Annotated in this window: 94 protein-coding genes; 14 read left to right on the top strand and 80 right to left on the bottom strand. The window is 59.9% G+C overall.

The annotated features are described in order from the left end of the window. The first annotated feature begins 354 nt into the window (after positions 1-354). The gene (gene mprF, locus J1G18_RS18890; protein ID WP_007964392.1) at positions 355-2,994 is read left to right on the top strand and encodes a bifunctional lysylphosphatidylglycerol flippase/synthetase MprF; all 2,640 of its coding nucleotides are present in this window, start codon (positions 355-357) and stop codon (positions 2,992-2,994) included. Next, complete coding sequence (locus J1G18_RS18885) at positions 2,994-4,286, top strand: virulence factor family protein (RefSeq protein ID WP_007964390.1); 1,293 nt, start codon at positions 2,994-2,996, stop codon at positions 4,284-4,286. Before mprF ends, J1G18_RS18885 begins: the two co-directional genes overlap by 1 nt. Positions 4,287-4,484: 198 nt before the next feature. Here J1G18_RS18885 and J1G18_RS18880 read toward each other — a convergent pair whose 3' ends face one another. Continuing rightward, the gene (locus tag J1G18_RS18880) at positions 4,485-4,631 is read right to left on the bottom strand and encodes a hypothetical protein (protein WP_167734055.1); all 147 of its coding nucleotides are present in this window, start codon (positions 4,629-4,631) and stop codon (positions 4,485-4,487) included. 371 nt (positions 4,632-5,002) lie between these two features. On the opposite strand from J1G18_RS18880, the gene J1G18_RS18875 reads away from it, so the two are divergent. Then, entirely contained in the window at positions 5,003-5,329 is a 327-nt protein-coding gene (locus J1G18_RS18875; protein WP_223008256.1) for a DUF3077 domain-containing protein, read from the top strand. 196 nt (positions 5,330-5,525) lie between these two features. Here the strand turns inward: J1G18_RS18875 and J1G18_RS18870 are convergent, their stop codons facing one another. Further along, positions 5,526-7,367, bottom strand: coding sequence for a potassium transporter Kup (locus J1G18_RS18870; protein ID WP_410477715.1), 1,842 nt, complete (start codon positions 7,365-7,367; stop codon positions 5,526-5,528). Between the two features lie 349 nt (positions 7,368-7,716). Here J1G18_RS18870 and rimO point away from each other — a divergent pair, with 349 nt between their 5' ends. From rimO to tsaA, 5 genes are all read left to right on the top strand, one after another. Continuing rightward, positions 7,717-9,054, top strand: coding sequence for a 30S ribosomal protein S12 methylthiotransferase RimO (gene rimO / locus J1G18_RS18865; RefSeq protein ID WP_003222282.1), 1,338 nt, complete (start codon positions 7,717-7,719; stop codon positions 9,052-9,054). Between the two features lie 320 nt (positions 9,055-9,374). After that, the gene (locus tag J1G18_RS18860; RefSeq protein WP_027611095.1) at positions 9,375-9,848 is read left to right on the top strand and encodes a GNAT family N-acetyltransferase; all 474 of its coding nucleotides are present in this window, start codon (positions 9,375-9,377) and stop codon (positions 9,846-9,848) included. A gap of 189 nt (positions 9,849-10,037) precedes the next feature. Beyond that, a complete protein-coding gene (locus J1G18_RS18855; protein WP_210558022.1) occupies positions 10,038-10,748 on the top strand; it encodes an rRNA pseudouridine synthase in 711 nt (236 codons plus the stop codon). Positions 10,749-10,820: 72 nt separating this feature from the next. Further along, positions 10,821-11,288: a DUF1456 family protein gene (locus J1G18_RS18850; protein WP_223008255.1), complete on the top strand. Its 468-nt coding sequence runs from the start codon at positions 10,821-10,823 to the stop codon at positions 11,286-11,288. 185 nt (positions 11,289-11,473) lie between these two features. Continuing rightward, on the top strand, positions 11,474-12,172 hold the full coding sequence (tsaA, locus tag J1G18_RS18845; protein WP_223008254.1) for a tRNA (N6-threonylcarbamoyladenosine(37)-N6)-methyltransferase TrmO: 699 nt from the start codon (positions 11,474-11,476) through the stop codon (positions 12,170-12,172). A gap of 171 nt (positions 12,173-12,343) precedes the next feature. Here tsaA and fpr read toward each other — a convergent pair whose 3' ends face one another. Beyond that, the gene (gene fpr, locus J1G18_RS18840) at positions 12,344-13,123 is read right to left on the bottom strand and encodes a ferredoxin-NADP reductase (protein WP_007908723.1); all 780 of its coding nucleotides are present in this window, start codon (positions 13,121-13,123) and stop codon (positions 12,344-12,346) included. 133 nt (positions 13,124-13,256) lie between these two features. Here fpr and J1G18_RS18835 point away from each other — a divergent pair, with 133 nt between their 5' ends. Further along, on the top strand, positions 13,257-14,183 hold the full coding sequence (locus J1G18_RS18835; protein WP_007964377.1) for a LysR family transcriptional regulator: 927 nt from the start codon (positions 13,257-13,259) through the stop codon (positions 14,181-14,183). On the opposite strand, the gene J1G18_RS18830 is transcribed toward J1G18_RS18835, so the two are convergent. From J1G18_RS18830 to J1G18_RS18820, 3 genes are all read right to left on the bottom strand, one after another. Next, positions 14,180-14,542 carry a diacylglycerol kinase gene (locus J1G18_RS18830; RefSeq protein WP_003222276.1) on the bottom strand — a complete coding sequence of 121 codons (363 nt, stop codon included), beginning with the start codon at positions 14,540-14,542 and terminating at the stop codon, positions 14,180-14,182. The genes J1G18_RS18835 and J1G18_RS18830 overlap by 4 nt on opposite strands. Positions 14,543-14,616: 74 nt before the next feature. Beyond that, on the bottom strand, positions 14,617-15,267 hold the full coding sequence (gene erdR, locus J1G18_RS18825) for a response regulator transcription factor ErdR (protein ID WP_223008253.1): 651 nt from the start codon (positions 15,265-15,267) through the stop codon (positions 14,617-14,619). A gap of 224 nt (positions 15,268-15,491) precedes the next feature. Next, positions 15,492-16,238 carry a tRNA-uridine aminocarboxypropyltransferase gene (locus J1G18_RS18820; RefSeq protein WP_177408950.1) on the bottom strand — a complete coding sequence of 249 codons (747 nt, stop codon included), beginning with the start codon at positions 16,236-16,238 and terminating at the stop codon, positions 15,492-15,494. Positions 16,239-16,427: 189 nt separating this feature from the next. On the opposite strand from J1G18_RS18820, the gene J1G18_RS18815 reads away from it, so the two are divergent. Further along, entirely contained in the window at positions 16,428-16,853 is a 426-nt protein-coding gene (locus J1G18_RS18815) for a PA3611 family quorum-sensing-regulated virulence factor (RefSeq protein ID WP_027611088.1), read from the top strand. On the opposite strand, the gene J1G18_RS18810 is transcribed toward J1G18_RS18815, so the two are convergent. Then, a complete protein-coding gene (locus J1G18_RS18810) occupies positions 16,854-17,048 on the bottom strand; it encodes a hypothetical protein (protein WP_027611087.1) in 195 nt (64 codons plus the stop codon). It lies immediately after the preceding gene. Between the two features lie 357 nt (positions 17,049-17,405). Here J1G18_RS18810 and J1G18_RS18805 point away from each other — a divergent pair, with 357 nt between their 5' ends. Beyond that, positions 17,406-18,524: a TIGR00730 family Rossman fold protein gene (locus J1G18_RS18805; protein WP_098967521.1), complete on the top strand. Its 1,119-nt coding sequence runs from the start codon at positions 17,406-17,408 to the stop codon at positions 18,522-18,524. A gap of 55 nt (positions 18,525-18,579) precedes the next feature. Here the strand turns inward: J1G18_RS18805 and recX are convergent, their stop codons facing one another. From recX to J1G18_RS18595, 42 genes are all read right to left on the bottom strand, one after another. Further along, positions 18,580-19,050, bottom strand: coding sequence for a recombination regulator RecX (recX, locus tag J1G18_RS18800; protein WP_027611085.1), 471 nt, complete (start codon positions 19,048-19,050; stop codon positions 18,580-18,582). An 8-nt stretch (positions 19,051-19,058) separates the two neighbouring features. Then, a complete protein-coding gene (recA, locus tag J1G18_RS18795) occupies positions 19,059-20,117 on the bottom strand; it encodes a recombinase RecA (RefSeq protein WP_003222269.1) in 1,059 nt (352 codons plus the stop codon). Between the two features lie 83 nt (positions 20,118-20,200). Further along, a complete protein-coding gene (locus J1G18_RS18790; protein ID WP_096795871.1) occupies positions 20,201-20,701 on the bottom strand; it encodes a CinA family protein in 501 nt (166 codons plus the stop codon). A gap of 68 nt (positions 20,702-20,769) precedes the next feature. Further along, positions 20,770-21,288 carry a lysis system i-spanin subunit Rz gene (locus tag J1G18_RS18785; protein WP_123587008.1) on the bottom strand — a complete coding sequence of 173 codons (519 nt, stop codon included), beginning with the start codon at positions 21,286-21,288 and terminating at the stop codon, positions 20,770-20,772. After that, positions 21,267-21,833 (bottom strand): glycoside hydrolase family 19 protein, encoded by a 567-nt coding sequence (locus J1G18_RS18780; RefSeq protein WP_134785566.1) that lies wholly within the window; start codon positions 21,831-21,833, stop codon positions 21,267-21,269. The genes J1G18_RS18785 and J1G18_RS18780 overlap by 22 nt, the downstream gene beginning before the upstream one ends. A gap of 33 nt (positions 21,834-21,866) precedes the next feature. Then, on the bottom strand, positions 21,867-22,085 hold the full coding sequence (locus tag J1G18_RS18775; RefSeq protein ID WP_098967518.1) for a hypothetical protein: 219 nt from the start codon (positions 22,083-22,085) through the stop codon (positions 21,867-21,869). 9 nt (positions 22,086-22,094) lie between these two features. After that, positions 22,095-23,297 (bottom strand): carbohydrate binding domain-containing protein, encoded by a 1,203-nt coding sequence (locus tag J1G18_RS18770; RefSeq protein ID WP_223008252.1) that lies wholly within the window; start codon positions 23,295-23,297, stop codon positions 22,095-22,097. 18 nt (positions 23,298-23,315) lie between these two features. Then, positions 23,316-23,762, bottom strand: a complete 447-nt coding sequence (locus J1G18_RS18765; protein ID WP_134785564.1) for a phage tail assembly chaperone — start codon at positions 23,760-23,762, stop codon at positions 23,316-23,318. Beyond that, positions 23,763-24,659 (bottom strand): phage tail protein, encoded by an 897-nt coding sequence (locus tag J1G18_RS18760; RefSeq protein WP_097086502.1) that lies wholly within the window; start codon positions 24,657-24,659, stop codon positions 23,763-23,765. It abuts the gene before it with no gap. A 22-nt stretch (positions 24,660-24,681) separates the two neighbouring features. Further along, positions 24,682-25,248 (bottom strand): tail fiber assembly protein, encoded by a 567-nt coding sequence (locus J1G18_RS18755; RefSeq protein ID WP_223008251.1) that lies wholly within the window; start codon positions 25,246-25,248, stop codon positions 24,682-24,684. Positions 25,249-25,256: 8 nt separating this feature from the next. Then, positions 25,257-26,351, bottom strand: a complete 1,095-nt coding sequence (locus J1G18_RS18750) for a phage tail protein (protein WP_135295078.1) — start codon at positions 26,349-26,351, stop codon at positions 25,257-25,259. A gap of 57 nt (positions 26,352-26,408) precedes the next feature. Continuing rightward, positions 26,409-26,834: a phage tail assembly chaperone gene (locus tag J1G18_RS18745; RefSeq protein ID WP_134785562.1), complete on the bottom strand. Its 426-nt coding sequence runs from the start codon at positions 26,832-26,834 to the stop codon at positions 26,409-26,411. 1 nt (position 26,835) lies between these two features. Further along, a complete protein-coding gene (locus J1G18_RS18740; RefSeq protein WP_135295077.1) occupies positions 26,836-27,567 on the bottom strand; it encodes a hypothetical protein in 732 nt (243 codons plus the stop codon). Positions 27,568-27,581: 14 nt separating this feature from the next. Next, positions 27,582-28,181, bottom strand: a complete 600-nt coding sequence (locus tag J1G18_RS18735; RefSeq protein WP_007964344.1) for a YmfQ family protein — start codon at positions 28,179-28,181, stop codon at positions 27,582-27,584. After that, complete coding sequence (locus tag J1G18_RS18730) at positions 28,169-29,215, bottom strand: baseplate J/gp47 family protein (protein WP_135295076.1); 1,047 nt, start codon at positions 29,213-29,215, stop codon at positions 28,169-28,171. Before J1G18_RS18730 ends, J1G18_RS18735 begins: the two co-directional genes overlap by 13 nt. Then, entirely contained in the window at positions 29,205-29,603 is a 399-nt protein-coding gene (locus J1G18_RS18725; protein WP_007964342.1) for a phage GP46 family protein, read from the bottom strand. Before J1G18_RS18725 ends, J1G18_RS18730 begins: the two co-directional genes overlap by 11 nt. Continuing rightward, entirely contained in the window at positions 29,603-30,112 is a 510-nt protein-coding gene (locus J1G18_RS18720) for a phage baseplate assembly protein V (RefSeq protein ID WP_223008250.1), read from the bottom strand. The genes J1G18_RS18725 and J1G18_RS18720 overlap by 1 nt, the downstream gene beginning before the upstream one ends. Positions 30,113-30,255: 143 nt before the next feature. Continuing rightward, positions 30,256-31,299 carry a phage baseplate assembly protein gene (locus J1G18_RS18715; protein WP_223008249.1) on the bottom strand — a complete coding sequence of 348 codons (1,044 nt, stop codon included), beginning with the start codon at positions 31,297-31,299 and terminating at the stop codon, positions 30,256-30,258. 3 nt (positions 31,300-31,302) lie between these two features. Next, positions 31,303-32,538, bottom strand: coding sequence for a DNA circularization protein (locus J1G18_RS18710; protein WP_223008248.1), 1,236 nt, complete (start codon positions 32,536-32,538; stop codon positions 31,303-31,305). Continuing rightward, positions 32,525-34,423, bottom strand: coding sequence for a phage tail protein (locus J1G18_RS18705; RefSeq protein ID WP_223008247.1), 1,899 nt, complete (start codon positions 34,421-34,423; stop codon positions 32,525-32,527). Before J1G18_RS18705 ends, J1G18_RS18710 begins: the two co-directional genes overlap by 14 nt. Positions 34,424-34,553: 130 nt before the next feature. Then, a complete protein-coding gene (locus J1G18_RS18700) occupies positions 34,554-34,850 on the bottom strand; it encodes a phage tail assembly protein (protein WP_003222226.1) in 297 nt (98 codons plus the stop codon). Then, positions 34,847-35,194 carry a phage tail tube protein gene (locus J1G18_RS18695; protein ID WP_007964335.1) on the bottom strand — a complete coding sequence of 116 codons (348 nt, stop codon included), beginning with the start codon at positions 35,192-35,194 and terminating at the stop codon, positions 34,847-34,849. The genes J1G18_RS18700 and J1G18_RS18695 overlap by 4 nt, the downstream gene beginning before the upstream one ends. A gap of 67 nt (positions 35,195-35,261) precedes the next feature. Continuing rightward, on the bottom strand, positions 35,262-36,758 hold the full coding sequence (locus tag J1G18_RS18690; RefSeq protein WP_223008246.1) for a phage tail sheath subtilisin-like domain-containing protein: 1,497 nt from the start codon (positions 36,756-36,758) through the stop codon (positions 35,262-35,264). Next, positions 36,758-36,937 (bottom strand): DUF2635 domain-containing protein, encoded by a 180-nt coding sequence (locus tag J1G18_RS18685; protein ID WP_223008245.1) that lies wholly within the window; start codon positions 36,935-36,937, stop codon positions 36,758-36,760. Before J1G18_RS18685 ends, J1G18_RS18690 begins: the two co-directional genes overlap by 1 nt. Next, positions 36,934-37,518 carry a hypothetical protein gene (locus tag J1G18_RS18680; protein WP_223008244.1) on the bottom strand — a complete coding sequence of 195 codons (585 nt, stop codon included), beginning with the start codon at positions 37,516-37,518 and terminating at the stop codon, positions 36,934-36,936. Before J1G18_RS18680 ends, J1G18_RS18685 begins: the two co-directional genes overlap by 4 nt. Before the next feature lie 158 nt (positions 37,519-37,676). Continuing rightward, positions 37,677-38,705 carry a phage late control D family protein gene (locus J1G18_RS18675; protein ID WP_210558064.1) on the bottom strand — a complete coding sequence of 343 codons (1,029 nt, stop codon included), beginning with the start codon at positions 38,703-38,705 and terminating at the stop codon, positions 37,677-37,679. 9 nt (positions 38,706-38,714) lie between these two features. Continuing rightward, positions 38,715-38,927, bottom strand: a complete 213-nt coding sequence (locus tag J1G18_RS18670; RefSeq protein WP_096795852.1) for a tail protein X — start codon at positions 38,925-38,927, stop codon at positions 38,715-38,717. Further along, positions 38,920-39,303: a phage tail protein gene (locus tag J1G18_RS18665; RefSeq protein WP_047601251.1), complete on the bottom strand. Its 384-nt coding sequence runs from the start codon at positions 39,301-39,303 to the stop codon at positions 38,920-38,922. Before J1G18_RS18665 ends, J1G18_RS18670 begins: the two co-directional genes overlap by 8 nt. Next, positions 39,303-41,558, bottom strand: coding sequence for a phage tail tape measure protein (locus J1G18_RS18660; protein ID WP_223008243.1), 2,256 nt, complete (start codon positions 41,556-41,558; stop codon positions 39,303-39,305). Before J1G18_RS18660 ends, J1G18_RS18665 begins: the two co-directional genes overlap by 1 nt. Before the next feature lie 128 nt (positions 41,559-41,686). Then, complete coding sequence (locus tag J1G18_RS18655; RefSeq protein ID WP_027611060.1) at positions 41,687-42,268, bottom strand: phage tail assembly protein; 582 nt, start codon at positions 42,266-42,268, stop codon at positions 41,687-41,689. A gap of 154 nt (positions 42,269-42,422) precedes the next feature. After that, positions 42,423-42,929: a phage major tail tube protein gene (locus J1G18_RS18650; RefSeq protein ID WP_007908799.1), complete on the bottom strand. Its 507-nt coding sequence runs from the start codon at positions 42,927-42,929 to the stop codon at positions 42,423-42,425. Beyond that, entirely contained in the window at positions 42,929-44,095 is a 1,167-nt protein-coding gene (locus J1G18_RS18645; RefSeq protein WP_047291938.1) for a tail protein, read from the bottom strand. Before J1G18_RS18645 ends, J1G18_RS18650 begins: the two co-directional genes overlap by 1 nt. A gap of 2 nt (positions 44,096-44,097) precedes the next feature. Then, a complete protein-coding gene (locus J1G18_RS18640) occupies positions 44,098-44,283 on the bottom strand; it encodes a hypothetical protein (protein WP_047291936.1) in 186 nt (61 codons plus the stop codon). Between the two features lie 101 nt (positions 44,284-44,384). Continuing rightward, the gene (locus J1G18_RS18635; protein ID WP_223008242.1) at positions 44,385-44,930 is read right to left on the bottom strand and encodes a DUF4376 domain-containing protein; all 546 of its coding nucleotides are present in this window, start codon (positions 44,928-44,930) and stop codon (positions 44,385-44,387) included. A gap of 9 nt (positions 44,931-44,939) precedes the next feature. Then, complete coding sequence (locus J1G18_RS18630) at positions 44,940-47,408, bottom strand: phage tail protein (RefSeq protein ID WP_223008241.1); 2,469 nt, start codon at positions 47,406-47,408, stop codon at positions 44,940-44,942. Then, a complete protein-coding gene (locus J1G18_RS18625; protein WP_134785554.1) occupies positions 47,409-48,044 on the bottom strand; it encodes a phage tail protein I in 636 nt (211 codons plus the stop codon). After that, positions 48,041-49,036: a baseplate J/gp47 family protein gene (locus J1G18_RS18620; protein ID WP_134785553.1), complete on the bottom strand. Its 996-nt coding sequence runs from the start codon at positions 49,034-49,036 to the stop codon at positions 48,041-48,043. Before J1G18_RS18620 ends, J1G18_RS18625 begins: the two co-directional genes overlap by 4 nt. After that, positions 49,033-49,365, bottom strand: a complete 333-nt coding sequence (locus J1G18_RS18615; RefSeq protein WP_223008240.1) for a phage baseplate protein — start codon at positions 49,363-49,365, stop codon at positions 49,033-49,035. Before J1G18_RS18615 ends, J1G18_RS18620 begins: the two co-directional genes overlap by 4 nt. A 14-nt stretch (positions 49,366-49,379) precedes the next feature. Continuing rightward, positions 49,380-49,988 carry a phage baseplate assembly protein V gene (locus tag J1G18_RS18610; RefSeq protein ID WP_223008239.1) on the bottom strand — a complete coding sequence of 203 codons (609 nt, stop codon included), beginning with the start codon at positions 49,986-49,988 and terminating at the stop codon, positions 49,380-49,382. Between the two features lie 3 nt (positions 49,989-49,991). Next, positions 49,992-50,513 carry a hypothetical protein gene (locus J1G18_RS18605; RefSeq protein WP_223008238.1) on the bottom strand — a complete coding sequence of 174 codons (522 nt, stop codon included), beginning with the start codon at positions 50,511-50,513 and terminating at the stop codon, positions 49,992-49,994. 72 nt (positions 50,514-50,585) lie between these two features. Further along, on the bottom strand, positions 50,586-50,927 hold the full coding sequence (locus tag J1G18_RS18600; protein WP_003222183.1) for a phage holin family protein: 342 nt from the start codon (positions 50,925-50,927) through the stop codon (positions 50,586-50,588). A 526-nt stretch (positions 50,928-51,453) separates the two neighbouring features. Next, entirely contained in the window at positions 51,454-52,197 is a 744-nt protein-coding gene (locus J1G18_RS18595; protein WP_202369560.1) for a helix-turn-helix transcriptional regulator, read from the bottom strand. A 200-nt stretch (positions 52,198-52,397) separates the two neighbouring features. Here J1G18_RS18595 and mutS point away from each other — a divergent pair, with 200 nt between their 5' ends. Together mutS and fdxA are read left to right on the top strand one after the other, a co-directional pair. Next, entirely contained in the window at positions 52,398-54,980 is a 2,583-nt protein-coding gene (gene mutS / locus J1G18_RS18590) for a DNA mismatch repair protein MutS (protein ID WP_027611048.1), read from the top strand. Positions 54,981-55,143: 163 nt separating this feature from the next. Continuing rightward, entirely contained in the window at positions 55,144-55,467 is a 324-nt protein-coding gene (gene fdxA, locus J1G18_RS18585; protein WP_003222178.1) for a ferredoxin FdxA, read from the top strand. A gap of 612 nt (positions 55,468-56,079) precedes the next feature. Here the strand turns inward: fdxA and rpoS are convergent. The 8 genes from rpoS to J1G18_RS18545 all read right to left on the bottom strand — a co-directional run bounded on the left by rpoS (position 56,080) and on the right by J1G18_RS18545 (position 63,299). Next, the gene (gene rpoS, locus J1G18_RS18580) at positions 56,080-57,090 is read right to left on the bottom strand and encodes an RNA polymerase sigma factor RpoS (protein ID WP_007964304.1); all 1,011 of its coding nucleotides are present in this window, start codon (positions 57,088-57,090) and stop codon (positions 56,080-56,082) included. Between the two features lie 105 nt (positions 57,091-57,195). Next, the gene (locus J1G18_RS18575) at positions 57,196-58,077 is read right to left on the bottom strand and encodes a peptidoglycan DD-metalloendopeptidase family protein (protein WP_027611047.1); all 882 of its coding nucleotides are present in this window, start codon (positions 58,075-58,077) and stop codon (positions 57,196-57,198) included. 212 nt (positions 58,078-58,289) lie between these two features. Then, positions 58,290-58,925, bottom strand: a complete 636-nt coding sequence (locus J1G18_RS18570) for a protein-L-isoaspartate(D-aspartate) O-methyltransferase (protein ID WP_169841266.1) — start codon at positions 58,923-58,925, stop codon at positions 58,290-58,292. A gap of 41 nt (positions 58,926-58,966) precedes the next feature. Then, positions 58,967-59,716: a 5'/3'-nucleotidase SurE gene (gene surE / locus J1G18_RS18565; RefSeq protein ID WP_047601272.1), complete on the bottom strand. Its 750-nt coding sequence runs from the start codon at positions 59,714-59,716 to the stop codon at positions 58,967-58,969. After that, the gene (gene truD / locus J1G18_RS18560; protein WP_223008237.1) at positions 59,704-60,762 is read right to left on the bottom strand and encodes a tRNA pseudouridine(13) synthase TruD; all 1,059 of its coding nucleotides are present in this window, start codon (positions 60,760-60,762) and stop codon (positions 59,704-59,706) included. Before truD ends, surE begins: the two co-directional genes overlap by 13 nt. After that, the gene (gene ispF, locus J1G18_RS18555; RefSeq protein ID WP_223008236.1) at positions 60,759-61,232 is read right to left on the bottom strand and encodes a 2-C-methyl-D-erythritol 2,4-cyclodiphosphate synthase; all 474 of its coding nucleotides are present in this window, start codon (positions 61,230-61,232) and stop codon (positions 60,759-60,761) included. The genes truD and ispF overlap by 4 nt, the downstream gene beginning before the upstream one ends. 43 nt (positions 61,233-61,275) lie before the next feature. Continuing rightward, entirely contained in the window at positions 61,276-62,121 is an 846-nt protein-coding gene (fghA, locus tag J1G18_RS18550) for an S-formylglutathione hydrolase (RefSeq protein ID WP_103367846.1), read from the bottom strand. Positions 62,122-62,186: 65 nt separating this feature from the next. After that, entirely contained in the window at positions 62,187-63,299 is a 1,113-nt protein-coding gene (locus tag J1G18_RS18545) for an S-(hydroxymethyl)glutathione dehydrogenase/class III alcohol dehydrogenase (RefSeq protein WP_027611042.1), read from the bottom strand. 115 nt (positions 63,300-63,414) lie between these two features. Between J1G18_RS18545 and J1G18_RS18540 the strand changes: the two genes are divergently transcribed. Further along, entirely contained in the window at positions 63,415-64,311 is an 897-nt protein-coding gene (locus J1G18_RS18540) for a LysR substrate-binding domain-containing protein (protein WP_007964295.1), read from the top strand. A gap of 143 nt (positions 64,312-64,454) precedes the next feature. Here the strand turns inward: J1G18_RS18540 and ispD are convergent, their stop codons facing one another. The 23 genes from ispD to rpsB form a co-directional block, all read right to left on the bottom strand. After that, entirely contained in the window at positions 64,455-65,162 is a 708-nt protein-coding gene (gene ispD, locus J1G18_RS18535) for a 2-C-methyl-D-erythritol 4-phosphate cytidylyltransferase (protein ID WP_027611041.1), read from the bottom strand. After that, the gene (gene ftsB / locus J1G18_RS18530) at positions 65,159-65,437 is read right to left on the bottom strand and encodes a cell division protein FtsB (protein WP_007964293.1); all 279 of its coding nucleotides are present in this window, start codon (positions 65,435-65,437) and stop codon (positions 65,159-65,161) included. Before ftsB ends, ispD begins: the two co-directional genes overlap by 4 nt. 171 nt (positions 65,438-65,608) lie before the next feature. Continuing rightward, positions 65,609-66,898, bottom strand: a complete 1,290-nt coding sequence (gene eno, locus J1G18_RS18525) for a phosphopyruvate hydratase (RefSeq protein WP_003222156.1) — start codon at positions 66,896-66,898, stop codon at positions 65,609-65,611. Between the two features lie 156 nt (positions 66,899-67,054). Beyond that, positions 67,055-67,900, bottom strand: a complete 846-nt coding sequence (gene kdsA / locus J1G18_RS18520) for a 3-deoxy-8-phosphooctulonate synthase (RefSeq protein WP_098967470.1) — start codon at positions 67,898-67,900, stop codon at positions 67,055-67,057. 4 nt (positions 67,901-67,904) lie between these two features. Beyond that, a complete protein-coding gene (locus tag J1G18_RS18515; RefSeq protein ID WP_003222153.1) occupies positions 67,905-69,536 on the bottom strand; it encodes a CTP synthase in 1,632 nt (543 codons plus the stop codon). 274 nt (positions 69,537-69,810) lie between these two features. After that, the gene (gene tilS / locus J1G18_RS18510) at positions 69,811-71,139 is read right to left on the bottom strand and encodes a tRNA lysidine(34) synthetase TilS (protein WP_223008235.1); all 1,329 of its coding nucleotides are present in this window, start codon (positions 71,137-71,139) and stop codon (positions 69,811-69,813) included. A 133-nt stretch (positions 71,140-71,272) separates the two neighbouring features. Then, a complete protein-coding gene (locus J1G18_RS18505) occupies positions 71,273-72,220 on the bottom strand; it encodes an acetyl-CoA carboxylase carboxyltransferase subunit alpha (protein ID WP_064586192.1) in 948 nt (315 codons plus the stop codon). A gap of 139 nt (positions 72,221-72,359) precedes the next feature. Further along, positions 72,360-75,881: a DNA polymerase III subunit alpha gene (gene dnaE, locus J1G18_RS18500; RefSeq protein ID WP_223008234.1), complete on the bottom strand. Its 3,522-nt coding sequence runs from the start codon at positions 75,879-75,881 to the stop codon at positions 72,360-72,362. A gap of 76 nt (positions 75,882-75,957) precedes the next feature. After that, on the bottom strand, positions 75,958-76,584 hold the full coding sequence (rnhB, locus tag J1G18_RS18495; protein WP_027611036.1) for a ribonuclease HII: 627 nt from the start codon (positions 76,582-76,584) through the stop codon (positions 75,958-75,960). Positions 76,585-76,592: 8 nt separating this feature from the next. Beyond that, entirely contained in the window at positions 76,593-77,723 is a 1,131-nt protein-coding gene (gene lpxB / locus J1G18_RS18490; RefSeq protein WP_135295057.1) for a lipid-A-disaccharide synthase, read from the bottom strand. Between the two features lie 2 nt (positions 77,724-77,725). Next, positions 77,726-78,502: an acyl-ACP--UDP-N-acetylglucosamine O-acyltransferase gene (gene lpxA / locus J1G18_RS18485; protein ID WP_007964278.1), complete on the bottom strand. Its 777-nt coding sequence runs from the start codon at positions 78,500-78,502 to the stop codon at positions 77,726-77,728. Then, positions 78,499-78,939 (bottom strand): 3-hydroxyacyl-ACP dehydratase FabZ, encoded by a 441-nt coding sequence (fabZ, locus tag J1G18_RS18480; RefSeq protein ID WP_003222142.1) that lies wholly within the window; start codon positions 78,937-78,939, stop codon positions 78,499-78,501. The genes lpxA and fabZ overlap by 4 nt, the downstream gene beginning before the upstream one ends. 106 nt (positions 78,940-79,045) lie before the next feature. After that, the gene (lpxD, locus tag J1G18_RS18475; RefSeq protein ID WP_096795835.1) at positions 79,046-80,101 is read right to left on the bottom strand and encodes a UDP-3-O-(3-hydroxymyristoyl)glucosamine N-acyltransferase; all 1,056 of its coding nucleotides are present in this window, start codon (positions 80,099-80,101) and stop codon (positions 79,046-79,048) included. A gap of 3 nt (positions 80,102-80,104) precedes the next feature. Beyond that, the gene (locus J1G18_RS18470; protein ID WP_003222140.1) at positions 80,105-80,608 is read right to left on the bottom strand and encodes an OmpH family outer membrane protein; all 504 of its coding nucleotides are present in this window, start codon (positions 80,606-80,608) and stop codon (positions 80,105-80,107) included. A gap of 45 nt (positions 80,609-80,653) precedes the next feature. Continuing rightward, the gene (bamA, locus tag J1G18_RS18465) at positions 80,654-83,029 is read right to left on the bottom strand and encodes an outer membrane protein assembly factor BamA (RefSeq protein WP_098967465.1); all 2,376 of its coding nucleotides are present in this window, start codon (positions 83,027-83,029) and stop codon (positions 80,654-80,656) included. 74 nt (positions 83,030-83,103) lie between these two features. Continuing rightward, positions 83,104-84,456 (bottom strand): sigma E protease regulator RseP, encoded by a 1,353-nt coding sequence (rseP, locus tag J1G18_RS18460; RefSeq protein ID WP_047601293.1) that lies wholly within the window; start codon positions 84,454-84,456, stop codon positions 83,104-83,106. A gap of 54 nt (positions 84,457-84,510) precedes the next feature. After that, a complete protein-coding gene (gene ispC / locus J1G18_RS18455) occupies positions 84,511-85,701 on the bottom strand; it encodes a 1-deoxy-D-xylulose-5-phosphate reductoisomerase (RefSeq protein ID WP_223008233.1) in 1,191 nt (396 codons plus the stop codon). Beyond that, positions 85,698-86,504, bottom strand: a complete 807-nt coding sequence (locus J1G18_RS18450; protein ID WP_007964272.1) for a phosphatidate cytidylyltransferase — start codon at positions 86,502-86,504, stop codon at positions 85,698-85,700. Before J1G18_RS18450 ends, ispC begins: the two co-directional genes overlap by 4 nt. Then, positions 86,504-87,259, bottom strand: coding sequence for a polyprenyl diphosphate synthase (gene uppS, locus J1G18_RS18445; RefSeq protein ID WP_003222128.1), 756 nt, complete (start codon positions 87,257-87,259; stop codon positions 86,504-86,506). The genes J1G18_RS18450 and uppS overlap by 1 nt, the downstream gene beginning before the upstream one ends. Before the next feature lie 14 nt (positions 87,260-87,273). After that, a complete protein-coding gene (gene frr, locus J1G18_RS18440) occupies positions 87,274-87,831 on the bottom strand; it encodes a ribosome recycling factor (RefSeq protein ID WP_047291868.1) in 558 nt (185 codons plus the stop codon). Continuing rightward, positions 87,828-88,571 carry a UMP kinase gene (gene pyrH / locus J1G18_RS18435; protein WP_003222124.1) on the bottom strand — a complete coding sequence of 248 codons (744 nt, stop codon included), beginning with the start codon at positions 88,569-88,571 and terminating at the stop codon, positions 87,828-87,830. Before pyrH ends, frr begins: the two co-directional genes overlap by 4 nt. A 212-nt stretch (positions 88,572-88,783) precedes the next feature. Beyond that, the gene (tsf, locus tag J1G18_RS18430) at positions 88,784-89,647 is read right to left on the bottom strand and encodes a translation elongation factor Ts (protein ID WP_027611027.1); all 864 of its coding nucleotides are present in this window, start codon (positions 89,645-89,647) and stop codon (positions 88,784-88,786) included. 203 nt (positions 89,648-89,850) lie between these two features. Further along, positions 89,851-90,588, bottom strand: coding sequence for a 30S ribosomal protein S2 (rpsB, locus tag J1G18_RS18425; RefSeq protein WP_003222119.1), 738 nt, complete (start codon positions 90,586-90,588; stop codon positions 89,851-89,853). Between the last annotated feature and the right edge of the window lie 56 nt (positions 90,589-90,644).

Here is a 90,644-nt window from a genome sequence, read left to right as displayed (position 1 = left end):
CGGGATGGAGCAGTCTGGTAGCTCGTCGGGCTCATAACCCGAAGGTCGTCGGTTCAAATCCGGCTCCCGCAACCAAACATCAAAAAAGGCTGCTCGAAAGAGTGGCCTTTTTTGTATCTGTGGAAAAAGTCCTTTCGCAACAATGATCTGTCACGCTGCAGTGAAACGCTCAGGATCATCAGACCCGCCGAGTTGCGACTATGCTTGAGTCGCAGGCAAGACGTCTGCAATCCATGACCCGCCCTCGCCGATCCCGGATGAGAGGCGTAGTATTTTGTGATTATTTTTTTCTACAGGGATTGGTAACTTGGCTGGATACCTCCATCCTGTCGCGCACAATCCAAGAGGTGATTGATGCGCGCCAACTCGTCTGATTCACAAGACACCGTCACAGCAGAACATCCGATCAAACCCGAGCGCCTGCGCTTGCTGGATCGGTTGAGCAAATATCGCCAGCCGATCGGTCTGGCGGTCACGTTGCTGCTGTTTGCCATTGCGCTGATTGCCTGCCGCCATCTGCTGAGCGAACTCGATCTGTATGCCCTGCATGACTCGATCCTGGCGGTGCCGAAACCGGCCCTGCTCGGCGCAGTGGCTGCTACGGTGGTCGGCTTCATCATATTGCTGGGCTATGAATGGTCGGCCAGCCGCTATGCCGGCGTGACACTGCCGCCGCGCACTCTGGCGCTGGGCGGCTTTACCGCATTTGCGATTGGCAACGCCATCGGCCTGTCGCTGCTGTCCGGCGGCTCGGTGCGCTACCGTTTATATGCACGCCATGGGCTGGGCGCCTCCGAAGTCGCGCACATGACGCTGTTCGCCAGCCTGTCGCTGGGTTGCGCCCTGCCACCGCTGGCGGCTCTCGCGACCCTGAGCGACCTGCCCGCCGCCTCCGCCGCACTGGGCCTGTCAGAAGGCCTGCTCGGCACGATTGCCATGGTGGTGCTGGGTCTGGGCGCGATTCTGGCGATCGGCATCTATCGCCGCCGCCTGCCGGAGCAGCCGTACCGCGACAACCTGCTGGTCAGGGCCGGTCGCCGGACGCTGCGCCTGCCGGGCCGACGCCTGACCTTCCTGCAACTGATCATCACCGCCCTCGACGTCGCCGCAGCGGCCACCGTGCTTTATCTGCTGCTGCCGGAAGCCCCGCCGTTCGGCGCGTTCCTGCTGGTGTACCTGCTGGCCCTGGCCGCCGGCGTCCTCAGCCATGTGCCTGGCGGTGTCGGGGTTTTTGAAGCGATCCTGCTTGCCGCGTTTGCCGACACCCTCGGGGCCGCGCCACTCGCCGCCGCCCTGCTGCTCTACCGTCTGATCTACGTCGTGCTGCCGCTGCTGGTGGCCTGCCTGTTCTTGCTGATCAACGAAGGCCAGCGCCTGTTCCAGACCCAGACCATGCGCGCCGCATCCGGTCTGGCCGCGCCGATTCTGGCGGTGCTGGTGTTTCTGTCCGGCGTGGTGCTGCTGTTTTCCGGTGCCACCCCGGAAATCGACACCCGTCTTGAACACATCGGTTTTCTGATCCCGCATCGTCTGGTTGACGCCTCGCACTTCGGCGCCAGCCTGATCGGTGTGCTGTGCCTGATGCTGGCGCAGGGCCTGCGCCGTCGCCTGTCAGCCGCGTGGATGCTGACCACCATTCTGTTGCTGGTCGGCGCCCTGCTCTCGCTGCTCAAAGGCTTCGACTGGGAAGAAGCCACGCTGATGACACTCACCGCTGCGCTGCTGGGAGTGTTCCGCCGTTCGTTCTATCGCCCGAGTCGCCTGACAGAACTGCCCTTCTCGCCGCTGTATCTGGTGGCCAGCCTTTGCGTCCTGGGCGCCTCGACCTGGTTGCTGCTGTTCGCCTATCAGGACGTGCCGTACAGCCATCAACTGTGGTGGCAGTTCACCCTCGACGCAGACGCCCCGCGCGGCTTGCGTTCGTTGCTCGGCGCCGCCGTGCTGTTACTGGTGATCGCGCTGACCTGGCTGCTGCGCACCGCGCGCCCGGTGATCCACCTGCCGACCCCGGACGAACTGGATCGCGCCGCGAAAATCCTGATGGCTTCGTCGCAACCCGATGGCGGCCTCGCGCTGACCGGTGACAAAGCGTTGCTGTTTCACCAGAACGACGAAGCCTTCCTGATGTACGCCCGCCGTGGCCGCAGCCTGGTGGCGCTGTACGACCCGATCGGCCCCGGCCAGCAACGCGCCGAGATGATCTGGCAGTTCCGCGACCTGTGCGACATCCATCACGCTCGCCCGGTGTTCTATCAGGTACGTGCGGAAAACCTGCCGTACTACATGGACATCGGCCTGACCGCGATCAAGCTCGGCGAAGAAGCCCGGGTCGATCTGCAGCGCTTTGACCTGGAAGCCAAGGGCAAAGAAATGAAGGACCTGCGCTACACCTGGAACCGTGGTACCCGCGATGGTCTGTCGCTGGAAATCCATGAGCCGGGCCAGGCGCCGATGGACGAGTTGAAAGTGATTTCCGATGCGTGGCTGACCGGCAAGAACGTGCGCGAGAAAGGTTTCTCCCTCGGTCGGTTCAGCGACGATTACCTGAAGCATTTCCGCATTGCGGTGATTCGCTTCGAAGGTCGCCCGGTGGCGTTCGCCAACCTGCTCGAGACTTTCAGCCATGACCTGGCCAGTCTCGACCTGATGCGCTCGCACCCGGACGCCCCCAAGCTGACCATGGAGTTCCTGATGGTCGGCCTGATTCAACACTATAAGAGTCACGGATACGCGCGCTTCAGCCTGGGCATGGTGCCGTTGTCGGGGTTGCAACCCCGGCGTGGTGCACCGCTGACCCAGCGTCTGGGTTCGATGGTCTTCCGCCGTGGTGAGCAGCTGTACAACTTCCAAGGCTTGCGCCGCTTCAAAGACAAGTTCCAGCCTGACTGGGAACCCCGTTATATGGCAGTGCCCGCCGGACTCGATCCGCTGGTGGCGCTGGCCGATACTGCCGCCCTGATCGCGGGTGGCTTGACTGGATTGGTGAAACGCTGATGATTCAACGCTCCCTGAAGTACATCCTGGCCGCACTGATCGTGCTGGCCGTGATTGCCGGCGGCGGTTACTGGTACCTCAAACGCCCGGCACCGCAACCGACTCTGCAACCACTGACGGCCGCCGACGGCACGGTCATGACCCGCGTCATACCCGGCACTCAGCCCAAAGCGCAGGTGCTGGTCGCGGTCAATGACGACCAGAAGCTGACCGACAACCAACTGAGCACCCTGAGCCGCAGCGCCTCGGCGCAGATCGTTCAAGTGATTCTGCCCAAGGACTGCCTGCAACAGAGCCGCGCCCTGCAAACCGGCCTGCGCGAACTGAATGGCCCGGCCACGCTGGTCAGCGGTATCGGCCCTGGCGCGGTACTGGCCTGGCGCTGGCTGTCCGAGCAGAAGGACGACAAGGCCCAGGCCATCTCGGTCGACCTGGCGCTGGAAAAACCCGGTTGCACCCACCTGCTGCCGAAATCCGCGGCGCATGGCCACTGGCTGGTGGCATGGAACGACAACCCGGACGACACCAGCGCCGGTTTCGTGCGCGATCAACCGAACGCCGAAACCAGCATCAGCGACTACGACATCAACCTGCCGCAAGTGCTGAACAACGAGCTGCGCAAGATCCTCGTCGGCGGCGACAAGGCCAACGGCGGTCTGGCGATCCCGGTGGTTGAAGTGCCGGCCGGTCAGGCCAAGGACACCGTGACCCTTTTCCTCTCCGGTGACGGCGGCTGGCGCGACCTCGACCGCGACGTGGCCGGCGAGATGGCCAAGATCGGCTACCCGGTGGTCGGCATCGACACCCTGCGTTACTACTGGCAGCACAAGAGCCCTGAGCAAAGCGCCCTGGACCTGACCGAACTGATGCAGCACTACCGGCAGAAATGGGGCACTAAACGCTTCATCCTGACCGGTTACTCGTTCGGTGCCGACGTCCTGCCAGCGATCTACAACCGCCTGCCGGACACCGAGCAGCAACGCGTCGACGCCATCATCCTGCTGGCTTTCGCCCGCACCGGCAGCTTCGAAATCGAAGTCGAAGGTTGGCTCGGCAACGCCGGCAAAGAAGCCGCCACCGGCCCGGAAATGGCCAAGCTGCCAGCGGCCAAAGTAGTGTGCATCTACGGCGCCGAAGAAACCGACGAAAGCGGCTGCACCGACAAGACCGCAGTCGGCGAAGCAGTGAAACTGCCCGGCGGCCACCACTTCGACGAGAACTACCCGGCGCTGGCCAAGCGTCTGGTGGACCTGATCGAGAAGCGCCAGAGCAAGGATCAGCCGGCAGAGTGATCTGCGCCGGCCAAACAAAAAGCCCCCGCAACTTCGCAGTTGCGGGGGCTTTTTACATCTCGGACGACTAACCCATTCCCCTGTAGGAGTGAGCCTGCTCGCGATAGCGGAGTGTCAGCCACCTAGTTGCCAACTGACACACCGCTATCGCGAGCAGGCTCACTCCTACAAGGGAATTGCGCTGAATTCAAATAATCATCAATCCTTGCAAGCGTATCTTGCCCGCATATAGTCATGGCTGATCGCTTGTGCCGGATCGAAGTTGATCAATCGCTCCATAGCTTGCGCTTCAATACGAAGGTTCTCGAGATCATCCTGCTTTTCTTGTTTCGATGATGCAGTCATACGCGTCTCGCTTATTTGCACACGCCAGTTCGTGTCAGACGTTTAGTATCGTTTACTTCCAGTTTCGCAATATCGGATGACGCCCACAGACCTTGTAGGCAAACTCCGAAACTCGTGTTCGGGCGCTTTGCGGCTCTATTGCGCTGTTTTTTGACGGGATACTCTCCGGACGTCGCTGACCCATTCAGCGATCGGGTGTGGTAACCCGGAGAACCCAGCGCAAGAGCCCGCTCATCGAGTAATGGCGGCTGTGCGTGGGACGCTTTCGAGCGTGCCGGTTTCCTTGGTTCCCGGTTTACCACCCTGCGTACAGTCGCCTCCCTTTCGTGTGGTAACGAAAGTCGCGGCACTTCGAACCAAGGAGTAACACGATGACCGAAACTGATCTGCACGGACCCGCAAACATTAAAACCATCGGCTTCACCCCTTTCCTCTACAACTCGGATCAAGCGTTCTTCAACGTCCGCGCCGGCATCCCGATCATCGATGCCCTGTCCCAATCCTCCGACCTGCTGTCCCTCGCCAAATCCTTCGCCGAGGACGCTGCCTTCATCAAAGACACCGACCGCCATGCCTGGGCTGCGCATTACCTGACGGTGATGGGCAAAGCCTTGATTGATGACGTGATCCAAGCGCTGATGCCGCGACCTGCGCGGACGAAGACCGAATCTGAAGAAGAATTGCCTGAAAGCCACTGACACCACAGAATCCTTGTGGGAGCGAGCTTGCTCGCGAATGCGGTGGATCAGCCACCACATGTCTCGACTGACACTCGGCCTTCGCGAGCAAGCTCGCTCCCACAGGGGATTTGCAGTGGGTTAGAGGTTTATGTGCGGGCACAAAAAAGCCCCCGCCAGCCTTGAAGCTGACGGGGGCTTTTCAGTTGAGGTGGGGTTACATCTCCACCTGCGTCCCCAGTTCAATCACCCGGTTCAGCGGCAGATTGAAGAACCGCAAGTTGCCGTTGGCATTCTTCAACATGAACGCAAACAACGCCTCGCGCCAGCGGGCCATGCCTTCGAGTTTCGAGGCGATCACCGTTTCGCGGCTGAGGAAGTAGGTGGTGCGCATCGGGCTGAAGTCCAGATCATCCAGATGGCACAGCTTCAACGCCTGCGGCACGTCCGGCTCGTCGGTGAAGCCGAAGTGCAGGATCACCCGGAAGAAGCCTTCGCCGTGAGCCTCGACCTCAAAGCGGCGCGATGGCGGCACGCGCGGGATATCTTCGTAGACCACGGTCAGGAGCACCACTTGCTCATGCAGTACCTGGTTGTGCAGCAGGTTGTGCAACAGCGCATGCGGCACCGCGTCGGAGCGTGCGGTGAGGAACACCGCAGTACCCTGCACACGGTGCGGCGGTTGCACGCGGATGCTGCTGATGAAGATCGGCAGCGGCAGCGCGCCTTCGTCGAGGCGATCGACCAGCAGCTCCTTGCCGCGTTTCCAGGTGGTCATCAGGATGAACAGCACGATCCCCGCCAGCACCGGGAAGGCACCGCCCTGAATGATCTTCGGCACGTTGGCCGCGAAGAACATGCCATCGACCAGCAGGAAACCAAGCAGAATCGGCACCGCCAGCAGCGGTGGCCATTTCCATAGCAGCAGGATCACCGCAGCCACCAGAATACTGGTGATCAGCATGGTGCCCGTCACTGCCACGCCGTAGGCAGACGCCAATGCGCCGGAGGACTCGAAACCGATCACCAGCAGAATCACGCCGACCATCAGCGCCCAGTTCACCGCACCAATATAGATCTGCCCCTGTTCGGCACTGGATGTGTGCTGAATGTGCATGCGCGGAATGTAGCCAAGCTGAATTGCTTGACGGGTCAGCGAAAACGCACCGGAAATCACCGCTTGCGAAGCGATCACCGTGGCCAGGGTTGCCAGCACCACCAAAGGCACCAGTGCCCAGTTCGGAGCCAGCAGGTAAAACGGGTTACGTGCCGCTTCCGGGTTTTCCAGCAGCAATGCGCCCTGACCGAAGTAATTCAGCACCAGTGCCGGCAGTACCAGCGCCAACCAGGCGCGGGCAATCGGCTTGCGCCCGAAGTGGCCCATGTCGGCATACAGGGCCTCAGCGCCGGTCAGCGCCAGCACCACCGCACCGAGAATCGCCACCCCCATGCCCGGGTGAACCATGAAGAAACGCACGCCCCAGATCGGGTTCAGCGCGCTCAATACTTCAGGGTGTCTGACGATCCCGCTGACACCCAGACCGCCCAGCACCAGGAACCACGCCACCATCACCGGACCAAACAGCTTGCCAATGCGATCGGTGCCGTGTTTCTGGATCAGGAACAGTCCGACCAGCACCACCAGCGCCATCGGCACCACCCAGCGCTCCAGGCCATCGAATGCCAGCTCCAGACCTTCCACCGCCGACAATACGGAAATCGCCGGGGTGATCATGCTGTCGCCGTAAAACAGTGCGGCACCGATCAATCCCAGGATCACCAGCACCGCCTGCAATTTGGGATAGCGGCTGGATGCGCGTCGCGCCAGGGCGGTCAGCGCCATGATCCCCCCTTCGCCCTGGTTGTCGGCCCGCAAGACGAACAACACGTACTTGATCGTGACGACCCAGATCAGCGACCAGAATATCAATGCCAGAATCCCGAAGACGCCGTCGTGATTGACCGGCACCCCATAATGACCGGCGAATACCTCTTTGAGGGTGTACAACGGGCTCGTGCCGATGTCGCCGTAAACTACCCCGACTGCCGCGACCAGCATGCTCAGCGGTTTTGCAGCCGAATGCTCGGCGCCCGCCGCCTGACTACTTGCCTGACCCATCCAACACTCCTGATTCTCGAACCGGCTTCTTTGAATGAAGCACTATGCTTTGTGGTGCAGCATGCGCTGTTTTACCTGTTGTTACAGACGTTTTGTTGACTGTAAAAAATTGGTAAAGCTCAACGGCGCGAAGCATAGCGCAGCACTCGTCGTATTTCCCTGCATAAAGCTGGTCAAGTGCGTTGCTCATCGCTAGAATTGCGCACTTTTTGATCAGAGGCGCACCCTAAGCGCCCATCCGTCGGCTTTCCCACACGGCAAGCGACGTCACAAAACACCGAGGTTAGACATGTCCACCACTCCTGCGCCGGCCAATCCAAAGGTTGGCTTCGTATCTCTGGGTTGCCCGAAAGCACTGGTCGACTCCGAGCGCATCCTGACCCAGCTGCGTATGGAAGGCTATGACGTGGTGTCCACCTATCAGGACGCCGACGTGGTGGTGGTCAACACCTGCGGCTTCATCGACTCGGCAAAGGCTGAGTCGCTGGAAGTGATCGGTGAAGCGATCAAGGAAAACGGCAAGGTGATCGTCACCGGTTGCATGGGCGTGGAAGAAGGCAATATCCGCGACGTACACCCGAGTGTGCTGGCCGTGACCGGTCCGCAGCAATACGAGCAAGTGGTCAACGCCGTGCACGAAGTCGTGCCACCGCGTCAGGATCACAACCCGCTGATCGACCTGGTGCCGCCGCAAGGCATCAAGCTGACTCCGCGTCATTACGCCTACCTGAAGATTTCCGAAGGCTGCAACCACAGCTGCAGCTTCTGCATCATTCCGTCGATGCGCGGCAAACTGGTCAGCCGTCCGGTGGGTGATGTACTCGACGAAGCCCAGCGTCTGGTCAAATCCGGCGTCAAAGAGCTGCTGGTGATCTCGCAAGACACCAGCGCCTACGGTGTCGACGTGAAATACCGCACCGGTTTCTGGAACGGCGCGCCGGTGAAAACCCGCATGACCGAACTCTGCGAAGCGCTGAGCACCTTGGGCGTGTGGGTCCGTCTGCACTACGTTTACCCGTACCCGCACGTCGACGAGTTGATCCCGCTGATGGCCGCCGGCAAGATCCTGCCGTACCTGGACATCCCGTTCCAGCACGCCAGCCCGAAAGTCCTGAAGGCGATGAAACGCCCGGCGTTCGAAGACAAGACTCTGGCGCGGATCAAGAACTGGCGCGAGATCTGCCCGGACCTGATCATCCGTTCGACCTTCATCGTCGGCTTCCCGGGCGAAACCGAAGAAGACTTCCAGTACCTGCTGAACTGGCTGACCGAAGCCCAGCTCGACCGCGTCGGCTGCTTCCAGTACTCGCCGGTCGATGGTGCGCCCGCCAATGATCTGGACCTTGAAGTGGTACCGGACGACGTCAAGCAGGACCGTTGGGAGCGCTTCATGGCGCACCAGCAGGCGATCAGCTCGGCACGCCTGCAGATGCGCATCGGCCGCGAGATCGAAGTGCTGGTGGACGAGGTCGACGAGCAAGGTGCCGTCGGCCGCTGCTTCTTCGATGCCCCGGAAATCGACGGTAACGTATTCATCGACAACGGCAGCAACCTCAAGCCGGGCGACAAGGTCTGGTGCAAGGTGACTGACGCTGACGAATACGATCTGTGGGCTGAGCAGATCTGATCTGAAGATCAAAAGCCCCTCACCCTAACCCTCTCCCTGAGGGAGAGGGAACTGATTGAGTTGCTCTTTCGAATGACGGCGACTTGAAATATCGAGTCGACCTCAGATTTTGAACAGCATGAAGATCAGCTCCCTTCCCCCCTTGGGGGGGAGAGGGTTGGGGTGAGGGGGAAGCTCTTGCAGGCAACATTAACAGCCAGCCAGACACCGAAATAAATACAAAAAGCCCCGCTCTTTTTACGAGATGCGGGGCTTTTTTGCGTCTATCGTTTGCAGTGGGAAGGAATCCCGCTCATCCATTTGAAAAGAGGCAGCCGGGCATGCGTCAGCATTCGGTCATTCACACGCCGAAACTCAGCGATTATCAGGAACTGACCCGGGTCTGGGAGGCCTCGGTTCGCGCGACCCATGATTTCCTGCCGGACAGCTACATCGAGTTGCTGCGTAATCTGGTGCTCACGCGTTACCTGGATGCAGTGATGCTGATCTGTACCAAGGACGCCAACCAGCGCATCACCGGATTCGCCGGGGTGGCGGCGGGCAAGATCGAAATGCTGTTCATCGATCCCGAGTATCGTGGCCAAGGCTTGGGCAAGAAACTGCTCAACTACGCCATGCAACATCTGAATGCCGATGAACTCGACGTCAACGAACAGAACCCGCAGGCACTGGGATTTTATTTCAAGCAGGGTTTTGAAGTGATCGGCCGCTCGGAGGTGGATGGCATGGGCCAGCCGTACCCGTTGCTGCATATGCGCCTGCGGCAGACCCAGCAGCGCTCAAGTAACGGCTGACACACCAAAGTACCCTTGTAGGAGTGAGCCTGCTCGCGATAGCGCCGGACCAGCCGACATCAATGCTGAATGTCAGACGGCAATCGCGAGCAGGCTCACTCCTACAAAAAACCACCTACCGAAATGGAACCGGGCTTAACCGGCGCCAGGCAGGTACAATGCCCACCCCTTTTTTGTTACGGCCCTGTCATGACTGACCCGATTCGCCTCTCCAAACGCCTCATCGAACTGGTCGGTTGCTCCCGCCGGGAGGCCGAGCTGTTCATCGAGGGCGGCTGGGTCACCGTGGACGGCGAAGTGATCGACGAACCGCAATTCAAGGTCGGCAACCAAAAGGTCGAGCTCGACAAGGACGCTCAGGCCACCGCGCCGGAGCCGGTCACGATTCTGCTCAACGTGCCGGCCGGCATGGATGTCGACACCGCCATGCAGTCGCTCAGCGCCGACACCCTCAGCGACGAGCACCGCTACGGCAAACGCCCGCTGCGCGGGCACTTCCTGCGCTTGACCGCCAGCGCCGATCTGCAGCCCAAGGCCAGCGGCCTGCTGGTGTTCACTCAGGACTGGAAAGTGCTGCGCAAACTGACTGCCGACGCGGCCAAGATCGAGCAGGAATACGTGGTCGAGGTCGAAGGCGACATGGTTGCCCACGGCCTCAATCGCCTGCAGCACGGCCTCACCCACAAGGGCAAGGAGCTGCCGCCGGTCAAGGCCAGCTGGCAGAACGAAAACCGCCTGCGCTTCGCCATGAAGAACCCGCAGCCGGGGATCATCGCGCAGTTCTGCGAAGCGGTTGGCCTGAAGGTCGTCGGCATCCGCCGCATCCGCATCGGCGGCGTGTCGATTGGCAAGGTTCCGGTGGGCCAATGGCGCTACCTGTCCGGCAAAGAGAAGTTCTAAGGCTTCCACTGCCGCCACACATTCCGGCAGCGCGCCTGCGTGCTGCCCACAACGATTATCAGGATTACCCACATGATTCATAACGACGTATTGCGTAGCGTGCGCTACATGCTCGACATCAGCGACAAGAAAGTCATCGAGTTCATCAAGCTCGGCGGCCTGGACGTGGAGCTGAAAGACGTCGTCGCGTACCTCGACAAGAAAGAAGAAGACGAAGAAGGCTTCGTGCGCTGCCCGGACGAAGTCATGGCGCACTTCCTCGACGGTCTGGTGGTGTTCAAGCGCGGCAAGGACGAAAGCCGTCCGCCGCAGCCGATCGAAGTGCCAGTGACCAACAACATCATCCTGAAGAAGCTGCGCGTGGCCTTCGAACTCAAGGAAGACGACATGCACGCGATCCTCAAGGCAGCCGAGTTCCCGGTGTCCAAGCCTGAGCTGAGCGCACTGTTCCGCAAGGTCGGCCACACCAATTACCGCGCGTGCGGCGACCAGTTGCTGCGCAACTTCCTCAAGGGCTTGACCCTGCGCGTTCGCGGCTGATCTGCGCCACAAGCTCTGAATCGGCGGCGCGGCCTTCGCGAGCAAGCCCGCTCCCACAGGTTTTGTGGCTGACACAAAACCGGACTCCACTCGAGATCCCTGTGGGAGCGGGCTTGCTCGCGAAGGCGTCGGCCCGGCCACCTCGGGTTATCATCCCCACCCCGCTCCCACCTCGACTCCAGACCATGACTTACAACGTCTCCCCCATCGGCTTCGTGCGTTCCTGTTTCAAGGAGAAGTTCGCCATCCCGCGCCAGCCGCAACTGGCCCCCGCCGCCCGTGGCGTGCTGGAGCTGGTGGCGCCGTTCGATCAGGGAGACGCCGTGCAAGGGCTGGAGCAGGTCAGCCATGTCTGGCTGTTGTTCCTGTTTCATCAGGCGCTGGAAGAAAAGCCGCGCCTGAAGGTGCGGCCACCGCGTCTGGGCGGTAACAAGTCCATGGGCGTGTTCGCCACCCGTGCGACGCACCGGCCCAATGGCATCGGGCAGTCTGTGGTGAAGCTGGACAAGGTCGAGGCCAATCGGCTGTTCATTTCGGGGATCGATTTGCTCGATGGCACACCGGTTCTCGACATCAAACCGTATGTGCCTTACGCCGACATCATCCCTGACGCCTCCAACAGCATCGCCAGCGCCGCGCCACAGCTGATTGATGTGCAGTGGACGGACGCCGCGCTGCAACAGGCGCATGGCCATGCTCAGCGCCTTGGCGAGCCTTTGGTCGAGCTGATCGAGCAGTGTCTGGCCCAGAATCCGCGTCCGGCGTATCAGACGCCGGCGCCGGAGCGCGAGTACGGTGCGCAGTTCTGGGATCTGGACGTGCGCTGGCATTACCCGACGCCGGAGCAGATCCGGGTACTGGAAGTCATCCCCGCCAACACCTGAATCCCCGGAAACGCAAAAGCCCGCGCTGCCTTCTCAGGCAACGCGGGCTTTTCTGTGTAGCACGAAACCAATGTGGGAGCGGGCTTGCTCGCGAAAGCGGTGCGCCATTCAACATTGACGTCGACTGACAGCCCCCTTCGCGAGCAAGCCCGCTCCCACAGGTATTGCGGGTTACTTCTCGACGAATGCACGCTCGATCAGGTAGTCACCCGGCTCCCGCATACGCGCCGAGATCTTCAGGCCGAAGCTGTCGAGCACTTCGCTGGTCTCGTCGAGCATGCTCGGGCTGCCGCAGATCATCGCGCGGTCGTCCTGCGGATTGATCGGTGGCAGACCGATGTCGCTGAACAGCTTGCCGCTGCGCATCAGGTCGGTCAGACGGCCCTGGTTCTCGAACGGCTCGCGGGTCACGGTCGGGTAGTAGATCAGCTTGTCACGCAGCGCTTCACCGAAGAACTCGTTCTGCGGCAGGTGCTCGGTGATGAATTCGCGGTAGGCGACTTCGTTGACGTAGCGTACGCCGTGCACCAGGATCACTTTTTCAAAGCGCTCGTAGGTTTCCGGGTCCTGGATCACGCTCATGAACGGCGCCAGACCGGTGCCGGTGCTCAGCAGATACAGATGCTTGCCCGGGTTCAGGTCGTCAAGCACCAGGGTGCCGGTAGGCTTCTTCGAGATGATGATCTCGTCGCCTTCCTTCAGGTGCTGCAGCTGCGAGGTCAGCGGACCATCCTGCACCTTGATGCTGAAGAACTCGAGATGCTCTTCCCAGTTCGGGCTGGCGATCGAGTAAGCGCGCATAAGCGGGCGGCCGTTGGGCTGTTGCAGGCCGATCATCACGAACTGACCGTTCTCGAAGCGCAGGCCCGGATCACGGGTGCACTTGAAGCTGAACAGAGTGTCGTTCCAGTGATGAACACTGAGGACACGCTCGTGGTTCATGTTGCTCATGTACGTGGGACTCCTGGATATTGGGTCTGCGCTCGCCTTTGCGGCCAACAGTGCGCAATTGCATCGCATTCTAATAGCGACGACAATATCTGTTAACTGGATTATTAAGATAAGGGTTATCGGTTATATCGATATGCGATTTACTCTTCGTCAACTGCAAGTCTTCGTCGCCGTCGCCCAGCAGGAGAGCGTATCCCGTGCTGCGGGTCTGCTCAACCTCTCGCAGTCGGCGGCGAGCACCTCGATCACCGAACTGGAGCGCCAGTCCAGCTGCCAGCTGTTCGATCGCGCCGGCAAACGCCTGAGCCTGAACGCCCTCGGTAAACAGCTGTTGCCGCAAGCGGTGGCCCTGCTCGACCAGTCCAAGGAAATCGAAGACCTGCTCAACGGCAAATCCGGTTTCGGCTCACTCTCGGTGGGCGCCACCCTGACCATCGGCAATTATCTGGCGACCCTGTTGATCGGCGGCTTCATGCAGCGCCACCCGGAAAGCCAGGTAAAACTGCACGTACAGAACACTGCCAATATCGTGCATCAAGTCGCCCACTACGAAATTGATCTGGGTCTAATCGAAGGCGACTGCAGCCATCCGGACATCGAAGTGCAGAGCTGGGTCGAAGATGAACTGGTGGTGTTTTGCGCGCCGCAGCATCCGCTGGCCAAACGCGGCAGCGCGACCATGGAAGAGTTGACGCACGAGGCGTGGATTCTGCGCGAACAGGGTTCCGGCACGCGCCTGACCTTCGATCAGGCGATGCGTCATCATCGCAGTGCGCTGAATATCCGTCTTGAGCTGGAACACACCGAAGCGATCAAGCGCGCGGTGGAATCAGGGCTGGGGATTGGCTGTATATCGCGGCTGGCGCTGCGCGATGCCTTTCGGCGTGGCAGCCTGGTGGCGGTGGAAACGCCGGATCTGGACCTGGCGCGGCAGTTTTACTTCATCTGGCACAAGCAAAAGTACCAGACCTCGGCCATGCGCGAGTTTCTCGATCTGTGCCGCGCCTTCACCGCCGGGGTGCAGCGCAGCGACGAGATCGTCTTGCCGAGTATCGCTTAAAGCAGAATCACCGCCCACACCAGGGCAATCATGCTCAGGGCCACGAATTGCGCGGCGCTGCCCATGTCCTTGGCGTTCTTCGACAGCGGGTGCAGTTCCAGGGAAATGCGGTCAATCGCCGCTTCTACCGCCGAGTTCAGCAACTCGACGATCAGCGCCAGCAGGCACACGGCGATCAGCAGTGCCTGTTCGACGCGACTGACATTCAGGAAGAACGTCAGCGGAATCAGCACCACATTGAGCAGCACCAGTTGGCGAAATGCGGCTTCGCCGGTGAAGGCTGCGCGCAGGCCGTCCAGCGAGTAACCGGAAGCGTTGAGGATGCGTTTCAGGCCGGTCTGGCCCTTGAAAGGTGACATAACGTAAAAACCAACCAGAAAGGAGTGGGAAAGCTAGAGCAACAAAAGTCAAAAAAGCGTGAAGACGCCAGCCTTTATTGGCTCGGAATTGACTCAAGTTGTTGCAGAAGTAATGCCGCCTGAGTCCGGGTGCGCACATTCAACTTGCGAAAGATCGCCGTGACGTGGGCCTTGATGGTCGCTTCGGACACGCTCAACTCGTAGGCAATCTGCTTGTTCAGCAGGCCTTCACAGACCATGGTCAGTACGCGGAACTGCTGCGGGGTGAGACTGGCCAGGCCGTCGCTGGCGGCTTTGGCTTCATCGGAGACACTGACGGCTTCGAACGCCTGCGGGGGCCAGAACACATCGCCATCGAGGACCTTGCGCACGGCTTGCTGAATCACATTCAGGTCGCTGGACTTGGGAATGAAGCCACTGGCGCCAAATTCCCGGGACTTGACCATGACCAAAGCCTCTTCCTGGGCCGAAACCATCACCACCGGAATCTGCGGGTACTGCCCGCGCAGCATGACCAGACCGGAAAACCCGAACGCGCCGGGCATGTTCAGGTCCAGCAGGACCAGATCCCAGTCGGATTTTTCGGTCAGGCGCGCTTCCAGCTCGGCGATGCTCGCCACCTCCACCAGTCGCACATCCGGGCCAAGGCCCAGTGTCACCGCTTGATGCAGCGCGCTACGAAACAGAGGGTGATCATCGGCAATCAGGATGTCGTATGTGGCCATTTTTCAAATGATCCTGTTTTTTGATGGCAGACCCGACGCATTCGGGCCTCGCCAAGGCAACTCGAGATACCGCCGCACAGCGCTATCCACAGGGGCACGTTCAACGCCAATCACGAGCAAACACGGCGTTTCAAACCTTGGCCGCACCCCAATCGGCGCCAAGCATGCCCAGCGTAGCCGGGGTGGTCAAGCAGCACGGCCGCCGCTGGGTGAAGTATGGGCCACTATGGGGCCAACACCGCTTGCGGCTTTCGTATATAAGGCAAGAGCTCGGCGTGGGCCGGAGTCGACTCGTTGAGCGGCAACTGTTGTTTGGCGCCCAGATAGTGCTGGCTGAACACATCGAAGTATGCGTCCAGCGCCGACGCTGCATCGCTGTCCCCGGCCAGTTCCAGGCACAAAGCCGCGACTTCGGCGGTGCACAGGTGCTCGCTGCGGGTCGAGCGGCGCAGGCGATAACGCGAGAGTCTGTCGGGCAGCAGGCTGAGAATCGGCAAACGGTCGAAGTACGGACTCTTGCGGAAAATCTTGCGCGCCTCGGTCCAGGTCGCATCCAGCAGGATGAACAACGGACGCTTGCTGCTATCGGGCACGACGGTGTTGGTCACCCGCGACGGTTCTACATATTCGCCGGGAAATACAAGGTACGGCTGCCATTGCGGGTCGTTGAGCAGCGCCAGCATCCGCGGGTCGGGTTCGGTGCGCGACCAGATGAACGCGTGGTTGTCGCGCACCACATCGGCGATCAACCAACCGGTGTTGCTCGGCTTGAACACTTCCTTGCCGGTCATGATCAGACACACACCGGAACGGGTTTCGACGGTCGGCCGCCAGGCGCACAGGCAGTGGCTGATGATCACCCGGCAGTCGCGGCAACGCTCGGAGCGAAAACCACGGGCCTGAATCGGCTTGATACCTTCGTCCTCGCGCTGGTCACGCAAGCGGGCTACGGCGTTGGGAGCATGATGGATCACGGGCAACGCCTTATGGCAGGAAAACTCGACACACACAGCACTCGGCAAGGCAATAAAGGCCGGCAGTTTACCAGAGCGACGAGCGCAAACCTGTACCGTCCCGACCGGCTCCCCTATAATCCGGCGCCACTGAACGCACAGCCACGGGGCTGGTCGAACCACCAGTCACTGAATCAGGAGAGTTTCATGCTGCGCCTTATCGTTCCTACCGCGGCCATCGCACTGGCGTTGTCCTTCAGCGCACAAGCGGCGTCCTTGAAAGAGCAGAATCTGAACAAAGAACTGCGCAACATCGCCGAACAAAGCAGCGTCGGCACGCCACGGGCGATCAATGAAGACATTCTCGATCAGGGCTACACCGTTGAGGGCGTTACCCTGATCAACCACCTGAGCGTCCAGGCCAGCCACGCCGAAAAGATGCGCGCTGACCCAAAAGCCGTGTATTTCCAGCTGGGTGCTTCGGTGTGCAATAACCCGTCGTACCGCAAGCTGATGGCCAAGGGTGCGATCATGCGTTACGACTTCAGTGAATATAAAACCAACAAGGCCATCGGCTCGGCCAGCTACCAGGATTCCGATTGCCCGAAAGCTGCCCCGGCGAAGAAGAAGTAATCATCGGGTATTGGCGCGCCGTTGTTCATCTTCGGCGCGCAATTCGGCCACCAGGGCCTGCAAGTAGCGAGAACGTCGTTCTCCACCTGCCAACCGACGGCAGCACTCCTCTTCGAGACTCACTTGATTGGTCTCGGCTGATGCTTTCAGCATCCGATACAACTGCGTATCGATTTCCAGAACCACTCTGGCCATCTCTCCCGCCTCCATGCCTGCTACCCGCGAATCCTTGAAAAGCGCGCACCCTGCGTACGGTTGCCGACTCAAAGCTGTCGTACAGTGCCTGTAGGTTAGTAAATCAGAGTGATTGCTCTACGGCGTACGTTCGGACGAGTGGTGAATATTCATTGCCAGCCAGCCCGCAACGGTTGCCAGGAAAGCCTGCGCGGCGTAAAGATCAACTCAGCGCAATGGCTCGCAAGGGTCTAGATTCAAAGTATTCCCGATCACCTGTTCACGGCAGAAAAAGGAGCTGCCGAGTGTGTGTTTTTTGCAGCGCGGCACTGACGCCGCACGTCAGGGCCACCCGCTCTGTGCAGAAGGAGACGTTGAATGCCTTACCAACCGAATGACCTGCTCAGCCGACATTTTCAGGAAAGCGGCCCCGACCTCATCAGCAAGGTCGAAGAACAGCTCAAGCAGATTTCCCCCGACAGCCCGAACCTGCCGATTTATCGCGACATGATCCTGACCGTGCTGCGCATGGCCCAAGAGGATCACAACCGCTGGAACGCCAAGATCACCCTGCAGGCCCTGCGTGAACTGGAGCAGGCGTTCCGGGTGCTGGAACAATTCAAGGGACGACGCAAAGTCACGGTATTCGGCTCGGCGCGCACGCCGGTCGAGCACCCCCTGTATGCAATGGCGCGTGAACTCGGCGCGGCCCTGACGCGATCAGACATGATGGTCATCACCGGTGCGGGTGGCGGGATCATGGCCGCCGCGCACGAAGGCGCCGGGCGTGACCACAGCCTCGGGTTCAACATCACCCTGCCCTTCGAGCAGCATGCCAACCCGACTGTGGACGGCACCGGCAATCTGCTGCCGTTCCATTTTTTCTTCACCCGCAAACTGTTCTTCGTCAAGGAAGCCGATGCGCTGGTGCTGTGCCCTGGCGGGTTCGGCACCCTGGACGAGGCACTGGAAGTACTGACACTGATCCAGACCGGCAAAAGCCCGTTGGTGCCGGTGGTGTTGCTGGATGCGCCGGGCGGAACATTCTGGCAAGGCGCCCTGGACTTCATTCGCCAGCAACTCGAAGAAAACCACTACATCCTGCCCACCGACCTGAAACTGATGCGTCTGGTCTATAACGTCGATGAGGCGGTGGAGCAGATCAACCAGTTCTACAGCAACTTCCACTCCAGTCGCTGGCTCAAGCGTCAGTTCGTGATTCGTATGCATCACAAGCTCAGTGACGTGGCGATGGCGCATATGCAGGAGGCTTTCGCCGATCTGTGCCTGAGTGACCAGTTCCATCAACACGCTTACAGCGGCGAGGAACATGACGAAGCGCAGTACAGCCACCTGGTGCGGTTGGCTTTCGCGTTCAATGCCCGAAATCATGGCCGTCTCAGGGAACTGGTGGATTACATCAACCTCCCCGAAAACTGGGCTCACACCCAACCGCAGACCGCCCAACGTGCACGTGAGCCATCAAAGGTAATTTGAAGGCAAAAAAAAACGGCCCGCTATTTTCATAGCGGGCCGTTTCTATTAAACCGACTTAATCGTCCATGCTTCTGCCGCTGAACAAGCGGTTGATCATCTCCATCGAAAAACCCCGATAGGCGAGGAAGCGGCCTTGTTTGGCCCGCTCCTTGGCGTCAATCGGCAAGTGTCCCGAGAACTTGCGTTGCCACGTCTCGCGAAGCTGCTCCTGCCAGTCGATACCGCTTTCACGCAGGGCAAGTTCGATATCGGCGCGTTGCAAACCACGCTGACCCAGCTCTTCGCGAATGCGCAAGGGGCCATAGCCGGAGCGGGCACGGTAGGAAACAAAGCTTTCAAGGTAACGGGCTTCGGAAAGCAGCCCCTCTTCCGTCAATCGGTCGAGGGCTGTTTCGATCATTTCCGCCTCAGCGCCGCGCTGACGCAGTTTACGCGTCAGTTCGACTCGACCGTGCTCGCGTCGAGCGAGCAGGTCCATGGCGGTTCGCCGCACCGCGACGAGGGTATCGAGTACAGCGGTGGTCATCGCTGCGATCAGATATCAGCGTCAGCCAAGTCGTCTTCGGTCTCTTTGACCGCAGAAGCCTTGGAGTCGGCGATCACCGCTGGGGACAGCAGTTTGTCACGCAGCTGCTTCTCGAGCTTGGCAGCGACTTCCGGGTTGTCTGCCAGGAACTTGGCCGAGTTGGCCTTGCCCTGACCGATCTTGGTGCCTTCATAGGCATACCAGGCGCCGGATTTCTCGACGAAACCATGCAGCACGCCCAGGTCGATCATCTCGCCATTGAGGTAGATGCCTTTGCCGTAAAGGATCTGGAACTCGGCCTGACGGAACGGCGACGCCACCTTGTTCTTCACAACCTTGACGCGGGTTTCGCTGCCGACCACTTCGTCGCCTTCCTTCACCGCGCCGGTACGGCGGATGTCGAGACGGACCGAAGCGTAGAACTTCAGCGCGTTACCACCGGTGGTGGTTTCCGGGCTGCCGAACATCACGCCGATCTTCATGCGGATCTGGTTGATGAAGATCACCAGGCAGTTGGCGTTCTTGATGTTACCGGTGATTTTACGCAGCGCCTGGGACATCAGACGGGCTTGCAGGCCCACGTGCATGTCACCCATTTCGCCTTCGATTTCAGCCTTCGGTACCAGTGCAGCCACGGAGTCGACGATGATCACGTCTACTGCGTTGGAGCGCACCAGCATGTCAGTGATTTCCAGCGCCTGTTCACCGGTGTCCGGCTGGGAAACCAGCAGGTCGTCGACGTTGACGCCCAGCTTGCCGGCGTACTCAGGGTCGAGGGCGTGTTCGGCGTCGACGAAGGCGCAGGTCGCGCCGGCTTTTTGAGCCTGGGCGATCACGGACAGCGTCAGTGTGGTTTTACCGGAAGATTCAGGACCGTAGATTTCAACAATACGGCCTTTTGGCAGACCGCCGATGCCGAGTGCGATGTCCAGACCCAGAGAGCCGGTGGAGATAGCCGGGATCGCCTGACGGTCCTGATCGCCCATACGCATCACGGCACCCTTGCCGAATTGACGTTCGATCTGACCCAGGGCCGCAGCCAAGGCTTTCTTCTTGTTGTCGTCCATTAAAGTCCTCACGTAATCAATAAGGCCTGACGGCCAACACCTGTATAAGTAGCCAGTATTATTCCACAGCGTTCGCGGATCGCCTACCCCTGATTTTCGATTTCTCGTGCCGCTAGTCGCAACAGCCCCTCTAGCGCGGCCTTCACCGTTTGTCGGCGGACTTCATCGCGGTTGCCGGGGAAGTGCTGAACCTCACTGGAAACCGCATCGCCCACGCCCCAGGCCAGCCACACCGTGCCCACCGGTTTGTTCGGTGTACCGCCATCGGGCCCCGCCACGCCGCTGACCGCCACGGCAAACCGCGCCAGACTGTGCTTCTGCGCACCACGCACCATCGCCTCGACGACTTCGCGACTGACCGCACCCACCGTGCCGAACAATTCGGTGGGGACATTCAGTTGCCGGGTCTTCTGCCGGTTGGAGTAGGTCACGTAACCGGCCTCGAACCACGCCGAGCTCCCCGGAATCCGCGTGATCGCTTCAGCAATCCCGCCACCGGTACACGACTCGGCCGTGGTGACGTGGGCGTTGAGCAACTGCAAACGTCGGCCGAGCTCGGCAGCCAGTTGAGTGATCTCTTTCACGGTGCGCTCCGGATCGGATGGAATGACTACCACCGTACACGACCCGGTTGCGCTTTCAATACACAGACTCATTCAAAATGTTCGGGCGCCAGCGCTCTGACATAGGCCTGACAGGCCTGCAAGGCAATCAGTCCGCGGTCACCGGTGTCGGTGATGGCGATAATTCGTTGAGCATGCGCCGGGTCAAGTCGGGCGCGTACGGCTGCATGATCCACGCCGCCGGGGCCGGTGGCGGCTGGCACCCCGCAGCCTTGGGCAGCGTCGCCGGCGTCGATGAGGACTGACAGGCGCAAATCAGCAGTGGCAAGACGATCGCGCAGGCGATCCTGATCACGTTGGGCATCACTGAGTGCTCGATAGTGGGTTTGTTCACTGGCCGCGAGGCGTTGCTCAAGGGCCAGACGTTTATCCTGCTCGACCTGCTGCGCGCTGGCTGCGGCCACATTCAGCTGATTGAGAGTGTCGGCGTTTAACCGCGCCTGCTCCGCGAGTTGTCGCCCGTAACGCCAGTCCTGAAACTGCCAGGCCAGCGCAGCGCCTCCCAAGGTCAGTAACAAAAAGCCGGTTAAACGCCAGGAGACGGACATAGCACCGCCCTCGCCCGCGCCCAGATGTCGAGCCGATCCTGCAGGCCATTCAACCCGCCGTTGATTCGGCGGGTGATGCTGTTGAACTGGTCGCGGTCGGCCAGATCGTTCAGGCCGTTCTGTTCCCAGAACCATGCCGCCGATTCCGCTGCCCATTGCGGTTGCTCAAGCAATTCCGGCAAGGACAGCAAGCGCTCATCGCCGAATAGGCCGAGGCTGCACTGCCGATAGTTGCTGCGCCCGGTGATCTGGATCAGCCCGCGACCGCGGTATTTCTGCCCATCGCCGTCGGCCTCGGGCGTGTTGCCCAGACGTAACGCCAGCGTGCCAGTGTCGTATTTGCTCAGGTACTGGTTGTTGCCCAGCTCGCGCACGTATTGCAACTGGCCCGACTCGTGACCGATCTGCGCAAGAAACGCGGCGATGCGTTTTGGCGAGTCGATATGGCGGCGATTCATTGCGTTATTCAGTGCAGAAACAAAAACGCCCGCTTGGGAGCGGGCGTTGGGCATGATGGTTTTAAGGTTGTCTTCTGTTATTTGCATGATGCGTAATCCTCCCTGGATGCTCCGATTGAATCATGGTTGACGGACAACGGCCCCCAGCCATTTTTTTGCCAGAGTTGTCAGGGTGTTGTTGGGTACAGATTCTTCGAGTGCGTCATTCAATGGCAGTACTTGCCCGCCGGTTAACAGCCATTGCTGATACTCAAGCCAGTCGCGATTGGTCGTGTCCTGCGGAATAAACGCGGCATCTTCAACGCGCAATACACCACAGGCGGTCAGTTGATATGTCATGAGCTACCCCTAGATTTCTGCGTCCGCTGTCCATTCAATCTGCAGCCCGTTACCGGGCTGACTGCTCACAGGCGTCACGGTACCGATAGCGAAACTTCGCTGTGTCACACTTTGCACAGTGGTCCCCGTGCAAGCCACTCCCTGCGAATAGTTCCAGACCTGACTGCTTTCATTTCCAGGGCAATACAGAACAACGGTGGGTTGCACTCTCTTCTGAGCCTGCATGTCTATGACCATGCCGTATTGACCGGTATTCCCGGCCGCAGCCTGAGTGAACGTAACGATGCAGGTTCCGACACCATTGTTTGCACGATTCTGTAAGCCATTCACAAAGGACTTCTCGAAGTAGCGCTGACACAACATCAGCTCTTCACCAACCGGGCGGTATTCGAATGGCGTGGAAACCGGTCCTTCCTCGAGTTGAACCCGCGCAAGATCCACAGTTTGCAAAACGTTAAGTGGCAGATCAAAAGCCAACCTCAAGTAATCATTGGCACCGAGCATTTTCCCAGCGATCACTGGCACCTGAAATGTTGCGCTGAATTTGGCCCATGCAGTGCTCAATGCAAAGACATCGACCACTTTGACGACGGCTTCCGAACCACCGTTGCCGAAGTACTGACCGATGGTTACCTTCAACGGGCGCGCGGCGTCGGAGCGCGCCCAAAATGTTACGGTGGCGGTTTTTCCAGCCAGAGTCCTGACGGATTCAACGCTTTGGGAAATCTTGTGCTCGGTAGCGCCAACGCCCGCCGTGGTTTGCTGCCAGCGCAAGAAATAGCTCGGCTCACCCGCCACGTCTGTCTGGCCAGGGGCAAAATCCTGGCGAGAGATGGCCACGGCAGCATTGCCATTCCAGTCGCAACGAAAACGATCGGCTACATACCCACCAATATTGGGGCCTTGGTTGGTCGTTCCGCGCTGCCAGATATCGAAGCCGCCATTGATCAGCACATTCCGGCGATACACCTGCGCCGGAAATTGCTGCAGTGGATCAGGCTTCGATAATTGGCGGATCGCCTGCGCCAACTGATCGGTTTGTGCTTCATCAGGTTTCAAACCGGCTGCGGTGATGGCGTTGAGTATTTCCTGAGTAACACTGTTGCCCCAGCTCGCCGGGATCAGCGATCCGGGCAGGCCGGCGATGGCGTCTTCATTGACGAACTTGCCGTTCACCAGCCCGACGCTGGGAACGCTTTTTGGATAATCCATGTATGTTTCCTCTACGGCTCAAACCGCATTTGCCAACCAACGCGGCGCTACAGGCCGATGCTCGCTGAAAGGAAAAAAAGAACCCTGCGGCCAGTCGCGCAATTCGCGGCGATAGGTTTGCAGCTCGGCATATTGCTCGCTGGTCAGCGTCGTGCCACCGCCGTCTTCAAGCTCATCACGATCACGTGCAACCAGACCATCGGTGGCAGCCAGTTGTGCTGTACGCCAGCGACGTTCAGCATCGGCCGCTTCTTCTGCCGAATAAGGTGGTGGATCAACCAGAGTCGGATAACCGCTATCCGCGTGCACGCCGACCACTTTTGCACTCACAGCCAGTTGCTGCAGCAGTGAGATCCAATAGGCCTGGGGAATTTCAATGACGTCATCCGGAATATCCGATGAGTTGATAGCGGGAACATAAACCCCACGGGTGCTGGCGCTGAACAAGACATTGAACGGATTCATTTAATAACCCTTTGCAAAGAAGTTGATACCCCAACCTGCAGACACTTCGCCGCTGTAGCTTCGAACTTTCAGACGGCACCCCTGCTTCGACGCAGAGTTCGCGTACATGACGACCATCGCTCCATCGCCTCCTACGTGCATGGCGATGATCGAAGAAAACGCGGTAGGGAAAGAGATCGGAAAGACGACGTTGACATCGCCATTGGCATCCGTCGTGCCAACACCCCATTGATCGATATTGCCGCTGGCATAACGCTGGTAGCCAATGTTGCCGTACACACCGGAGTGCGCCGACGCATATCGATCACTCACCGAGCCGCCATAGAGGCGCCACTGTCCCGTGAGTTTGATCAGGTAGGCAGTGTCACCAATACCCAACTTGAGCGGGCCGGATGTGCCATTACAGGTGAGAAGCCCATCGTTACCGGAAGGATTGACGGTCAACACGCCGGTACCTGCGTTGATTACGTGAATGGTGCTCGCATGGGCCACACCATTGGTAGACGGCAGCGTCGCAGTCAGCGCGCTGGCACTGGAGAAACTCGCGACACCGCCAATATTCGCAGCGTTCAATACCGTGCTGGCGGCGTAAGAAGCAAAACCGGAGAACTGTAATCCCGCCCGCGTAACAAACTCAGTGGTGGCCATCGACTGATCATTGGAGAACTGCGGTGAAGTCAAAAACAACTTGTTGCTGCGTAATGCGGTTAACACCTGATCATCTTTCGCTTCCGTCGGAGCGGTGCCGCCAGCATTGATGATATTCAACAACTCTTGGGTAACGCTGTTGCCCCATTTCGCCGGAATCAACGACCCCGGCTTGCCGGTCAGCGGGTCTTCATCGACAAACCGGCCGTTGACCAGACCGGCACTCGGGACACTGTTTGGGTAGTCCACGGTACTTCTCCTTGTGTGTGAGTCAGGTGTTTACTGCTGATCCGGGCGCAACCGGCCAGGTGATTTCATCGGGGAAACCAGCCTGTTTTTCGATCCGGTTCAGCTCTACGCTGTAAAGCTTCCATTCGATCAGCAGCAGTTGTTCGTCATGGCTGGCATCGCCAATGTCCTCGGCGTATTGCAGCGGCGCGATACGCAGGACGGCGTCGTGCAGCAGTGCGTCGCGCTGGCCGAGAGATTGCTGTCTGACGCTCCCCAAACGAGCCTGCTCATCCAGCACCCAGGCGTTGTCGCGCCAGATGTGGAACTCGCCTGGCCATGGTTGCGCGGTCAGGGTGTCAGGCAACTCACCCAGCTCGGTCCAGATCTGTTGGGCGCCGCCGTCCTTGCGATAAACCATGCCACGGCGGTCGATCACCTCACGCGGTACGCCGTTGATCAGTGCCCAGCTACGACCGGTTTCCGGCTCAGGCAACTCGTACGCCAGCTCAACAGCATTACCGGGTAACTGGATGCCAATGCCCGGCGTGACAATGAACTCGACAGGCCCGGACAGAGCGCCCGAGCCATCAAATAGATAATTGAACATGAAGTGCCTCAGATGAGTTTGATGCGGCCGGGATAGGCGATGTTGCGCGGGCGGGATTTGAAGGCGTAGAGCAAAACTCCTGCGGTATCCCTCTGGTAAGTGGTATTCACCGGAAAGATCGGGCCGCCATTGACCAGCCCTGTAACGTATTGCGGTTCTTCCCGGGTATCCGCGCCAAAACTGGTCAGGCTATCTGACCAGTACGCGCCCACAGCGCCTGCGCCATTGGCACCTTGCGCATAGGAATGCGTCGATCCAGTCTGAAAAGTACCCATCGCCCGCCCGCCATCCACACCACGACCTTCATCCAGAACCCGCAGAAATTCCCCTCGCCCTTCGGGACCACGAAAGGTCGTCGCACCGTCACCCGTGGTCCATTTCCCCTCGGAGCCCACGCGTAAGGCTTCAGTCCCCAGCATTCCCGATTGCTGGGCGTGATCCCACAGCCACGGCCATTCCGCACGCTTCATCACGGTGCCATTCAATGCACCGTATCCACCGGGACTGAGCATCAGGGTCGTCTCGAAAAACGGCCGCCCCAATGGCGTATTGTCGAAACGACCGACCGGCCACCAACTCCCCGCCCCATCACTGCGCAAATGCCACCAGTCACCGCCGCCCATCAATACGAAGAACGGATAACCGCTGGCCGACAGATGGGTGTGAAAACGAATCCCGTCGGTACCGGACGCCTGGATGACCATGCGATTACCGCTGTTGTCCACCCGCCGAACAATCACGTCGCGCACACCGAGTGCGGCGTTGGCCGGTGGCAGCAGCAAAGTCACAGATCCCGGGCTGCCGTCGATCAGCACCAGGCCAAGCTCGGCCTCGGTCAGGGTTTTCGATGCGGCCAGTCGGGTGATGACCGAACGCATCGGGCTCGCTCTGCCGATGATCGACTGAATCGCCTTGTACAACTGACCGGTGTCGGCTTCAGAAGCCACCAATCCGCCGCCGTTGATCACACTCAGGATCTCCTGAGTCACGCTGTTGCCCCACACCGCCGGAATCAACGAACCCGGCGTGCCTGCCACAGGGTTTTCATCGACAAAGCGGCCATCGACCAGGCCGACGCTGGGGACGCTTTTTGGATAATCCATAGTTAACTTTCCTTTACCTGGAACATTGATGGGCGATGCCGACAATGCAGCATCCATTCACTCGGCAGTCATCCAGGCAGGCTTTTTCGGTCGAGAGCGTTTGGAGGGAAATTTCTTCGCCTGGGGCCACTTGCGTAGCGCCTGCAGGTAATTCAGCAGGGTCAGATATTCAGAGTCGGATAGCGTGGTGGCTTTCATCAATTCCACTTCGTCCCGATGGCGATCACGCAACCAGACCACGCGATCAAATTCCTTGTCGCGCCATGCCTTTGCTTCGATCAGCGCTTCCTCGCCTGAAAGGGGCGTCGACTCGATCAGTATCGGCAGACCTTGCTCGTCATGGGACCGCTCGGTTCCGGCTGCAGGGTTAGCAATAACCGACTCGTAACGCTCGTCGTCAATTTCAACGGCATCGCCCGGGAGGCTCGTGTGATAGCCCGACAAATAAGTGTTGCCAGTGGTGCGGCTATAGAAACGTTTCATTTCAGTTCCCCACTCCCAGCACAGTGACAAAACCGGTGCCACCGGAATTACTCAAAACCTGCACCTGGCTAGAATCAAAATAGGTCACCAAGGGTGGAGTGGTGATATCAAAATAGGGTGCGTTTCCGCCGTGCGAATAACTCGCCCAAGTAGCGGCACACTGGGTCTTGAAAGCCACCGGCCAAGGTTGGGCAGCATAGGTTTTATCTGCAGCAATGGTGATCAGGACCCACTGGATCATGAAGCCCCCCAACCAACTCGGAAAGGCGATATAGCCGTTCGCGCCAATGCTGTAGGAAACACCAAACCGGAGCTTTTTCGGTGTGACGATGGCGGTGTCGTCAGTCCCCGCATTGACTTGGCTTTGGGTCGCGATCCGCGCCCAACCCAAAACCGTTTCAGTGGCTTGAACCACTTTCTTTTCGATCGCTTGGAAAACGCGCTGCGGCGTCATCAGACGGCTGCTGCTGGTACCTGCTTCGGCCTCATCCTTGCTCGCCAAAGAATCATTTTTGTTCTTCTCGACAATCGCCGAAATCGCCAATCTCAGTTGCGTGCTGTTACCCTCGTCAGGCACAAGTCCGGCGGCAGTGATCGTGTTGATGATTTCATCGGTAACGCTGTTGCCCCATCGCGCCGGAATCAGCGACCCCGGCGTCCCGGTCAGCGGGTTTTCATCGACAAATTTCCCATTCACCAGACCGGCGCTGGGCACACTTTTCGGATAATCCATCCCGTCATTCCTCCCTAGTCATAATTGATGTGCACTTTGGTATGCGCCGGCGCACTGCGGTGGATCAGACATTCCAGCGCCGAGCCCGGGTTGACACCGAAGCGCTCGCCCCAGTAACTCGCGCCGTAGCGCCGGCCGAGCAGCAGGCGGCCGCCGGTGTTGAGCGTCCACATGAATTGCGCTTCCCAGGTGCCCCAGTGCGCTGCGCCAAAACGCGAGCGACCCATGCGGGGGGCTTCGTGTTCGGTGATGCTGGCGTTGGGGTAGCCCTGGCTTTTGGCGATGTCGAGGTAGTAACCGACAGCCTGACTGCCGACCGCGAGCAAGCGGCGGCGCACGGCGAGGCGGCGGTCGTCGAACAGCGGTGTGGCGCCCAGGCACGGGTCGGGCAGCTCCATCACCCGTTCCCAGTCCGGCACCAGTTCGCTGACGCCCGCCGGGTCCATCTCGTTGAGCAGGTCGGCAGCGCGGGCGTCGAGGCGCGCCAGTTCGACGGCCACGCCTTGCAGCACTTCCTCAAGTTCCGGGACGCGTTCCGGGTCCCACGCCGGGCCGCTGGGCAGCAAGGCGCGCAACTGCGCCTGATATTGCGCGGCGGTTCTTATGCCCCCCATACGCAGCCTCCGAAGGTCAGCAGTTCGCTTTGCCCGGCAGGCACGTCAGCGGCCGGTGCGGTCAGCGTGTGATCGTACTCACCGCCGGCGCTGCTGATGGCTTCGCGGATATGGCTGATCAGCAACGGCACGCCCAGATCGGCCTCGCGGTTATGCAGGTCGCGCAACTGTGCTTCAACGGCGGCGCGCACGGCGGTGGTGTCCGGATTGACGCTCTTGAAGCGATACACCACCGGCACCTGAATCGGCCGCTGCACATGCACTTCTGCTGTCACCGGACGCAGCGGTTCGATGTACTCCTGAACCTCCGCCAGTTGCTCATCGTTGGGCACCGGTTGCGGGTCTTCGTCACGCATGATGAACACCGTCACCGTGCCTGGCCCGAGCAGGCCGCCACGGCACCAGGCCCGCGTCACACCCGGCACTTCCAGCGCCCAGGTCTCGTAATCGCTCGCCGAACCGCCATGGGGGATCACGCGATAAGAACGGATCACCCGCGAGCGCAACGACTCCAGGCTTTCTCGCGCCACGCCGCCACTGAGGCCGGGCGCGAGCACCACAAAACTGTTGCCGACCACGCCGGCAATCGGCTGCACCGGGTTCAGCGCCAGACCGGCGTCGGCATTGCCCAGGCTGCCAGCATCCAGCGCCGCGATGGTGGTGGTGTTGCTGCCATTGACGGTGGTGCGCGCGGTGGTGACTTTGTAGGTACGGCCATCGCTCGCTTGCAGCAGCGTGTCGACATCCAGCACCGCACCGGCGGTCGCGGTAAAACTGACGCTGCCGGTGGCGACTTGCGCCGGTTTGCGTGGCTGGTTCAGGCGCAGCGCGGCGATGCGTTCCAGGGTCGATTCGTCGGCTTTGTCCGGCAGGATCTGCTCGGCGATCCAGTCGAGATAACCGTACAGACCATAAGCCGCGCCACCGAGTGTGCGGGCCAGCACTTGCGCATCGGACTGGCGCAGCGAATCGCCGGCCAGGTCGCTTTGGGTGCGCTTGATCAGCACCGGCAGCGAAGGGGTTTCAAACGGCATAGATCACCTGCCAACTGTTATCGGGGTTGATGTCCAGACGTTCGCCGTCGGCCAGGGTCAGGACCGTGCGCAGGTTCAGGCGCTGGGCGTCGAGGCGTTCGCTGATGATGTCGATGGCGCTGCAGTGGCCGTCGTCGATCAGCCATTGCAGGGCTTCGCGGGCATAGAACTCGGCGTCCATCTGGGTCTGTCGGGTCAGCTTGACCCGACGCAAAAGCCACAGCCGCGAACCGATGCGATCGTCGGCGACGGTGGGAAAGCTGTCGCCCCACCAGCCGAAGCGCTCCTCGTCGTCGAGTGCGTCGTCATCGGCGGCGCGGCGCCAGGTAAACAGGCTGATGAGCACGGCGCGGGTCAATGCGGCGTGGAGGTTCTGGCTGACAAGCATTATTTGCCTCCTGCCGGCGCACCGGTCTGGCCGCTACCGGCCTGCACGCCGACGTGCACGTGTTTGATCTGGCTGATGCCGCCGGCGAGTTGGTCGCCGGTGGAAACGATCTTGCCGGTCTGGTTGATCACCGGCGTGTCGAAGTTCACGGCGCTGCTGGCGCGGATGTTCAGGGTGGCGGTTTCGATGTCGATGATCCGCCCGCGCTTGAAGTGAATTTTGTCGCCCTCGTCTGTGTAGATCGCCACTTCGCCAGAGGCCAGCGCCTGCAGGCGATAGCGACGGTCGGCGACCACCAGGGCGATGGCGTGGGAACGGTCACCGCCGAGAAAAGTGACGATGCCTTCGGCGCCGGCCAGCGGGTTGCTGGTGAAACCGTAGGGTTCGAAATGCTCCATGTCGTCGTTCACCTCGCCGGCGGTGAGGCGCATTTGCAGCGATTGCAGCTTGGATGCCGAATGGGCGAGCACGACAGTGCCGCGCGCCAGCAGGCGTGTCAGTAGGCTCATGAATTGTCCTCAGGGAGCAGACCCGACACGGACAACATGTGGGAGCGGGCTTGCTCGCGAAAGCGGTGGGTCAGTCAATGGGATGTTGGAGCTGCTGACGCTTTCGCGAGCAAGCCCGCTCCCACAGGGGTTCGGTGTCAGGCTCAGGTTTTTTTCGGAGGCGTGGGATCAGGATCGAAGGTATGCGGTGGCGCCACTTGCAGCGTGGTCACCGAGCCCTGCGCCGACAGCGAATACGTGACTTTGGAAATCAGCATGTCGCTGTCGAAACCGAGCACCGGATCCGTGACCTTCACCAGCGTGTTGTGGCGCCACAGATCGCCATTGGCCTGACGCCAGCCCTGCACCTGATAGGTGGTGGTCTGCGCCCGGCCCATGCGGGTGGCGCTTTCCCATTGGGCGCGTTGCTGGGCCAACTCGAACGTCAGCGCGGTGCCCTCGTTGATGATCGTGGTGCGGCGGCGCGTGAAGCTCAGATCAGCCGCGCTGGATTGAACCTCGCTGACGGCCGCCCCGCTCCTCTTGTCCGAGCCTTTCTGCTGACCGATCACTCGGTATTCAGAAAACACCTGGCTCTGATCCATCGGCGCGTTCGCCGACAGAATGTTCTTGCCCAACTCCAGCGCGTCACTGGCCCGACCACCACTACCGGGCTTGGCCAGCACCAGCCGGCCCTGCTCGTCATCAGTGGAAAACACCCGGAACAGCGAGAGCAATCGGTCGATCGACTGGAACACTGTTTCGCCCGGCACGATGGTGTGTTTGGCGAGCCGCGCGGTCTCGGGAATTTCGTTGACCACGTACAGCGAGTATTCCGCCGCCAGAGCCTGGACGATGCTCAGCAGCGGTTGCTCCTGCCATTGGTTCGGCCGGTTGGTGGCTGCGCAATCGACCAGATCCTGAGTCTTGGAGCTACCCTCGATGCTCAGGCTGATCTGGCGTCCGTCGTAACTGATCGGGGCCTTGAACACGTAGCCGGTGAGCACCAGGTCCTGGCCGATTTTCACTTCGCACGGGTCACCCGGTTTGATCCGTTGATCCACCGTCTGCCCCGGCCACTGCCAGGTGATGTCGAGTTTGAAGGTGCGGAACTGGCGCTCAAGATCGGCGGTGATTTCCACGCTTTTCCAGCCGCCGTATTCCATGTTGTTGACGGTCAGCGTGACATGGTTATCCATCTCGCTCATGGCTCACTCCCTGGACACTTTTACGTCGTTGGGAGAAAAGCCCGGATGGTTCATCGCGTTGCTCTGCGTCACTTGAGTCACCCGTGTGGCATCGGCAAATTGCTTGTAGGCCACCACCAGCGCCGGCAGGCTTTCCTGAAACGATTTGGTGACCTGGCGCACACCGGATGACGCCACTGCCTTGAGATGCGCAATCAGCGCTTCCTTCACATCGTTGATTGCCTGGTGATGTTTGGGATCGGCCTTGTCCAGCATCGGGTCGATTGCCACCCCGACCGCCTTCTGCAGTGCTTTCATTTCTTCGGTCACCGGCACTTCCTGACGAGTCACCGGTTGATCCGCCTGATGCGCCACCGAAGGTGTCGACGACAGCTTCACCGCCGGAGTCGCCACCGGCATCGACGCCACCCATTGCGCGACTTTGACCAGCACCGTGTCCTGCACCAGATCGGCCATGGCTTGTGCCGCCGCGTTGGTGTCCTTGCCGGTGGTGATCTTCGGCGCATCAGCCTTGCGGATGGCTTCGAGTTGTTGGGACACGTCGGCAATCACGCCACGGTAGCCCTCCTTCGCGAATGCCTTGAGTTCCTTGATATCGCCGAGCAAGCCTTTGAACTCCGCCGCCACTTCCTTGGGCAACTCTTTGACCGCTTTGACCAGTTCGGTGATCTGCCGATACTGCTCGATCAGCGGTTTGAGCTGCTCTTTGATCACCTCATACACGCCGGTCAGGCTGTTGCGCAGATTGGCAATGCCGATCCGCGCAGCCTTGATCAACGTCATCGCCTGCTCGAAGCGCGCCACCGCCGAACCCAGCAAAGTGTCAGCCTTGGCCAACAGAACTTTTTGCGTACTGACCGTGGCGGTCGGAAACGGCAACGGCCGGTCCGGGTAAAACTTCAGACTGAACGTCACCAACCCGCCGTCCTGGCGGGTGTGGGTCATGTCGCATTCGCCGACCTTGACTTGCAAGCGTCCGAGCCACGGATGCACCAGTTCACCACTGCCGACCTCGAGTGCCTTGAGCAACTTGTCGCGCTGCTCCAGGCAATCGGCACCGATGATGAACGCCGTGATGTCGTGGGTCTTGGCCTGCTGGCCGAGATCCTCGAAATACGGCAGGTCGCGTTGCGGGTATTCGTGCAACTGACCTTTGCGACCGACCGGGGTTTTCGCCTGATCGATCCAGAATCCGACACCGCGAAACGATGCCGGCAACAAACGGTCACGCCAGTTCATTGGAACCTCCTGCCGACAGCGAGCGATAGCCGATGCGCGAAGACAGCGCCAGGCCCGGTTGATTGGTTTGTGGTTGATCGGTGCGCAGCCCCGCCGGTGCATTTTCGAAGCGCACGGTCAGGCCGCCTTCGAGTTGCGTACGGTTGTTGGCCGCGCTTTGCTGGATCAGGGCGCTGGAGGTTTGTGGCAGCGATCCGCCTTGCAGCGTTCCGTTTCCAGCAGGGGCGCTACTCGCGCCAAAGAATGCCGGCGCCAGCTCACCCTTGCCTTCGGCATTGGTCTGGCGCTGCGCTTGGGTCAGAGTTTCGACCTTGCCGGTGACCTTGGCGATCAACCCGGCGAAACCTCCGTCGAACAGCTCCTTGATCGGCGCGATGACGGTTTGCAGCTTTTGCCACAACTCGCCGAACCACCCGACAATCGGCCCCCAGCTCTCGATGATCTGATCCAGAGGTTTCCATTCGAACAGGGTGTGTAGAAAGTCCACGACCGGTGCAGACGCCGCCAGCACAACATCCCACAGCGCCGAAAAGACTTCGCCGACCGGCTGCCAGTACTGCGCAATCTGCTCCAGCGGCGACCACTCGAACAGGCTGCTGAAAAAGCCTTTGACCCGCTGCACTGAGGTTTGCAGTGCCGTCCAGATCGGTTCGAAGTACCCGACGACACCACCCCAGGCGCTGGTGATCATTTCCATCGGGAAATAATCGAACAGTGCCCGCAATGTATCCCGGGTGCTTTGCACCGCCGATTGCAGAGTCGTCCACAGCGGCTGGAAGTACGCAACAACTCCGCCCCAGGCGCTGGTGATCATCTGCATGGGCGAGAAATCGAACAACGACACCAGAAACTCTTTAGCCGGTTGCGCGACTTTTCGCAGGCCATCGAACATCGGCTCGAAGAACCTGACAACGCCACCCCACGCACTGTTGATCATTTGCATCGGCGAGAAGTCGAACAGGTTTCTGAGGAACGCCATCACCGGCACACTCAAGGCCTTGAGCAGTTCCCAGATCGCCGAAAACAGCCCCGTCAGCGGCGCCCAGTTTTCCAGGATCATGCCGGCGGGCGTCCACGAGAACACCGATTTGAAGAAGTCGATTACCGGCGCAGTGACGGCTTTGACCTCGTCCCACATGCCCGAGAAGAATCCCGCGACCGGTGACCACAGCGCCGCCAGTGCATCCAGTGGTCGCCAGTCAAGAATCGAGCGCAACGTCGCCATCGCACTCGCACCGATGTTTTTCACGCCTTCCCACATGCCTTTGAAGAACGCACTGATCGGCGTCCAGTTGGCATAGATCAAACCGGCCGCCACCGCGATGCCCATGGCGATGAGCATGATCGGATTGGTCTTGAGCACCATGCTCATGACATCGAACACTTGCGTGGCGCCGGTGACCGCGGTCTGCATCGCCGAGAAGGCGATAGCCCCCGCAGCCAGGCCTTCCACCAGTTGCGGGTTCTCGGCAAGCAGGCTGGCGACCTGAGTCAGCATTGGCTCAAGCCCGACGACCAACGCACCGACTGCCGGCACCAGCGCCGCGTCAACAGCAGCGGAAACCTTTTCCATCGACGCACTGAACACGTTCATGTTTTGTGCAGCGACTTTCGGCGCCGCAGGCAGGTCGACGGTTTTCGCCGTCTCGCTGACTTCAGTCAATTTGCCCTGAAACGCTGCCGCCGATTTGATCCCGTCCACGAACGGCGTGATCACGCTGCCGCCCTTGAACAGACCGCTGATATCCAGTTTGCCGAGGCCGGTCTGTTCGAGATTTTTCTTGAAGCTCTCGACCTTTACTCGCAGGGCGCCGAGTTTGGGCGACAGTTCATCGATGCCCGTGATCAGCACCGGTGTTTGCACTTTCTTTTCTTCGTCTGCCATCACTGCACCTGCTGCATCGCATTGATCCGTTGCGCGTGCTCCAGCGATTCGCGGAGCACATCCAGTGGCCTGGCCATCATCTGTTCGGGGTCAACCTTCCAGAACCAGGCCAGGTCATAGGCGACTGCGATCAGGTCGGTGATGGCTCCGACGCCGCACTCATGAAAAAACTCGCAACGGCCCAGCTCAGCGCGTTGAGATCAGCCAGATCGAGCTGGTTGACCGACGACGGCGGGATGCCGGCGCACACGGCGATGTATTTGGCCGCCACGTCCATGTCGAGGCTGACTTCTTCGCTTTTGTCGATCTTGTACGGCAGCGCCTTGATCGCTCGCACTTCCTGCACCGTCGGACGGCGCAGGACGAGTTCGGTCAGGGGCTCGCCGTGAGCTTCGATCGCAACCTGAAGCTTCACGGCGCCGCTCATTGCCAGGTCCCCTTGATGCCTTCGAATTTCAGTTCGATGGTGGCGTCATCGCCTTTGGATACCGGCTCTTCGACCAGATAGGCACCGGCCAGCACGTAGACTTTGCCGTTGCTGAATTCGCAGGTAACGGTGATGTCAGTGCCTTCGATCAGCTTCTTCAGCGGGAAGTCGGCGGTGTGCAGCGCGGTCACTTTGAACGACGGCGCGACGTCGGTTTCCTTGTAGAAACCCGGTACGACGGTTTCGCGTTTGACGGCCATCAGCGGGGCTTCGCAGCCGCCGTTGATAGTCAGTTGTGCACCGTCGACTTTGACGTAGCAGGTGCCTGCAATCACTTGACCCATGGTGTTACTCCCTTCAAATAAAAAAGCCCACCGGAGTGGGCTGAATGCTTACGGCCAAACGCGGCGATCAGGCCGCGTCGTCGTATTGCAGACGGAATTGGTTGAGCAGTGCGAACACGCGCAGACCGTTGATGTAATCCGGCGGGAACAGCACGTTCACGCGGCTCGGATCCTGTACGTCGCGCTCGACGATCAGGTGCTCGGCGAACAGCTCGGCGTTCTCCACGTGGCCTTCCAGTTCCAGCTTGGCGTACTGCGCGATCAGCTCGCCGCGAATGGTCGCCGGAGTGACGATCGGCTGGCCGGCGCCGAAACGGGTGCCGTCGGAAGCCAGTTTGTGCCGGCCGTACTTGCTGGTGATCACGCTTTGCAGACGACGCACGATGAACGCCGACTGGTGCATGGTTTCGCTGTCCAGGTAGGAGTTGTCGGCCTGACCGTAAGCGTTCTTCTGGTAGGTGGTGATCGAACGCTGGATGCGCACGTAACCGCCTTCGTAGTACGCGGTGGCAATGCCGTAGTTGAGCAGCGATTGACGCTCGGTCAGGGTGAAACGCTCGCTGGCCGGCGCCGGATCAACACCCGGCAGACTGCCGCTTTGGGTCGGACGGCTGGCATCGGCGGAGATGAACACCGCGGTGCGCGCAGCCAATGCGGCAGCTTGTACCCAGAACGGTTGCGGTACGCCCGGCTCCAGCGCCTGAATGGTCATGTGCTGATCGTTACGTGCCTGACCAGCAGCGACCAGCGTACCGACGGTGCCGCGCTTGGCGCTGTAGACGTGACCAAACAGTTGCTTGGCCCAGGACCAGCGACCGGTGCTGTCATCCATCACCGCTTGCCAGGTGTTGAGGGTCGACAGATCCGACCACGGCAGTGCGATGAACTCGAAAGGTTCGTCGCCCAGTGCAGCCACAGCTGCGACCTGGTCCGGTACACCGGCGCCGCCGGTCATGGCGGTGATCGCAGTGGTCAGGCCGGCCGGGGTTTCTTCGCCGTTGCTCTTGCCCAGACGATTGAACTGCAGGCTGATGTCGTTAGCGCTGTCGCCGGTCCATTTGGCGGTCAGGGTGACCACACCTTCGGCAGCCGCAGCGCTCACCGGCAGATCGGCGGTGGCGTTGACTTTCTGTGCCAGTGCGGTAGCCGCTTGAGCAGCGGTGGCACCGTTGACCACGGTGGCCTGCACACGCACACCAGCGACGTACAGGTTGAGCACGCCAGCCTGAGTCGCAGTGCCAGTCAGGGTCAGCACGCCTTTGGCGATGGCGCCTTCAGTGTTGTGCAGCGGCAGGCACCAGATCTCGCCGATCGGGTCGGCCTTGCGGAAGGTCTCGTACATCGAGGCGAGCATCGAGCCCTGACCGCCGATGCTTTTTGCCAGCGCAACGCTGGAGACCAGCACCAGTTTGCCGACTTCGGTCGGGGCGATGTTGTCGTTGACCTGAGCGACGATCAAACGGCGCATGGCCGAAGTCGCGCTATTGGCGGCCGAGTTGTCCATTTCGGCATAGAACAGCGGTACACGAATGTCCGCAGGGATGTTGCTGAATCCGATCGCCATTATTTGGCTCCCTGTGCTTTGACTTTTACGGTTTTGAGAGTGATATCGCCGTCGGCCAGACGTCGGCGCCACCAGGCGCTGTCCAGCACTTCACGGCCTTCTTTGGGCAGCAGATCGCCCGCTTCCAGGTCAGGCACGGCACGGCCAGCGGCCGGCAGTACGGTGATGCGATTGCTCATGGGGTTACGTCTCCAGAGAAAGTCAGTTCCACGCGCCCGTCAGGGCCCGGGTGTTTCAGATTGAGGTCGGCCGGGTCGATCGCATCGACCAACACGGTGACCCCGGTAAAGGACGACAAACCGTCCAGTTCACGTTCGTGCCAACTCTCCGCAGGCTGACTCGGCAGATTGCGGCCGAGCTGGAACTCGGTAAAAAAGCGCAGCCGATAGAAGGCCCGGCTGCTGTTGATCGAGACCATCTCGCCGCCGTCGTAGACGATGGCGCTGTAGTCATTGCCCGGTTTGAATCCCACCAGCGCGCGCCACAGTTCGGCGCGCAGGTCGTGCAACAGATCCAGCGCTTTTGTGCTGTCGCTGGCGTCGAGCGCCAGGACGATTTCGAAGCGGTCGCGGATCGGTTGCGCGGTGAGGTTTTGTGCGGTGCTGGTGCTGGCGAGATCCGCCAGGGGCAGAACATGGGCCGAGGGTGTCGGCAGATCGGCATTGCCTTGCAGCAACGCCAGGTCGACACCCACCGCAATGCGGTTGGCAAGGTTTGGGCATTGCCCACGCAGCTGCGTGAGGATCGGGGTGATCTTCATGGTGGTGTTCCAGAGTTGAAATGAGTTGCAGAAAACACCGCGAATCCCCTGTAGGAGTGAGCCTGCTCGCGATGGCGGTGCCACATTCACAATCAATGTGCCTGACACACCGCTATCGCGAGCAGGCTCACTCCTACAGGGGACTCGTGGGTGTGAGATCAGTCTTTGGCTTCGGCTTTCGGGTCGAGGCACGCGGCATCGATCACGCAGCGATAGCTGTTCTCGCGATTGCCGCTGGCGGTGACTTTTTCGATCGACCAGCGCCCACGCATGAAGTCCGGCCAGGTCTCATCGAGCAGCACAAGGCCTTCGGCGGCCAGCAGTGGATTGCCGGGGCAGGTGATTTTCACCTTGTATTTTTGCCGGAGCATCTTGCGCACTTCGCCTTCGCCGACGGCGATCGCATCGGCTTCGCTGGGTTGTTTCTGGCGCAGGGTCTTGAACGGCGCAAGCCCCGTTTCAACCCAGCGCAACACGCCGGCAGCACCATCCCAGAAACAGGTCTTGCAACCCTTGGTCTGCTCGCGGGCAGACTCCTCCAGCGTGGCGCTGACGAACGCGTGATCGCCGGGACGGTTGTTGCTGGTCACCGACAAGGTCACGTCCGCCAGCACCTGGCCCGACAACGATTTGGTCTGGCCGGGACGGGCCAGCACGTACACGTCGTTGTAGGGTTTGGTCACCGCGTTGTACTTTTTCGCCAGGCGCGTCAGAAAGCTCATGTCGGTTTCGTTGGACTGGTCGACGTGCTCGATTCTGATCATCGCCACCTCTGGCGCAACGCGCGGTGAAAAGCCATGGCTCGACACCAGTTTGCGAAACAGCGCACCCAAGGTGGTCGGGCCATGACTGGCCGTGCGGCGTTGCTTGAAGCCCGTCTCATCATCCTTGCTGAACGGCGCCGCCGTGGCCACCAGCGTCAGGCGGAACGGGAACAGCGTCGGCGTCAGGCGCGTCACTTTGAACTGGCCCTTGTCGACCATTCCCGACTCCAGATAACCGACCTCAAGGCCGATTTTTCCGCCCAGATCCGGCAGCCCTTCGAGGCCTTCAAGATCAATCGTCAACGTCAGCTGATCGGACTCGAAACCGGCTGCGTCGATGTGTTCCCAACTGATCAGGCGTTGATTGAGCAGGGCCGAATGGGCCCCGTAGAGTCTTACCGCCGGGGTGAAACCCAGTGTCATGCAACCTCCTTAATCCCAGGCCGTGAGCGGTTTGATCGTGGCCGGTTTCGAGTCGAGTTCCGGCAACGTGACCCAGACGCCCGCAGGCAGGATCGGGCCGTGTTCGGCCAGGGTCGGGTTGAGTGTCCACAGAGCTTCTTCGGCGGCGTCATCACTGCGCCCGGTTTCGCGGTAGAGCAGCAGATTCACTGAATCACCGGCCACGCTTCGTACCTTACGCATTGTTGAACTCCGTTAATCCGACCACCCACTTGATCACCATCGCGGTGCCGTCATCGATGACCTCGCTCTGGTTCTCGTCGATGCTGTTGATCCGCCACAGACCCCAGTTGCGCCCGATACCGTCAATCAACGGCAGCGGCACACGCTGTGCCTGAAGTGCGCGTAACTCATCGAGTCGATCCATGGCCACGGCATACATCGAGGTGCCGCTGATGGTCAGCGATTCCGCTTTCTGCCCGGTCTGACTGGACTTGGGTTTGCTGGTCAGGATCTGGATGTCGCTCCAGCCACCGTCGGACTTTCGCGCCAGCGTGCTGTAAGCAAAGTTGCGCGACAGGCCGAAGATGAAACTGCCTAGAGCCATTTGTTGTTTCATCAGTCGACTCCATCGGTCAGGGCTGCGTCACGGCGGGTGGCGAGGGGGTTGTTTGTCAGCAACGGCAGGAACTGGCCGTGGAATTGCCCGCTCAGTTGTTGCCCGATAATCGTGCGAATCTGCTCGGCAGTATCTGGCGCCGGACAGGTGACCTGGATCAGTGGGGAGAAGGTGACTTGCTGGTTTTGCGTCTGCGCGCTCGGCAGTTCTTTGGCAACCTCTACCGGCGGGGCGAGTTGGTTCGGTGCAGGCGTCGCGAGTTTTTCACCCAATGCGCTTCCCCACTGATTGCCATAGTAGGTGCCAGCTGCTCCGCCAACCCCTCCACCGACAAGTGCCCCGGCAGGACCGGCGAAAGCCCCCAGGAAGGCACCAACGCGCGCCCCCAGGTAATTTCCAGCAACCCCACCCACCAGGCCGCCCGCTCCTCTAGCTGTTTGTTTGCCATCGGCATCGAGCAAGCCGTTGACCACGTCCATACCGGAGTCGAGCATCATCAACGGCATACTCAGAGGGCCAGCTACACGACCGATACGGGCACCTTGACTGACCAGACTTCGGCCTGGACCGGATGTCAGGTATTTAGCTCGGTCAAGCGCAACGGATCCCAGAGTCTTGGCATTGTTAAGCCCAGCGGAACCCCAAGTCTTGGCATTATTCAGCGCAACGCCCCCCCAAGCCTTCGCACCGTTAAGCGCTGCGGAACCCCAGGATATGGCAGTTGTGCCGACGAACTTGAGGTTGTCGATAGTGGATGTCGTTCCTCTAATGCCCTTGGCCAGCATCGATCCAGCGACCTGCACGCCCTTGATACCGGCAATACTCAAAATCAACGTCCGCGCGAGCTCCGGTGACTCTTCAGCCATGCTGCTCAAGCCATCGGTCGCCCACGCCATCACCCCCGTGAGCCTGTCAAAATCAGGCAGCACAGCAGCGCCAGCGGAGCTAAGGAGACGATCTTTCTGAGCGGTGAAAATGTTCCAGCCCGTTTGCGACGTATCCGACAGCTTCAGCGCAGCCTGATTGACTGCTCCGCCCTCCTCGCCTCGCGCCGAGGATGCGTACTGCTGTTTATCTTTGACGAGATCAAATGCACCTCGCACATCAGCGCTGCGCTCGAGCATTTTCACAACCGGCTGGTCGATCGAAAAAAGCGTCATCGCCAGGCTGGCTTGCTGCTCGGGGGATTTTGTCTTCAGCGCTTCAAGCACCTTGAGAATCGCGCCGGGGGCGTCCCCTTGCATCTGCGCAGCGAGGGCCTTTGGATCGAGGTCAAGTTGAGCGATCACCGCTTTCTGACTAACTGATGCGTTGTCGCCCAACGCCAGCGTCGTGGTGATCCTCTCCAGTGCCACTCCGGCGTCAGCCCTGTTGACGTTGACATTGAGCATTGCCGCAGCAAAAGCCGCAGTCTGTTCGGGACTCAGCCCCGCACCTTTTGCCGAAGCGCCGTAGTTGCTGAGGATCGAACCAATGTCAGCCACCGTGGCACTCAATCGGCTTCCCAGCACGCTGGTGGCATCGGCGAGGTCGAGGGTCTTGGCTCGGTCGAGCCCCATTGAGGTGCGCCAGCCGATCAGCAGATCCGCAACATCCGGCGCCTTCATCTCAAAGGCTGTGGCCGTGATGCCAGTGTCTCGGGTGAAATCACTGAGGTCTTTTTGCCGGGCGGCTTCAGTCTTCTGATCGCTACCAACCCCACCTTTGTTACCGGCATACATCACGCCTGCCAGATCCAGCACCGTGGTACCGCCGGCTGCCACTTTGCGCTCGGCGGCCATTTTCTCCAACGACACCCGCAACGCATCGCGTTGATCGCCCTCAACGCCTGCAACCCGTCCCAGTCGCGCCATCGCGCTATCAAGGTTGATCGCTGGCTGCAGGTATTTGAAAGGTTGCGTTGCGCCATTGACGCCTGACGGTTTCGACTCAGCTCCCACGGCCGCGCTGCCCGCTAGTGCTGGCCGGTCATTGAGAGACTGTTGCAGCGAGCGCTGTGAAATCAGCACAGCGTGTATCGACCCCAACACATCCCTGAGCTGAACCTGCTCGGGGGTCAGATTTCGCAATTCGCTGGTGGCATCGGCCAGCGCCAGGCTTAGCCCGGCAACACTGCCGTCAAAGTTCGAAGCAGGTGTTGCGGCTCCTGCTGACATCGTCGGAGCCATCAAGGCGGCAGTCTTGCTGGCCGTGCTCAATGCCCGGGTTTCTTGATTGACCTCAGCGAACGTCAACGCATAGTTATCATCTGCCATGCCGCTCTACTCCTGTTTCACGCCAAGGCGAGTGATCGCTATGTCGTAGCGGCGCAACGCCTTTTCGGCGTCCCATTCCAGAATCTCCGCTTCACTTACCGGGTAAATGAGCGGGACGATATCGAGGATTACTTCGATGTCGCGTTCCGAAAGTAGGCCGCCGGCTGGTTTAAAAAATCGTCGATGCGCACCTGCAATTGGGTCCAGTCAGGGACGCTCAGCTGGGCCAGATCGGGGATCATCAGACCGGTGCAATGGGCAGTGATGAACTCGGCGCGTTCTTTGGCCGTTTTCAGTTTTTTCATCACTTTGGTGGCGCGCAGTGCGGGCATTTCCAGCGACAGCGAGGTCACGGTGCGGCCAGTCACGGCGAGCGGTTGCAGCAGCTGCACTTCGTCAGGATCGTCGGACTTTTCCGCGTCTTCGACCTGCTCCAGAAAGTACGACGCCGGACGGGTCGACATCTCGTGCACGTACTGGGCGATGCTCACGTAGTCCGGGCGTTTCAGCTGGTCGAGTTCCTTGACCGACAGGCCGGTGGCGAGCAGCGCCAGTTCGAAGAACTGATCGTCTTCATCATCGCCGGCGCGTTCCAGCGCTTCTTTCTGTGCGGCGTAGAACAGCGGCTTGAGCTGGATCTGCTCGATCTGCGCGCCGTCGTCACCGGTGATCGGCGACAGCAGGTCATGCTTGGGTGGCATCCACGACATGTATGAATTCCTTGGTGATTCTTGAGGGGGTGTAGCAATCCCCTTGTAGGAGTGAGCCTGCTCGCGATGGCGGTCTTTCAGGCACATTGATGTTGAATGTGCTGGCCTCATCGCGAGCAGGCTCACTCCTACAGGGTTTGGGGTGTATCGAGGGTTACGGCATCAGCACCGCACGGCGCGCATCACCGAGGATGTCGACGCCGTTGAGCACGAACTTCTGGGTGCGCACGTCGATGTCGATCACCGGGATGCCGTTTTCCAGGCGGTTGTAGGTGCGGCACGAGAAGTCCAGCGTCGTCAGGGCTTTGCCGCCCATTTTGATTGCGTCTTCACCCATGGTTTTGAGCTTGCCGCCGATGGTGTGATAGGTAAACCAGGTGTTGCCGTCCTGATCCTGACCGGCTTCACGCACGTTCAGCAGAATGTCGTCGCCCAATTTCACACCCATGGCGAGCAACACTTCGGCGCCCGTGCCCTGCAGCTTGATCTGAGCATTCAGCGGCTTGGCACTCTTGGCCATTTCCTCAACGATGAAGCGCCCGCCCGTCATGTTTTCCATGTCGAAATCGATTTTCGGCGGGGTGAATTCCTCCACGGTCGCCGACAGCGGCAGGCCTTGCAGGGTGGCCGCGATGGCCTGTCTTACGCGGTTGGTAAACATTAGAGAACGTCCTCCAGGAACTGCTCGATGATTTCATCGCGGGCGTTGAGTTGATAAACCATGTGTTCGTTCGGCGCGTAGCGGCCGTAGTCGATGACCACGTACCAGGTGCCGTTCTTGTACTTCTCGACGCTGTTGAGTTCCGGGTGCAGGTACACGCTGCCGCCAGGAATGGTTTCGTCGGCGACCAGGGTCTGCAGCCAGTCGTTGATGCGCTTGACCTCCTGATCCATGAACGACTTGGTCAGGTTCTTCGCCATGGCTTTCTGGCCGGCCTTGACCAGCTTGCGGCTGATCGCATCTTCAAGGCCGACGTAGCTGATGAACTTGCCGGTAATCGAACGGTTACCCAGCAGCGAGAAGCCACCGAGCACGGTGCGGGCGTAGTAGCTCACGCCGTAGCGGTTGAGCAGATCGCCTTCGGTGGAGGTGTCGAGGATGTTGTATTCAACGACGCGGGACACGTCTTCGGCGTAGGTCACCTGGTTGCCCGGGCTCTCCCACTGCTTGACCTTGGCCAGCGCGGCAATCGCCAGGCTGGACGGCGCGAGGAAGACGTTTTTCTTCGCGGCTTTCGAGTACACGGCGGGCATGTTGTGCACCACCAGGCAACGGTCGAAGCCTAGGTCGGCGCCGCCCAGTTCCTGGCTGTAAGTCACTTGATCTGCGACCGAGGCATCCTTGCCGTCCAGCACCACACGGGCCTTGATGCGCTTGCCGAACGAGGCGAACTCGCTGGCCACCGCTTTGGTGCCGGTGAAGCCTGGCGCGCCGATGATGGTCAGGTCTTCCGGGACACTGCCCAGTGCCGCCAGACCGAGCTTGCGGCCGGTGGTTGGATCGACACCGCCGATCACTGCGTTGACGGTGTCGGCCGGGGTCGCGCCCGCTTCGACGATCACCACGTAGACCGGCACCTTGACCACTTTGAGGATCTGGTAAACCGCGTGATACAGCGTGCCCTCTTCGGCGCCGGTCGGATCGAGCAGCGCGTGAGTGGTGAAGCTGTTGATGCGGAACGGTGCGTTGCGCGGAATCAGCGGATCGGCTTTCGGCGCGGTGCCGACCAGACCGATGACGTTGTCACCCAGGCCACCCATGGCCTCGGGGGATTCGGTGGCATTGACGGTAATGCCGTTGTGCTCGAAGTTCAAAACCTCAGCCATGTTCAGTCAGCCTTCTTGGCAGCGGCCTTTTTGGCCTGGGTGGTAGGTGTTTTCAGTTCCAGTCGACCGGCGCTGTGCAGGGCACTGGCCTCGACGTCGAGCAGATCAAGGTCTTGACCGACGCTCGACCAGTGCCCACCGCCGGTGGGGAATGGGACGAGCACGGTGTAGGTTTGGCGGGTTGCCATTTTTCGTTTCTCCATAAACGGGAAAGCCCCTCGTGGGGAGGGGCTTGGCGGGTGTTGAAATGTTTTTTGGCGGGTAAGAAAACGCCCCGGGTTCGGGGCGTTTATTGGAGCGCGGGGATTGGAGTTATTGGCACGGAATCCGGCCAACCTTCCTTGAGCATTTCATCCGAGTAAGTGCCTGCCTCGACAGCTTGAAGCAGCGCCAACTCACGGTCGAAGCAAGCCTGGACGTGCGCCCTGACAGCTTTCGCAATTGTAAGAATCTGCTGCGCTCCAATTTCTATGAAACCTTCGAGTGTTTTGAAATTGCAGCGATAGTCAGGATCAAGCATCGCCGAGAGTCCAGCGCCGTAGATCAGCCCTGCGCTTTCGCGCGAGGTCGCGATCGACAGACCGTCCACTGACACAGCAGAATCCTCGCGTTCGTAACGCTCCGCAGCGATCCTTTGCGCATAGTCAGGAGCCACTTGTGAAAAAGGCTGCTTGATAATCTCGTCGTCCACTTGACGCCAGATACCATCGGTTTCTTGCGTCAACCTGAGAAACAGGTTTTGGTCGATTTTCACTGCTGAGACGGGGATCTGATGAACCCCTTCGATCAGACAGGTTTGCAAGTTCGAATTTTCGTCAAACAGTGCGTATTTCATGATCTCTCCTTAACTACCCACCGCAACCCAATGGAAGACGGTGACCCCAGGAAATGTATGTTTTCCATAAAATGCATTGAGATTTGACACGCCGACGTCCACATACCCGTTCACTGCAGAGCCAGGCGTGTAGTTCAAGGTGGCATTCAAGCTGTACATGGCATTTGGAAAAGCGATCGGGAAGGCAGTGGTGATATCCGTACCACCATTTCCAGAGACCCTGCCCCACTGAATAATTAAGCCACCGAGCCACGACGGGAAAATGATGTAACCGTTGATAGCTTTGAGGATTTGAAAGCCCCAGCGCAGTTTTTTAGGCGTCACGATTGTGCTGTCGTCAGCACCAGCGTCGGTCTGCTCTTGGGTTGAAACTTTAGCCGTGCCTTGTTTGATTTCGGTCGCTTGTTGCCCCAGAACGGCTAGCGCCGCGATATCAACGCTTCCTTGATTGACCGGTGCGTTCCAGGCTTTTATGCACCACATCACTGCCAGGTTGCGCGGGCGGGTGCCAACTAAGTGCCCCTCTGTAAAAAGCGCCGCCTGATTCAGCGAGACAGCGGAATTGATTTCGCCAGAAGAAAAGAAGGCGGCTGGATAATCGGCCGCAGACGCAACGTCGCCCCCAAGTACCGGGTGAGACTTCCCGGTACTGTCTGGATTGAGCTTCCACGATGAGACTGCAGCCTGGATGGCCTGCCCAGTCGAGGTAACTGCATCGTGTGCAACCAACGTCGCTTTTTGCCAACTGCCGATTGTCCGGCCAGCGTCAACACCGCGCCCATGATCCCAACCACGCAAGAATTCGCCACGTGAATCCGGTAGCCGGAAATTGCCTATCCCCTCGTCTCCCTTGTTGTAGGTGCTGCCGAGAAACGCCGCCAGATCCGGATAAGTCGCAATGCTCTGCACGCTACCATCCAGCTCCAGATAACCCGGCGCAACGATCCCGGTCGGGAATGCCAGAACCGCCCCCACCGGAACGGCGGATTTGAGTCGTTCGACTTCCTTGGCCAGTGCGGCTACATCGATGGTTCCCTGATTGACCGGGGCGTTCCAGGCTTTGATGCACCACATGACAGCGACGTTACGGGGCCGAGTTTCGGCACCACCTCGGACTCCAGTGGTAGCCATCTGCTGCCCTTCTCCCGAGTACGTCGGAGCACCAGATGAACTCGTTCCGTGATACGCCTGAATCGTCGGATACTCATTACTCATGAAACCAGGGCGATTACTTAGTGGCGGATGATTGTGCGACTTGAAGTCATCAGTCTGATACGTGCCAACACCTCGCCCCGCATCCACCCCACGCCCATGATCCCAACCACGCAGGAACTCACCTCGCGCTTCCGGCAAACGGAAATTCCCGACACCCTCATCGCCCTTATTGAACTTGCCACCCAGATAAGCGCTCAAGTCCGGGTAAGTCGCGCTGCTCTTGACGCTGTTATCCAGCTCCAGAAAACCCGGCGGCGGTGCATCCACCGGGAACGCAACAATCGAACCCACAGGCAACGCCGATGCCTTGGCAATCAAAGCTTCGACTTCAGCCTTGGTGTAGGAATCCTTGATCCCGAACCCGGCCAGCGTTTCAGGATTGGCCCCGGCAGTCGCCCGACCATACTCATCAACGGTCAGACTCTTGTAAGTGCCGGCAGCAATCCCTGTGCGCCCCGCCAACATCTTGAACGTCAGCGCAGTAGTGCCAAGGGTAATCGGCGCATTCGTGGTCAGGTGCCACAGCGAATCGCCGTTCGCCGTACCCTCCTCGACCATGACCGTCAGGCCCGGCGTGACCTTGGCGCTGGTATTGGCATCAGTCGCCCGCACCCAGTCACCGTTAGCCACGATCCACAGGCCGTTGTCCTTGGCCAGGGTCTGGTTCGCCAGCAGCACACGGTCGCCGGAAATCACGGCGACACCGTCGATCTGCTGCGCACCGTTCAACACGATGTTGGTGGAGGCCGCAACGCGCACCGATTGCTTGCCATCGAGTTTGCCGAGTTCTTCGGCCAGATAACTCATGACCCAGGCACGGGTGGCCTTGACCACGGTGTCGTCGATCAGCAGCGTCACCAGGGATGCATTGCTGGTCTCGAAAATCGAGCGAATGTAGAACTCTTTGCCCGAGCCCGAAGTCGCCAGAACCGGTTTGAACGACTCCGGATATTTGACGATGGCGTAGAGAATCCCGGTGTCGGTCCACAGCCCGGCTTCACGCACGTACCAACCGCCAACGTCCGGCGGAATGGTCACTTCGGCGAGCAGCCAGCTCGGGTTCTTTTCGTCCTGGAACAGGGCATTGAGCGGCCCGCGCCAGACTTCGCGTTTCAGCGCGGTGGCGGTCGCGGCCGGGTTGTAGACCGCGCCGCCGCCGTCGCCGACAGAAATCTGCGTCAACTTGATCGGCACGCCCGCGGCCTTGCACGCCGTTTCGTAGGCAATCCCTGCGTTGGTGAGCAGGGTGTAATAGTCAGCCATTCAGGCCCCCTGAGGATAAATAGTGGATGTTTCGACGGTGTACATCGCGGCGGCCATGAACGCCTCGCCAGAGGTTTCGAGCCCTTCGATGAACACTGGATAAACCGTGGTCAGCTCACCGCAGAAAGTCGCGGCGGCGATGGAGTGGCTGCCGAACGCGCTCAAGCCAACCGTCACCGAAAGGATGTCCCGCTCGCTCTTGGCATCAGCCAGACGCCGGTCGAGACGGGCGTCGATTTCTGCGCTGTAGGGTTGATCGCTGAAAGCGCGCACCCTGAAGCTGTAAGGCACGCCGGGAGGCGTCTGTTCGTACCAGGCGCGGACTTCGGGGCGCAGTTGCAAACCCTTGGCCGCGTTCTCCAGCGCCTTGCGAGTGCCGGCCTGCCGCGCGGTGGGCCAGGCCAGTTCGACGGTCAGGCGCTTTTCCGCTTCCGGTGCGCTGGTGCTCCATTCGGCGACACCGCGATCCGCTGCCAGATACGGCAGAAATGCGACCGGCGTTTCGCTCGGGTTCATCAGTTCGGGGAACGGCGGCGCGATGCGATCAAGCAGTGCGCCAAAGCCCAGATCCAATCCACGTTCGAGTGCCGAGCTGTTGGCCGGCAGCAACGTCGGGCTATGCGTTGGCTCATTCATAGCGTCAGCACCTCGACCTCGACCGCCGTGCAGTACGGTGCCTGAAACGCAGTGGTGACGATCGGCGCCAGCGGTTCAAGAATCTGCAGTTGTACGGCGCCGGCGCTGTGCAACGTGTAGTCGATCCAGCTCGGATCGACCCGCCCTTCGAGGCGATGGCAACTGTCGGCGTAGGCCTGCAATTGCTGTTGCGCGGCGACTTTGGTCAGGCCCGAATCGGGACCGGAATTGATCTTGGCCACGACACGAATCTTGTAGCGCTGAATGTCGGCTGCCTTGACCGTGACCAGATCGGTTTCCGGTCGCACATCAGGGCGGGCGAAGTGCTGACGAACGCCATCCAGCAACGCTGCAGACGGAGTGCCATCGCCGTCTCGCGACAACACCGTGACCTGCACTTCGCCCGGCGCAGTACGCCGACCGTTGCCGTCCTTGACCTGTGCCGCAAGGCCATCAGGGTTGAAGGTGTAGGTGACACTCACCACGCCAGCATCGCTGGATTCGACCTTCACCGTTGGCCGTTCACCGAGGGTGAATACCTCGCGGCGATACTGCATTCGCGAGCCCGCTGCCGGGGCATGCGGCGCCAGGTAATAGCGCAGCCGGGCGTCGTCATCACTTTCATAAATCGGTGGTATTGGCGGGAAGGCTGCCGGGTCACCCGCATCGAGCAACTGTCGCTCCAGGCCCATGTCCGCCAGCCGTGCATCGAGGTTGCTGCCGGTCGCCCACCACGCCAGCATCTGCTTGATGCGGGCGTTGTATTTGCGTTCGTGGGTTTGCAGGCGCACGCAGAAAGCCTCAAGCGCCAGGGTCAGCAGTTCGCTCTCGTTGTCGAGGCTGGTCTTGAGTTTCGCCGCGCTTTCGGGCGCTCGGGCGCCGACGTACTCGACGACGAAGGTCTTGAACTCGGCGAGCAGGTCTTCGAAGGCGTCGACGGTGATCAGCGCCGGTTCGGCCAATTGGTTCTGGCCGGGGATCAACATGCTCATGTCACTACCTCGAAGGTCTGTTGACGGTTTTTCCAGGTGCCGGCGAAACGCAGCAGCAGACCGGCGCCCTGACGGCTGGCGACGATCACGCTCGGCTGAAAATCGCTGATCCCGTTCTGCGCGTTGTAGAACGCCTGAGCCGCGTGGCTCTGGGCCAGAAGCAGAACGTCGTCACCGAGGTTCTGCCCCAGCAGCGTGGGGATCAGCGAGCCATAAAGGGGCTTTTTTTGCCGGGTGCCCAGCGGCGTGGTCAGGGCCCGGGTCGCGCGCTGCACAAACTGCAGCCAGTCGTCGACCGTGGCCCCGGAGTCTCTATCGATTCCGATCATGGGAAGCTCTTGATTCAGGGGCTGATGACGCGGCCCTGGTGATCCACCAACGGGCCGCTGAAGTGCACGCCCGAGGCGTCGATGCTCAGGCCGACGCCGCCCAGTTGCAGGCTGATCAGCTGCGGCGTCATCGTCAGTTGCGCCGGGCCGATGCTCAGTGCAAGCGACTCGCGAGAGCCACTGAATGCGGCAGGGCCGTTTTGCCAATGCAGGGTATGCGTGGCGTCGTCGTAGCCGCTTTCGCTACCGTCCTGATGTACGCGGCGAGTCAACGTCGGCACATTGGAAACGGGTGGAAACCGGTCACTGTTCAAGCCGAACAACGCCACACTTTGCGCCCCGCTTTCACCGCTGCCGTAATTGAACAGCAGACACTGTTCGCCGACGCTCGGAATCCGCGATTCGCTCTGCGCCCCGGCGCTCGGGTTGAAGAACTTGATCGCCGGCGTCAGCAGTCCACCGTGACTGACCTGGCAGGTGTTGCTCGCCGCATCGACTGCCTGACAGACGCCGATGCGACAGAAACTCTCGGCGCGGCGGTGCAGGTCGTCGATCTCCGCTTCCATCTCCGCCAGCCGCTCGATGATCGGGCCCAATTGCATGCGCAGTAATGCGTCGAACATCGGTCAGGCCTCCAGCGCGGTGTATTGGTCCGGGTCGTCGATATTGCTGACTTCCCAGGTACGGGCGAATTTCGGCGTGCCGAGCGGGTCGTCGAGCAAGGTCGGGCCGAGATAGAGGGTCTGGGTGAAAGTCAGGGTCCAAGCCTTGTATTGCTGATCGGCGCGTGTGAGCACTGACGGCAAACCATCAATGTTCATCGGCAGATCACATTGAGCGCCGGGCAGGCCCCAACGGTTGTCGGTGATCAGGTTTTTCAGCACGGCGATCAGATCGCAGGCGGCAAATGCACTGGCGGAGAGTGCCGGAATGACTTGCAGCGACACCGTCATGACATGAGCAATGCGCCCATCAGCGGAGCGCACTCCCTGTGCATTGCGATCAAAGTCGATCAATGCCCAGGCCAGAGCACCGGGTGTTGTGAAGTCGTCATGATTGCCGACCTGCAGATTCAGGCCGGCGCTGTTGCGCAGGGTTGTCGCCATCGCCGTGAACAGCTGCGAAGGCTGCTGGATCGGTACGGGCATGCATGACCTCCTTTTCAATTGTCCACGCGCAGCCCCGCCGCATCAGTTGCAGCGAGGCAGGAAAGTGTTGAGTTACTGGGGATCGCGCGGCGGGGGAACTTCGCAGACGCCGATGCGCTTGGCGGCCCAGCGTTCGTACAGACCGATGGCCACGTCGGCCCCGGCCATGGCGGTCAGGCAACCGAAGGCACCAGCGGCCCAGATGGATAGCCCGGCGGCGTACAGCAGCATGATCGCCGAGACGCCGCAGATCATGCAGGCGCCGGAGCGCAGGGCCAGACGCCGCAGCAATGACCAGCCACGGGCGCCCTCCTTGTCGGCGCGCCACATTTCGCCGGACACCCCGCCCACCACGGCAAGGAGGATGACCAGCCAGATCGGCATGTCCGCCAACGCTTGTTGCTCGTTTGTCATGTCACGCCTCCTGGTTCTAGTTGATGAGTGTTGTGTGTTGGGTTCAAGCGATGTCTCTTCAGGTAGGCATTCCGAAAAGCCCGGCGTTGAGGCCGGGCTTTTCAGTAATGCGCTCCTTCGCCTTCCTTCAAATCCTGTATCCGAGAAGGAAGCTGACTTTTCGGCGCTACTGGCGCGGTACGAGTCCATTCAAATTGTTTTTCCGACCGCGGTCCCTGCCCGCCGGATAACTGCTCTTGGTGCTTTACGCTGCACACCCGGGTCAGTTGCCAACCCTCTGAACCGTTGAGGCCGGTTCATCGCTGCCTGTTCTTGTGGAACTAAAGAGCTGTTGTTGCCAGCCGCTTTGTCGAGCGGCTTGGTGGCAAGAATATGCATGGATGCATATACAGTCAATGCATAAATGCATTTATTTATGCGCGAGAAATGCACGGACGCATGCAGACCGCATAAATCAAGGCGCCGAGGGTTTTGTTCAGGCGAAAAAAAACCCGCCATGAGGCGGGTTTTATGCGAAGGGGAGTACCTATCGAGCGTACATGCCCCACCAGAAAACGTGACCGAGGATGACGATCTGCTCTTCCTGCATGTCCTGGAAGCTGTAGTCCTCGTCCGGATGTTCATCGCGGTTGAAGCTGCGCAGACGGATGCCGGTCGGCAGACGATAGAGCTGCTTCACGCGCAACTGACCGTTGTGGTTGATCGCGTACAGATCGCCATCGATGATATCGCCGATGCCGCACTTGCCGGCATTGACTCCGACCGTGGCGCCGTCACGCAACACCGGCATCATGCTGTTACCGCGCACCGTCACGCATTTGGCCTGGTCGAACTGCACACCGTTGTGGCGCAGGCTGCGCTTGCCGAAGCGCAGGCTAGAGCGTTCGCTCTCTTCGATGACGAATCTTCCTGATCCAGCAGCCAATTCAACCTCACGAAGAAAGGGCACCGACACCTCGTCGTCATCGACAGGGGTATCGTCGTCCCACAGGCTTATGTCCTTGAGTTCCGCATGCACGTCATCGCGCGCGCCACCGGTCGCGATCGCCACATCGGCGCGGCCACGCAATTGATCGGTGCTCACATTGAAGTATTCGGCGATCTTCGAGATATGTTTATCCGAAGGATCGACGATCTTCCCGCTGAGAATCCGCGAGAGCGTTGATTGAGGCACGCCGGTGCGACGGTGGAGCTCCGTGGGGGAGATCCCGTGCTGGTCGAGCAGTGCTCTTAAGACGGAGGATACGTTGCGTTTTTGCATAACGCGCATAGTGCTTGAAGTTTTTTCCGAAGACAAATGCTGATTTGCATAAATCGTGCATAAATCACAATTAAACGCAGAAAGTGTCAGCCGGCCGTCATGCCTGCGTCGAGCCGACCGCCCATGGTAACCTTGCGCCCATCGCGGAAAAGCCCGGCGGTTGCCCTCGCTTTTGCCCTACATCATTTAACGAGTTACCTGACAATCCGATGAATAAAGCCGTCTCCGACCTGTCCTCCCACACCCCGATGATGCAGCAATACTGGCGCCTGAAGAATCAGCACCCGGATCAGCTGATGTTCTATCGCATGGGCGACTTCTACGAGATCTTCTATGAAGACGCGAAGAAGGCGGCCAAGTTGCTCGACATCACTCTGACCGCGCGCGGTCAGTCGGCGGGGCAAGCGATCCCGATGTGCGGGATTCCTTACCACGCCGCGGAAGGTTACCTGGCGAAACTGGTCAAGCTCGGTGAGTCGGTGGTGATCTGCGAGCAGGTCGGCGATCCGGCCACCAGCAAGGGTCCGGTCGAACGTCAGGTCGTGCGTATCATCACACCGGGCACGGTCAGCGACGAAGCGCTGCTCGATGAACGCCGCGACAACCTGATTGCCGCCGTGCTAGGCGACGAGCGCCTGTTCGGTCTGGCAGTGCTGGACATCACCAGCGGCAACTTCACTGTGCTCGAGATCAAGGGCTGGGAAAACCTGCTGGCGGAGCTGGAGCGAGTCAACCCGGTGGAACTGCTGATCCCGGACGATTGGCCGAAAGACCTGCCAGCGGAAAAACGCCGTGGTGTGCGTCGTCGCGCGCCGTGGGATTTCGAGCGTGATTCGGCGCTGAAAAGTCTCTGCCAGCAGTTTTCCACACAAGACCTGAAAGGCTTCGGTTGTGAAACCCTGACCCTGGCCATCGGCGCCGCCGGTTGCCTGCTGGCCTACGCCAAGGAAACCCAGCGCACCGCCCTGCCCCATCTGCGCAGCCTGCGCCATGAGCGTCTGGACGACACCGTGGTGCTCGACGGCGCGAGCCGCCGCAACCTCGAACTCGACACTAACCTGGCTGGTGGTCGCGACAACACCCTGCAATCGGTGGTTGATCGCTGCCAGACCGCCATGGGCAGCCGTTTGCTGACCCGTTGGCTGAACCGTCCGCTGCGCGATCTGACCGTGCTGCTGGCGCGGCAGACCTCAATCACTTGTCTGCTCGATGGCTACCGCTTCGAAAAACTCCAGCCACAGCTGAAGGAAATCGGCGACATCGAGCGGATTCTCGCGCGTATCGGTCTGCGCAATGCGCGCCCTCGTGACCTCGCTCGCCTGCGCGATGCCCTCGGTGCCCTGCCGCAATTGCAAGTGGCGATGACCGACCTCGAAGCACCGCACCTGCAACGCCTGGCGACTACCACCAGCACCTACCCGGAACTGGCGGCGCTGCTGGAAAAAGCCATCATCGACAACCCGCCAGCGGTGATCCGCGACGGCGGCGTGCTGAAAACCGGTTACGACAGCGAACTCGACGAGTTGCAATCGCTGAGCGAAAACGCCGGCCAGTTCCTTATCGATCTGGAAGCCCGGGAAAAGGCCCGCACCGGTCTGGCCAACCTGAAAGTTGGCTATAACCGTATTCACGGCTACTTCATCGAACTGCCGAGCAAGCAGGCGGAATCGGCTCCGGCAGACTACATCCGTCGCCAGACGCTCAAGGGCGCCGAGCGTTTCATCACGCCCGAGCTGAAAGAATTCGAAGACAAGGCGCTCTCGGCCAAGAGCCGTGCCCTCGCTCGCGAGAAAATGCTCTACGAGGCGCTGCTGGAAGACCTGATCAGCCAGTTGCCACCGCTGCAGGACACTGCCGGCGCATTGGCCGAGCTGGACGTGCTGAGCAACCTCGCCGAACGTGCGCTGAACCTTGACCTGAACTGCCCGCGTTTTGTCAGCGAGCCGTGCATGCGCATCACCCAAGGGCGTCACCCGGTGGTCGAGCAGGTGCTGACTACGCCGTTCGTGGCCAATGACCTGAGCCTGGATGACAACACCCGGATGCTGGTGATCACCGGCCCGAACATGGGTGGTAAATCCACCTACATGCGCCAAACCGCATTGATCGTGCTGCTGGCGCATATCGGCAGCTTCGTGCCGGCGGCCAGTTGCGAGTTGTCGCTGGTGGACCGGATCTTCACCCGGATCGGCTCCAGCGACGACCTGGCCGGCGGCCGTTCGACCTTCATGGTCGAGATGAGCGAAACCGCCAACATTCTGCACAACGCCACCGAGCGCAGCCTGGTGCTGATGGACGAAGTCGGTCGCGGCACCAGCACCTTCGACGGTCTGTCCCTGGCATGGGCCGCCGCCGAGCGTCTGGCGCATCTGCGTGCCTATACTCTATTCGCTACGCACTATTTCGAACTGACTGTGCTGCCGGAAGCCGAACCTTTGGTGGCTAACGTGCACCTCAACGCCACCGAGCACAACGAGCGCATCGTGTTCCTGCACCATGTGTTGCCGGGGCCTGCCAGCCAGAGCTACGGCCTGGCGGTGGCGCAACTGGCCGGCGTGCCGAGTGAAGTGATCGTGCGGGCCCGGGAGCACCTGAGCCGACTGGAAGACACCGCATTGCCGCATGAAGCGCCCAAGCCTGCCGTCAAAGGCAAACCGGCGGTCCCGCAGCAGAGCGACATGTTTGCCAGCCTGCCGCATCCAGTGCTCGATGAGTTGGCGAAAGTGGATCTCGATGACCTGACCCCGCGTCGAGCGCTCGAATTGTTATATGCACTTAAGAACCGGATCTAAGCAGCAAAGAACCGGATATAACGCAAACGGCTTCAAGCTGTTAGAATCTCGCGCGGTTTGGGATGCTGCTGGCTAATAGCCTGGCTGGCAGACATCGCTCCCGAACCTGGCGACCCCAACCGTGAAGGGGCTACGCTGCCGCCGCCTGAGGAGAAAATTAGAAATGACCTTCGTCGTCACCGACAACTGCATCAAGTGCAAGTACACCGACTGCGTAGAAGTCTGTCCGGTGGACTGCTTTTACGAAGGCCCGAACTTCCTGGTGATTCACCCGGACGAGTGCATCGACTGCGCCCTGTGCGAACCGGAATGCCCGGCCGTCGCGATTTTCTCTGAGGACGAAGTTCCGGAGGATATGCAGGAGTTCATTCAACTGAACGTTGAATTGGCTGAAATCTGGCCGAACATCACCGAGAAGAAAGAATCGCTGCCGGATGCCGAAGAGTGGGATGGCGTCAAAGGCAAGATCAAAGACCTCGAACGCTGATCTGTCGCGCGTTACCAAAAGGCCCCTTGCGGGCCTTTTTGCTTTTTCGGATTTTACTTTTCTACAGGCAAAAAAAGGGGCGGTATGACCCGCCCACATTTTTTCCCTATTCCCTGTATTCCTTTTCATCGTCCTGATGAATCGCGTCCTGCGATGTCCGTTCCCCTCTTCCCTGAAGGGCGTGTCTGTCCGTCGACACAGTGCTGATACTAGAGAGTTCCCTGCCGAGAGCAATCGGCCCGGCGGGATGAAAATCGCTGTAATAAGCACTTCATATTAAAAAATAAGCATATAAATCAATTGGTTAAATACGACTCTCGGCAGTAGTCGACGTCTACCGTCCTGCAAAAATGGGGAACGCTTACGAAAGAGTAAGCCAAGGCTTACACCGCAAGACTACAAACGATGGAAATGCTGACCATTTGTCCGGCAATGAACTTTGTGGCGAGGGAGCTTGCTCCCGCTTGAGTGCGCAGCGCTCATGAACCTTTAGGGTTGCTGCGCAACCCGGCGGGAGCAAGCTCCCTCGCCACAGACAGTCATCAGCCAATATCCGAGCAATAAAAAAGCCCCGAACCAGTCGGGGCTTCTTGCGGCAGGCGTGTGAGGCGCTTACTGAAACAGCGACTCGCTCGACAGGCCATTCTTCTCGAGGATTTCGCGAAGGCGCTTGAGGCCCTCCACCTGGATCTGCCGCACCCGTTCCCGGGTCAGGCCGATCTCCAAGCCTACGTCTTCCAGCGTGCTGCTCTCATGGCCGCGCAGGCCGAAGCGGCGTACAACCACCTCGCGCTGCTTGTCGGTCAGTTCCGAGAGCCATTGATCGATGCTCTGCGACAGGTCGTCATCCTGCAGCAGTTCACATGGATCGGTCGGACGGTCATCCGTCAGGGTGTCCAGCAGGGTTTTATCCGAATCCGGACCCAGCGAGACGTCGACCGAAGAAACCCGCTCGTTCAGGCCGAGCATGCGCTTGACCTCGCCCACCGGTTTTTCCAGCAGGTTGGCGATTTCTTCGGGTGAGGGTTCGTGATCGAGCTTTTGCGTCAGCTCCCGTGCCGCCCGCAGGTACACGTTGAGCTCCTTGACCACATGGATCGGCAACCGGATGGTCCGGGTCTGATTCATGATCGCGCGCTCGATGGTCTGACGGATCCACCAGGTCGCGTAGGTCGAGAAGCGGAAGCCACGCTCGGGATCGAACTTTTCCACTGCGCGGATCAGGCCGAGGTTACCCTCTTCGATCAGATCCAGCAGCGACAGCCCCCGATTGACGTAACGCCGGGCGATCTTCACGACCAGCCGCAGGTTACTTTCAATCATGCGCTTGCGCCCGGCAGGGTCGCCACTTTGCGACAGACGCGCAAAATGAACTTCTTCCTCCGGGGAGAGCAGTGGTGAAAAGCCGATTTCGTTGAGATACAGCTGCGTGGCATCGAGTGCCCGAGTGTAGTCGATGTACTTGTGTTGTTTAAGTGAAGCGGATTGTCTGGATTTGGAACGAACGGAAGGTGGAGCAGCCCCTTCATCATTCGACATCGAAGATTCCGAATCGATGCCGGCCTCCATAAGGAGAACCTCATCGTCGATGTCAAACTCCGGCACTTCTTTACTGAGAGCCATTGTTATAGTCCTTTGGTGAGTTCGACCCCAAGCTCAAGCGACGCCTTTATCCTTGGCAGCGCTGGAGCCTGTCCCCTCTACGCGACGGAACAGGCTGGCCTCAAATCAACGTTTGGGCAGGAACTGCAGCGGATCTACAGGTTTACCTTGGCGGCGAATCTCAAAATGCAGTTTCACCCGGTCTGTACCCGTGGACCCCATTTCGGCAATTGTCTGTCCGACCTTGACCTGCTGCCCCTCCCGTACCAACAGCCTGCGGTTATGTCCGTAGGCACTGACGTAGGTTTCGCTGTGTTTGATGATGACTAATTCGCCGTAGCCCCTTAAGCCACTCCCGGCGTAAACCACCGTCCCATCAGACGCAGCTAAAACAGGCTGTCCCAAATCTCCGGCGATATCAATTCCTTTATTCAAACTACCGTTTGAAGAGAATTTTCCAATCAGAATGCCATTAGATGGCCATCCCCAGCCGGTCGGGGCCGGGCCCGGTGGAGGCATCGGAGCCGGAGCCGATTTGTTCGCGACGGACGGTGCAGCCCCCGCGGCAGCGGCTCCGGAGCCGGTCACGGTGGTGGTCGTCGTGCCATTCGCCTGGCGCCGGATTACCGTGGTTTTGCTCGACGATGATGGCGCGGAACTGCCGTTGCTCACCACCGCTGTCGGTGTTGAACCGGTGCGGCCGTCAAAGCGAATTGTCTGACCCGGGTGGATCGTATACGGCGTAGGAATATTGTTGCGGGCAGCGAGGGCTTTGTAGTCCCAGCCATAGCGAAAAGCGATGGAAAACAGCGTATCGCCCGGACGGACTACATACTGCCCGGTCGTGACGGCCGGACGCTGGGCCGCCGCGCTGTTGCGATCGACCACCCGCACGTTGCTCGATTTGGTGCTGGAGCAACCGACCAGCAAGGTGCTCAATACAAGGCCAGTCACCAGGCGCTGAAAGCTCGTGTTACCCATACGCTGCGCAATGACTGTGAGACTCACCCGCCGCTCCCTTTGTGGTGGCTGAAATATGTGGAATGCCGAATCGCGGCAAGTAGTGTCGCAAGTATAACGGGCCGAACCGGCTTTACCGTTAAAGATGCGAAAACGCTTCACGCACACGTTTGCCCGTGGACAGTTCGTAGCGTTTAAACCATCACTGCCGGTGTAAGACACAGGCCAGCGCAAGGAATTCAGCGCCCGCAAATAAATGCTCAGGCCAGCGGGCCATTGAGCAATGGCACGAAGCGCACAGCTCCCAATACGTGACGGGAAAAGCCGTGTTCTTCACGCACGATCAACATCAGTTGCTGCACTTCCCCCGAGCCGACCGGAATCACCATCCGCCCACCCGGTGCCAGTTGATCGAGCAAGGCCTGCGGCACGTCGGTCGCGACTGCGGTGACGATGATACCGTTGTACGGCGCCAGCGCCGGCCAGCCTTCCCAGCCATCGCCCCAGCGGAACACCACGTTGCGCAGGTTGAGTTCGACCAGGCGCTCCTTGGCCCGATCCTGCAGGACCTTGATGCGTTCGACCGAAAATACCCGCTCAACCAGTTGCGACAGCACGGCTGTCTGATATCCCGAACCGGTCCCGATCTCCAGCACCTTGTCCAGCGGCCCCGCCTCCAGCAGCAGCTCGCTCATGCGCGCCACCATATAAGGCTGGGAGATGGTCTGGTTGTGGCCGATTGGCAGTGCGGTGTCTTCGTACGCGCGGTGCGCCAGCGCTTCATCGACAAACAGATGACGCGGCGTACGGCGGATCACTTCCAGCACCTTGGCGTTGGACAGGCCTTCTTCATATAGACGCTGGATCAGACGTTCACGGGTGCGCTGCGACGTCATGCCGATGCCACTGCGCAGTCTGTCTTCGTGTTCACGAGCCATCAGCGCAGTTCCTCCAGCCAGCCGTCGAGACTTCTGAAGGCATCATTGAAAGTGCGATCGAGCTGCAACGGCGTGATCGACACATACCCCTGCATCACCGCATGAAAGTCAGTGCCCGGGCCGCCGTCTTCGGCATCACCGGCCGCAGCAATCCAGTAGCCGGCCTTGCCACGCGGGTCGACCACTTTCATCGGCGCCGCAGCACGGGCGCGATGGCCCAGACGGGTCAACTGAATGCCACGAATATGATCGATCGGCAGATTGGGAATGTTCACGTTCAGCACCGTGCGCGGCGGCAGGTCCAGCCCGGCGTGGGCCTCGACCAGTTTGCGCGCGAAATGTGCCGCTGTCGCCAGGTTGTCCACCTGTCGCGAACACAGCGAAAACGCAAACGAAGGGCGCTCGAGAAAGCGCCCTTCGAGGGCTGCCGCCACAGTGCCGGAATACAGCACGTCATCGCCCAGATTGGCACCGAGGTTGATCCCGGAAACCACCATGTCCGGCTCGCGCTCCAGCAGGCCATTGAGGCCCAGGTGCACACAGTCGGTCGGCGTACCGTTGAGGCTGATGAAACCGTTGGCCAGGTATTGCGGGTGCAACGGACGGTCGAGCGTCAGCGAACTGCTGGCGCCGCTTTTGTCCTGCTCCGGGGCGATAACCACGCATTCGGTGTAATCCGCCAGCGCAGCATAAAGCGCGGCGAGACCGGGTGCGGTTACCCCATCGTCGTTAGAAATCAGAATACGCATGGGCTGTCCGTCTGCCCCACCGGCACCAGATCAACGAGTTCGCGCACCAATACGGTGGCGAAGCATCCGGCCGGGAGGACGAATTCCAGTTGCAGAATGTCAGGCTGGGGATAATGCCACGACAACCCGCCAATGGGCAGCCGCAGGATGCGACGTTCGTGGCTCATTCCGGCATTGATCAACCAATCGCGCAGATCCGCCTCACGCTCGGCAATCCCCTGCTCCAGATCATGGACAGCGCTGGCGGCCGGTGAGTCACCTTCGCCCCACTGCGGACCGGTCGGGTGCAGGTCGAGAATCGCCAGGCGCGGATCGCTGCATTCGGCCTCACCGGCCGGGAAAAAACTGCGGCTGTCGGTGAACGCCAGCAGGTCGCCAACCTGTGCCTGCTGCCAAGTGCCATCGGCCACCCGGGCGGCCAGTACCTGATTGAACAGAAAACTGCGCGCCGTCGATAGCAGCCGTGAGCGCACATTGCGCTGCTCCGGTAGCGCCTTGCGCGCCGCCCAGGCACGCGCATCAACGACGTTGCCGCCGTCATGGCCGAAACGCTGGGCGCCGAAATAATTGGGAATGCCTTGCCTGGCGATCAGTTGCAGACGCTGCTCGATCGCATCCTTGTCGCCGGCAAACTGGGTCAGGCGCAAGGTGAAGCCGTTCGCCGAATGCGCGCCGCGTTGCAGCTTGCGCTTGTGCCGCGTGGTTTTAAGGATCTTCAGCGTGTCGTTTTCCGCCGCCGACAGATCCGGATCAGCCTTGCCCGGCAGTTGCACGCTGAACCACTGACGGGTCAACGCCTGACGATCCTTGAGCCCGGCATAACTGACGGTGCGCAACGGCACGCCGGCGGCCTTGGCAATTCGGCGCGCTGCTTCTTCGGTATTCAGGCCACGTTTTTCGACCCAGATCCACAGGTGCTCACCATCGCCGCTGAACGGGATGTCGAGCACTTCATCGACCTGAAAATCTTCGGCGATGGCTTTCAGAACCGCAGTGCCGAGTGGTTCGCCATAGGCCCGCGGGCCAAGCAATTGCAGTTCGTTCATGCGCGCAGCAACAAGGCAACGGAATGCACGGCGATGCCTTCTTCGCGACCGACAAAACCGAGCTTTTCGGTGGTGGTAGCTTTCACGTTCACTTGATCCAGTTCAACTTGCAGATCGACGGCGATCAACGCGCGCATCGCTTCGATATGCGGGGCCATTTTCGGTGCCTGAGCGACGATGGTGTTGTCGACGTTGCCGACTTTCCAACCCTTGGCGTGGATCAGCGCGACCACATGCCGCAGCAGGACACGGCTGTCGGCGCCCTTGAATTGCGGGTCGGTGTCCGGAAAGTGCTTGCCGATATCGCCCAGCGCGGCCGCGCCGAGCAAGGCATCGCTCAAGGCGTGCAGCAGAACGTCACCGTCGGAATGAGCGAGCAGCCCGAAGCTGTGTGCAATACGCACGCCGCCCAGAGTAATGAAATCGCCTTCAGCGAAACGGTGAACATCGTAGCCGTGGCCAATACGCATAAAAAAACGCCCCGATTTTTGTCAGGGCGTGATTCTACCTGCATTAACCGCGCAGGGCGCGTGCGTGATGCTGCAAGTGGTCGTCAATGAAGCTTGAGATGAAGAAATAGCTGTGGTCGTAGCCCGGTTGCAGGCGCAGCGTCAGCGGATGACCCGCTTGTTTTGCAGCTTGTTGCAGGGCTTCGGGTTTGAGCTGCGTGGCGAGGAAGTCATCGCGATCCCCCTGATCGACCAGCAACGGCAGTTTCTCGTCGGCTTCAGCAATCAGCGCGCAGGCATCCCATTCTTTCCACTTGGAACGGTCTTCGCCCAGATAGCGGGAGAATGCTTTCTGCCCCCACGGACAATCCATCGGGTTGTTGATCGGCGAAAACGCCGACACCGACTGATAACGCCCCGGGTTGCGCAGCGCGCAGACCAGTGCACCGTGACCGCCCATGGAGTGGCCGCTGATGCTGCGTTTGTCCGACGCCGGGAAATGCGCCTCAACCAATGCAGGCAATTCCTGCACGACATAGTCATGCATCCGATAGTGCCGCGACCATGGTTCCTGCGTGGCATTCAGATAGAACCCGGCGCCAAGGCCGAAATCCCAGGCGCCATCTGGATCACCCGGCACATCCGGGCCGCGCGGACTGGTGTCCGGCGCGACGATGATCAGACCGAGTTCGGCGGCCATGCGCATCGCCCCGGCCTTCTGCATGAAGTTCTCGTCGGTGCAGGTCAGACCGGACAGCCAGTACAGCACCGGCAGCTTGCCACCCTGCTCCGCTTGCGGCGGCAGGTATACGGCAAACACCATGTCGCAGCCGAGCACGTCGGAACGGTGGCGATAGCGCTTGTGCCAGCCGCCGAAACTTTTCTGACAGGAGATATTTTCCAGACTCATGTAAAGACTCCTACGCGGCCCCGGCTATAAACCTTCAAGGTCTGTAGCCGTGGCGTCGCGATTGATCAGAAATGAATGACGGTACGGATGCTCTTGCCTTCGTGCATCAGGTCGAAGGCCTTGTTGATATCTTCCAGACCCATGGTGTGGGTAATGAAAGTATCCAGCGGAATCTCGCCGCTCTGCGCCATGTCGACATAGCTTGGCAGCTCGGTACGGCCACGCACGCCACCGAACGCCGAACCACGCCAGACGCGACCGGTCACCAACTGGAACGGACGGGTCGAAATTTCCTGACCGGCGCCGGCAACACCGATGATCACCGATTCGCCCCAGCCCTTGTGGCAGCACTCCAACGCAGCGCGCATCAGCTGCACATTGCCGATGCACTCGAAAGAGAAATCGACGCCGCCGTCGGTCATGTCGACGATCACTTCCTGGATCGGACGATCGAAGTCTTTCGGGTTGACGCAATCGGTGGCGCCCAACTGCTTGGCGATCTCGAACTTGGCCGGGTTGATGTCGATGGCGATGATCCGCGCGGCCTTGGCCTTCACTGCACCGATGACGGCCGACAGACCGATGCCGCCCAGACCGAAGATCGCCACAGTGTCACCCGGCTTGACCTTGGCGGTGTTGATCACCGCACCGATACCGGTGGTTACGCCGCAACCGAGCAGGCAGACCTTTTCCAGCGGCGCATCCTTGGCGATTTTCGCCACGGAGATTTCCGGCAGTACCGTGTATTCCGAGAACGTCGAAGTACCCATGTAGTGGAAAATCGTTTGGCCCTTGTAGGAAAAGCGCGAAGTGCCGTCCGGCATCAGGCCTTTGCCCTGAGTGGCTCGAATCGCCTGGCACAGGTTGGTCTTGCCCGACTTGCAGAATTTGCACTGGCCGCATTCCGGGGTGTACAGCGGAATCACGTGGTCACCGACGGCGACCGAGGTGACGCCCTCGCCGATGGCTTCAACGATCGCGCCACCTTCGTGGCCAAGGATCGACGGGAAGATGCCTTCCGGATCCGCACCGGACAGGGTGTAGGCGTCAGTGTGGCAAACCCCGGAAGCCACCACGCGCAGCAACACTTCACCGGCCTTGGGCATGGCCACATCGACTTCTACGATTTCCAGCGGCTTCTTGGCCTCGAAGGCAACGGCGGCGCGCGACTTGATCATGCTGACTCTCCAGTGAATCCAATGAATAAAAAACCAGACCGGCAGTGTAGTTCAGCGCCAACTGATTAATAATCCGGACAAATGCAAAATATTATTGCTGTACAGGGATAATCAAATGTCCGAAAACCGCTGGGAAGGTATCGACGAGTTCGTCGCCGTCGCCGAATGCAGCCAATTCACCGCTGCGGCCGAACGCCTTGGGGTTTCTTCCTCACACATCAGTCGACAAATCGTACGGCTGGAGGATCGATTACAGACGCGCCTGCTCTACCGCAGCACCCGTCGTGTGACCCTGACCGAAGCCGGTCAGACCTTTCTGCAGCATTGTCAGCGCCTGCAGGACGGTCGCGAAGAAGCTCTGCGCGCGGTCGGCGACCTGACCAGCGAACCGAAAGGCATGCTGCGCATGACCTGCGCCGTGGCCTATGGCGAGCGGTTTATCGTGCCGCTGGTGACGCGGTTCATGGGGCAATACCCGCAACTGCGCGTTGATATCGAGCTGAGTAACCGACAACTCGATCTGGTGCATGAGGGACTGGATCTGGCGATCCGTCTGGGCCGATTGCAGGATTCTCGATTGGTCGCCACCCGCCTGGCGCCGCGTCGGATGTACCTGTGCGCGTCTCCGTCCTACGTGGAACGGTATGGCCGCCCACACAGCTTGTCGGAACTGAGCCGGCACAATTGTCTGATCGGCAGTTCGGACCTGTGGCAACTGGAGCAAAACGGGCGGGAATTTTCCCAGCGTGTGCAGGGAAACTGGCGTTGCAACAGTGGGCAGGCGGTGCTGGATGCGGCGCTGCAAGGGGTCGGCCTGTGTCAGTTGCCGGACTATTACGTGCTGGAGCATTTGCACAGTGGTGCGCTGATTTCGCTGCTGGAGGCGCATCAGCCGCCGAATACGGCGGTGTGGGCGTTGTATCCACAGCAGCGGCATTTGTCGCCGAAGGTGCGCAAGCTGGTGGATTTCTTGAAGGAAGGATTGGCCGAGCGGCCGGAGTATCGGGGCTGAGGGATGGGGTGTTTGTGCGGCCGCCTTCGCGAGCAAGCCCGCTCCCACAGGGGATCGGCGGTGCATGCAAATTCGGGGTCAGGCGCAAATCAAGGGTGGGAGCGGGCTTGCTCGCGAAAGCGATCTGACAGGTTTCACAGCATTCAGCGGCGATTGGCCCAGCGTTGACGCAACCACTCCAGGTCTTCCGGCCGGGTGACCTTGAGGTTGTCCGCTCGCCCTTCGATCAGGCGCGGCGCCAGACCGGCCCACTCCATCGCCGAGGCTTCATCGGTAATCACCGCATCCGCCACCAGACTGTCGGCCAACGCCCGATGCAAGGCACCGAGACGGAACATCTGCGGCGTATAGGCTTGCCAGATCACGCTGCGATCCACGGTTTCAAGCACACGACCGTGCTTGTCGACCCGCTTCAGGGTATCGCGCGCCGGCACGGCCAGCAGACCGCCGACGGCATCATCCGCCAGTTCAACCAGCAACTTGTCGAGATCGTCGCGACTCAGGTTGGGCCGTGCCGCATCGTGCACCAGCACCCAGTCATCGTCATCGGCACCCTGCGCATGCAAATGCAGCAAAGCGTTCAGCACCGACCCGGAACGCTCCGTGCCGCCCTCGACCCGCTGAATCCGCGAGTCGCTGGCGCAAGCCAGGTTTGGCCAATAAGGATCATCAACAGCCAGACTGACCACCAGCCCCTTGAGGCTCGGGTGATCAAGGAAACAGCCGAGGCTGTGTTCGAGAATTGTGCGCCCGCCCAGTTGCAGGTATTGCTTGGGACGGTCTGCGGCCATTCGGGCACCGACGCCCGCGGCAGGAATCACGGCCCAGAAGGCCGGCAGAGAATCGATCATTGCGCGAGCTGGTAAAGGGTTTCACCGTCCTTGACCATGCCCAGCTCATGGCGAGCCCGCTCTTCAACGGTCTCCATGCCTTTTTTCAACTCGCTGACTTCAGCGTCCATCACCCGATTGCGCTCCAGCAAGCCTTCGTTCTCGGCGTGCTGATCAGCAATCTGCTGCTTCAGCTCGGCGACCTGCGCCAGACTGCCATTGCCCACCCACAGGCGGTACTGCAGACCGGCCAGCAGCAAGAGCAAAACGAGAAACAACCAGTAAGGACTGCGCATCGAATATCAGGTATCCAGTGAAAAAAGACAGCCACGCGAAAACTTTGAAACGTCTGATAGCACGAAGCCTGGAAGATCCAGGCTTGTGCATGTAAGGCATCAGATTAGTGGCAAATCCATCGCTGTCACGACTTTTCCGACACAATCCGGTGTCTTTTTACCATCTACTGCTTAACCGCGGAACTCGGAGCGACCGTTGTACTTGGCTTTGCCATTCAACTGCTCTTCGATACGCAGCAGTTGGTTGTACTTGGAAACGCGGTCGGAACGGCACAGCGAACCGGTCTTGATCTGGCCAGCCGAAGTGCCCACGGCCAGGTCGGCGATGGTCGAATCTTCGGTTTCGCCCGAACGGTGCGAGATCACGGCGGTGTAACCGGCAGCCTTGGCCATCTGGATGGCTTCCAGGGTTTCGGTCAGGGTACCGATCTGGTTGAACTTGATCAGGATCGAGTTGGCGATCTTTTTATCGATGCCTTCTTTCAGGATCTTGGTGTTGGTCACGAACAGGTCGTCGCCAACCAGTTGGGTCTTCTCGCCGATCTTGTCGGTGAGGATCTTCCAGCCAGCCCAGTCGGACTCGTCCAGACCGTCTTCGATCGAGATGATCGGATAACGTTCGGTCAGGCCTTTCAGATAATCGGCGAAACCTTCAGCGGTGAACACCTGGCCTTCACCGGACAGGTTGTACTTGCCGTCTTCGTAGAATTCGCTGGCCGCGCAGTCCAGCGCCAGGGTCACGTCGGTGCCCAACTTGTAACCGGCGTTGGCCACGGCTTCGGAGATCACTTTCAGCGCGTCTTCGTTGGACGCCAGGTTCGGTGCGAAACCGCCTTCGTCGCCAACGGCGGTGCTCAGGCCACGGGCCTTCAGCACAGCTTTGAGGTGATGGAAAATCTCGGTGCCCATACGCAGACCTTCCGAGAACGTCTTGGCGCCAACCGGCTGCACCATGAATTCCTGGATGTCGACATTGTTATCGGCGTGCTCGCCACCGTTGATGATGTTCATCATCGGAACCGGCATCGAGTACACACCCGGGGTACCGTTCAGGTTGGCGATGTGTGCGTACAGTGGCAGATCCTGGTCCTGTGCAGCCGCTTTGGCCGCAGCCAGGGAAACGGCGAGGATGGCGTTGGCGCCCAGGGTTGCCTTGTTTTCGGTACCGTCGAGCTTGATCATCGCGTGGTCGAGGGCTTTCTGGTCGCTTGGGTCAGTGCCCAGCAGCAGATCGCGGATCGGACCGTTGATGTTGGCTACCGCCTTGAGCACACCTTTGCCCAGGTAACGGCTCTTGTCGCCATCACGCAGCTCGAGCGCTTCACGCGAGCCAGTGGATGCACCGGAAGGCGCGCAGGCGCTGCCGATGATGCCGTTGTCGAGAAGCACGTCCGCTTCCACGGTGGGATTGCCACGGGAGTCGAGAACTTCACGACCTTTGATGTCGACGATTTTTGCCATTGTTGTAAACACTCCAAAGTTGACGAAAACGACGCAGCTAGAGGAAATCTTTTGACCGTCGGCAAGTGGTGTGCAGCGGGCAGCTTGCAGACGACAACGCACATGCCCGAGGGCATGTGCGACAAATCGTGCGGTACTTTACCGGAGAAATGAGCTTTACGCGGTTTCTACCGTCGGAAAACTCTTCACCAGTTCGTCCAAGGCTTTGAGCTGGGCCAGAAATGGCTCCAGTTTGTCCAGACGCAAGGCGCAAGGGCCGTCGCATTTGGCGTTGTCCGGATCCGGATGCGCTTCGAGGAACAGACCGGCCAGCGACTGGCTCATGCCGGCCTTGGCCAGATCGGTGACCTGGGCGCGGCGACCGCCGGCGGAGTCGGAACGACCGCCAGGCATTTGCAGCGAGTGAGTCACGTCGAAGAATACCGGGTACTCGAACTGCTTCATGATGCCGAAGCCGAGCATGTCGACCACGAGGTTGTTGTAGCCGAAGCTCGAACCACGCTCGCAGAGGATCAATTGATCGTTACCCGCTTCCACGCACTTGTTCAGGATGTGTTTCATTTCCTGAGGCGCGAGGAACTGGGCTTTCTTGATGTTGATCACAGCGTTGGTCTTGGCCATCGCCACGACCAGATCGGTCTGGCGCGACAGGAAGGCCGGCAGCTGAATGATGTCGCAGACTTCAGCGACGACCGCGGCCTGATCAGGCTCGTGGACGTCGGTGATGATCGGCACGCCGAAGGCTTGTTTGATGTCCTGGAAGATGCGCATGCCTTCTTCCAGGCCAGGACCACGATATGAAGTCACAGAAGACCGGTTGGCCTTGTCGAAGCTGGCCTTGAACACGTAAGGGATACCGAGTTTCTCGGTGACCTTCACGTACTCTTCGCAAACCTGCATGGCCATGTCACGGCTTTCCAGCACGTTCATGCCGCCGAACAGCACCATGGGTTTGTCGTTGGCGATTTCGATGTTGCCAACGCGAATGATCTTCTGTGCCATCGGGTTACGCCTTCTTCTGGTGTTGAGCCAACGCAGCTTTCACGAAACCGCTGAACAGCGGGTGACCGTCACGTGGCGTCGAGGTGAACTCCGGGTGGAACTGGCAAGCGACGAACCATGGATGATCCGGTGCTTCGACCACTTCAACCAGCGCGGCATCAGCGGAGCGACCGGAGATTTTCAGGCCGGCTTCGATGATTTGTGGCAGCAGGTTGTTGTTCACTTCGTAGCGGTGACGGTGACGTTCAACGATCACGTCCTTGCCGTAGCAATCGTGCACCTTGGAGCCGGCTTCGAGCAGGCATTCCTGAGCGCCGAGGCGCATGGTGCCGCCCAGATCGGACGCTTCGGTACGCACTTCAACCGCGCCGGTGGCGTCTTCCCACTCGGTGATCAGACCCACGACCGGATGGCCGCTGGCGCGATCGAATTCGGTGGAGTTGGCGTCTTTCCAGCCCAGCACGTTACGGGCGAACTCGATAACCGCCACTTGCATGCCCAGGCAGATGCCCAGGTACGGAACCTTGTTTTCGCGAGCGTATTGAACGGCGGTGATCTTGCCTTCGACGCCACGCAGACCGAAGCCGCCCGGAACGAGGATCGCGTCGACACCTTCGAGCAGCGCAGTGCCCTGGTTCTCGATGTCTTCGGAATCGATGTAACGCAGGTTGACCTTGGTACGGTTGGTGATGCCGGCGTGACTCATCGCTTCGATCAGCGACTTGTAGGCGTCCAGCAGCTCCATGTACTTGCCGACCATCGCGATGGTCACTTCGTGCTCTGGGTTGAGCTTGGCATCGACGACCTTTTCCCACTCGGACAGGTCGGCGCCATTGCATTGCAGGCCGAAACGCTCGACGACGAAATCGTCCAGGCCCTGGGCATGCAGCACGGCCGGGATCTTGTAGATGGTGTCGACGTCTTCCAGGGAGATCACCGCACGCTCTTCAACGTTGGTGAACAGTGCGATCTTGCGACGCGACGACACATCCACCGGATGGTCGGAGCGGCAGATCAGCACGTCTGGCTGCAGGCCGATCGAACGCAGCTCTTTGACCGAGTGCTGGGTTGGCTTGGTTTTGGTCTCGCCAGCGGTGGCGATGTACGGAACCAGCGTCAGGTGCATCAGCATCGCGCGCTTGGAACCGACTTCCACACGCAGTTGACGGATGGCTTCGAGGAACGGTTGCGATTCGATGTCGCCAACGGTACCGCCGATTTCCACCAGGGCCACGTCGGCATCGCCGGCACCCTTGATGATGCGACGCTTGATTTCGTCGGTGATGTGCGGAATCACCTGGATGGTTGCACCCAGGTAGTCACCACGGCGCTCTTTGCGCAGCACGTGCTCGTAGACACGGCCGGTGGTGAAGTTGTTGTTCTGGGTCATGGTCGTGCGGATGAACCGCTCGTAGTGGCCCAGGTCCAGGTCGGTCTCGGCGCCGTCGTGGGTGACGAACACTTCACCGTGCTGGAACGGGCTCATGGTGCCCGGGTCGACGTTGATGTACGGATCCAGCTTAAGCATGGTGACCTTAAGCCCCCGCGCCTCCAGGATGGCCGCCAATGAAGCCGAGGCAATGCCTTTCCCCAATGAAGAAACAACACCGCCCGTGACGAATATGTAGCGCGTCATGAAAAACCCTAGAAGTCTGCGTTAAAGCGGTACGAGCCGCCGGGGAAAGCGAAGGAAGGCCGAAGCCCCCGATCACCTGCATTAATCACAGTGCACCTTTCAAAAAAACCGCCGCGTTGGGACAGACCGGCAGATGAAACACCGGTACGTTGCTCGCTACACATTTTTTGGAATCGCCCAGCAAAGACTGCTTGGTAATCGGCAACTCCTGCAATTCAGGCGAATCCACAGAAGTTGTATCAAGAAGGGAGCGTAGTCTACCGGAATGCCCCTTTCATCTCAAACCTTGATCTTCGTCTGTTGGCTGCCAATGCAATTTCCAGCCGTCCGGCCACTGCCCGTCAAGGCCCGGCAGGTTCGCCACGGCGAGCAATTCTGCGCCGCGAAACAGCAGCGGCAATCTGCCACGGACGAAGCCCGGCACCGCGCGCTCATTGAGCAGGCGCTTGAGATCGCGGTGGCCGCGCCCCGCCAGATGCATCAGCTCGCCGCCCTGCCGATAGCCAATGCGCAGCGGCCCGACGGGAGTCTGCCCGCTGAACATGACACGCCCGTTATTCGCCAAGCGTAGCGGCGTCGACGGGTCAGGCCACTCGACGCTGACCGCTGGCGCGCGCAGCCAGCCTCCGCTCAACCACCATACCCGGCCGGCGCTGCGATGCAGCTCACCGTCGGCCAGACGCCAGATCGGCGAAGCATCGTTGGCAGCACCGCACAGGTTGTCCCAACCCGACCAATGGTCAGTGTCGGGCAACCGGGTCAGCGGTTCGAGCCAGTGGCTGAGTGCATTGCGCTGACGAGCGGCGGACAGACTCGTCAGCGGCGCCAGCTCCAGCGACGGTAGGCCCAGCCATGAAAGCTCGCTCGGCGTGGCGGCTTGCGCGAGATCGAGCTGCGCCAGCTCATCGAGCAGGCCTTGCGCCTCACGCAGGTGCGCCGCACTGCGGGCCATGCTCGCCTGCGCCTGCGGCCAGCGCGCGGTGAGCAACGGCAGCACCTGATGGCGCAGGTAGTTGCGCGAGAACTGCCGCTCCTGGTTTGACGGGTCTTCGATCCAGTTCAACTGATGCGCGCGGGCGTAAGCCTCAAGCTCGGCGCGCGTCACGTCGAGCAATGGCCGCAGCAGCACGCCCTGCCCCAACGGTCGCTGCGCCGGCATCGCCGAAAGTCCGCGAACACCGGCACCGCGCATTAAACGAAACAACAGGGTTTCGGCCTGATCATCACGGTGCTGACCTGTCAGAAACAAATCCCCAGCCTCGGTCAGCGATGCGAACGCCGCATACCGCGCCTCCCGCGCCGCTCTTTCAAGACTGGCGCCGGGTTGCACCGTCACCCGCATCACGTGCAGCGGCACACCCAGCGCATCGCAGACCGACTGACAATGCGCCGGCCACGCATCAGCCGCAGCCTGGAGGCCATGGTGGATATGGATGGCGCTGAGCGCCGGCAGGGAATGGTGTTTAGCGAGATGCGCAAGCAGATGCAGCAGGACGGTGGAATCGAGACCACCGGAGAAAGCCACGCGCCAGGTCCTGGCATTGCGCCAAGCTGCAAGATTGCGCAGAAGCCGGGAAGGCAGATCACTCACGGACTGACCCATATCTTTCTCTTGGCCCAAATCAAATGTGGGAGCGGGCTTGCTCGCGAAGGCGTTTCAACAATCAACACATCTGTCGAATGTTATACCGCTTTCGCGAGCAAGCCCGCTCCCACATTGGGTATTGCGAGATCTGTCAGAGACCGTAGCTCATCAGACGATCGTAACGACGCTTGAGCAGCGCTTCGTTGTCGAACTTCTTCAGCATCGCCAGTTGCGAGCTCAGCTCGGCACGGATCGACGCAGCAGCAGCGGCCGGATCACGGTGGGCGCCGCCCAGTGGCTCGCCGATCACCTTGTCGACGATGCCCAGGCCTTTCAGGCGCTCGGCAGTGATGCCCATCGCCTCTGCGGCGTCCGGTGCCTTTTCGGCGGTTTTCCACAGAATCGAAGCGCAACCTTCCGGCGAGATCACCGCGTAGGTCGAATATTGCAGCATGTTCAGCTGATCGCAGACACCGATCGCCAGTGCACCGCCGGAACCACCTTCACCGATAACGGTGGCGATGATCGGGGTCTTCAGGCGCGACATCACGCGCAGGTTCCAGGCAATCGCTTCGCTCTGGTTGCGCTCTTCAGCGTCAATCCCGGGGTAAGCACCCGGGGTGTCGATGAAGGTCAGGATCGGCATCTTGAAACGCTCGGCCATTTCCATCAGACGGCAGGCCTTGCGGTAGCCTTCCGGACGCGGCATGCCGAAGTTGCGGCGTACCTTCTCGCGCACTTCACGGCCCTTCTGGTGACCGATGATCATCACCGGCTGGTCTTCCAGACGTGCCACGCCACCCACAATGGCGGCGTCGTCGGAGAAGTGACGGTCACCGTGCAGTTCGTCGAACTCGGTGAAGATGTGCTCGATGTAGTCGAGGGTGTACGGGCGTTTCGGGTGACGCGCCAGGCGTGCGATCTGCCAGCTGGTCAGCTTGCCGAAGATGTCTTCGGTCAGCGTGCGGCTCTTGTCCTGCAGGCGGGAGATCTCATCGCCGATATTCAGCGAATTGTCATTACCGACCAAGCGCAACTCTTCGATCTTGGCTTGCAGGTCGGCGATCGGCTGTTCGAAATCTAGAAAATTCGGGTTCATAGGCGTCCGTCTTGGGTCGTGTCCCAAATGAGCTTGGGCCGGCCGGTTGTCTATTCGCGCCCTACCTTAAGGGAGAGGCGCGCTGAGGTCGAGATTAAAAATTCAGGTTGTGGGCAAGCGCAATGATGGCACTTGCCGGTCAACGGTATTGGAGGAAGACGTTGTCTCGCCCGAACTGGTCACGCAGGGCTTGAATCAACGCATCCGCCGGGTCGATTCGCCAGGTCTCGCCGAACTGCAGCAAGGTCTTCGCATCCGGGCTGGTGTACTCCATGGTGATCGGGCACGCCCCGCGGTGACGCTTGAGCAGCTCACCCAACCAGCGTAGCTGATCGCCTTTCAAGTCCTGAGTGTGCAGCTTCAGGCGCAGGCTCTCGGCCAGATTGGTCCGCGCATCTTCCATGCTCATCACCCGTTTGACCCGCAGGCGCAGGCCGCCGGAGAAGTCGTCGTTGCTGACCTCGCCTTCAACCACCACCATCGCGTCGGTCTGCAGCAGTGACTGCGCGGAGTGGAACGCATCGGCGAACAGCGACGCCTCGATCCGTCCCGAGCGGTCGTCGAGGGTGATAAAGCCCATCTTGTCGCCCTTCTTGTTCTTCATCACCCGCAGGGCAATGATCATCCCGGCCACGGTTTGCGTGTCGCGGGCCGGTTTCAGGTCGATGATGCGCTGCCGGGCGAAACGGCGAATCTCGCCCTCGTACTCGTCGATCGGGTGCCCCGTGAGGTACAGGCCCAAGGTGTCTTTCTCACCCTTGAGGCGTTCCTTGAGGGTCAGTTCCTTGGCCTTGCGGTGCGTCGCGTAAACGTCGGCATCTTCTTCAACAAACAGCCCGCCAAACAGGTCGGCGTGGCCACTGTCGTGGGTACGGGCGGTCTGTTCGGCGGCCTTGATCGCCTCCTCCATCGCCGCCAGCAGCACCGCACGGTTGCGGTCGATGTTGGCCTGATAAGCCTTTTGCTCATCGTGGAAGTACGGGCCGAGGCGATCCAGCGCGCCGCTGCGGATCAGACCGTCCAGCGTGCGCTTGTTGATGCGCTTGAGGTCGACCCTGGCGCAGAAGTCGAACAGATCCTTGAATGGACCGGCCTGACGGGCCTCGGTGATCGCTTCCACCGGACCTTCACCGACACCTTTGATCGCGCCCAGGCCGTACACGATGCGGCCTTCGTCGTTCACCGTGAACTTGAACTCCGAAGTGTTCACGTCTGGCGCGTCGAGGCGCAGCTTCATCGTGCGCACTTCCTCGATCAAGGTCACGACCTTGTCGGTGTTGTGCATATCCGCCGAGAGTACCGCGGCCATGAACGGCGCCGGGTAGTGCGCTTTCAGCCAGGCGGTCTGGTACGACACCAGGCCGTAGGCGGCGGAGTGGGATTTGTTGAAGCCATAACCGGCGAATTTCTCCACCAGGTCGAAAATGTTACCGGCGAGGTCGGCGTCGATGTTGTTGGTCGCGCAACCTTCAATGAAGCCGCCACGCTGCTTGGCCATTTCCTCGGGTTTTTTCTTACCCATGGCTCGCCGCAGCATGTCCGCACCACCGAGGGTGTAACCGGCCATGACCTGGGCAATCTGCATCACCTGTTCCTGATACAGGATGATGCCGTAAGTCGGCGCCAGTACCGGCTTGAGGCCTTCGTACTGGTAGTCCGAGTGCGGGTACGCCAGTTCGGCTCGACCGTGCTTACGGTTGATGAAATCGTCCACCATGCCGGACTGCAGCGGGCCTGGACGGAACAGCGCCACCAGTGCGATCAGGTCTTCCAGGCAGTCGGGCTTGAGCTTTTTGATCAGCTCTTTCATGCCGCGCGATTCAAGCTGGAACACCGCCGTGGTTTCGGCTTTCTGCAGCAAGCTGTAAGTCGGTTTGTCGTCGAGCGGGATAAACGCGATGTCCAGCGGCTCTTCGCCGACCTTGGCACGGTCGCGGTTGATGGTTTTCAGCGCCCAGTCGATGATCGTCAGGGTCCGCAGGCCGAGGAAGTCGAACTTCACCAGACCGGCGGCCTCCACGTCGTCCTTGTCGAACTGGGTTACCAAACCGTCACCGGCCTCGTCGCAATAGATCGGCGAGAAGTCGGTCAGCTTGGTCGGCGCGATTACCACACCACCGGCGTGCTTGCCGACGTTACGCACCACGCCCTCAAGCTTGCGCGCCATCTCCCAGATTTCCGCCGCCTCCTCATCGACCTTGATGAAGTCACGCAGGATCTCTTCCTGCTCGTAGGCTTTTTCCAGGGTCATGCCGACTTCGAACGGAATCATCTTCGACAGACGATCCGCCAGACCGTAGGACTTGCCCTGCACCCGCGCCACGTCGCGCACAACAGCCTTGGCAGCCATGGAACCGAAGGTGATGATCTGGCTCACCGCGTTGCGACCGTATTTCTCGGCCACGTAGTCGATCACCCGGTCACGACCGTCCATGCAGAAGTCGACGTCGAAGTCGGGCATCGATACCCGTTCCGGGTTAAGGAAACGTTCGAACAGCAGGTCGTATTCCAGCGGATCAAGGTCAGTGATCTTCTGCACGTAAGCCACCAGCGAGCCGGCACCCGACCCACGGCCAGGACCTACCGGCACCCCGTTGTTCTTGGCCCACTGGATAAAGTCCATCACGATCAGGAAATAACCGGGGAAGCCCATCTGGATGATGATATCCAGCTCGAAATTCAAGCGATCGACGTAGACCTGACGCTTGGCTTCGTAGTCTTCGGTGGTGTCCTTGGGCAGCAGCACCGCGAGGCGTTCTTCGAGACCTTCAAAGGACACCTTGCGGAAATATTCGTCGATGGTCATGCCATCGGGAATCGGGTAGTCGGGCAGGAAGTGCTTGCCCAGCTTCACGTCGATGTTGCAGCGCTTGGCGATCTCGACGGTGTTTTCGATCGCGTCGGGAATGTCGCTGAACAGCTCGGCCATTTCCTGGGCGCTTTTGAGGTATTGCTGGTCGCTGTAATTCTTCGAACGCCGCGGATCGTCGAGGGCACGGCCCTCACCGATGCACACGCGGGTTTCGTGGGCAGCGAAGTCTTCCTGCTTGATGAAACGCACATCGTTGGTCGCCACCAGCGGCGCGCCGAGCTTGTCGGCCAGGGCCACGGCACCGTGCAGTTGCTCTTCGTCGTTGGGACGATTGGTGCGCTGGATCTCCAGATAGAAACGATCCGGGAACACCGCCATCCATTCGCGCGCCAGCGTTTCGGCTTCGTCGGGGTTGCCACTGATCATGGCCATGCCGATCTCGCCTTCTTTGGCGGCGGACAGCATGATCAGGCCTTCGTTGGCCTCCGCGACCCATTCACGCTCGATGATGATCATGCCGTTGCGCTGGCCATCTATGAAGCCGCGCGAGATCAACTCGGTGAGATTGCGATAACCCTTGGCGTTCATTACCAACAGGCTGATCCGGCTCAATGGCCCGTCCGGATCCTTGTTCGACAGCCACAGGTCGGCACCGCAGATCGGCTTGATGCCGGCGCCCATGGCGTTTTTATAGAATTTGACCAGGGAACACATGTTGTTCTGATCGGTGACCGCCACGGCCGGCATGTTCATGCCGGTCAGCGCCTTGACCAGTGGCTTGATCCGCACCAGCCCGTCGACCAGGGAGTATTCAGTGTGCAGGCGTAGATGAACGAATGAAGCCGGCATAGTGATCCTGTCCAGTTACATAGAGACAACAAGGCCCGGATTGTACCGGGCCTCGAACAAAACATCAGCCTTGCGCCTAAACCTGCGTCAGACCTTCCAGCGCCTCGTAAGCCTGACGCACCGGGGCGAAGGAGCGCCGGTGAATCGGGGTCGGGCCAAGGCGCACCAACGCTTCCAGATGAACGGGCGTCGGATAGCCTTTATGGCCGCCGATGCCGTACCCCGGGTAGATCAATTCGAATGCAGCCATTTCACGGTCGCGACTGACCTTGGCCAGAATCGACGCGGCAGCGATGGCCGGCACCTTGCCGTCGCCCTGCACCACCGCTTCAGCGCGCATCGGCAGTTTCGGGCAGCGGTTGCCGTCGATCATCGCCAGTTTCGGCTGAATATGCAGCCCGGCCACTGCGCGCTGCATGGCGAGCATGGTCGCGTGCAAAATGTTCAGCTCGTCGATTTCCTCGACTTCGGCGCGAGCGATGCACCAGCTCAGGGATTTCTCGATGATCTCGTCGTAGAGTTTCTCGCGCTTGGCTTCGGTGAGTTTCTTCGAGTCGTTGAGGCCGAGGATCGGCCGGTTCGGATCGAGGATCACCGCCGCCGTCACCACCGCGCCGCACAACGGGCCACGACCGACTTCGTCGACACCGGCCACCAGTTCTTCGACTTCGGCGACCAGGGTGAAATCCAGGCCCATCTGCATCGTCTTGCTCATTGTTTCTGACCGATCAGGTTGAGGACGGCATCCGCCGCCTGATTGGAAGCATCCAGCCGCAGGGTGCGGTGGATTTCGTCGAAGCCTCGGGTCTGCTCTTCGCCGCCTTCGATCAATGGCAACAGCGTCTGGGCCAGGGCCTCGACTGTCGCATCATCCTGCAACAATTCCGGCACCAACAGACGCTGGGCCAGCAGGTTCGGCAGCGACACGTACGGGCTCTTGACCATGCGCTTGAGAATCCAGAAGGTCAGCGGCGCCAGGCGATACGCAACGACCATTGGCCGCTTGTACAGCAACGCCTCAAGCGTCGCCGTGCCCGAAGCGATCAGCACCGCGTTGCACGCCGCGAGGGCCAGGTGCGATTTGCCATCGAGCAAGGTGACCGGCAAGTCGCGACCAACCAGCAACTCTTCGAGTTGAGCGCGACGCTCGGCATTGGCGCACGGGATGACGAAACGCAGCCCCGGGCGCATGGCCCGCAGACGCTCGGCCGTATCCAGGAACAGCGCACCGAGACGGCCGACTTCGCCACCGCGACTGCCGGGCATCAACGCGACCAGCGGCCCGTCGGGCAAACCGAGTTCGGCACGCGCTGCGGCGCGATCGGCCTGCAACGGAATGGTATCGGCCAGCGTATGACCGACGAACCGCACCGGCACGCCCTGCTCTTCGTAAAATTTTGCTTCGAACGGCAACAGGGTGAGCATCAGATCGCAGCCTTCGCGAATCTTCAGCACACGCTTCTGGCGCCACGCCCACACCGAAGGGCTGACGTAATGCACGGTCTTGATCCCGGCCTGACGCAGCTTGAGTTCGATGTTGAGGTTGAAATCGGGAGCGTCGATGCCGATGAACACGTCCGGCTTCTCGGCAATCAACGTGGCGATCAGGTCCTTGCGGCGCTTGAGCAGCTCGCGCAGCCGTCCGAGGACTTCCACCAGCCCCATGACCGACAGACGCTCCATGGGGAAATAGGACGTCAGGCCCTCGGCCTGCATCAACGGACCGCCGACACCGATGAACTCGACTGCCGGATGTTGAGCCTTGAGGGCGCGCATGAGGCCGGCGCCCAGAATGTCGCCGGAAGCTTCGCCCGCCACCAGCGCAATACGCAGACTGGCCATGATCAGCGGGTGATGCCGCGAGTCGACGACTGGATCGAGTCACGAAACAGCGCAACTTCCGGGAACTGCGCAGCAGGTTCGGCCAATTCGGCCAACGCTTGCTCCACGGTCAGGCCCTGGCGATACACGGTCTTATAAGCGCGGCGCAGCGCGTGAATCGCGTCTTCGCTGAAACCTCGACGGCGCATGCCTTCGAAGTTCATGCTGCGCGCTTCGGCCGGGTTGCCGAACACGGTGACGAACGCCGGAACGTCCTTGCCGATGGCAGTGCCCATGCCGGAAAAACTGTGGGCGCCGATGTGGCAGTACTGATGCACCAGGGTGAAACCGGAAAGGATCGCCCAATCGTCAACATGGACATGCCCGGCCAACGCGGTGTTATTGACCAGGATGCAGTGGTTGCCGATGACGCTGTCATGCCCGATGTGGGCATAGGCCATGATCAGGTTGTGATCGCCAAGCGTGGTTTCCGAACGGTCCTGCACGGTGCCGCGGTGAATCGTCACGCCTTCGCGAATGACGTTGTGATCACCGATCACCAGACGGGTTTCTTCGCCTTTGTACTTCAGATCCGGCGTGTCTTCGCCTACCGAGGAAAACTGGTAGATGCGGTTGTGCTTGCCGATGCGGGTCGGGCCTTTGAGGACCACATGCGGCCCGATCACGGTACCCTCGCCGATTTCCACACCTGCGCCGACGATCGACCACGGGCCGACCTCGACGCCGTCAGCCAGAACGGCCGACGGATCGATGATTGCGCGAGGGTCAATCAAACTCATAGCTTGCGTTCCGCACAGATGATTTCAGCCGAGCAGACTGGCTTGCCGTCGACCGAAGCCTGGCATTCGAATTTCCAGATCTGGCGCTTGCAGCTGATGAACTTGGCTTCCAGGATCAACTGGTCACCCGGCAGCACCGGCTGACGGAAACGCAGCTTGTCGGAACCGACGAAGTAGTAAAGGGTGCCATCGGCCGGTTTCACGTCGAGCATTTTGAAACCGAGGATCCCGGCAGCCTGGGCCATCGCTTCGATGATCAGTACGCCCGGCATGATCGGGTGCGCCGGGAAGTGGCCGTTGAAGAATGGCTCATTGATGCTGACATTCTTGTAGGCGCGAATGCGCTTGCCTTCAGTGTCCAGTTCCACCACCCGGTCCACCAGCAGGAACGGGTAACGGTGAGGCAGGTATTCGCGAATCTCGTTGATGTCCATCATTTCGGGGGGAAGCCTATGTAAAGATTGGGAGCGCGACTGACGCGCACTCCTCTAGCAAATCAAGGAGGCAGTCTAGAGGCTGTGCACACTTGATATGGAAATGGTATCAGCCATCAGATGAAGCATTGCTGCCGGGGGTCACTTCCCCGACGCGCTTTTCCAGCTGCTTCAAACGTCGCGCGAGGTCATCGAGCTGACGGATGCGGGCCGCGCTTTTGCGCCATTCGGCCGCCGGTTGCATGGCTGTGCCGGAAGAATAGGCGCCTGGCTCGGTAATCGAGTGGGTCACCATGGTCATCCCGGTCAGGAAAACGTTGTCGCAAATATCGATGTGCCCCACCAGGCCGACACCACCGGCGAGCATGCAATGCTTGCCGATCTTGGTGCTGCCGGAGATACCGACACAGGCCGCCATGGCGGTGTGATCACCGACCTGGACGTTGTGCGCGATCTGGATCTGGTTGTCGAGTTTCACGCCGTTGCCGATCACGGTATCCGCCAGCGCGCCACGGTCGATTGCAGTGTTCACGCCGATCTCGACATCGTCGCCGATGGTCACGCCGCCGATCTGGGCGATCTTTTGCCAGATACCTTTCTCGTTGGCAAAACCGAAGCCTTCACCACCGAGAACGGCACCGGACTGGATCACTACACGCTTGCCGATGCGCACGTCGTGGTACAGCGTCACCCTCGGAGCGAGCCAGCCGCCCTCGCCGATTTCACTGCGGGCACCGATGACGCAATGGGCGCCCAGGGTGACCTGCGCACCGATGCGCGCACCGGCCTCGATCACCACAAACGGACCGATGCTGGCGCTTGGATCAACCACCGCATCCGGTGCAATCACCGCCGTGGGATGAACACCCGCAGTGGCTTTCGGTTTGGGATCGAACAGATGGGAGATACGGGCGTAAGCCAGATAAGGATCCGGCACCACCAGCGCGTTACCGGCAAAACCTTCGGCATCGGCTTCCTTGAGCAACAGCGCAGCCGCCTGGGAACTTGCCAGGTATTTGCGATATTGAGGATTTGCCAGAAAGCTCAACTGAGCTGGGCCAGCCTCCTGCAAGGTGGCTAGCCCAGTAATTTGCGTCTCGGGGTCGCCACGCAGGGTGGCGCCGAGGAACTCGGCCAACTGGCCGAGCTTGATAGTCACGGTCATGGGTTACTTCAGCTGATTCATGCGCTCGATAACCTGGCGCGTGATGTCGTACTGTGGTTTGACATCGATCACTGCGCCACGCTCGAACACCAGGTCAAAGCCACCTTTTTTGATGACTTCTTCCACTGCGCTATCCAGTTTTGGCTTCAGTTGCTTGAGCATTTCGCGGTCGGCAACTGCCTTGGCTTCGTTCAGCTCCTTGGACTGGAACTGGAAGTCACGGGCCTTTTGCTTGAATTCCAGCTCCAGACGCTCACGCTCGCCCTGCTGCATCTTGTCGCCACCGGCCATCAGACGGTCCTGAATGCCCTTGGCGCTGCTTTCCAGCGTCTTGAGTTTGGTCAGTTGCGGACCGAACTTCTTCTCGGCATCCACGGCGTATTTCTTGGCCGCGTCGGATTCCAGCAATGCCATCTGATAGTTCAGAACGGCGATTTTCATGTCGGCGAACGCCGGGCCTGCCACCAGTACGGAGGCCAGGAGAACCAATTGAGTCAACTTACGCACGATGCACTCCTACAAAATCCATTGTCGTTATCTTGGGTCAGACGCTTAGAACGTCTGGCCGAGGGAGAATTGGAACACTTGAGTTTCAGCGTTATCCGGTTTCTTGACCGGCATCGCCAGAGCAAAACTCAGAGGACCCAGTGCGGTGACCCAGGTCACACCCACACCAACGGAACTGGCCATGTTGCTCAGGCTGATGTCGTTACACTTGGTGTTGGACGTCGAGCCATTTGCGTTGGTGGTGTCCTTGCACTGCGAATCGAAAACGTTACCCACGTCCCAGAATACCGAGGTACGCAAGGAGCGTTGATCCTTGACGAACGGCAGCGGGAACAGAACCTCGGCACCGCCCTGGATCAGGACGTTACCACCGAACGGCAGCGGATCCTGATCCGGGTCAACCGAAGTACCCGGGTTGGTACCACGACTCGGAGTACTGCGCGGCCCCAGAGTACTGTCCTTGAAGCCACGTACCGAGTTGAAACCACCAGCATAGTAGTTTTCATAGAACGGCAAGCCGTCGGTCGAACCATAACCGTCGCCATAACCCAGCTCGGTGTGCAGACGCAGGGTGTAGTTTTCGGTGATCGGCTGGAACAACTGACCACGGTAGTCGAGTTTGTAGAACGACAGGTCGCTGCCCGGAATCGTGGTTTCCAGCGTCAGGCTCTGCGAACGACCACGGGTCGGCAGTACGCCCTTGTTCAGGGTCGATTCGGACCAGCCGGCAGACGCCTTGAAGTTCAGGTACTGATCGCCTTCCTTGTTAACGAAGTCGAAGATCTCGTCAACGGTGTACTGACCGGTCTTGATCTTGTCCTGCTGTGCGGACAGACCGAAGGTCAGACGCGAAGTCTCGCTGATCGGATAGCCAACGTTGACGCCGGCACCCAGGCTGTCTACCGCATAGCTGGCTACGTCGATGTTGAGATCTTTGTAGTCGGTGGTGCGATAGAACGCGTTGTAACCCAGACTCACGCCATCGGCGGTCCAGTACGGGTCAACGTAGCCGAAGTTGTAACGGCTCTGGTATTCACTGCGGGTCAGGCCCACGCTCACACGGTTACCGGTACCCAGGAAGTTGTTCTGGGTGATCGAACCACCGAGGATCAGACCGGCGCTCTGGGCGAAACCGACGCTGGCGGTGATCGAACCGGAAGCTTGCTCTTCAACGGCGTAGTTCACGTCAACCTGGTCGTCGACACCCGGAACGGCCGGCGTCTCGACGTTCACTTCCTTGAAGAAGCCCAGACGCTCAAGACGGGTCTTGGACTGGTCGATCAGGTAGGTCGAAGCCCAGCCACCTTCCATCTGACGCATTTCACGACGCAGCACTTCGTCCTCGGACTTGGTGTTGCCGCGGAAGTTGATGCGATTAACGTAGGCACGCTTGCCCGGATCGACGGCGAACAGGATGTCCACAGTGTGATCGTCGTCATGCGGCTGAGGTACGCCGTTGACGTTGGCGAAGGTGTAACCCTCGTTACCCAGACGGCGAGTGATCAGTTCGGAAGTGGTGGTCATCAGCTTGCGCGAGAAAACCTGGCCTTTTTGCACCAGCAACAGCGACTTGACCTGGTCTTCAGGCACTTTCAGGTCACCGCTGAGCTTGACGTCACGAACGGTGTACTTCTCGCCTTCGGTGATGTTGACGGTGATGTAGACGTGCTTCTTGTCCGGGGTGATGGACACCTGGGTCGAAGCGATATCCATGTTGATGTAGCCACGGTCCAGGTAGTAGGAACGCAGGCGCTCCAGATCACCGGAGAGTTTTTCACGGGCGTACTTGTCGTCGTTCTTGAAGAACGACAGCCAGTTGGTGGTTTTCAGCTCGAACAGGTCGATCAGATCGTCATCAGGGAAGACCGTGTTACCCACCACGTTGATGTGCTGGATGGCAGCCACGGTGCCTTCGTTGATCTTCACTTTCAGCGCCACACGGTTACGCGGCTGCGAAACCACTTCGGTATCGACGGTCGCCGAGTAACGGCCCTGGGCAACGTACTGACGCTGCAGCTCGTTACGGACACCTTCGAGGGTGGCGCGCTGGAAGATTTCACCTTCGGACAGACCGGACTGCTTGAGGCCTTTCATCAGGTCTTCGGTGGAGATCGCCTTGTTGCCTTCGATCTCGATACTCGCGACCGACGGACGTTCGACGACCGTGATCACCAGAACGTTGCCTTCGCGGCCCAGCTGGATATCTTGAAAGAAACCGGTTTTGAACAACGCACGAGTGGATTCCACCAGGCGACGATCATCCGCCTGCTCGCCGACGTTCAACGGCAAGGCACCAAAGACGCTACCCGCGGAGACCCGCTGGAGGCCATTGACGCGAATATCAGAGATAGTGAAGGACTCGGCGTGAACTTCGGCGATCATCAATACGGTGAGAACCGCAGTTAGCAGCAGACGTTTCATGAAGTCCTTTCTTATTCCAACTGGCAATAAACAAACTGCCGCAAAATGCGGCAGATTCGCAATTCAGCGAAGCTTTACAGTCGACCCAGATCATTGACCAGAGCAAGCAACATCACTCCGACCACCAAACTGATACCGATCTGCACCCCCCAACCTTGCACCCGATCCGACAAGGGGCGACCACGCACCCACTCAATCAGATAAAACAACAAATGCCCCCCATCCAGTACAGGAATGGGCAGCAAATTCAGAACCCCCAGGCTAATACTCAGATAAGCAAGGAAATTCAGGAAATCAGCAACGCCCGACTGGGCAGAAGCGCCCGCCACTTTAGCAATGGTTATCGGCCCACTCAAGTTTTTTACCGAGAGCTCGCCAAACAGCATTTTCTTCAGCGAGTCCAGCGTCAGAATGCTCATGGTCCAGGTACGCCGGGCACCCTCGCCAATTGCGGCCAACGGGCCATAACTGACCTCGCGGATCATTTCCGGCGGCCAGTCCACAGCTTTCACGCCAGCACCCAGATAACCGCTCGGCGCCTTGCTTTCGCCACGCGCAGCCAAGGTCACCGGGACGTCGATTTGAGCACCGTCGCGCTCGACGCGCAGCAAGATTTTGGTATCAGGACGCGTACGAACGGTATCGACCACTTGCTGCCAGTCACCCAGCGCCTGGCCATCGAGCGACAACAGGCGGTCGCCGGTTTTCAGACCGGCGGCCTGCGCCGGACCTTTTGGATCGAGCTCGGCCAGCACCGGCGGCAACGCCGGGCGCCATGGGCGAATACCCAGCGAGCGAATAGGATCGGGTTCATCGGCGCCTTTGAGCCAGTGATCCAGCGCCAGTTCGCGCGGCGTGTCAGCGGTAGAGCCCTGCTCGCGCACGAGCAATTGCAGGGAACCGCTTTCCCCAAGACGACGGACCAACTGCAAATTGACGGCCGCCCAGCCGGAAGTCGGCTCGCCATCGATGGCAACGATCTCCTGACCGGCATTCAAACCGGCCTTGGCTGCGATGCTGCCGGACTCGACGGCACCGATGACCGGACGGATCTGCTCACTGCCGAGCATCGCCAGCACCCAGAAAAACACCAGGGCCAGCAGGAAGTTGGCGATCGGTCCCGCCGCGACAATGGCGATGCGCTGGCGAACCGATTTGCGATTGAAGGATTGATGAAGCTGATCGGCCGGGACTTCGCCTTCACGCTCATCGAGCATTTTGACGTAGCCACCCAGCGGAATCGCGGCGACAACAAATTCAGTGCCCTGCTTGTCGTGCCAGCGCAACAGGGGCATGCCGAAGCCCACGGAAAAACGCAAAACCTTGACGCCACAGCGACGCGCGACCCAGAAGTGGCCGAATTCGTGAAAGGTGACCAGTACACCCAAAGCGATCAGGGTGCCGGCAATCATATAGAGCGCGCTCATCTACTTTCTCCGCAATCCTGTTCAGTGCCGCGTGAAGCCATGGGTCTGCAACGGCTATCGGCCGTGACGATCAAGCCATTGTTCGGCCAGAATCCGCGCTTTCGCGTCTGCGGTAAACACCGCGTCCAGATCCTCAAGCGCAACCACTGGCTCGAGGTTCAGCACGTCCTCGATGATACTCGCGATTTCCAGATAGCCAACGCGTCCGTCGAGAAACGCCGCGACTGCCACTTCGTTGGCCGCATTGAGCATGGCCGGGGCGCTGTTGCCGGCCTCCGCCGCCTGTCGCGCCAGGCGCAGACAAGGGAAGCGCTGTTCGTCCGGCGCCTCGAAATCCAGGCGCGCGATGGCAAACAGATCCAGTGGCGCCACGCCCGAGTCGATACGCTCAGGCCAGGCCAGCGCATTGGCAATCGGCGTGCGCATGTCAGGGTTGCCCAACTGCGCCAGCACCGAGCCATCGACATAGTCGACCAGCGAGTGAATCACACTCTGCGGATGAATCACCACCTCGACCTGCGACGGCTTGGCGTCGAACAGCCAGCAAGCCTCGATCAACTCCAGGCCCTTGTTCATCATGCTGGCCGAGTCCACCGAGATCTTGCGTCCCATCGACCAGTTCGGGTGCGCACACGCCTGATCAGGCGAAACATGCACCAGCTCGCTCAACGGCGTCTGCCGGAAAGGCCCGCCCGAAGCCGTGAGCAGAATCCTTCTTACACCGACGGCGCCCAGCCCACGGGCGAAATCCTGCGGCATGCACTGGAATATCGCATTGTGCTCGCTGTCGATCGGCAGCAGCACCGAACCGCTCTTGTGCACCGCCTGCATGAACAGCGCGCCGGACATCACCAGCGCCTCTTTATTGGCCAGCAGGATTTTCTTGCCAGCTTCCACCGCCGCCAGCGTCGGGCGCAAGCCTGCCGCACCGACGATGGCCGCCATTACGGCATCCACTTCAGGCGCGGAAGCGACCTGGCACAGGCCCTCCTCCCCCACCAACACGCGAGTGGGCAGACCGGCAGCCCGCAAGTCGTCCTGCAGACCACGCGCCGCCGCCACTTCAGGCACTACCGCGAATTGCGGCACATGGCGAACGCACAAGGCGAGCAACTCGCTCAGGCGCGTGAAACCGCTCAGGGCGAAAACCTGATAACGCTCGGGATGCCGAGCGATAACGTCGAGGGTGCTCAGGCCAATCGAACCGGTAGCCCCCAGAACAGTGATCTGTTGAGGACGGCTCACGGTGCAGCCATCCACAGCAATACAGCGAAAATCGGGATCGCAGCGGTCAGGCTGTCGATGCGATCAAGCACGCCGCCATGGCCGGGCAGCAGGTTGCTGCTGTCCTTGATGCCGGACTGACGCTTGAACATGCTTTCGGTGAGGTCGCCCACCACCGAAATGAACACGATCAACGCAGCGCCGATCAGCCCCTTGAGCAGTTCAGCCACCGTCCAGTCGCGAACCAGACCGACGATCGCGGTGATCACCAGACTCAGCGCCAGGCCACCGTAAACACCTTCCCAACTCTTGCCTGGACTGACTTGCGGCGCCAGCTTGCGCTTGCCGAAAGCACGGCCGGAGAAATAGGCACCGATGTCGGCCCCCCAGACCAGCACCATCACCGCCATGATCAGCCAGTTACCCAGCGGGTACTGTTTGATCTGCACCAGCCCTTGCCAGGCCGGCAACAGGATCAGCAAGCCGATCACCAGTTTGGTGGCCGCCGTGGACCAGTGCTCGCTCGAGCGCGGGTACGTCAGCACCAGGTACGTCGCTACAGCCCACCACAACACCGAAGCGCCCAACACCCAAGGGGCCAGGCCCGGCAGGACGTACATGACGAACAGCATCAGCGCGACGACAGCGGCAAAGCCGACACGGAACGACTGCGCGGTAAAGCCCGCCAGGCGTGCCCATTCCCAGGCGCCCAGGCTCACGACCAGACCGATGAACAGCGCAAAACCGGAGCCTTCGAGCAGGAAAAACCCGCACAAAGCGATCGGCAGCAGGATCAGCGCAGTGATGATTCGTTGTTTAAGCATTAAACCCGGGCTCCAGCTTCGACCTGTTCGCTCGTTTTACCGAAGCGACGCTGGCGCGAAGCGAAATCGGCCAGCGCGGTGCGCATGGCTTCGTGTTTGAAGTCCGGCCAGAACAGGTCGGAGAAGTACAACTCGGCATACGCCAGTTGCCACAGCAGGAAGTTGCTGATGCGGTGCTCGCCACCGGTGCGGATGCACAGGTCCGGCAACGGCAGGTCGCCGGTGGCCAGACAGGTTTGCAGCAGATCCGGTGTGATGTCTTCCGGACGCAGATGCCCGGCCTGAACTTCACGCGCCAGACGCTGCGCCGCCTGGGCAATATCCCACTGACCGCCGTAGTTGGCGGCGATCTGCAGGATGAAACGGTTGGCACCGGCGGTCATGGCTTCCGCTTCGCGCATCGCTGCCTGAAGCTCAGGATGGAAACGCGAGCGATCGCCAATGATGCGCAAGCTGATGTTGTTGTCGTTCAGACGCTTGGCCTCACGACGCAGCGCCTTGAAGAACAGATCCATCAAGGCGCTGACCTCATCGGCCGGGCGCTGCCAGTTTTCACTGGAGAAGGCGAACAGGGTGAGCACTTCGACCTTGGCCTCAGCGCACACCTCGATCACTGCCCGCACAGCATCCACGCCGGCCTTATGCCCGGCGACACCTGGCATAAAGCGTTTTTTCGCCCAGCGATTATTGCCATCCATGATGATCGCGACATGGCGCGGCACCGCGGACGGCGCAGACTGCTTGGTCTTGTCCATTAAAAGCTCGACCCTTATACGGCCATCAGGTCTTTTTCTTTCTCGTCCGTGGCCTTGGTGATCTGGGCCTCGGATTCCTTGGTCAGCTTATCGATATCAGCGATGGCACGACGCTCTTCGTCTTCACTGATTTCCTTGTCCTTGACCAGCTTTTTAAGCTCACCCAATGCGTCACGACGAATGTTGCGCACGGCAACGCGCGCATCTTCCGCTGCGCTACGAGCCTGCTTGGTGAAGCCCTTGCGCGTTTCCTCGGTGAGGGCAGGCATCGGGATCAAAAGCAACTCACCCAGGTTGGTCGGATTGAGGTTCAGACCGGCGCTCTGGATCGCCTTGTCGACGGCAGCGAGCATGTTGCGCTCGAAGGCCACGACTTGCAGGGTACGCGAATCTTTCACGGTGACGTTGGCCACGCTGCTCAGCGGGGTGTCAGTGCCGTAGTAAGGCACCATGACGCTGCCGAGGATGCTCGGGTGAGCCTTGCCGGTACGAATCTGGCCGAACGCGTGGTTCAGAGATTCCAGGGATTTCTGCATACGCGCTTGGGCGTCTTTCTTGATTTCGTTGATCATTGTTGGCCTTCCTCGATCAAAGTCCCTTCAGCGCCGCCGTGCACAATGTTCAGCAGGGCGCCGGGCTTGTTCATGTTGAATACGCGCAGCGGCATCTTGTGATCGCGGCACAGGCAGATAGCAGTCAGATCCATCACGCCCAGCTTGCGATCCAGCACTTCATCATAAGTCAGATGATCGAACTTCTCGGCATGCGGGTCTTTGAACGGGTCTGCGGTGTAAACGCCATCAACCTTGGTCGCTTTCAGCACGACGTCGGCATCGATTTCGATGGCACGCAGGCAGGCTGCCGAATCCGTGGTAAAGAACGGATTACCGGTACCGGCGGCGAAGATCACCACGTCCTTGGAGTTCAGGTGGCGCATGGCTTTGCGGCGATCATAGTGATCGGTCACGCCAACCATGGAAATGGCCGACATCACGATGGCTGAGATATTGGCACGTTCCAGCGCATCGCGCATGGCCAGGGCGTTCATCACAGTGGCCAGCATGCCCATGTGGTCGCCTGTCACCCGATCCATGCCAGCCTTGCTCAAGGCCTCGCCACGGAACAGGTTGCCACCGCCGATCACCAGACCGACCTGTACGCCGATGCCGACCAGTTGGCCGACTTCCAGCGCCATCCGATCCAGCACTTTTGGATCGATCCCGAACTCTTCCGAGCCCATCAGGGCCTCGCCGCTAAGCTTGAGTAGAATGCGTTTATAGCGAGCCTGATAACCACTGCCCTGCTGAGCCATTGCCAATCTCTCCTGCGGCGTATTTAAAAAATTCTGTGCAAGCTGTTTTACAGCTGCCGTTCACTCTAGCTTGGCGCTGCTTCAGCGCCATCGGAACCTGGCTTTGTAAGTCAGTTCCCAGTGGAAACCAATTAAAAATTGGTAACCCCATCTGAAAAGAGGCTGCGCGCGTGAGCGGGCAGCCTCTTTCGGGCGACAGTTGAAAAACCGTCTTATTGCTTGGCGGCAGCCAGCTGGGCAGCAACTTCTTCAGCGAAGTTGTCGACCGGCTTCTCGATGCCTTCGCCTACTTTGAAGTAGGTGAAGGAAACGATTTCTGCGCCGCCTTTCTTGGCCAGCTCGCCAACCTTGATTTCAGGGTTCTTGACGAACGCCTGCTCAACCAGGCTTGCTTCTGCCAGGAACTTGCTGATACGGCCTTTGACCATGTTCTCAACAATGTTTTCTGGCTTGCCTTTGATCTTCTCTTCGTTCAGCTGCAGGAACACAGCTTTTTCACGCTCGATCGCTTCAGCCGAAACTTGCGAAGGCAGCAGGAACTCAGGGTTGCTTGCAGCAACGTGCATCGCGATGTCTTTGGCCAGCTCGACGTCGCCGCCTTTCAGAGCCACAACCACGCCGATCTTGTTGCCGTGCAGGTAAGAACCGACAACGTCACCTTCGATACGGGCCAGACGACGGATGTTGACGTTCTCGCCTACTTTGGCAACCAGTGCTTCGCGAGCAGCTTCTTGCGAAGCGATCAGCGGAGCAGCGTCGGTCAGCTTGTCAGCGAAAGCTTTTTCAACGCTGGCAGCGACGAAGTTTTTGAAGTCGTCTTGCAGAGCCAGGAAGTCGGTCTGCGAGTTCACTTCCAGGATAACGGCAGCTTTACCGTCGTCCTTGATTGCGATTGCGCCTTCAGCGGCAACGTTGCCAGCCTTTTTCGCAGCCTTGATCGCGCCCGAAGCACGCATGTCATCAATGGCTTTTTCGATGTCGCCGTCAGCCTTTTCCAGGGCTTTCTTGCAGTCCATCATGCCTTCGCCGGTACGCTCGCGCAGTTCTTTAACCAACGCTGCAGTAATTGCTGCCATTTTCAAATTCCTCTTGGATAGGTTTTCAACCATTCCACCCGATCGAACGGGCGTTCAATTCTTCCCGAAACACCTTGTAGCTGCTGCACGTTACAAATGCAGGAGGTGCGCTGTCACAAGTGGGCGCCAACAAACGGTTTTCGAGGTGGCAAAAAGGGGGCCAAGCCCCCTTTTTGCTTACTGAGTCAACGCCAGGGCGTCGATTACTCAGCTGCAGCCTGAGTTTCTTCAGCTGCGAATTCAACAGTGCCGCCAGCAACATTGTTGCGACCACGGATCACTGCGTCAGCCATCGAACCCATGTACAGCTGGATAGCGCGGATTGCGTCATCGTTGCCTGGGATGATGTAGTCAACGCCTTCCGGGCTGCTGTTGGTATCGACAACGCCGATGACCGGGATGCCCAGCTTGTTGGCTTCGGTGATCGCGATGCGCTCGTGGTCAACGTCGATCACGAACAGTGCGTCTGGCAGACCGCCCATGTCCTTGATGCCGCCCAGCGAACGATCCAGCTTTTCCAGGTCACGGGAGCGCATCAGCGCTTCTTTCTTGGTCAGCTTGGCGAAAGTACCGTCTTCGGCTTGAACTTCAAGGTCACGCAGACGCTTGATGGAAGCACGAATGGTTTTGAAGTTGGTCAGCATGCCGCCCAACCAGCGGTGATCGACGTACGGCGAACCGCAACGTGCTGCTTCTTCAGCAACGATCTTGCCAGCGGAACGCTTGGTGCCGACGAACAGAATCTTGTTTTTGCCCTGGGCCAGACGCTCTACGAAAGTCAGAGCTTCGTTGAACATTGGCAGGGTTTTTTCAAGGTTGATGATGTGAATCTTGTTACGCGCGCCGAAAATGTACTTACCCATTTTCGGATTCCAGTAACGGGTTTGGTGACCGAAGTGCACACCGGCCTTCAGCATATCGCGCATGTTGACTTGGGACATGATAGTTCCTTAATAAGTCGGGTTTGGCCTCCACGTATCCCAATGACCAACCAGTG

The organism is Pseudomonas sp. MIS38 (assembly GCF_019891575.1).
Taxonomy (GTDB): Bacteria; Pseudomonadota; Gammaproteobacteria; order Pseudomonadales; family Pseudomonadaceae; genus Aquipseudomonas; species Aquipseudomonas putida_A.
Note: the sequence above shows the minus strand (reverse complement) of the source record. Positions and strands in the feature narration are given on the sequence as shown.

Bases quoted from the DNA above. Each gene is read 5' to 3' on its own strand.
- mprF (WP_007964392.1), top strand. From the start codon at position 355: ATGCGCGCCAACTCGTCTGATTCACAAGACACCGTCACAGCAGAACAT.
- J1G18_RS18885 (WP_007964390.1), top strand. From the start codon at position 2,994: ATGATTCAACGCTCCCTGAAGTACATCCTGGCCGCACTGATCGTGCTG.
- J1G18_RS18880 (WP_167734055.1), bottom strand. From the start codon at position 4,631: ATGACTGCATCATCGAAACAAGAAAAGCAGGATGATCTCGAGAACCTT.
- J1G18_RS18875 (WP_223008256.1), top strand. From the start codon at position 5,003: ATGACCGAAACTGATCTGCACGGACCCGCAAACATTAAAACCATCGGC.
- J1G18_RS18870 (WP_410477715.1), bottom strand. From the start codon at position 7,367: ATGCTGGTCGCGGCAGTCGGGGTAGTTTACGGCGACATCGGCACGAGC.
- rimO (WP_003222282.1), top strand. From the start codon at position 7,717: ATGTCCACCACTCCTGCGCCGGCCAATCCAAAGGTTGGCTTCGTATCT.
- J1G18_RS18860 (WP_027611095.1), top strand. From the start codon at position 9,375: ATGCGTCAGCATTCGGTCATTCACACGCCGAAACTCAGCGATTATCAG.
- J1G18_RS18855 (WP_210558022.1), top strand. From the start codon at position 10,038: ATGACTGACCCGATTCGCCTCTCCAAACGCCTCATCGAACTGGTCGGT.
- J1G18_RS18850 (WP_223008255.1), top strand. From the start codon at position 10,821: ATGATTCATAACGACGTATTGCGTAGCGTGCGCTACATGCTCGACATC.
- tsaA (WP_223008254.1), top strand. From the start codon at position 11,474: ATGACTTACAACGTCTCCCCCATCGGCTTCGTGCGTTCCTGTTTCAAG.
- fpr (WP_007908723.1), bottom strand. From the start codon at position 13,123: ATGAGCAACATGAACCACGAGCGTGTCCTCAGTGTTCATCACTGGAAC.
- J1G18_RS18835 (WP_007964377.1), top strand. From the start codon at position 13,257: ATGCGATTTACTCTTCGTCAACTGCAAGTCTTCGTCGCCGTCGCCCAG.
- J1G18_RS18830 (WP_003222276.1), bottom strand. From the start codon at position 14,542: ATGTCACCTTTCAAGGGCCAGACCGGCCTGAAACGCATCCTCAACGCT.
- erdR (WP_223008253.1), bottom strand. From the start codon at position 15,267: ATGGCCACATACGACATCCTGATTGCCGATGATCACCCTCTGTTTCGT.
- J1G18_RS18815 (WP_027611088.1), top strand. From the start codon at position 16,428: ATGCTGCGCCTTATCGTTCCTACCGCGGCCATCGCACTGGCGTTGTCC.
- J1G18_RS18810 (WP_027611087.1), bottom strand. From the start codon at position 17,048: ATGGCCAGAGTGGTTCTGGAAATCGATACGCAGTTGTATCGGATGCTG.
- J1G18_RS18805 (WP_098967521.1), top strand. From the start codon at position 17,406: ATGCCTTACCAACCGAATGACCTGCTCAGCCGACATTTTCAGGAAAGC.
- recX (WP_027611085.1), bottom strand. From the start codon at position 19,050: ATGACCACCGCTGTACTCGATACCCTCGTCGCGGTGCGGCGAACCGCC.
- recA (WP_003222269.1), bottom strand. From the start codon at position 20,117: ATGGACGACAACAAGAAGAAAGCCTTGGCTGCGGCCCTGGGTCAGATC.
- J1G18_RS18785 (WP_123587008.1), bottom strand. From the start codon at position 21,288: ATGTCCGTCTCCTGGCGTTTAACCGGCTTTTTGTTACTGACCTTGGGA.
- J1G18_RS18780 (WP_134785566.1), bottom strand. From the start codon at position 21,833: ATGCAAATAACAGAAGACAACCTTAAAACCATCATGCCCAACGCCCGC.
- J1G18_RS18775 (WP_098967518.1), bottom strand. From the start codon at position 22,085: ATGACATATCAACTGACCGCCTGTGGTGTATTGCGCGTTGAAGATGCC.
- J1G18_RS18770 (WP_223008252.1), bottom strand. From the start codon at position 23,297: ATGGATTATCCAAAAAGCGTTCCCAGCGTCGGGCTGGTGAACGGCAAG.
- J1G18_RS18765 (WP_134785564.1), bottom strand. From the start codon at position 23,762: ATGAATCCGTTCAATGTCTTGTTCAGCGCCAGCACCCGTGGGGTTTAT.
- J1G18_RS18755 (WP_223008251.1), bottom strand. From the start codon at position 25,248: ATGTTCAATTATCTATTTGATGGCTCGGGCGCTCTGTCCGGGCCTGTC.
- J1G18_RS18750 (WP_135295078.1), bottom strand. From the start codon at position 26,351: ATGGATTATCCAAAAAGCGTCCCCAGCGTCGGCCTGGTCGATGGCCGC.
- J1G18_RS18745 (WP_134785562.1), bottom strand. From the start codon at position 26,834: ATGAAACGTTTCTATAGCCGCACCACTGGCAACACTTATTTGTCGGGC.
- J1G18_RS18740 (WP_135295077.1), bottom strand. From the start codon at position 27,567: ATGGATTATCCGAAAAGTGTGCCCAGCGCCGGTCTGGTGAATGGGAAA.
- J1G18_RS18735 (WP_007964344.1), bottom strand. From the start codon at position 28,181: ATGGGGGGCATAAGAACCGCCGCGCAATATCAGGCGCAGTTGCGCGCC.
- J1G18_RS18730 (WP_135295076.1), bottom strand. From the start codon at position 29,215: ATGCCGTTTGAAACCCCTTCGCTGCCGGTGCTGATCAAGCGCACCCAA.
- J1G18_RS18725 (WP_007964342.1), bottom strand. From the start codon at position 29,603: ATGCTTGTCAGCCAGAACCTCCACGCCGCATTGACCCGCGCCGTGCTC.
- J1G18_RS18720 (WP_223008250.1), bottom strand. From the start codon at position 30,112: ATGAGCCTACTGACACGCCTGCTGGCGCGCGGCACTGTCGTGCTCGCC.
- J1G18_RS18715 (WP_223008249.1), bottom strand. From the start codon at position 31,299: ATGAGCGAGATGGATAACCATGTCACGCTGACCGTCAACAACATGGAA.
- J1G18_RS18710 (WP_223008248.1), bottom strand. From the start codon at position 32,538: ATGAACTGGCGTGACCGTTTGTTGCCGGCATCGTTTCGCGGTGTCGGA.
- J1G18_RS18705 (WP_223008247.1), bottom strand. From the start codon at position 34,423: ATGGCAGACGAAGAAAAGAAAGTGCAAACACCGGTGCTGATCACGGGC.
- J1G18_RS18700 (WP_003222226.1), bottom strand. From the start codon at position 34,850: ATGAGCGGCGCCGTGAAGCTTCAGGTTGCGATCGAAGCTCACGGCGAG.
- J1G18_RS18695 (WP_007964335.1), bottom strand. From the start codon at position 35,194: ATGGGTCAAGTGATTGCAGGCACCTGCTACGTCAAAGTCGACGGTGCA.
- J1G18_RS18690 (WP_223008246.1), bottom strand. From the start codon at position 36,758: ATGGCGATCGGATTCAGCAACATCCCTGCGGACATTCGTGTACCGCTG.
- J1G18_RS18685 (WP_223008245.1), bottom strand. From the start codon at position 36,937: ATGAGCAATCGCATCACCGTACTGCCGGCCGCTGGCCGTGCCGTGCCT.
- J1G18_RS18680 (WP_223008244.1), bottom strand. From the start codon at position 37,518: ATGAAGATCACCCCGATCCTCACGCAGCTGCGTGGGCAATGCCCAAAC.
- J1G18_RS18675 (WP_210558064.1), bottom strand. From the start codon at position 38,705: ATGACACTGGGTTTCACCCCGGCGGTAAGACTCTACGGGGCCCATTCG.
- J1G18_RS18670 (WP_096795852.1), bottom strand. From the start codon at position 38,927: ATGCGTAAGGTACGAAGCGTGGCCGGTGATTCAGTGAATCTGCTGCTC.
- J1G18_RS18665 (WP_047601251.1), bottom strand. From the start codon at position 39,303: ATGAAACAACAAATGGCTCTAGGCAGTTTCATCTTCGGCCTGTCGCGC.
- J1G18_RS18660 (WP_223008243.1), bottom strand. From the start codon at position 41,558: ATGGCAGATGATAACTATGCGTTGACGTTCGCTGAGGTCAATCAAGAA.
- J1G18_RS18655 (WP_027611060.1), bottom strand. From the start codon at position 42,268: ATGTCGTGGATGCCACCCAAGCATGACCTGCTGTCGCCGATCACCGGT.
- J1G18_RS18650 (WP_007908799.1), bottom strand. From the start codon at position 42,929: ATGTTTACCAACCGCGTAAGACAGGCCATCGCGGCCACCCTGCAAGGC.
- J1G18_RS18645 (WP_047291938.1), bottom strand. From the start codon at position 44,095: ATGGCTGAGGTTTTGAACTTCGAGCACAACGGCATTACCGTCAATGCC.
- J1G18_RS18640 (WP_047291936.1), bottom strand. From the start codon at position 44,283: ATGGCAACCCGCCAAACCTACACCGTGCTCGTCCCATTCCCCACCGGC.
- J1G18_RS18635 (WP_223008242.1), bottom strand. From the start codon at position 44,930: ATGAAATACGCACTGTTTGACGAAAATTCGAACTTGCAAACCTGTCTG.
- J1G18_RS18630 (WP_223008241.1), bottom strand. From the start codon at position 47,408: ATGGCTGACTATTACACCCTGCTCACCAACGCAGGGATTGCCTACGAA.
- J1G18_RS18625 (WP_134785554.1), bottom strand. From the start codon at position 48,044: ATGAATGAGCCAACGCATAGCCCGACGTTGCTGCCGGCCAACAGCTCG.
- J1G18_RS18620 (WP_134785553.1), bottom strand. From the start codon at position 49,036: ATGAGCATGTTGATCCCCGGCCAGAACCAATTGGCCGAACCGGCGCTG.
- J1G18_RS18615 (WP_223008240.1), bottom strand. From the start codon at position 49,365: ATGATCGGAATCGATAGAGACTCCGGGGCCACGGTCGACGACTGGCTG.
- J1G18_RS18610 (WP_223008239.1), bottom strand. From the start codon at position 49,988: ATGTTCGACGCATTACTGCGCATGCAATTGGGCCCGATCATCGAGCGG.
- J1G18_RS18605 (WP_223008238.1), bottom strand. From the start codon at position 50,513: ATGCCCGTACCGATCCAGCAGCCTTCGCAGCTGTTCACGGCGATGGCG.
- J1G18_RS18600 (WP_003222183.1), bottom strand. From the start codon at position 50,927: ATGACAAACGAGCAACAAGCGTTGGCGGACATGCCGATCTGGCTGGTC.
- J1G18_RS18595 (WP_202369560.1), bottom strand. From the start codon at position 52,197: ATGCGCGTTATGCAAAAACGCAACGTATCCTCCGTCTTAAGAGCACTG.
- mutS (WP_027611048.1), top strand. From the start codon at position 52,398: ATGAATAAAGCCGTCTCCGACCTGTCCTCCCACACCCCGATGATGCAG.
- fdxA (WP_003222178.1), top strand. From the start codon at position 55,144: ATGACCTTCGTCGTCACCGACAACTGCATCAAGTGCAAGTACACCGAC.
- rpoS (WP_007964304.1), bottom strand. From the start codon at position 57,090: ATGGCTCTCAGTAAAGAAGTGCCGGAGTTTGACATCGACGATGAGGTT.
- J1G18_RS18570 (WP_169841266.1), bottom strand. From the start codon at position 58,925: ATGACGTCGCAGCGCACCCGTGAACGTCTGATCCAGCGTCTATATGAA.
- surE (WP_047601272.1), bottom strand. From the start codon at position 59,716: ATGCGTATTCTGATTTCTAACGACGATGGGGTAACCGCACCCGGTCTC.
- truD (WP_223008237.1), bottom strand. From the start codon at position 60,762: ATGAACGAACTGCAATTGCTTGGCCCGCGGGCCTATGGCGAACCACTC.
- ispF (WP_223008236.1), bottom strand. From the start codon at position 61,232: ATGCGTATTGGCCACGGCTACGATGTTCACCGTTTCGCTGAAGGCGAT.
- fghA (WP_103367846.1), bottom strand. From the start codon at position 62,121: ATGAGTCTGGAAAATATCTCCTGTCAGAAAAGTTTCGGCGGCTGGCAC.
- J1G18_RS18545 (WP_027611042.1), bottom strand. From the start codon at position 63,299: ATGATCAAGTCGCGCGCCGCCGTTGCCTTCGAGGCCAAGAAGCCGCTG.
- J1G18_RS18540 (WP_007964295.1), top strand. From the start codon at position 63,415: ATGTCCGAAAACCGCTGGGAAGGTATCGACGAGTTCGTCGCCGTCGCC.
- ispD (WP_027611041.1), bottom strand. From the start codon at position 65,162: ATGATCGATTCTCTGCCGGCCTTCTGGGCCGTGATTCCTGCCGCGGGC.
- ftsB (WP_007964293.1), bottom strand. From the start codon at position 65,437: ATGCGCAGTCCTTACTGGTTGTTTCTCGTTTTGCTCTTGCTGCTGGCC.
- eno (WP_003222156.1), bottom strand. From the start codon at position 66,898: ATGGCAAAAATCGTCGACATCAAAGGTCGTGAAGTTCTCGACTCCCGT.
- kdsA (WP_098967470.1), bottom strand. From the start codon at position 67,900: ATGGCACAGAAGATCATTCGCGTTGGCAACATCGAAATCGCCAACGAC.
- J1G18_RS18515 (WP_003222153.1), bottom strand. From the start codon at position 69,536: ATGACGCGCTACATATTCGTCACGGGCGGTGTTGTTTCTTCATTGGGG.
- tilS (WP_223008235.1), bottom strand. From the start codon at position 71,139: ATGGGTCAGTCCGTGAGTGATCTGCCTTCCCGGCTTCTGCGCAATCTT.
- J1G18_RS18505 (WP_064586192.1), bottom strand. From the start codon at position 72,220: ATGAACCCGAATTTTCTAGATTTCGAACAGCCGATCGCCGACCTGCAA.
- dnaE (WP_223008234.1), bottom strand. From the start codon at position 75,881: ATGCCGGCTTCATTCGTTCATCTACGCCTGCACACTGAATACTCCCTG.
- rnhB (WP_027611036.1), bottom strand. From the start codon at position 76,584: ATGCAGATGGGCCTGGATTTCACCCTGGTCGCCGAAGTCGAAGAACTG.
- lpxB (WP_135295057.1), bottom strand. From the start codon at position 77,723: ATGGCCAGTCTGCGTATTGCGCTGGTGGCGGGCGAAGCTTCCGGCGAC.
- lpxA (WP_007964278.1), bottom strand. From the start codon at position 78,502: ATGAGTTTGATTGACCCTCGCGCAATCATCGATCCGTCGGCCGTTCTG.
- fabZ (WP_003222142.1), bottom strand. From the start codon at position 78,939: ATGATGGACATCAACGAGATTCGCGAATACCTGCCTCACCGTTACCCG.
- lpxD (WP_096795835.1), bottom strand. From the start codon at position 80,101: ATGACCGTGACTATCAAGCTCGGCCAGTTGGCCGAGTTCCTCGGCGCC.
- bamA (WP_098967465.1), bottom strand. From the start codon at position 83,029: ATGAAACGTCTGCTGCTAACTGCGGTTCTCACCGTATTGATGATCGCC.
- rseP (WP_047601293.1), bottom strand. From the start codon at position 84,456: ATGAGCGCGCTCTATATGATTGCCGGCACCCTGATCGCTTTGGGTGTA.
- J1G18_RS18450 (WP_007964272.1), bottom strand. From the start codon at position 86,504: ATGCTTAAACAACGAATCATCACTGCGCTGATCCTGCTGCCGATCGCT.
- uppS (WP_003222128.1), bottom strand. From the start codon at position 87,259: ATGGACAAGACCAAGCAGTCTGCGCCGTCCGCGGTGCCGCGCCATGTC.
- frr (WP_047291868.1), bottom strand. From the start codon at position 87,831: ATGATCAACGAAATCAAGAAAGACGCCCAAGCGCGTATGCAGAAATCC.
- pyrH (WP_003222124.1), bottom strand. From the start codon at position 88,571: ATGGCTCAGCAGGGCAGTGGTTATCAGGCTCGCTATAAACGCATTCTA.
- tsf (WP_027611027.1), bottom strand. From the start codon at position 89,647: ATGGCAGCAATTACTGCAGCGTTGGTTAAAGAACTGCGCGAGCGTACC.
- rpsB (WP_003222119.1), bottom strand. From the start codon at position 90,588: ATGTCCCAAGTCAACATGCGCGATATGCTGAAGGCCGGTGTGCACTTC.